Source organism: Niastella sp. OAS944 (assembly GCA_024809215.1).
Classification (GTDB): domain Bacteria; phylum Bacteroidota; class Bacteroidia; order Chitinophagales; family Chitinophagaceae; genus Niastella.
The window spans coordinates 1-115,343 of the sequence record JANUBW010000004.1; the positions used below are offsets into that span (position 1 = coordinate 1).

Annotated in this window: 108 protein-coding genes and 1 tRNA gene (1 of these 109 running past the window's edge); 54 read left to right on the forward strand and 55 right to left on the reverse strand. The window is 43.0% G+C overall.

Annotation, left to right across the window (positions count from 1 at the left end; genetic code table 11):
* From GGD38_RS18410 to GGD38_RS18430, 5 genes are all read right to left on the reverse strand, one after another.
* Positions 1-2,555 (reverse strand): MBG domain-containing protein (locus GGD38_RS18410; protein WP_375303857.1); only part of this gene is annotated, 2,555 nt, incomplete at its 3' end.
* A 271-nt stretch (positions 2,556-2,826) separates the two neighbouring features.
* Positions 2,827-4,101 carry a hemolysin family protein gene (locus GGD38_RS18415; protein WP_375301850.1) on the reverse strand — a complete coding sequence of 425 codons (1,275 nt, stop codon included), beginning with the start codon at positions 4,099-4,101 and terminating at the stop codon, positions 2,827-2,829.
* Between the two features lie 76 nt (positions 4,102-4,177).
* Positions 4,178-5,362 (reverse strand): winged helix-turn-helix domain-containing protein, encoded by a 1,185-nt coding sequence (locus GGD38_RS18420; protein ID WP_375301851.1) that lies wholly within the window; start codon positions 5,360-5,362, stop codon positions 4,178-4,180.
* Positions 5,363-5,515: 153 nt separating this feature from the next.
* Positions 5,516-6,640, reverse strand: coding sequence for an Sb-PDE family phosphodiesterase (locus GGD38_RS18425; RefSeq protein ID WP_375301852.1), 1,125 nt, complete (start codon positions 6,638-6,640; stop codon positions 5,516-5,518).
* Between the two features lie 188 nt (positions 6,641-6,828).
* Positions 6,829-7,413, reverse strand: coding sequence for a hypothetical protein (locus tag GGD38_RS18430; protein WP_375301853.1), 585 nt, complete (start codon positions 7,411-7,413; stop codon positions 6,829-6,831).
* A 543-nt stretch (positions 7,414-7,956) separates the two neighbouring features.
* On the opposite strand from GGD38_RS18430, the gene GGD38_RS18435 reads away from it, so the two are divergent.
* Positions 7,957-8,355, forward strand: a complete 399-nt coding sequence (locus GGD38_RS18435) for a LytR/AlgR family response regulator transcription factor (protein WP_375301854.1) — start codon at positions 7,957-7,959, stop codon at positions 8,353-8,355.
* Between the two features lie 35 nt (positions 8,356-8,390).
* Here the strand turns inward: GGD38_RS18435 and GGD38_RS18440 are convergent, their stop codons facing one another.
* On the reverse strand, positions 8,391-8,630 hold the full coding sequence (locus tag GGD38_RS18440; RefSeq protein ID WP_375301855.1) for a hypothetical protein: 240 nt from the start codon (positions 8,628-8,630) through the stop codon (positions 8,391-8,393).
* Positions 8,631-8,879: 249 nt separating this feature from the next.
* Between GGD38_RS18440 and GGD38_RS18445 the strand changes: the two genes are divergently transcribed.
* From GGD38_RS18445 to GGD38_RS18455, 3 genes are all read left to right on the forward strand, one after another.
* On the forward strand, positions 8,880-11,462 hold the full coding sequence (locus tag GGD38_RS18445) for an alpha-L-arabinofuranosidase C-terminal domain-containing protein (protein ID WP_375301856.1): 2,583 nt from the start codon (positions 8,880-8,882) through the stop codon (positions 11,460-11,462).
* A 142-nt stretch (positions 11,463-11,604) separates the two neighbouring features.
* Positions 11,605-12,507, forward strand: coding sequence for a helix-turn-helix domain-containing protein (locus tag GGD38_RS18450; protein WP_375301857.1), 903 nt, complete (start codon positions 11,605-11,607; stop codon positions 12,505-12,507).
* A 70-nt stretch (positions 12,508-12,577) separates the two neighbouring features.
* Positions 12,578-13,363: an SDR family NAD(P)-dependent oxidoreductase gene (locus GGD38_RS18455; protein ID WP_375301858.1), complete on the forward strand. Its 786-nt coding sequence runs from the start codon at positions 12,578-12,580 to the stop codon at positions 13,361-13,363.
* Positions 13,364-13,487: 124 nt separating this feature from the next.
* Here GGD38_RS18455 and GGD38_RS18460 read toward each other — a convergent pair whose 3' ends face one another.
* On the reverse strand, positions 13,488-15,929 hold the full coding sequence (locus tag GGD38_RS18460) for a mechanosensitive ion channel family protein (RefSeq protein WP_375301859.1): 2,442 nt from the start codon (positions 15,927-15,929) through the stop codon (positions 13,488-13,490).
* 110 nt (positions 15,930-16,039) lie between these two features.
* Between GGD38_RS18460 and GGD38_RS18465 the strand changes: the two genes are divergently transcribed.
* From GGD38_RS18465 to GGD38_RS18480, 4 genes are all read left to right on the forward strand, one after another.
* On the forward strand, positions 16,040-18,157 hold the full coding sequence (locus GGD38_RS18465; protein ID WP_375301860.1) for a sigma 54-interacting transcriptional regulator: 2,118 nt from the start codon (positions 16,040-16,042) through the stop codon (positions 18,155-18,157).
* A 361-nt stretch (positions 18,158-18,518) separates the two neighbouring features.
* A complete protein-coding gene (locus GGD38_RS18470; protein WP_375301861.1) occupies positions 18,519-19,280 on the forward strand; it encodes an SDR family oxidoreductase in 762 nt (253 codons plus the stop codon).
* Positions 19,281-19,346: 66 nt separating this feature from the next.
* Positions 19,347-19,541, forward strand: a complete 195-nt coding sequence (locus tag GGD38_RS18475; protein WP_375301862.1) for a hypothetical protein — start codon at positions 19,347-19,349, stop codon at positions 19,539-19,541.
* 135 nt (positions 19,542-19,676) lie between these two features.
* On the forward strand, positions 19,677-20,462 hold the full coding sequence (locus tag GGD38_RS18480) for an SDR family oxidoreductase (RefSeq protein WP_375301863.1): 786 nt from the start codon (positions 19,677-19,679) through the stop codon (positions 20,460-20,462).
* A 208-nt stretch (positions 20,463-20,670) separates the two neighbouring features.
* On the opposite strand, the gene GGD38_RS18485 is transcribed toward GGD38_RS18480, so the two are convergent.
* Genes GGD38_RS18485 through GGD38_RS18500 form a run of 4 tightly spaced genes read right to left on the reverse strand, consistent with a single transcriptional unit; the run spans position 20,671 to position 22,464 of the window.
* A complete protein-coding gene (locus GGD38_RS18485; protein WP_375301864.1) occupies positions 20,671-21,249 on the reverse strand; it encodes a YdeI family protein in 579 nt (192 codons plus the stop codon).
* Between the two features lie 11 nt (positions 21,250-21,260).
* Entirely contained in the window at positions 21,261-21,644 is a 384-nt protein-coding gene (locus GGD38_RS18490; protein ID WP_375301865.1) for a DoxX family protein, read from the reverse strand.
* A gap of 7 nt (positions 21,645-21,651) precedes the next feature.
* Positions 21,652-22,134: an SRPBCC domain-containing protein gene (locus tag GGD38_RS18495; protein ID WP_375301866.1), complete on the reverse strand. Its 483-nt coding sequence runs from the start codon at positions 22,132-22,134 to the stop codon at positions 21,652-21,654.
* 6 nt (positions 22,135-22,140) lie between these two features.
* Positions 22,141-22,464, reverse strand: a complete 324-nt coding sequence (locus tag GGD38_RS18500; protein ID WP_375301867.1) for an ArsR/SmtB family transcription factor — start codon at positions 22,462-22,464, stop codon at positions 22,141-22,143.
* A 247-nt stretch (positions 22,465-22,711) separates the two neighbouring features.
* On the opposite strand from GGD38_RS18500, the gene tyrS reads away from it, so the two are divergent.
* Both tyrS and GGD38_RS18510 read left to right on the forward strand, forming a co-directional pair.
* On the forward strand, positions 22,712-23,920 hold the full coding sequence (gene tyrS / locus GGD38_RS18505; protein ID WP_375301868.1) for a tyrosine--tRNA ligase: 1,209 nt from the start codon (positions 22,712-22,714) through the stop codon (positions 23,918-23,920).
* A 43-nt stretch (positions 23,921-23,963) separates the two neighbouring features.
* Positions 23,964-24,395, forward strand: coding sequence for a hypothetical protein (locus tag GGD38_RS18510; RefSeq protein ID WP_375301869.1), 432 nt, complete (start codon positions 23,964-23,966; stop codon positions 24,393-24,395).
* A 66-nt stretch (positions 24,396-24,461) separates the two neighbouring features.
* On the opposite strand, the gene GGD38_RS18515 is transcribed toward GGD38_RS18510, so the two are convergent.
* Both GGD38_RS18515 and GGD38_RS18520 read right to left on the reverse strand, forming a co-directional pair.
* Positions 24,462-25,982 carry an alkaline phosphatase family protein gene (locus GGD38_RS18515; protein ID WP_375301870.1) on the reverse strand — a complete coding sequence of 507 codons (1,521 nt, stop codon included), beginning with the start codon at positions 25,980-25,982 and terminating at the stop codon, positions 24,462-24,464.
* Positions 25,983-26,156: 174 nt separating this feature from the next.
* Positions 26,157-27,110 (reverse strand): phytanoyl-CoA dioxygenase family protein, encoded by a 954-nt coding sequence (locus tag GGD38_RS18520; protein WP_375301871.1) that lies wholly within the window; start codon positions 27,108-27,110, stop codon positions 26,157-26,159.
* A 98-nt stretch (positions 27,111-27,208) separates the two neighbouring features.
* Here GGD38_RS18520 and GGD38_RS18525 point away from each other — a divergent pair, with 98 nt between their 5' ends.
* Together GGD38_RS18525 and GGD38_RS18530 are read left to right on the forward strand one after the other, a co-directional pair.
* Positions 27,209-28,552: a S41 family peptidase gene (locus GGD38_RS18525; RefSeq protein ID WP_375301872.1), complete on the forward strand. Its 1,344-nt coding sequence runs from the start codon at positions 27,209-27,211 to the stop codon at positions 28,550-28,552.
* A gap of 69 nt (positions 28,553-28,621) precedes the next feature.
* Positions 28,622-29,104, forward strand: a complete 483-nt coding sequence (locus GGD38_RS18530; protein WP_375301873.1) for a hypothetical protein — start codon at positions 28,622-28,624, stop codon at positions 29,102-29,104.
* Between the two features lie 10 nt (positions 29,105-29,114).
* Here the strand turns inward: GGD38_RS18530 and GGD38_RS18535 are convergent, their stop codons facing one another.
* The gene (locus tag GGD38_RS18535; RefSeq protein WP_375301874.1) at positions 29,115-29,939 is read right to left on the reverse strand and encodes an SDR family oxidoreductase; all 825 of its coding nucleotides are present in this window, start codon (positions 29,937-29,939) and stop codon (positions 29,115-29,117) included.
* Positions 29,940-30,065: 126 nt separating this feature from the next.
* Positions 30,066-30,956, reverse strand: coding sequence for a helix-turn-helix domain-containing protein (locus tag GGD38_RS18540; RefSeq protein WP_375301875.1), 891 nt, complete (start codon positions 30,954-30,956; stop codon positions 30,066-30,068).
* Between the two features lie 83 nt (positions 30,957-31,039).
* Between GGD38_RS18540 and msrB the strand changes: the two genes are divergently transcribed.
* Together msrB and GGD38_RS18550 are read left to right on the forward strand one after the other, a co-directional pair.
* Positions 31,040-31,561, forward strand: coding sequence for a peptide-methionine (R)-S-oxide reductase MsrB (gene msrB / locus GGD38_RS18545; RefSeq protein ID WP_375301876.1), 522 nt, complete (start codon positions 31,040-31,042; stop codon positions 31,559-31,561).
* Positions 31,562-31,569: 8 nt separating this feature from the next.
* Complete coding sequence (locus GGD38_RS18550) at positions 31,570-32,571, forward strand: hypothetical protein (protein ID WP_375301877.1); 1,002 nt, start codon at positions 31,570-31,572, stop codon at positions 32,569-32,571.
* 6 nt (positions 32,572-32,577) lie between these two features.
* On the opposite strand, the gene GGD38_RS18555 is transcribed toward GGD38_RS18550, so the two are convergent.
* On the reverse strand, positions 32,578-33,165 hold the full coding sequence (locus tag GGD38_RS18555) for a Crp/Fnr family transcriptional regulator (RefSeq protein WP_375301878.1): 588 nt from the start codon (positions 33,163-33,165) through the stop codon (positions 32,578-32,580).
* A 139-nt stretch (positions 33,166-33,304) separates the two neighbouring features.
* Here GGD38_RS18555 and GGD38_RS18560 point away from each other — a divergent pair, with 139 nt between their 5' ends.
* Complete coding sequence (locus tag GGD38_RS18560) at positions 33,305-34,003, forward strand: hypothetical protein (protein ID WP_375301879.1); 699 nt, start codon at positions 33,305-33,307, stop codon at positions 34,001-34,003.
* 79 nt (positions 34,004-34,082) lie between these two features.
* On the opposite strand, the gene GGD38_RS18565 is transcribed toward GGD38_RS18560, so the two are convergent.
* The 7 genes from GGD38_RS18565 to GGD38_RS18595 all read right to left on the reverse strand — a co-directional run bounded on the left by GGD38_RS18565 (position 34,083) and on the right by GGD38_RS18595 (position 43,978).
* Entirely contained in the window at positions 34,083-35,240 is a 1,158-nt protein-coding gene (locus GGD38_RS18565; protein ID WP_375301880.1) for a glycoside hydrolase family 76 protein, read from the reverse strand.
* A 170-nt stretch (positions 35,241-35,410) separates the two neighbouring features.
* Entirely contained in the window at positions 35,411-36,535 is a 1,125-nt protein-coding gene (locus GGD38_RS18570) for a SusE domain-containing protein (protein WP_375301881.1), read from the reverse strand.
* 17 nt (positions 36,536-36,552) lie between these two features.
* Complete coding sequence (locus tag GGD38_RS18575; RefSeq protein WP_375301882.1) at positions 36,553-38,154, reverse strand: RagB/SusD family nutrient uptake outer membrane protein; 1,602 nt, start codon at positions 38,152-38,154, stop codon at positions 36,553-36,555.
* Between the two features lie 25 nt (positions 38,155-38,179).
* Entirely contained in the window at positions 38,180-41,575 is a 3,396-nt protein-coding gene (locus GGD38_RS18580) for a TonB-dependent receptor (RefSeq protein WP_375301883.1), read from the reverse strand.
* A 111-nt stretch (positions 41,576-41,686) separates the two neighbouring features.
* The gene (locus tag GGD38_RS18585) at positions 41,687-42,871 is read right to left on the reverse strand and encodes a FecR family protein (protein ID WP_375301884.1); all 1,185 of its coding nucleotides are present in this window, start codon (positions 42,869-42,871) and stop codon (positions 41,687-41,689) included.
* A 55-nt stretch (positions 42,872-42,926) separates the two neighbouring features.
* Positions 42,927-43,487: an RNA polymerase sigma factor gene (locus tag GGD38_RS18590; protein WP_375301885.1), complete on the reverse strand. Its 561-nt coding sequence runs from the start codon at positions 43,485-43,487 to the stop codon at positions 42,927-42,929.
* Positions 43,488-43,690: 203 nt separating this feature from the next.
* Positions 43,691-43,978, reverse strand: a complete 288-nt coding sequence (locus GGD38_RS18595; protein WP_375301886.1) for a pyrimidine/purine nucleoside phosphorylase — start codon at positions 43,976-43,978, stop codon at positions 43,691-43,693.
* 111 nt (positions 43,979-44,089) lie between these two features.
* Between GGD38_RS18595 and GGD38_RS18600 the strand changes: the two genes are divergently transcribed.
* From GGD38_RS18600 to GGD38_RS18625, 6 genes are all read left to right on the forward strand, one after another.
* Entirely contained in the window at positions 44,090-44,995 is a 906-nt protein-coding gene (locus GGD38_RS18600) for an alpha/beta fold hydrolase (RefSeq protein ID WP_375301887.1), read from the forward strand.
* Between the two features lie 74 nt (positions 44,996-45,069).
* Positions 45,070-45,882 carry a hypothetical protein gene (locus GGD38_RS18605; RefSeq protein WP_375301888.1) on the forward strand — a complete coding sequence of 271 codons (813 nt, stop codon included), beginning with the start codon at positions 45,070-45,072 and terminating at the stop codon, positions 45,880-45,882.
* A gap of 134 nt (positions 45,883-46,016) precedes the next feature.
* On the forward strand, positions 46,017-46,493 hold the full coding sequence (locus GGD38_RS18610) for an acyl-CoA thioesterase (RefSeq protein ID WP_375301889.1): 477 nt from the start codon (positions 46,017-46,019) through the stop codon (positions 46,491-46,493).
* A 15-nt stretch (positions 46,494-46,508) separates the two neighbouring features.
* Positions 46,509-47,282 carry a hypothetical protein gene (locus tag GGD38_RS18615; RefSeq protein WP_375301890.1) on the forward strand — a complete coding sequence of 258 codons (774 nt, stop codon included), beginning with the start codon at positions 46,509-46,511 and terminating at the stop codon, positions 47,280-47,282.
* Positions 47,269-48,150: a hypothetical protein gene (locus tag GGD38_RS18620; RefSeq protein ID WP_375301891.1), complete on the forward strand. Its 882-nt coding sequence runs from the start codon at positions 47,269-47,271 to the stop codon at positions 48,148-48,150. Before GGD38_RS18615 ends, GGD38_RS18620 begins: the two co-directional genes overlap by 14 nt.
* A gap of 7 nt (positions 48,151-48,157) precedes the next feature.
* Positions 48,158-49,456, forward strand: coding sequence for an MFS transporter (locus GGD38_RS18625; protein ID WP_375301892.1), 1,299 nt, complete (start codon positions 48,158-48,160; stop codon positions 49,454-49,456).
* 115 nt (positions 49,457-49,571) lie between these two features.
* On the opposite strand, the gene GGD38_RS18630 is transcribed toward GGD38_RS18625, so the two are convergent.
* From GGD38_RS18630 to GGD38_RS18645, 4 genes are all read right to left on the reverse strand, one after another.
* Positions 49,572-50,180 carry a hypothetical protein gene (locus GGD38_RS18630; protein WP_375301893.1) on the reverse strand — a complete coding sequence of 203 codons (609 nt, stop codon included), beginning with the start codon at positions 50,178-50,180 and terminating at the stop codon, positions 49,572-49,574.
* A 1,322-nt stretch (positions 50,181-51,502) separates the two neighbouring features.
* Positions 51,503-53,230 (reverse strand): CocE/NonD family hydrolase, encoded by a 1,728-nt coding sequence (locus tag GGD38_RS18635; protein WP_375301894.1) that lies wholly within the window; start codon positions 53,228-53,230, stop codon positions 51,503-51,505.
* Between the two features lie 29 nt (positions 53,231-53,259).
* A complete protein-coding gene (locus tag GGD38_RS18640) occupies positions 53,260-53,970 on the reverse strand; it encodes a LytR/AlgR family response regulator transcription factor (protein WP_375301895.1) in 711 nt (236 codons plus the stop codon).
* Entirely contained in the window at positions 53,967-55,025 is a 1,059-nt protein-coding gene (locus GGD38_RS18645; protein ID WP_375301896.1) for a sensor histidine kinase, read from the reverse strand. The genes GGD38_RS18640 and GGD38_RS18645 overlap by 4 nt, the downstream gene beginning before the upstream one ends.
* Positions 55,026-55,167: 142 nt before the next feature.
* Between GGD38_RS18645 and GGD38_RS18650 the strand changes: the two genes are divergently transcribed.
* Positions 55,168-55,923 (forward strand): carboxypeptidase-like regulatory domain-containing protein, encoded by a 756-nt coding sequence (locus tag GGD38_RS18650; protein WP_375301897.1) that lies wholly within the window; start codon positions 55,168-55,170, stop codon positions 55,921-55,923.
* 50 nt (positions 55,924-55,973) lie between these two features.
* Here GGD38_RS18650 and GGD38_RS18655 read toward each other — a convergent pair whose 3' ends face one another.
* On the reverse strand, positions 55,974-56,756 hold the full coding sequence (locus tag GGD38_RS18655) for a glycoside hydrolase family 16 protein (protein WP_375301898.1): 783 nt from the start codon (positions 56,754-56,756) through the stop codon (positions 55,974-55,976).
* Between the two features lie 379 nt (positions 56,757-57,135).
* Between GGD38_RS18655 and GGD38_RS18660 the strand changes: the two genes are divergently transcribed.
* From GGD38_RS18660 to GGD38_RS18680, 5 genes are all read left to right on the forward strand, one after another.
* Positions 57,136-57,405, forward strand: a complete 270-nt coding sequence (locus GGD38_RS18660) for a hypothetical protein (protein ID WP_375301899.1) — start codon at positions 57,136-57,138, stop codon at positions 57,403-57,405.
* An 18-nt stretch (positions 57,406-57,423) separates the two neighbouring features.
* Positions 57,424-58,317 carry a DUF692 family multinuclear iron-containing protein gene (locus tag GGD38_RS18665; RefSeq protein WP_375301900.1) on the forward strand — a complete coding sequence of 298 codons (894 nt, stop codon included), beginning with the start codon at positions 57,424-57,426 and terminating at the stop codon, positions 58,315-58,317.
* 1 nt (position 58,318) lies between these two features.
* Positions 58,319-58,816, forward strand: coding sequence for a hypothetical protein (locus tag GGD38_RS18670; protein WP_375303858.1), 498 nt, complete (start codon positions 58,319-58,321; stop codon positions 58,814-58,816).
* Between the two features lie 23 nt (positions 58,817-58,839).
* A complete protein-coding gene (locus GGD38_RS18675; protein ID WP_375301902.1) occupies positions 58,840-59,148 on the forward strand; it encodes a YdhR family protein in 309 nt (102 codons plus the stop codon).
* Positions 59,149-59,303: 155 nt separating this feature from the next.
* Positions 59,304-59,768, forward strand: coding sequence for a hypothetical protein (locus GGD38_RS18680; protein WP_375301903.1), 465 nt, complete (start codon positions 59,304-59,306; stop codon positions 59,766-59,768).
* Between the two features lie 96 nt (positions 59,769-59,864).
* Here GGD38_RS18680 and GGD38_RS18685 read toward each other — a convergent pair whose 3' ends face one another.
* Positions 59,865-60,356, reverse strand: coding sequence for a hypothetical protein (locus tag GGD38_RS18685; RefSeq protein WP_375301904.1), 492 nt, complete (start codon positions 60,354-60,356; stop codon positions 59,865-59,867).
* A 556-nt stretch (positions 60,357-60,912) separates the two neighbouring features.
* On the opposite strand from GGD38_RS18685, the gene GGD38_RS18690 reads away from it, so the two are divergent.
* A complete protein-coding gene (locus tag GGD38_RS18690; RefSeq protein ID WP_375301905.1) occupies positions 60,913-61,332 on the forward strand; it encodes a hypothetical protein in 420 nt (139 codons plus the stop codon).
* 111 nt (positions 61,333-61,443) lie between these two features.
* On the opposite strand, the gene GGD38_RS18695 is transcribed toward GGD38_RS18690, so the two are convergent.
* Together GGD38_RS18695 and GGD38_RS18700 are read right to left on the reverse strand one after the other, a co-directional pair.
* Entirely contained in the window at positions 61,444-62,556 is a 1,113-nt protein-coding gene (locus tag GGD38_RS18695; RefSeq protein WP_375301906.1) for a two-component regulator propeller domain-containing protein, read from the reverse strand.
* Between the two features lie 434 nt (positions 62,557-62,990).
* On the reverse strand, positions 62,991-63,344 hold the full coding sequence (locus GGD38_RS18700) for a winged helix-turn-helix transcriptional regulator (protein ID WP_375301907.1): 354 nt from the start codon (positions 63,342-63,344) through the stop codon (positions 62,991-62,993).
* Positions 63,345-63,478: 134 nt separating this feature from the next.
* On the opposite strand from GGD38_RS18700, the gene GGD38_RS18705 reads away from it, so the two are divergent.
* The 5 genes from GGD38_RS18705 (at position 63,479) to GGD38_RS18725 (ending at position 69,476) form a co-directional block, all read left to right on the forward strand.
* A complete protein-coding gene (locus tag GGD38_RS18705) occupies positions 63,479-64,261 on the forward strand; it encodes an SDR family oxidoreductase (protein WP_375301908.1) in 783 nt (260 codons plus the stop codon).
* 20 nt (positions 64,262-64,281) lie between these two features.
* Complete coding sequence (locus tag GGD38_RS18710) at positions 64,282-64,605, forward strand: nuclear transport factor 2 family protein (protein ID WP_375301909.1); 324 nt, start codon at positions 64,282-64,284, stop codon at positions 64,603-64,605.
* 653 nt (positions 64,606-65,258) lie between these two features.
* Positions 65,259-66,296 (forward strand): SDR family NAD(P)-dependent oxidoreductase, encoded by a 1,038-nt coding sequence (locus tag GGD38_RS18715; protein ID WP_375301910.1) that lies wholly within the window; start codon positions 65,259-65,261, stop codon positions 66,294-66,296.
* A 51-nt stretch (positions 66,297-66,347) separates the two neighbouring features.
* A complete protein-coding gene (locus tag GGD38_RS18720; RefSeq protein WP_375301911.1) occupies positions 66,348-67,178 on the forward strand; it encodes a helix-turn-helix domain-containing protein in 831 nt (276 codons plus the stop codon).
* Between the two features lie 1,827 nt (positions 67,179-69,005).
* Positions 69,006-69,476 (forward strand): hypothetical protein, encoded by a 471-nt coding sequence (locus tag GGD38_RS18725; protein WP_375301912.1) that lies wholly within the window; start codon positions 69,006-69,008, stop codon positions 69,474-69,476.
* A 115-nt stretch (positions 69,477-69,591) separates the two neighbouring features.
* Here the strand turns inward: GGD38_RS18725 and GGD38_RS18730 are convergent, their stop codons facing one another.
* From GGD38_RS18730 to GGD38_RS18770, 9 genes are all read right to left on the reverse strand, one after another.
* Positions 69,592-69,810, reverse strand: coding sequence for a hypothetical protein (locus tag GGD38_RS18730; protein WP_375301913.1), 219 nt, complete (start codon positions 69,808-69,810; stop codon positions 69,592-69,594).
* Positions 69,811-70,127: 317 nt separating this feature from the next.
* Positions 70,128-70,796: a site-specific integrase gene (locus GGD38_RS18735; protein ID WP_375303737.1), complete on the reverse strand. Its 669-nt coding sequence runs from the start codon at positions 70,794-70,796 to the stop codon at positions 70,128-70,130.
* Positions 70,797-70,861: 65 nt separating this feature from the next.
* Positions 70,862-71,506, reverse strand: a complete 645-nt coding sequence (locus GGD38_RS18740) for a hypothetical protein (RefSeq protein WP_375301914.1) — start codon at positions 71,504-71,506, stop codon at positions 70,862-70,864.
* Positions 71,503-73,212 (reverse strand): reverse transcriptase domain-containing protein, encoded by a 1,710-nt coding sequence (locus GGD38_RS18745; RefSeq protein ID WP_375301915.1) that lies wholly within the window; start codon positions 73,210-73,212, stop codon positions 71,503-71,505. Before GGD38_RS18745 ends, GGD38_RS18740 begins: the two co-directional genes overlap by 4 nt.
* Positions 73,213-73,487: 275 nt before the next feature.
* Positions 73,488-73,574 (reverse strand) — tRNA-Leu (locus GGD38_RS18750).
* A 244-nt stretch (positions 73,575-73,818) separates the two neighbouring features.
* Positions 73,819-74,172 carry a DUF6717 family protein gene (locus GGD38_RS18755; RefSeq protein ID WP_375301916.1) on the reverse strand — a complete coding sequence of 118 codons (354 nt, stop codon included), beginning with the start codon at positions 74,170-74,172 and terminating at the stop codon, positions 73,819-73,821.
* 155 nt (positions 74,173-74,327) lie between these two features.
* Positions 74,328-74,864 carry a hypothetical protein gene (locus GGD38_RS18760; RefSeq protein ID WP_375301917.1) on the reverse strand — a complete coding sequence of 179 codons (537 nt, stop codon included), beginning with the start codon at positions 74,862-74,864 and terminating at the stop codon, positions 74,328-74,330.
* A gap of 63 nt (positions 74,865-74,927) precedes the next feature.
* A complete protein-coding gene (locus GGD38_RS18765; RefSeq protein ID WP_375301918.1) occupies positions 74,928-75,485 on the reverse strand; it encodes a dihydrofolate reductase family protein in 558 nt (185 codons plus the stop codon).
* A gap of 36 nt (positions 75,486-75,521) precedes the next feature.
* A complete protein-coding gene (locus tag GGD38_RS18770; protein ID WP_375303738.1) occupies positions 75,522-76,106 on the reverse strand; it encodes a response regulator in 585 nt (194 codons plus the stop codon).
* 212 nt (positions 76,107-76,318) lie between these two features.
* Here GGD38_RS18770 and GGD38_RS18775 point away from each other — a divergent pair, with 212 nt between their 5' ends.
* Positions 76,319-76,696 (forward strand): hypothetical protein, encoded by a 378-nt coding sequence (locus GGD38_RS18775; RefSeq protein ID WP_375301919.1) that lies wholly within the window; start codon positions 76,319-76,321, stop codon positions 76,694-76,696.
* Positions 76,693-76,953 carry a TIR domain-containing protein gene (locus tag GGD38_RS18780; protein WP_375301920.1) on the forward strand — a complete coding sequence of 87 codons (261 nt, stop codon included), beginning with the start codon at positions 76,693-76,695 and terminating at the stop codon, positions 76,951-76,953. Before GGD38_RS18775 ends, GGD38_RS18780 begins: the two co-directional genes overlap by 4 nt.
* A gap of 11 nt (positions 76,954-76,964) precedes the next feature.
* Here the strand turns inward: GGD38_RS18780 and GGD38_RS18785 are convergent, their stop codons facing one another.
* From GGD38_RS18785 to ppsA, 3 genes are all read right to left on the reverse strand, one after another.
* The gene (locus GGD38_RS18785) at positions 76,965-78,182 is read right to left on the reverse strand and encodes a hypothetical protein (RefSeq protein WP_375301921.1); all 1,218 of its coding nucleotides are present in this window, start codon (positions 78,180-78,182) and stop codon (positions 76,965-76,967) included.
* A 36-nt stretch (positions 78,183-78,218) separates the two neighbouring features.
* Positions 78,219-79,379 (reverse strand): hypothetical protein, encoded by a 1,161-nt coding sequence (locus GGD38_RS18790; protein WP_375303859.1) that lies wholly within the window; start codon positions 79,377-79,379, stop codon positions 78,219-78,221.
* 228 nt (positions 79,380-79,607) lie between these two features.
* On the reverse strand, positions 79,608-82,220 hold the full coding sequence (gene ppsA, locus GGD38_RS18795) for a phosphoenolpyruvate synthase (protein WP_375301923.1): 2,613 nt from the start codon (positions 82,218-82,220) through the stop codon (positions 79,608-79,610).
* Positions 82,221-82,639: 419 nt separating this feature from the next.
* Here ppsA and GGD38_RS18800 point away from each other — a divergent pair, with 419 nt between their 5' ends.
* The 15 genes from GGD38_RS18800 (at position 82,640) to GGD38_RS18870 (ending at position 97,284) form a co-directional block, all read left to right on the forward strand.
* Positions 82,640-83,539, forward strand: coding sequence for an AraC family transcriptional regulator (locus GGD38_RS18800; RefSeq protein WP_375301924.1), 900 nt, complete (start codon positions 82,640-82,642; stop codon positions 83,537-83,539).
* 268 nt (positions 83,540-83,807) lie between these two features.
* Positions 83,808-85,019: an aminotransferase class I/II-fold pyridoxal phosphate-dependent enzyme gene (locus tag GGD38_RS18805; RefSeq protein WP_375301925.1), complete on the forward strand. Its 1,212-nt coding sequence runs from the start codon at positions 83,808-83,810 to the stop codon at positions 85,017-85,019.
* Positions 85,016-86,149, forward strand: coding sequence for a GNAT family N-acetyltransferase (locus GGD38_RS18810; RefSeq protein ID WP_375301926.1), 1,134 nt, complete (start codon positions 85,016-85,018; stop codon positions 86,147-86,149). The genes GGD38_RS18805 and GGD38_RS18810 overlap by 4 nt, the downstream gene beginning before the upstream one ends.
* The gene (locus GGD38_RS18815; protein WP_375301927.1) at positions 86,149-87,141 is read left to right on the forward strand and encodes an NAD-dependent epimerase/dehydratase family protein; all 993 of its coding nucleotides are present in this window, start codon (positions 86,149-86,151) and stop codon (positions 87,139-87,141) included. Before GGD38_RS18810 ends, GGD38_RS18815 begins: the two co-directional genes overlap by 1 nt.
* Before the next feature lie 26 nt (positions 87,142-87,167).
* Entirely contained in the window at positions 87,168-88,496 is a 1,329-nt protein-coding gene (locus tag GGD38_RS18820) for an inositol-3-phosphate synthase (protein ID WP_375301928.1), read from the forward strand.
* On the forward strand, positions 88,493-88,945 hold the full coding sequence (locus tag GGD38_RS18825; protein ID WP_375301929.1) for a phosphatidylglycerophosphatase A: 453 nt from the start codon (positions 88,493-88,495) through the stop codon (positions 88,943-88,945). The genes GGD38_RS18820 and GGD38_RS18825 overlap by 4 nt, the downstream gene beginning before the upstream one ends.
* Before the next feature lie 78 nt (positions 88,946-89,023).
* The gene (locus tag GGD38_RS18830) at positions 89,024-89,404 is read left to right on the forward strand and encodes a GtrA family protein (protein ID WP_375301930.1); all 381 of its coding nucleotides are present in this window, start codon (positions 89,024-89,026) and stop codon (positions 89,402-89,404) included.
* Between the two features lie 3 nt (positions 89,405-89,407).
* The gene (locus GGD38_RS18835) at positions 89,408-91,957 is read left to right on the forward strand and encodes a DUF5686 family protein (protein WP_375301931.1); all 2,550 of its coding nucleotides are present in this window, start codon (positions 89,408-89,410) and stop codon (positions 91,955-91,957) included.
* A gap of 14 nt (positions 91,958-91,971) precedes the next feature.
* Entirely contained in the window at positions 91,972-92,679 is a 708-nt protein-coding gene (locus GGD38_RS18840) for a CDP-alcohol phosphatidyltransferase family protein (RefSeq protein ID WP_375301932.1), read from the forward strand.
* Positions 92,676-93,230: a DUF4833 domain-containing protein gene (locus tag GGD38_RS18845; protein WP_375301933.1), complete on the forward strand. Its 555-nt coding sequence runs from the start codon at positions 92,676-92,678 to the stop codon at positions 93,228-93,230. Before GGD38_RS18840 ends, GGD38_RS18845 begins: the two co-directional genes overlap by 4 nt.
* Positions 93,231-93,242: 12 nt before the next feature.
* Complete coding sequence (locus GGD38_RS18850; protein ID WP_375301934.1) at positions 93,243-93,869, forward strand: sterol desaturase family protein; 627 nt, start codon at positions 93,243-93,245, stop codon at positions 93,867-93,869.
* 1 nt (position 93,870) lies between these two features.
* A complete protein-coding gene (locus GGD38_RS18855) occupies positions 93,871-94,806 on the forward strand; it encodes a phosphatase PAP2 family protein (RefSeq protein WP_375303860.1) in 936 nt (311 codons plus the stop codon).
* Positions 94,807-94,816: 10 nt separating this feature from the next.
* Entirely contained in the window at positions 94,817-95,437 is a 621-nt protein-coding gene (locus GGD38_RS18860; RefSeq protein ID WP_375301936.1) for an HAD family hydrolase, read from the forward strand.
* A 104-nt stretch (positions 95,438-95,541) separates the two neighbouring features.
* Positions 95,542-96,471, forward strand: a complete 930-nt coding sequence (locus GGD38_RS18865) for a helix-turn-helix domain-containing protein (RefSeq protein ID WP_375301937.1) — start codon at positions 95,542-95,544, stop codon at positions 96,469-96,471.
* A gap of 93 nt (positions 96,472-96,564) precedes the next feature.
* A complete protein-coding gene (locus GGD38_RS18870) occupies positions 96,565-97,284 on the forward strand; it encodes an SDR family oxidoreductase (protein ID WP_375301938.1) in 720 nt (239 codons plus the stop codon).
* A gap of 49 nt (positions 97,285-97,333) precedes the next feature.
* Here the strand turns inward: GGD38_RS18870 and GGD38_RS18875 are convergent, their stop codons facing one another.
* The 4 genes from GGD38_RS18875 to GGD38_RS18890 all read right to left on the reverse strand — a co-directional run bounded on the left by GGD38_RS18875 (position 97,334) and on the right by GGD38_RS18890 (position 100,498).
* Positions 97,334-97,975, reverse strand: coding sequence for a hypothetical protein (locus tag GGD38_RS18875; protein ID WP_375301939.1), 642 nt, complete (start codon positions 97,973-97,975; stop codon positions 97,334-97,336).
* Complete coding sequence (locus GGD38_RS18880) at positions 97,972-98,106, reverse strand: hypothetical protein (protein ID WP_375301940.1); 135 nt, start codon at positions 98,104-98,106, stop codon at positions 97,972-97,974. The genes GGD38_RS18875 and GGD38_RS18880 overlap by 4 nt, the downstream gene beginning before the upstream one ends.
* A 104-nt stretch (positions 98,107-98,210) precedes the next feature.
* On the reverse strand, positions 98,211-99,479 hold the full coding sequence (locus GGD38_RS18885; protein ID WP_375301941.1) for an epoxide hydrolase family protein: 1,269 nt from the start codon (positions 99,477-99,479) through the stop codon (positions 98,211-98,213).
* Between the two features lie 131 nt (positions 99,480-99,610).
* On the reverse strand, positions 99,611-100,498 hold the full coding sequence (locus GGD38_RS18890) for a helix-turn-helix transcriptional regulator (RefSeq protein ID WP_375301942.1): 888 nt from the start codon (positions 100,496-100,498) through the stop codon (positions 99,611-99,613).
* Here GGD38_RS18890 and GGD38_RS18895 point away from each other — a divergent pair.
* Both GGD38_RS18895 and GGD38_RS18900 read left to right on the forward strand, forming a co-directional pair.
* On the forward strand, positions 100,497-101,342 hold the full coding sequence (locus tag GGD38_RS18895) for an HlyD family secretion protein (RefSeq protein WP_375301943.1): 846 nt from the start codon (positions 100,497-100,499) through the stop codon (positions 101,340-101,342). The two genes, GGD38_RS18890 and GGD38_RS18895, sit on opposite strands and share 2 nt — an antisense overlap.
* The gene (locus GGD38_RS18900) at positions 101,335-102,813 is read left to right on the forward strand and encodes a beta-carotene 15,15'-monooxygenase (protein ID WP_375301944.1); all 1,479 of its coding nucleotides are present in this window, start codon (positions 101,335-101,337) and stop codon (positions 102,811-102,813) included. The genes GGD38_RS18895 and GGD38_RS18900 overlap by 8 nt, the downstream gene beginning before the upstream one ends.
* Positions 102,814-102,831: 18 nt before the next feature.
* Here the strand turns inward: GGD38_RS18900 and GGD38_RS18905 are convergent, their stop codons facing one another.
* From GGD38_RS18905 to GGD38_RS18925, 5 genes are all read right to left on the reverse strand, one after another.
* On the reverse strand, positions 102,832-103,332 hold the full coding sequence (locus GGD38_RS18905) for a hypothetical protein (RefSeq protein WP_375301945.1): 501 nt from the start codon (positions 103,330-103,332) through the stop codon (positions 102,832-102,834).
* Positions 103,333-103,338: 6 nt separating this feature from the next.
* A complete protein-coding gene (locus GGD38_RS18910; RefSeq protein WP_375301946.1) occupies positions 103,339-104,094 on the reverse strand; it encodes a succinate dehydrogenase/fumarate reductase iron-sulfur subunit in 756 nt (251 codons plus the stop codon).
* Positions 104,095-104,098: 4 nt separating this feature from the next.
* On the reverse strand, positions 104,099-105,910 hold the full coding sequence (locus tag GGD38_RS18915) for a fumarate reductase/succinate dehydrogenase flavoprotein subunit (RefSeq protein WP_375301947.1): 1,812 nt from the start codon (positions 105,908-105,910) through the stop codon (positions 104,099-104,101).
* A gap of 1 nt (position 105,911) precedes the next feature.
* Positions 105,912-106,724, reverse strand: a complete 813-nt coding sequence (locus tag GGD38_RS18920) for a hypothetical protein (RefSeq protein ID WP_375301948.1) — start codon at positions 106,722-106,724, stop codon at positions 105,912-105,914.
* Between the two features lie 170 nt (positions 106,725-106,894).
* Positions 106,895-107,413 (reverse strand): hypothetical protein, encoded by a 519-nt coding sequence (locus GGD38_RS18925; protein ID WP_375301949.1) that lies wholly within the window; start codon positions 107,411-107,413, stop codon positions 106,895-106,897.
* 158 nt (positions 107,414-107,571) lie between these two features.
* Between GGD38_RS18925 and GGD38_RS18930 the strand changes: the two genes are divergently transcribed.
* Entirely contained in the window at positions 107,572-108,525 is a 954-nt protein-coding gene (locus GGD38_RS18930) for a leucine-rich repeat domain-containing protein (protein WP_375301950.1), read from the forward strand.
* A gap of 30 nt (positions 108,526-108,555) precedes the next feature.
* Here GGD38_RS18930 and GGD38_RS18935 read toward each other — a convergent pair whose 3' ends face one another.
* The 3 genes from GGD38_RS18935 to GGD38_RS18945 all read right to left on the reverse strand — a co-directional run bounded on the left by GGD38_RS18935 (position 108,556) and on the right by GGD38_RS18945 (position 114,696).
* On the reverse strand, positions 108,556-109,890 hold the full coding sequence (locus tag GGD38_RS18935; protein WP_375301951.1) for an OmpA family protein: 1,335 nt from the start codon (positions 109,888-109,890) through the stop codon (positions 108,556-108,558).
* Between the two features lie 20 nt (positions 109,891-109,910).
* Positions 109,911-112,775 (reverse strand): MBG domain-containing protein, encoded by a 2,865-nt coding sequence (locus tag GGD38_RS18940; RefSeq protein ID WP_375301952.1) that lies wholly within the window; start codon positions 112,773-112,775, stop codon positions 109,911-109,913.
* Between the two features lie 166 nt (positions 112,776-112,941).
* The gene (locus GGD38_RS18945; RefSeq protein ID WP_375301953.1) at positions 112,942-114,696 is read right to left on the reverse strand and encodes a helix-turn-helix transcriptional regulator; all 1,755 of its coding nucleotides are present in this window, start codon (positions 114,694-114,696) and stop codon (positions 112,942-112,944) included.
* A 166-nt stretch (positions 114,697-114,862) separates the two neighbouring features.
* Between GGD38_RS18945 and GGD38_RS18950 the strand changes: the two genes are divergently transcribed.
* On the forward strand, positions 114,863-115,343 hold the beginning of the coding sequence (locus GGD38_RS18950; protein ID WP_375301954.1) for a bifunctional aconitate hydratase 2/2-methylisocitrate dehydratase. 2,312 nt of this gene lie beyond the right edge of the window; the window shows 481 of its 2,793 coding nt (coding positions 1-481); it begins with the start codon at positions 114,863-114,865; its stop codon lies off the right edge, out of view.

A 115,343-nucleotide genomic window follows, 5' to 3' on the forward strand; every position in this document is an offset into this window, starting at 1 on the left:
TTACTTTGTGCATCGGCGGTAACTGTAATAGCCCGTGTGCCAATGGTGAGATTCGCGCCTGCATATGTAAGATCGTAGTTCGCACTCAAGGCCAGTGTGCCTTGATTAATAGCATAGCTTCCCACACTTTCACCGGCATCCCTGGTCAATGCGCCTGTAAAGGCATCGCTAAAGGCGAGACTGCCATTTGTTATTTGATAAGTCAACACTGGGTCAGCATTGCCATAGGTCTTACTTTGTGCATCGGCGGTAACTGTAATAGCCCGTGTGCCAATGGTGAGATTAGCGCCTGCATATGTAAGATCGTAGTTCGCACTCAAGGCCAGGGTGCCTTTTTGAATGGCGTATGCGCCTATATTTTCACCGGCATCCCTGGTCAATGCGCCTGTAAAGGCATCGCTAAAGGCGAGACTGCCATTTGTTATTTGATACGTCAACGCAGGATCAGCATTGCCATAGGTCTTGCTCTTGGCATCGGCGGTGACAGTAATCGCCCGTGTGGCAATGGTGAGATTCGCGCCTGCATATGTAAGATCGTAGTTCGCACTCAAGGCCAGGGTGCCTTGATTAATAGCATAGCTTCCCACACTTTCACCGGCATCCCTGGTCAATGCGCCTGTAAAGGCATCGCTAAAGGCGAGACTGCCATTTGTTATTTGATACGTCAACGCAGGATCAGCATTGCCATAGGTCTTACTTTGCGCATCGGCGGTTACTGTAACAGCACGTGTTCCAATGGTGAGATTGGCTCCCACATAACTAAGCACATAGTTCGCATTTAAAGCAAGTGTATTTTGGGTAATTGCACGTGTACCAATATTCTCTCCTGCATCCCGCGTAAGCTCACCACTAAACGCATCACTAAAGGCCAGGCTACCTGCGGTAATCTTATAAGTCAATTCAGGATCAGGATCGCCATAGGTCTTGCTTTGCGCATCGGCGGTGACTGTAACAGCACGTGTTCCAATGGTGAGATTGGCTCCCACATAACTAAGCACATAGTTCGCATTTAACGTCAGCGTTCCCTGTTGAATAGCCCGGTCACCAATTTCCTCGCCAGCCGACCTGGTCAATTCGCCTGAGAAGCCATCACTACCAACCAATGTGCCTGTAGTAATTTTATAGGTCAATGCAGGATCTGTATCACCATACGTTTTAGTTTTCGGGTCGGCCGTTACCGTTATAGCACGTGTACCAATGGTGAGCGTTCCATTTACATAAGTAAAACTATAATTAGCGGCAACGCCACCTGCTGGCACTATGGAATAATTTCCAATGCCAGTAGCTGCCGTTGCGGCACTGGATGCAGTTGGTTGCGTAGTAAGATTTGTTGCACTCTCGCCACTTACAAAACCTGAGTAACTCACCGTAAACGCCGGATTGGCATCACCATACGTTTTAGTCTTATTATCGGCCGTAACCGTTAAGGTCGCTTTATTCACCGTTAATGTTACCGCATTACTGGTAGTTGTTTTAACCGGACTACAAAATGAAGCCACACACCGGTATTGATACCCATTATACGATGCCGGCGGCTTTATTAAATTAAGCGAGTTGGTAGTTACACCTGAATATATACTGCCATTTGAAATATTATTCCAGGCCCCGCCCCCATTGGTGGATTCCTGCCACTGGTATGTAGCATTACTGGTTTGAAAAGTAAATAAAGCATCATTTCCATAAGTGACCGTTTGCGCACCTGGTTGCGAAACAACCGAGGGCGCCACACAGGCGTTAACAGTCAAAATAGGATGTTGATCTACACTTCCTGTTTTTTGAATGGGAACATTATTGGGAGGGGTAAATACATATGTATTAAGTTCAGAAGCCTTCGAAGTAAGCGTGTAGTTGGTTGCAGAGGCCACTACCGGACTGGTAGCTGTAAAAGTAATATCTACATAAGGCGGGTTCGGACTAACATTCCCCTGTAAACCACCGCCCGTGGGCGCCTTACATCGTATAACACTGGTTGTACTGTTGTATCCATTGGTATAACCGGCGCCGGTTTCAAACGAAAACGTTGAACTTGCATTGGCCGAAGTTGAAATACCTGTGGTAGCAATACCGGTAAGAGCGGTAGGTATTGCAATCTCTATTGATTTAATAGCAGCAGAACCACCACCGTTTGAAATATTAGTAACCCTGATAGTAAATGAACTAGTTGCGCCCGAATTGATAGACGTGGGTGTTATAACTGCAGTAAAACTATTTGCATCGGTAAACGTTGTCGTTGCCGTAAACCCCGAGCTTATGCCCGTTGCCGTTAAAGTAAAATTCTCACCCAAATGAAACGACTGAATTGTAAATTCATCATTCCTGATATGCCCGTTAACATCAGCCGTTGCATATAATATAGTATTGCCGTGAGTAATGGTAGAATGATCTATCTCCAACTTCACCTGCTCACCGGGGCGCCAGCCATCGCCTTCAATAATTACCACTTCGCCAGGCTGATAATCGAGTTTATCAGTATATACAGTTGGTATTGTTTGGCCAATAGAGGTTATGGCCAAGAGTAGGGTGATAAGGGTCACCAGCACACCTTTGGTTTGCATAAGCAGCAGACGTTTAAAGTTTCCTTATGTAATGATTAAACGGAGTAACGGAGGTTTTTCGAAGAATGTTAAGAAAGGAATAGGTCTTGTAATAAAAACTTGTTATTAAAAATAATACAATCTCCGACATATAGATAATTATATGAATTCAATCGGTGTTTTTATTTTTTATTTGATACAGATCAACAGTTTATTATGACGATGGTCATTAAAAACAAGCAGCCCTGGTATTTTGCAAATACCAGGGCTGCTATTCTTTCATGTAAGAACGTTATTTTCGGGTGATCATCACTTTGTCAATTTTAGGCCCGTCCATATCCATTATCTCAAACTCAAAACCATTCCACCCTATCACCTCCCCTACCTTAGGAATATAACTTAACTGATGTAATATCAGTCCGGCCAGGGTATTGTAGTCGCCTTCCTCATAGTCATTTTCCGTTACATTAAAGTAGTTCAGGAATTCAAAGAACGGATAGGCGCCATCGGCCAGCCAGCAATTATCGTCGCGCTTTATTATCTGGTACTCCTGCTGATTGTATTCGGTAACATCACCTATCAAGGCATCGAGTATGTCGTCCATACTCACCATGCCCTGAACGGAACCGTATTCGTCCAACACAAACGCATAATGTATTTTACTTTCTTTAAAATTCTCCAGCACTTTATAGGCCGGCGTTGATTCAGGCACCATAACCGGCTGTTTAAGGAATTGCGCCAGGTTAAAATCATTTCCTTTGAATTCTTTAGGGAAGATATCTTTTACCGACACAACACCTATAAGGTTATCGGGTGTTTTGCGATATACCGGGTACACCGAATGCGATTCAATTTGCGCTCTTTCCTTTATACCCTTAAGATCATCGGTAATATTAAAACACAATAAGTCGCTGCGGTGCGTCATCAGCTCGCTTACTTTACGATCGCCCAGGGCAAATACGCGCTGTACTATATTTTGTTCTATTTGTTGAATTTCGCCACCCAGGGCGCTTTCCTGCACTATGGCCCTTATTTCTTCTTCACTTACATGGCCTTCTTTTCGTTCTTTCAAACCAAAAATACTCAGGAACAGATCGTTGGTTTTGGTAAGCAGCCAAATAAATGGCTTGGTGATAATGGATATAATGGTCATGGGGCGCGCCACCAGTGAAGCGATGCTTTCCGGGAACATCAATCCTATACGTTTGGGTATCAGTTCGCCAAATACAATTGAAAAGAAGGTTACGACAATTACGATAACCGCAACGGCTATGGTTTGCGCATAGGGTGCCAAAACCGGTATGCCCATAATGGCCGCTTTCAGGTCCTCCTCAATTTTTTCACCACTAAAGATACCGGTAAGAATACCAATAAGCGTAATTCCTATTTGTACCGTGCTTAAAAATGTATTGGGGTTGTTTGCCAGTGCCAGGGCGCGACGGGCATTACTGTTCCCTTTTTTTGCAGCACTTTCGAGTTTGAATTTTCTTGCTGAAACCAATGCGATCTCGCTCATGGAAAAAATACCATTGAGCAGGATCAAAAACAGAATAATTAAGATTTCCATATCACCAGGTTGCAAAGACACAGCCATTCAGCTATGCTTTATTCTTTCAAAATATATTGTGCAAAATTACTGATTGTCAGGAGAAGGAAGGAATATATTCCTTCCTGTTCGTTTTCTTTATCACAATTTTATGGCACTGGTTGAATTTGGCAAACGCTTTAATGGCATCTGCAATTTTACCAATGGTCACCTTGCTGAGTTTTACCGGCTCAAAATGCAGGTTATGGATGGTTAGCACCTGTTGTTTACGTTCGGCTTTTGAATCCATTCGGGCAACAAAGGTATTGCCCACCAAAATGGGGAGCGAAAAATAACCGTATTTACGTTTTGGTGCGGGCACAAAACATTCTATCTGGTAATCGAATTCAAAGAAATCTTTTAACCGGTGCCTGAACACATTCAGGGTATCGAATGGAGAAAGAACAAATGCATCGCCCGATAGTTCGATCTTTTTGTTTCTATACTTACGTAGCATGTAAAGCGGGGCGGTTGTTAACCCTTCTACCGCAACCTGGCAAACCTCTCCTTCTGCCACCATTTTCTCCAATTCCTTTTTTACTACATTATTCTTTACCCGGCGGGCGCGCCAGGCAATTTCTTTTACATAGGCAATACCCAGCGACTGTAAGGTGCGGCGAATAATATAGCGGGCAAATTCTTCGGGTGATGGCAGCGTGGTATCGATGTCGTTGGGGACCAGATTAGCCGGCAGATCATACACTTTGTGAAATTCCTTTGTGCGGGTTACGCCCAACCTACCGTCGAAGTATAACCTCTCCAGCGCAATTTTCGATGGGCGCCAATCCCACCAGCCGGAGCTGGCCACTTCGCGATCATTGTCAAAATCCTTTACCATCAGCGGGCCTTCGCGGGCAATTCTGTCGAGCACTCTTTCCATTAAATTGATCTCGGGTTGCGTGAGCGGATCGCGCGCAAGCGCAAAACTTTCTTTTACGTTCAATGAAAAACGGAAATCGTTCATTGGCATATACCCTGCATCGGCAAGAAAATATTCAAATATCCGTCCGTCTGCCTGCAGCTCATCGAGCCATTCCTTTTTATAGTCGGGCACACGGGAGGCAATGGCGTGGTGATGTGCCCGTTCTACTACCATATTGGTATCTATTTGAACATACCCCAGGTGATCTATAAGTTTGTAAACGGCTTCGCGTCCCTTGCCAAACTGGGCAGGCCGCGACAGGCCGGCTGCATGAAGAATGATCTTTCTGGCTTGTGACTTGGTGAGAATAAGCTGGCTCATAAGGAGGCGTAAATATACTAAAAAAGAGCGAGCCTTGGTGGTGAATGGTGAATGGTGAATAGTGAGTGGTGAATAGTGAGTGGGGCGCCGATTATTCTGGATGACTAAAAATTCGCGAGTCCACTCACAACTCACCACTCACAACTGACCTTATCATTTCACTGCCACCTGCAAACTAACCACAGGATGGCTCTTAGGTGCATTGACAGCACTCAGCACTTCAAATGGCAGTTCTACATTGGTGAGTTTGTAAACCGTTTTAACCTGAATTACTGTTTTTTCACCGGGCTTCAGCGTTAATACATCTGAATGTTCGGTAAAAGAATATTTCGATTTGTTTTGTACCGTGAATGCCGAACTGGTCACATTCTCTATCTCAACTTCCAGCACCGTAGTTTTATCAAGATATTTGGCGCTGTTGATCTTCAGCGATTCTTTTATAAGTGGTATCAACACCTCATCGCGGCCAATGAGCAGGTCTTTAAAGAATACCACCGTTTTGTGGTTCATTAAACCTTCTTTAATTGATTCTATGGAAGCTTCTTTGCTAAAAACGAGCGTAATGGGACGGTGTCCGCCTTTTGGCACGCCAAAGGTCCAGTCAACCAGTTGGTGCACATCGCTGGTACCCATAATGGTCATGTTATTTTCAAGGGCAATTTGCAACGCTTCTTCCGAATAAGAGCCATCGTTCACCACTTCAATACCATCGAGCAGCTTTTCTTTAATAAGTGCTTTATGCATGGGCGTAAGTGTCGACATGCCATCGGGGCACTGACGCGTCCACATAGGATGGTTCCAGAAAGTAAAAGCGCTTTGTCTTTTAGCTTCCCTGAACACTTCCATAGAATCGCTGATGAGCATTTTATTAGCGTCGTTAATAAAGATGGCATTGCAGTGGCCGGGCGGCATATTGCGGGTGATTTCAGAACCGCGAATGATCAACAGCTTATGATCTTTGGCTTCTTTCAATGCCAGTTCATATGAGCGGTTGCGATCGGGATGCGGAATATCGGCCTTATGTGGCTGGTACTCCAGATGCTCAGTAAGCGAAATAGCATCCAGTCCGTCGGCCAGGGCTTCGGCAACGCGAATGTCGGGCCATACGCTGCCATCGCTAAAAACAGTATGCTGGTGCAGGTCGCATTTCATGACCTTATAACCGGGCACATCCGGGAATTTGAGGGCGCGTTCTAACTTATGACTATGATCTTCTGTTTGGGGAAAAGCGGAAAATGAAGTTATACTTAATAATAAACCAGGCAACAAAGTGCGCATAGAAAACAATTTTAACGGCGGAAGATAGAGCAATTTACTGCTGCGAAATATTAATTCAATATGAAATCTAATTGAATACAGCCGCAAAAAGCGGCATCAACATGTCAAAGAACTTATTGTTATAAAAGCCATCCCGAAGAATCGGGACGGCTGTTTATTTTATGGCAACGAATTAAGAACGGCAGGTCTTATGAACCATTAAGCGTGATCACCTGGCTGGCTTTATTACCCGGCAGGTCTTTCGCCGTTACCTGAATAATGCTACCGCTTAACGCAGCATTAGCTTGCGTGGCCTTGTAGAACCATTCATTTCTGTTTATCGGGTTCAGAATGGCATTGCCTTCTTCTACCAATACGCCAGCGGCGGTTTTAATACTCACGGTTACTTCAACAACCCTGAAATCGTCCCTTGCATCTACAACGATCGTAGTTCCAACAGTACCATTATACGCTGAGGCATCGACACCTTTTACTACGGGCGCTTTCAGATAATCTCTGAAGGCAACGTTATAGGCAGTTCTGCCCGCTTGTGTTTTTGCCTTTTTCTGATACTCAGCTTTAAGTTTAGCATCAGAAATTGCACCGGTTGCATATCCCGCTGCGGCGGCAAACAGGTCTCTTACTTTTTCCTGTTGCTCGGTGGGTTTTGCATTTTTATCGGTTGTAGGCATACGTGTTATAAACGTTTCATCTCCGCGTTTACGATAAACGAATTGTTTACCAACATTACCACTTGCACCGCGGACGAGCAAGTTATCTTTTATCTTAGCCATAGTTAGGCGTTTTAATTGTTAGAGAAAATGTTTCGAATCTTTGTAAATAATCACTGATGAAGAATGCCATTCAAGTCGCTCCTCTCGTTTGGCATTAAGCGAAGCATCATCAGCAACGATTAACGACTCAAAAGTAGTAGTAAAACCGCCTCATTTTTTGAAAATGGGTCGGGCTGTTCCAAAATCAGGGACGAGTATCGAAGAAACCTGGGACGAATGACATTTTGTATAGGGACCCACTGTTTTTTTAGGGACGAACGCTGGAAAAACCAGGGACGAAGGTTAACAAAAGCAGGGACGAATGACCTTTCTACCACTATAAATAGCTCAAACATGCATAAAAAATCGCTAAAGCATGTGTGAACCATGTGTCAAACATGTGTGTTCCATTGGTAAAGTACCCCGTTTGATACATGGTTCACACATGGATGACACAAGGTTCACATAAGGTTTACCCAATGGAAGTAAAAAACGCCGGAGCAAATACCCAAAATAGTATATTTGACTATCAGCTACTTATTAATCAATTAACCCTTAGCAATTATGTACAACAAACACTTCTTTCTCAGGCAGGATGGTGTTCTGAAGAAAATAGATCTGGACGGTATTGTTTACATTGAAGCGGCAAAAAATTACACGAAGTTTTACAGTACAGACGACATTTACATGGCACGTATTACGTTCGATGCCGCCATGGACCTGTTACCGGAAAATAAATTTTTACGGGTACACCGCTCGTTTGCAGCCGCAGCAGAACATATTGATGTTATAGAAAGAGATAGTGTAAGATTTGTAAGTATACGAACGGAGATACCGGTTTCAAAAAAGTGGTATGCAGCACTTGCAAATCAGGTTATTATTCTTGATACAGCGAATATTGATATCAGGAAAGTAAAAAGAACAAAGGCTTTTAAGAATAAGATATTGCTTGCACGCAGATAGATAGCGACTGTATTCCCCCGATCATAACTTCGCTTTTATTTTGATGTCAGTACACCTGCTATCTCAAGCAGGTTGGGGTATTTGTAAATATTCGACAGTTTATCGCACAACTTAAGCGCCAGGGCACAATTACCTAACCTAATGGCATCTAAGGAAGAACCTTTAGAATAATCGTAATACACTTTCGACAAAGTAAACACGGCTGTAACAGCCGTAACAACGCCCTGCCAATACTTTGATATCAACAGTTTTATCTCCCGTAAATTATTAGCCATGCTGGCGCCAAGGTTACTAAAACACCTCCGTATTATTACAGGTGTTTTTCACGTATTTCACGCTGAATATCATGTAAATAAAACACTTAAGCAGTAATTGATGTAAATCGATTGTTTATACACAAAGAGGGACGCAGTTGCCAATTAAAGGAGGTAAAAACGTAAAACCTACACGAAACTTTGCCATGTTGCTTTATATACCTAACTTGACGAAACTTACGACCAGCCTCATAAACGTTGTTTTGACATATGAAAAAAACTAAGACTGCAAACCTTTATTTGTTCTCATTTATCCTTGTATTAGGCGCCGCCCGGCCGGCTTTGGCAAACGAGCCCGATTCGGTTTACCTTTTGTCCTACGCTACTGGTAAAGACCAAGGCCGCAGCGGACTACATTTTGCCTGGAGCACCGATGCCAAAAACTGGACTCCCGTGGGCAATGACTATGGCTATGTAAAATGCGACTATGGCCAATGGGGCAGTCAAAAACAAATGAACAGTCCGTACCTGTTCATCGATGCACAGGGCATCTGGCGCTGTATCTGGAGCCTCAACACCACCCTTAACCAGTTTGCGCACACCACATCGGCCAACCTTATAACATGGGGCCGCCAGGCATATCCTTACCTTACGCAAAACCAAACTTTTCAAAACCCGGTTGTACAGTACGATAAAAACAAACAACAATATATTATCACTTACCTGTCGGGCAACCAGCATTACAGGCTTAATACAAAAGATTTCAAAACCTTTGATGCGGCCGTAGCCATTCCTGCATCGGAATATAAAGACGATCGCATTACCGTTAACCTGCCCGCAGGCGCTGTAAGCGGTAAAACGGTAAAAGTAGCCTGGCCGGTTATTGATGAACTTACCCGGGCCTGGCAATTGAGCCAATACAAAAACAGCCAGGGCCGCGATAACGCCCATACCGATAGTACACGGTTTGCCGGGTTGAAGCCACTTACGGCCACCATTACGCTTAACCCCGAAAACCGCAAACCCATCAGCGACCTGCTCATTGGCGTTTTCTTTGAAGACATTAACTACGCAGCCGATGGCGGTTTATATGCAGAATTGATTCAGAACCGCGATTTTGAATACACACCTGCCGATAAGGCCAATCGCGATACGGCCTGGAACAACCGCTACTCGTGGTCGGTGAGCAATGATAAATTAAGCTTTACCATCGACAGCACAGCGCCCATTCACCCCAACAACCCACATTACGCGGTATTGAATGCAGCCCAAACAGGCGGCGCGCTCATCAACAGCGGTTACGATGGCATTCCCTTAAAGAAAGGCGATGAATATGATTTTTCACTCTTTGCAAAAAGCAGTGACGGTAAAACCAACAACCTGCTGGTAAAACTGGTAGCGCCCGATGGCATCGTACTGGCGCAGGGTACGGTTAAAACAAGTACGGCCAACTGGAAGAAATATACCACCAAACTGATTGCTGCTGCCGATGCAAAAAACGCCCGGCTTGAACTGCAACCACAAACCACCGGCCGCCTGCAGCTCGATATGGTTTCACTGTTCCCTAAAAAAACATTTAAGAACAGAAAGAACGGCATGCGGGCCGATCTGGCAGCAACCATTGCGGCCATTCGTCCCCGCTTTATTCGCTTCCCCGGTGGTTGTGTATCGCATGGGGATGGACTAAACAATATTTACCGTTGGAAAAACACCATTGGGCCATTGGAAGCCCGCAAGCCACAACCTAACTTATGGCGCTATCATCAAAGCGCCGGCATAGGTTACTTTGAATACTTTCAATATTGCGAAGATATTGGCGCTGCGCCCCTGCCGGTAATAGCTGCGGGTGTTCCCTGCCAGAACTCACAGATAGAAGCAAACGGCGGTGGGCAACAGGGCGGTGTACCCATGAACGAAATGGATGCATATGTACAGGATATTCTCGACCTGGTTGAATGGGCCAACGGCCCCGTTACCAGCAAATGGGGCAAGCTAAGGGCCGAAGCCGGCCACCCTGCCCCTTTCAACCTGAAATATATTGGCATTGGCAACGAAGACCTCATCACCGATATTTTTGAAGAACGCTTTGCCATGATACACAAAGCCCTTCAACAAAAACATCCTGAAATAACGGTAATAGGTACCGTAGGGCCCTTTCACGATGGTACCGATTACGAACAGGGATGGCAACTGGCCAGCAAACTGAATGTGCCCATGGTTGACGAACATTATTATGAAAGCCCGGGCTGGTTCATCAACAACCAGCATTATTACGACAATTACGACCGCAAAAAACCAAAGGTATACCTGGGTGAATATGCTTCGTGGGGCAATACGATGTACAATGCCCTTGCCGAAGCCTTGTACCTTACCAATATTGAACGCAACGCCGATGTAGTGCATATGACCTCTTACGCACCCCTGCTGGCCAAAGAAAAGCACACGCAATGGAATACCGACCTCATTTACTTCAACAATACCGAAGTAAAACCAACCGTAAACTACGAGGTGCAGAAATTGTTCGGTAACAACAGCGGCAGTGAATACCTTCCAACGGCCGTAAAACTTTCCAGCGATAATGAAGCCGTGAACAAACGCTTTGGCATTTCGGTGGTGCGCGATAAGGCCAGTGGCAACATCTATGTAAAAGTGGTGAATGTGTTGCCGGTAGCTACTTCCTTTAAAATGGACCTTGGTGTGCTGGCCCCGGGCGGCAAATGTGAGAAGCAGGTGTTAACGGGCGCGCCGGGCGATAAAGCGGCGGTGGTGAAGGTGAGTGAGGTTTCTGTTAGCAAGGAGCTTTCAGATACGTTACCGGCTTATTCGTTTACGGTGTATAAATTCTATAAATAGTTAACGAGTTAACACGTTAACAGGTTGACAAGTACTTAAAATTCGGAGTGCCCGCCAATTGGCAGGCACTCCAAGTATAATGCCTTGTTAACTTGTTAACTCGTCAACTTGTCAACTTGTTTCAATTCCATAACTTTGCCCCATGGGCAAAAACGAGTCAATAGCACAATTCTACCTTCAACACGGACAACAATCACCCGTAAATACCAACTTCAACATCTACCGCAGAGAAGAATTTGCCTGCGACTCCACTTCCCTGCCGCCAAACAGAAGGGACTTTTATAAGATCTCTTTTATTACTGCCGGCGAAGGCATTGTTGGGTATGCCGACAAAACCATTCATGTTAAACAGCCGGCCATTACTTTTATGAACCCGCTGATCCCCTACTCATGGGAACCCACCACTACCGATCAGCGCGGCTACTTCTGTTTGTTCACTGATCTGTTTGTAAATATCGATCTCAAAAAAGACAGTCTGGCCAAATCGCCCTTATTTAAAGCAGGCGGCCATCATCTTTTTTTGCTTGAACCGGCCCGTGAAATGCTGCTGAAGCAACTATTTGAAAGCATGCTGCAGGAAATAAGATCGGGTTACGCCAATAAATACGATGTCATACGCAACTATATTCAAATAGTAATGCATGAAGCGCTGAAGATACAGCCACCCGAAGATCATTACCAGGCAACCAATGCCGCAGAACGCATCAGTAACCTGTTTATAGAATTACTGGAGCTGCAGTTCCCTATAGATTCGCCGCACCAGAGCATACAATTTAAAAACGCCAACGAGTTTGCCGATCAACTGAATATTCATACCAACCATTTGAACCGGGCATTGCGTGAAGCCACCGGAAAGACCACCACCGAATGGATCGCGAACCGCATTCTGCAGGAAGCAAAGGCCTTACTGCATTACAGCAGCTGGGATATTGCCGAAATTGGTTATTCGCTCGGCTTTGAGCACTCCTCTAATTTCAATATCTTTTTTAAAAAACATACCACCATTACCCCCAACCAATACCGGAAAACCGCGGTTGCCAATTAATAACTTTCTGTTTGATTTGCATAACTTTTAAAAAAGCCGGCTTTGCACCTTTGTCATAAATAATTAAACGATGACAAACGAAGCAATGAAAGGGAAAGTAGCCATTATTACAGGTGGCGCCACAGGTATTGGACTGGCAACAGCAGCCTTATTTCTGCAACAGGGCATGAAGGTAGCCATTGCCGGCCGCCGTAAAGAAGAAGGCGATAAAGCAGTAGCTCAACTAAAAAAGATCAGCAACGAGATCATATTTATTCAAACCGATATTTCCGACAGCCAGCAGGCGGCACACCTGGTTGATGAAACAGTACGCCGGTTTGGCCGGCTCGATGTTGCTTTTAACAATGCCGGTATAGAAGGCCTGTTCACATCCATTACAAACATGCCCGAATCGAACTTCGATCAACTGATGAATATTAACGTAAAAGGGGTATGGTTAAGTTCAAAATATGCCATTGAACAATTTCAACGCCAGGGCGGCGGCGGCGCCATTGTAAACACTTCTTCGTGGCTTGCCCGCGGCGCATTTAGCGGTTCTGCCGTTTACTCGGCCAGCAAGGCTGCATTAGACGGCATGACAAGAGCGCTGGCCGTAGAAGTTGCTCAATATGGCATACGGATAAACAATGTACAACCCGGGTATATAAAAACACCCATGTTCGATCGCTTTTTTGAAACAGAAAATGCCGAAGAATTAAAAGCGCCTTTAATAAAACAAACCCCATTGAACCGGCTGGGCACTCCCGAAGATGTTGCTGAAATGGTGTTATGGTTAAGTAGTGGTGCTGCCAGTTTTGTAACCGGTGAGTGTATTACGGTAGATGGCGGGTTGGCGATTGGGGGACAGCGAATGTAGTTGAAAAGTTGACATAGTTGATACAGTTGATAAAGGGAAAACGGCCTTTAACAAAAAAGGCGGGTCCTCGCCACTGCGAGAACCCACCTTTATCAACTTTATCACCTTTATCACCTTTTCAACTTTACTTTATTACCTTCACCGTACTACCCGCCCTGTCAAGCAACCTCATTCCCTGCGCCTTCAGTTCCTTGAACAACAGCACGGTAATAGCGCTTTTGGCGTTACCTACTTTATTTACATCATTGCACCAGTAGAATACTTTCAGTTCAACACCATCGTCGCTTACACCGGTGAACAGCACCGATGGCTCGCGGTTCTCATAAATAAAGCCCGAGTCAAGAATGGCTTTCTTAACGGTATTTGTTACCACTTCCATATCATTGCTGCCAGCAATGCTGAGATCGAGCTCAACACGTTTTTGATTATTGCTCAGCGTCCAGTTTACGATCTGTTGCGATAATACATCACCGTTAGGGATGATCACTTCTGCCCCATCGCCGGTCAACAGTGTGCTCGACCGCAACCCTATTTCACGTACGCGGCCGGTTTTATCGCCAATCTCCACCACATCGCCAATTTGCAAAGGCCGGTCGAAGATGAGAATGATACCCGATACAAAGTTGTTTACAATGTTCTGCAAACCCAAACCGATACCAACACCAAGGGCGCCTAACACAATAGTGATCTTATCAATAGGCACACCCGAAGCAGCCACCGCCAGCAAATAGCCAACACATAACAAAATAAGGCGGGCTATAAGCAAACGCGAGCGCTGCCCTTTGTTATGCAACTCATCATCGTTACCGGTATCGCCAAAAAAGTAACCTACATAACGCTGCAGCAGGTGCGCTATCCATATAATAAGGAAGAACAGCAACACACCGCCAATGGTAAAGGTGGCATTACCAATACTGCGTTGGTGTGCCAGCAGTTCACCCAACAGGCTCAACCCGGAAGTATAGATATTTAAATTGGTAGAGAACACGATCAGCCACAGTATCACTACTAAAAAGAGGATGGGTCGGCGGAAACCGGTAAGCAATGGCATGTTATTCAACCGGCCCTGAATGTTACGGCGCAGGCGGCTGGTAACAATTTGCAGCTGTATGGCCTCCATACAAATTTTACTGAACACGGCGAGCCCGATGGCCTGTGTAAATCCGAAAATTGCGGTGCTGCCTAAGATCTGCGCCAGCGAAACGCGGCCAAACAGGTTGCACAAAACACTTACCACATTCATTATATTATGCAGAATGATAACATAACGCAGAAAACCACGTAATGGCAGGTGCTGCTGCATTTGCGAAAGGAACAACATACCAAACACTACCGATAGTATATTTAGCAAAATAAGCCAGTTACGTTGCCAAAAACCGGGGTCGGCCATATGATGGGTGAATGAGAAACAGATATACAGCACCACCATAGCGATCCAGTATACAAACAGGCGGCGCGGCCATTTTTTCCAGCAAATGATGGTAAGGATCACCAGCATGAGGAATTGCATCGATTCAATGTAGGCCGATGGCGCATGCAGATCGAACAAAGGCGCTACGGCAAACATCATAATAAAAGCGGCCACAATATAATTACCGGGCAGGTATTCGAACCCAAGGTGACTGATGCTGTCCATCGCATTCAACCGGCGTACCGTGCGAATATTACGGAACAACCAGATGAAGAACAGCACGCCAATAAGCAGCAGGAACAAACGTTTATTGCCACTGTCTTTAAAGTAATAATGTAATGCTTTTTTTTCGCCACTCACTGCCTTCTGTAATGAGTTACGTTCACCGGCCGAAAGGTTGGCAGTATCCCTTTCCCACAGGAAATTGCTTTCCTTACCAAATATGCGGGTGGCAGAGGTGTTTAACAACGCCTTTACCTTATCGAGCAATTGCGCGGTAATAATGGCATTGGAAGAAACCTGTGTTTGCAAATGGTTTATGGAGGCCAGGCTTTCTTTTAATTTCTTCGTTGACCCACGGAACGCATCGCGCATTCCTTTTAACTGGGGTTGAAACTGTTGACGCAAAACCGAATCGCGCCACATGGAGCGCATAACCGTATCGCTAACCAGCACTTTCATACTATTGCGCAGGTCAATAAGCCGGCCCTCGGTACTATCAAGCACCTGGCGGTCTTCATTACAGTCGGTTTGAATGTTCAATAACAGTGTTTCGAACACTTGCAAATTACGCAGGTTGAGCGCAGCGCTGTTATTAAGCACATTGTCCTTTAAAACAGCCAGCATGGAGTCGGTATCAACCAGCTTTTGTTTTATCAATTTTACGGGCAGTCCCAGATCGCTTTTATTCCTGACATTATTCAGGATCAGGTACGTTTTCTCGATCTGCAGCTGATAATCGCTGGAGGTAAGCTTGTTTGAATCGGCAAAAAGTTCTTTAAGCATCCCTCTTCCCCGGCGGGCAGTATCAGACTGCTGCCGCGTTGAATCGGGTTTACCATTAACACGTTGCGTTCGGCTGGTATCCTGGGCCTGGGTGGCACATGCGAATACCAAACCAATCATAAGGACCAGGAGGCCAAATGGGTTTCTCATTGAATACTAGTTTTACGCCGCCAAATTATAAAAAGAATTGTCAAAAAAAGACAGGAGTATGACCTTTGCGTGGTGCACCCCCATATATTTTTCCATATAAATGACTTTTCATGAATAAGGCCGATTTTCCAGAATTTGAAACGCCTGTTCCAACCATCAGCAGTCTTGAACAGGAAAGAAAGATCTTACTCGACCTGGGCAGCGACCTTACCCGGGTACGCGACAAAAGCGACCTTATCATGCTTTTCACTAAACGGCTAAAGACCCTGTTTAATTTTACCCATTGTATAATTACCCTTTTTGATTATAAAACCGACACCTATGGCGCGTTCCTGTACGATATTTCCACCTCGCCCATAAATATTCACCCCAAATATCCAAAGCTGTTTGCAACCCGGTTCCCGCTCAACGAACCCTTTATTAAAAAAGCGCTGGCGGCAAAAGTGCCTGTTTCCTTTATTCTGGAAGAAGTAATAAAAGAATTTCCGCAATGCCCCGCCTATATAAAAGTGAATTATGAAGGCGGCATCAGGGAAATTCTGATGACCAAACTGCAACATGCCGAACAACCGATTGGGTTTATGCATTTGTATTCTACCACCACAGGCAGTTTTACCCCCGACATAAGAAGTATTGTAAGCCGCATAGCGCCCCAGCTGTCGAGCGCGGTAACAAATATTATAAAAAATGAAGACGTACTTGAAAAAGAACAGGAGAAATCGTTCCTGCTCGACTTTAGCGTTGATATAGCCCATGTAAGAACGAAAACAGAACTACAGGAAGCCATTTTTAAAGTGCTCGATAAATTGCTACATACCAAACTGGCCATGATACGGGTGCTTGAAGAAGATGGCATTCACCTGCCGGCCTATATGCACGACCCTACCCTGTTTGGAAAATCGAGGATCTACTCTGAAGAAATGGCCGCCAACCGCATTACCATCGACGAACCATATACCGCTAAAGTACTGGCCAGCATTGACGGACTGGTGTTTAATGTAGAAGAAGAATTAAGAAGCGGCAATGACTACGCAAAATTGTGGAAAACAACCGGACTAAGAAATATGTACGGCCTGCCATTGCGGGCCGGCGACAAACTCATTGGCACCATTTGGATCTTAGCCGACCGCCTGAGCCGGCTTATGCTGCGTGGTATTTGCGCACAAATATCCATTGCCATTGCCAATATACAGGCCAATGAAAAACTACAGGCCTACAAACGCAGGCTTGAGGAAGAGAACGATTACCTGCGCGAGCAAATAAGCACCATTTATAACTTCTCGGAAATTGTAGGCAACGGCGACAAAATGCAACAGGTATACAGGCTGATGTCGCTGGTGGCCGACTCAAACGCTACCGTGCTGGTGCTTGGCGAAACCGGTACCGGTAAAGAACTTATTGCCCGGGCGCTGCACAATGCCTCGCCCCGGAAAGACAAACTAATGGTTAAAGTGAATTGCGCCGCCCTGCCCGCCAACCTTATAGAAAGTGAGCTGTTTGGTCATGAACGCGGCGCCTTTACCGGCGCCATCGACCGCCGTATTGGCAAGTTTGAGCTGGCCAACCAAAGCACGCTCTTTCTTGATGAAATAGGAGAAATGCCGCTGGAGGCGCAATCGAAATTATTACGCGTAATACAGGAACGTGAGCTGGAACGGTTGGGTGGTAAACAAACTATCAAAATAGATGTACGCCTTATAGCCGCTACCAATCGTAACCTCGAAGAAGAAGTAAAAGCCGGCCGTTTTCGCGCCGATCTCTATTACCGCCTGAATGTATTCCCCATAACGCTGCCGCCCCTGCGCGACCGCGCCGAGGACATAGAACCGCTGATGCATTATTTCGTTGAGAAATTCAGCCGCAATACCGGTAGAAAGATCAGAAAAATAAAACCTTCGGTTATACAACAACTTAAAAGTTACACCTGGCCGGGCAACGTACGGGAGCTGGAACATTTGATAGAACGCAGTGTATTGCTTACCACTGATGGTATGTTGAACGAAGTGTACATTCCGCAAAACAGCGATACTGGCAAAGAGCAACAAATTTATTTTGGCAACCGCACCCTCGAAGAAATGGAACGCAGCTATATTATTGAAGTGCTGAAAAGGTGTATGGGTAAGATCTCGGGTATAGGCGGGGCTGCGGAGATATTGAATATTCCGGGGAATACGTTGCATTCGAAGATGAAGAAGTTGGGGATTACTAAGGCCGATTATTTTAGTTGACGAGTTAACAAGTTGACGAGTTAACAAGGACGTTGAAAAGTTGATGGAGGTGATAGAGGTGATAAAGGCCCTTTGTGCAGCAGGCTGACTATTTTTAAGTTACATAGTTCTAAGTTTTTAGTTGAGGGGCCTGCTGAACTTAGAGGTTGATGCAATAAATAGTGAGTTTCGAATCCGATGAACTATGAACTGAGAACTGAGAACTAAATAACTCACTCAATACAGTGAAAACTATAGTGCATTCACGAAATACAGTGAAAAAATGAAACGCATCTCCTAACAAAGTTATTGATAATCAAACATTTGACTTTTCGGCATTCCGTTGGAATTCTTAGGAATACAACAATCAAAAAGTCAAATTATGAAAATCCTGATCATCGGAGGCACCGGCCTCATAGGCACCAAAGTAACCGCTATTCTTCGCGCACAGGGACATGAAGTTAATGCAGCTTCACCACAAACCGGCGTTAATACCATTACCCGCGAAGGACTGCCCGAGGCAGTAAAAGGCACTGATGTTGTGATCGACTTATCTAACTCGCCTTCCTGGGAAGATAATGCCGTACTGGAATTTTTCACCACATCGGGCCGCAACTTACTGGCAGCAGAGATCAATGCCGGCGTAAAACATCACCTGGCGCTTTCTATTGTAGGTGTAGATACTATGACGAATGTTGGTTATATGCGCGCCAAAATTGCACAGGAAGACCTCATTAAACGTTCAGGCGTGCCTTATACCATTCTGCGCAGCACCCAGTTCCTCGAGTTTCTGGGAGGTATTGCCAATCAGGCCACACAGGATAATGAAGTGCATCTTTCTGATATTAAGTTTCAACCCATAGCATCAGACGATGTAGCTGCTTTTGTTGCCGGCGCAGCCGTATCGGCGCCCATCAACGGCACCTTTGAAATTGCCGGCCCCGAACGCTTTACCATGCCCGAGATCGTTAGCCGTTTTTTGAAAGACACAAAGGACCCACGCAAAGTAGTAGCCAACAGCGAAAACCATTATTATGGCGGAACCATCCCCAACGCTGCATTGGTACCAGCTAATAATGACAAGGCAAAACTGGGCGCACTTAGCTATGAAAAATGGTTAAGCAAACAAACCCAGCAGGCATAAATTATCAGGGGAGCCCCGCTCCCCTTCTCTCCCTTTCCATTTAATCATTGACTAAAACACACATCTATGAACTTCTCCTTTATACATCCCTTCAAATTACGGCGCGATCCCGCTGATGCGCATACGTATCGTAATCCCATAAGCGACCAAACCCAGGGCGGCGAATTTCTCGATGATGCTATTTACCGAGAAGATGTGCAGGAAATACCTGTTTCTTATACAGAAGAAAGAAAGCAAACGATTGATGAAAAGGATGCGTGAAACGTGAAGGGTCGCTCAATTTCGAAGCTCACGCTTTGATGGCAATCTTACTTTGCTTACTCAAAATTAATAGCAAGCATAAAGTGCCAGGTTCACATTATTATATTCACTCGTAATACGGCAAAAATACTATTTATGAAAATCGTAGTTATTGGCGGCACGGGCCTTATTGGCACCAAACTGGTATCAAAACTTCGTGCACTCAATTATGATCATGAAGTAGTTTCTGCGTCTCCCTCTTCAGGCGTAAATACTATTACCGGTGAAGGACTGACTAAAGCGCTTACCAATGCACAAATTGTGGTTGATGTTTCCAACTCACCCTACTTCGATGATCAGGCCGCATTGAACTTCTTCGAAGCATCGGGACATAATATATTCAAAGCAGAAAAAGTAGCCGGCATACAACATCACATAGCCTTATCGGTCGTGGGCACCAATCGCTTACAAAAAAGCGGTTACTTTCAGGCCAAACAAACACAGGAAGACCTAGTTAAAACATCGGGCATCCCTTATACCATTTTACGTTCTACCCAATTTTTTGAATTTGCCGGCGCCATTGCCCGCTCGGCTGTAACCACTGGCAATGAAGTGCATATTCCACCGGCAGGCATTCAACCCATTGCAGCTGCCGAAGTGGTAGAGGCACTTACAGATATCATTCTTGGCGCGCCGTTAAATAACACGGTTGAAGTAGCAGGTCCCGTGGCCATGCCTATGGACGAATGGATACGTTATTACTTAAACATAACAGAAGATTATCACCAACTGGTAACTGATGCGCATGGCCGCTATTTTGGCGTGGAGCTACAGGAAGAAACGCTTTTACCAGGTGAATATGCCCGTTTAGGAAAGCTTACCTATGAAAACTGGAGTCACACTTATTATTCAAAATTAACGTCGGATAGTATAAGGGGATGATCTTTTCATTATGAAATGAATGTTTCAGGTTACAGGTTGCGGCCAGTTACCAGGTTCCAGGCGCCGGGCCGTTATTTCAGCCCCGCGACAAAATGCCCGAACCCATACGGATAAAAAACAGTCGGAGATTTGAAGTCTGAACCCCGGTAACCGGAAACCGGCAACCGGTACCATGAAACCTGCAACCTGCAACCTGTAACGGCTTTAACTAATCATCTATTCCTCTTCCCTCGAGAATTTGCGGAATGTATTTTTCAACACGCGCCTCGCGGGTTTTTGCCTGTTTGGCCGAAGAAAAATGAAGCAGGTAGGCCCGTTGCCGGCCCGGCGTCAACGATTCAAAAGCCTTTTTAAGCGCTTTGTTCTTATTCAGTTTTACCTCAAACTCCTCTACCATCGGAAACTCATTGGTTTTCTTTAGCTGTACTTTCAAACCAGCTTTTTCTACTTCAATAGCCTCGTAGATATAAGCCTTTATAGTTTTTTCCAGCTTCACTATTTCCTTCAGGTTGGTAAACCGCATTTGGCGTGCCGCCTGTACATTCTCTGTTTGCTGCACCAGAATCCCATTTGGATCATTTAACAGGGCGCCTTTAAAGAACAGGATGGCGCAGTATTCCTTGAACACATGAATTAATACAACATTGGTATCGTTATACATGTAACATGGACATCCCCATTTCAGTTCTTCGGCGAGCCCGCAATCAAGAACAATATCTCTTAACTTCTCAATTTCTTTTTGCCACTGTTCGTTCTTATCGAAATAAAAATCACATTTGGGATTCATAGTCATTCATTTTAAAGTTTAACAGAAACGAGTTTTCTATCGGCGGGACGGTAATAATACGATATTACGGTTAGTACCAGCAAGAGCAACGCAGGAAAAAGTTCAACTACCGGGCTGCCCATGGCAAGGTGCGAAAAGATAGCGCCCGACATGATAAAGAAAAAGCCGGCATATGCCCATTCCTTTTGTAATGGAAATTTAGGAAGAAGTATCGCAATAACGCCTAAAATTTTCCAAACACCCAATAACATTAAAAAATAGGCGGGGTAACCAAGGTTAGCGCCAAAAACACCTTCGCCTGTACCTTTTGATATTTGAACCAGTCCGGTGGCCGTCATACCCAACGAAAGCCAAAGGGTGGCTATCCAGTAAATGATCTTGTTTTTCTTTTTCAAAGTATTGTTATTTTAGTTTACTTACAATTTCCTGCAAACGGTTATGCGCCATGTTCATGCCCCATTCAAAAGGCATCTTCAGATGTTGATCGCGCAAATCGACCGTTTTGTAAATAATATGCATGGTGAGTTTGCTGGTATCTTCAGTAAGCGATTCAAATTGAAGGAACTCGAGCGTAACATCAAATGGGGTGTTCTCCATTTCAAATGTGCGCGTGATCTTTTCGTTGGGAACCAGATCATGAATGGTGCCGTTGGCGCTGAATACCACATTGCCCTTGGCATCGGTAGTTTGAAAATTAAAACCGCCGTGTTTGTGGGTTTCCATTTTCAGCACCTTCGTTTTGCCATACTCGTGTGTCATCCACTCCTCAAAGATCTCGGGCTCTACGTGCGCCCTGAACAGTAATTCAACCGGCAGCTCAAATTCCCTTGTAATAGTAATATCATGCTGGCCGTTGTTGGCATGAACTTTTGTCTTACGTTCCATGGTTGATTATTTTTTGGGTTTGTACTTTTTCATGATCGCTTCCAGCTTGTTAAAACGCTCGTCCCATAATTCACGGAACGGCTCAATAAAATCGGCTATTTCTTTCATCTTTTTAGGATTGAAGTGATAAAGTATTTCGCGCCCGCTTTGCTCCTGCGTTAGCAGTTCGCATTCGGTAAGAATTTGAATGTGTTTGGATATGGTTTGCCGCGACGAGTCAAAGTTCTCAGCTATGGCTGTAGGCGTCATGGCCTGAAAAGCAACCAAAGCAATGATCGCCCTGCGGGTGGGATCGGCTATGGCCTGAAAAACATCTCTTCTTAGTTCCATTATGCAGTTATTTGACTGCAAATATACACGCAGCCATTTAACTGCGCAAATATTTCTGGAAAAATTGCTTACTTTTATTGAAACATGAAATTCTTAAAGAACATATTGCGTCTTCCTTTCATCTCAACTTATTATTATTCAATAATGAAGCGGGGAAGCTATGTCCTTAATAATTATTGATAATCATAAATCATAAATATTAACTGAGGCCCCCCGATACATCGGGGGGCTTTTTTATTTTATCCCAATGACAACACTAGAACAACTATCGGCAGGCGTAGACAGGATACTGCCTGAGAACGGGCTGGCCCATAAACTGTTGCAGGCCCGGCAAGAGAACCGCCCATTGGTAATTAAACTTGGCTTCGACCCTACCGCGCCCGACCTGCACCTGGGGCATGCGGTAGTGCTGCGAAAACTGCGTCAGTTTCAGGATGCCGGCCATCGTATAGTGATTATCGTAGGCAGCTTTACCGCACAAATTGGCGACCCCACGGGCAAGAACAAAAGCCGCAAGCCATTAAGTAAAGAAGCGGTTATGGCAAATGCAGCCACTTACATTAAACAACTGGGTAAAGTAATTGACCCAACAAAATGCGAAGTTCGTTTTAATGATGAATGGCTGGGCGGCCTTGGCTTTAATGCTATACTTGAACTGCTTTCAAAGGTCACCGTTGCACAACTGTTACAACGGAACGATTTCAATAAACGCTTTATGGCGAATATGCCTATTGCCCTGCATGAATTGATGTACCCGATATTACAGGGGTTCGACTCCTTACAAATTGATGCCGATATAGAAATGGGCGGAACCGATCAATTGTTCAACTGCACAATGGGACGTCAGCTGCAGGAAGCACATGGCAAGGCGCCGCAGGTAGTGATGTGTATGCCCTTACTGAAGGGGTTAGATGGCAATGAAAAAATGAGCAAATCGCTAAACAACATCATTGGGCTTACCGATGAACCATCGGCCATGTTTGGCAAAACCATGTCTATTCCCGATGCGCTGTTGCCGGAATTTATTGAACTTACTACCAGCTTTACGGTGGAAGAAAAGGCGCAATTATTACAACAGCTTACAGCGGGCAATAACCCCATGCACATCAAGAAAGAGGTAGCAACCAATATTGTAGCACAATACCATGATGAACAAAGCGCAGCAGCTGCTGCGGCATTTTTCGCTACCCAGTTCCAGCCAAAGAATTTTGAGGAAATGGAATTTAAACCTGTTTCAAAACAATCGCTGCTATTGAACGCAACAGAAGTAGCATTGCTCGATTTATGTTGTGCACTTAAAAAAGATAATAGTAAAAGCAATTTGCGCAGATTGATAACTGGTGGCGGTGTGTATATCAACAATGAGAAAATAACCGATGTTAACAAAGTAATTGGTTTAGCCGCCGGTCTGAAGATAAAAATAGGAAGGTTAACGTTTATTGAATTGATTAGTTAACAAGGAAAATCACTAATATTGAACTCAAAACCGACATCATATTATGAAAAAACCATTTCTTCCATCCTTTTGCATTTGTGCCATAGTTGCGGCAGGCCTGTTATATGGCTGCGGTAAAGACAAGGATGATAATTCCCCTTCAAAAAGAATGCTGGGCATTTGGAACATTACAAAGGAAGTTGAGGTGAATAAAAACACCACTACCGGTAAATACAGCGATACTACCTACAACCTAACAATTCCTTCAGGACTGTTTACAATAGAATTCAGAGACAATGGCAAGGTGTATACCAGTATAAACGCCAGTACACCAGAAAGAGATACGCTCAACTGGCATATTCATAACGATTCAACCATTATGATGGATGATCAGTTGTTTGCTATCAGCAACTGGACCAGCAACCACCTTACAACAACTACTTACTACTGGGACAACACAGACAGTGTAAAACAAATAATGGACCTGAACAGGTAATACTGTTTAGGTATTCAGCAAAAAATTAAGCGGGCGTCACTTCAATGGTGGCGCCCGCTTTTTATATTATTTTTTCGCCAAAGCCTCCTGCTTTTTTAACCAGGCCTGCTTCATTCCATTAAGAATAACACTATACACGCTGTTGGGATCGGTACCATTGGCAAGCTGTACCCCTCTTTCGCTTTTCGGCGGCACCTGACAGGTATGCGGTTGTAAATTAATTTTGGGACTTGGCGTGGTAGAATTTATGATACCCTCAAAGGCAGGCGCAACGCCATCGCGGTTAGTAAGCGGCCCGGCCAACCCGAATTGTTTACAAAGTGTACTTATAATTGACGTATGATCATAAGGGTATGGGCCCTGGGCGCGGAAGATGCTACCTGGTTTTATATATGGATTAATGAAGATGGCCGGTACCCGCACCCCATAACGCGAATAATCGAAATTGGCCACATTATTTATGGGCGGCTTGGCGCCTGGCGGATGTGCATGATCGTATAAACCGCCATGTTCATCGAAGGTTACAATAAGTAATGTTTTCTTAAACACATCGGGGTTCGATGCCAGGGTATTGTATATATCGGCCAGGTACTGTTCGCCAAAACAAACGCTTACGGCTGGTGGTTTATCATCGGCGTTGGGGTCCCACTGCGGACAGGCGCCACCGGGATGATAGCTGGTGGGCTGATAAGATGCCCCCTGTTGACAAATTGTATCATCGGCCATATTGGTATAACGCGGCTCAATAAATGAATACGGCGGCAGCGTATCGTTTGCTACATCGCTGGCAAAATTATTATCATAATGATACACATTGCCACCACTTTCTATCCAGTGCCAATTGTTATAAACATAGGTGATAAGGGTAGACAGTGGCAGATCGTTATAATATATCTTCCAGTTGATACTGTTGGCGCCAAACTTATCATCGAGCAGGTTAAAAACCGTAGGAACATCCACGGTGCCCAGGGGATCAGTTTGCCCGCGGGTTACAGTGCTATTATCAATACAGTTTACCAACTGCCCTTTATCATTAGTATAAGTAGATGGCTGACCCGAATGAGCGAAGATGCGGTTTACCAGGGTTTGCACCGGTCCGGATGCATGATAAGCGTCAGAAACGCCATAGGCCTGGGCCAGGGCGGTCATCACTGGTAAATTACCGGCGATGCCTGGTTTATAATATTGCATAATATCGGCACCGCGGGGTGCGGGCCCATCAATTTGTACCTCCTGATGCATATAATTATATACGAAACCACCCATGGTAGGTTCGCCGGGGCCGGTAACCGGCGGTTTGTTGGGAGCAAATATTTGTTGGTTCATATCCTCGAACAACTCGCCGGGATCGGGGTAAGGCATTATCATGGCATCGGTATTGGTGGGCGCCTGCCATACCTCTACAAGTGCAATAGGTGGGCCGTAGGGGTCTTCGTTATTGTTCATACCCGGCTTTACGCCGTTAAAAGTGCCTTGTTGTGTTTTTTCGGGATACAGCCCGCCCAACATATTATCGAAAGAGCGGTTCTCGAACATAACCACAACAACGTGCTCAATGCCAGGAAGGATAGCTGATGAAGTGTCCATAGCAAGATGGTTTATTGGTTTATGGTATTGTTATACCTAAATATAACGATTGTACCATTCACTTCAAGCAACATAACAATTTAGTTTAACCGTATTTATAAACGGCAAAATTGTCAAGCTGCGCACATCTTACGTATACATTTAAACGTTTCTATATTATGCTTTGGCTATCTCTTACAATTTTGAAAAACTAACATATTGTACGAACCTGGGCAGGTGCGAATGATTGGCGCTGGCGGCGTGTGGCAGGGTTTGCATCCAAAGTACTACATCGCCTTTTTTACCAGATACGGGCGTGCCGGTAAATGTGTTTTGCATTTCCTGCTGCGCATCGTTGGGGTTGGAATACGCTTTTATCCAGGCTTCAAACTGATGATTAAAACCAGGCACTACCGTTAAAGGCCCACGGTCTTCGGGCACATCGTTAAGGTAAACCAGCCCCTGAATATAGAACCGGTCTTCTTTTTCAAAATCAATATCCCAGTGAAGTATATTATGGCGGAACTTCCAGTCGGCCGTTTCCGGCGGGTTAAAACTCACCTTTTCGGTATTGGCAACCAAATTAGTGGTACCATATAATTCGGCAAATAACTGACGAATGGCCGGCAACGTTTTTATTGCATATATGCTTTCGTGCTGGTACAATTGCAGCATAAGACCATGCCAGTTGGGGTGACTGTTATACCAGGTTTGCGGCGCCAAAAGATCAACGCCTAGTTGCATACAGATCAATTCACAAACGGCATCGCACAACGGCTCGCTCACCAACCCGCTCACTACTATATATCCCTGTTGGCGCCAGTGCTGCCATTGGGCTTCGGTAAGTATAGATGAAAGTTCGTTTGTATAGTCAACACTGGCCGTCTTATGATTTGCCCATTGCGCAAAAGCAGCAGCAGAATCCTGAATACTATTTTCGCCTTTCAGGCCAATCATCCATTCCTGTAAATGGGTAAAGCTTTTACATTGGGTATAGATAAACTGGTAGGTCTCAAATTTTCCCAGCCCATAAAAACCAAGCCAAATTTCCTCAGTAGTGTCATAGTCAGTAAAGGCAGGCAGAGGTTTACCTTCTTTAATACTGAGGTGGTATTCATAAAACACAGGCAGGAACGAACAGTTGATCATAACTTAAAATTAAATAAATATATAACACACCTTCCCTGCCTGCCCGGCATTTTACTATCTTCAAACGGTAAACTGTATCCCTCATAAAAACCAAGGCCTTGAAAACCATTTTCCGTGTATTTGTCATTTCGGCTCTACTTCTATTCCTTGCAAACACCGGCCATACCCAAACATTACCTTATGACCCGGCCCTGTTATATTCGCAGGAGGCACTGAAAGCCGACCTACGTTTCATTCAAAAAAACCTGGAAACAAAACACGCTGGCCTATACCGTTATATTACAAAGCCCGCTTTAACCCGGTTCTTTAATAGCCTGAATAATGCCATTACAGGTCCCATGACTGAGCAGGCGTTCTTCAGGCTTTTAACGCTGCTTCATGAAAAAATCAGGAACGGACACACGATGTTTTTACCGGGCGATTCGGCCATGGCCTTTTACAATAAAAGCGGCAGGCACCTGCCGTTTCTTGCCAATTTTACAAATGGCAAACTTTACATTGCCGAAAACCATTCGTCAGACAGTACGCTAAAACCGGGAACAGAGATCCTGAGCATCAACGGCACAAGCGCATCTTCCATTGCACAACAATTACTGGTTCGAATGACCAGGGATGGCAATAACCACACCTACCCTGTTTGGATATTCAATCATTATTTCTCGTCGTACTACAGCTTTATTTTTGATCAACGTGCTACGCACATTGTAGAGCTTAAAGACAGCACGGGCACGGTACGCACACAACAAATTAACGCGTTGCCAAAGGACAGCATACGGTACTTCAAACAAATACGATATCCTGCTGCCAATGATGAAAAAGGCATTGTTCTCACAGAGAAAAAAGAAAGCAATGCTGCCATCCTTAAAATAAAAACGTTTAATTCTGACATACTGGGATCAAAATACCAGCAGAATTACAAGCAGGTGTATGATAGCATATTTAAATACATCCATCGTCAAAAGATCAGCAACCTGATCCTTGACCTTCGCGATAACCAGGGCGGACATTTTGAACCCGGACGATCGTTGTTAGCCTACCTGATAAAATCCCCCACCCGCTTTCTGCTCGATGGAGATGAAGCAAAAATTATTCAACCCAAAGCAATGCACTTTAATGGAAAACTAATTGTACTGACCAATGGCGGCAGCTTTTCTGTTACAGCCATCGTTTGCGCCTGTCTTAGAAGAGATCGCAGGGCTGTTTTTATTGGCGAAGAAACAGGTGGCAATGCACATATCATAAGTGGTGAACCCACGGAACTGGTACTGCCCAATACAAAAATAAAAGCGGAGATCGCCACCATTACCTACCGCATCATTGCAGACCGTAATGATGGTCATGGCGTGATGCCCGTTTATCCGTTACTTCCATCAATTGAAGATATGCTTACAGGAAAAGACCCAATACAAGCATTGGCAATGAAGTTAATTTTGCAGCATTAGGGAAGGAACAAAGTTTCACCTTTGTACATGGTATAACTTTTTCAGGCACTGTTGGAAAAATCATTTACTATGAAGGTTTCATCTGCATTAGCCGGTGGATTAGCCGGAACCATTACAGTAGCCTCCCTGCATGAGGCAATGAGGAGAATAAGCCCCAATGCACCTCGTATGGACCAGCTTGATATTGACCTGTTACGAAAAGGTTTAGTAAGCATGAACAAAAAGGTGCCAAATGAATCTGAACTGCAACGGTGGGCAGTAGGCGGTGAGCTCCTTTGCGATACTGCATATTTTAGCCTGGCAGCAGCAGGCGGTAAAAAAAGAGCATGGCTGTGCGGCGCTTTATTAGGGCTGGCTGCAGGAATCTCTGCTGTTGTTCTACCCAAAACACTGGGGTTACCAGAAGAATCAAGTAATAAAACATTAGGTACAAAGATCATGACCATAGGATTGTATTTGATAGGCGGATTGGCCTCTGCAGCTGTTGCAAAACTTGTCGATAATACAGCGGGCAATGAAGAAGATGAAGATAAAGAGAAGGCCTGGCCGTAGTTGTGCTCACCTACTGCACTGCCAGTTTTACGATTTGAGTTCTAATGTCATTAATAAAAGTGGCATCATCTTCAGCATGGCGTTTGGCAAGAAGCATTTCGGCATCTTTGCCTGCCGCGTACCGAAGTTGATCGCTGTTATCGGTTGCTGCAGTATAGATCACTTCCCCAATTGCAGATGCGGGCGAACCTGATTGAATGCTTCCAAACCAGGTAAAAACATCCTGAACCAGCTTTTGGTATTCAGTTAGGCTTTCATTGTTACTGAAGTCGAAGGAGCGGCCGCCAAAATCTGTCATCACCATACCTGGCTCAACGATCTTCACCCGCACCCCTATGGTCTTCATTTCATAATGCAGCGCTTCAGAAAGTCCTTCCACAGCGAATTTTGTTCCGTGATAAAGTGTACCCAGTGGGAAAGTTATTTTTCCGCCAATAGATGAAATATTAATGATGACGCCACTTTTGTTTTCGCGGAAATGAGGAAGAACAGCTTTGGTTGTATTCAAGAGCCCGATCACATTTGTGCCGAATTGTCGTTCAATTTTCTCTAGTGGTGTGGCTTCTAATGGACCATAAGCGCCGTATCCGGCATTGTTTAACAGAACATCTATCTTTCCAAATTTCTCTATACCCAGGGCTACTGCCTTTGTAATGGAGTTTACATCGGTAACGTCAAGGCGGGTTACTAAAACATTCTCAAGGGCTGTTAATTCCTTTTCTTCTTCGGGCTTCCTCATGGTTGCAATAACATTCCAACCTTTTTGCTGAAACAGAATAGCTGTTGCTTTACCTATACCGCTGCTGGCGCCTGTGATCAAAATTGTCTTTTTCATAATTTCTAAGTTTGTGTCGTTTGATTTGATGACTCAAAGTTAGACAGGCCGGCAACAGCATTTTTGTGCCGTTCAAACAGGTACTTGTGCAAATCAAACAATTATGAAAAATCAACATATAACAGCTCAGGACCTAAAAGACGAGGGACTTACAGCAGTGTGCTTTTTAAAGAAATGATTGAAATTAGCAGCATCTTCAAAACCCAGCACATAACTGATCTCAGAAATATTCCAGTTACTATGCTTTAGTAAAACTTTGGCCTCGTCTGCTAAACGCTGGGCGATGTGCTCAGTAGTGGTTTTACCAGTGGTTAGTTTCAGGGCCCGGTTCAAATGATTAACGTGAACCGACATATGTTTGGCGAAATCATTTGGCGAACGCAATTTAAAACGCCGGTTGCTGGTCTCTATTGGAAATTGCCGTTCCAGTAACTCTTTAAATATAGATGTGATGCGCGCATTCGCATCTATATTTTGTAACAAAGTTTCAGATGGTTGTAACTTCAATGCATAATGGATAACCTCTGCAACATAATTGCGAACAAGATCAAGCTTGAAAGCATAGTCGGACTGCATTTCCGACTTCATTTTTTTAAATAACTGCAGAACATCCTTATGCTGGCCGTTATCTAAAACATAACCAGGCTTGCACCCCAGGCTAAACATAGGCAGATCACGAATATTACCTTTGTACCGGTCGGTGAAAAACTGTTCCCTGAAAATGCAGAACATGCCGCCTGCCTGTTCACTCAAAACTTCAAACTTATAAGGCACATCGGGACTGAAAAACATTAATGTAGATCCCGACACCTGCATGGTTTTATCAGCATAGTGATACAGGTGCTCCCCTTCCATCAGGGCTATTTTGAAAAAATCCCTTCGCCGGTATTGCACATCGGTTTCTGTTAAACAATCGTCGAAATCAAAAACTCTAAACGGCTCCTGGTCTTCACGATTCAGAACGGGATTGCCTAACTGATTACGATAAAATGACAATAAGGATTCTGGTTTATCCATAACCACAATATTAAGGCAATTAAGGCAGAATTTAACTTAAGTGAAAATTCTGCTTACCATTTTTACTGACATTTGAAGCCATAATGAAAAAGACTATTACATATACCGTTTTGCTGCTGCTGATCACAGCAGGCAGCTTCGCACAAAATGAAAGATCGGCCAATGACCACGCGCACAATCCCTGGTATTCCAATACAGATACTACCAGGTTGCAGGTAAGCAATACAGAATGGAAAAAGATTCTTTCAGCCGATCTGTATGCGGTAGCCAGGGAAAAAGACACTGAGCGCCCGTTCACCGGAAAATATTGGAAAAGCACAATCAGGGGCACCTACTATTGTGCTGTTTGTGGTAATATGTTGTTCAGGTCCGATACCAAATTTGCCAGCACCTGCGGCTGGCCCAGCTTCTATGAGCCGGTTAGAAAAACTTCCGTTCGCTATCAGCCAGATGATTCGTATAACATGCACCGCACGGAAGTATTATGCGGTCGTTGCGATTCCCATCTCGGCCACATTTTTGACGACGGGCCACCACCTACCCATAAGCGTTTTTGCATGAATGCCATTTCACTCAACTTTGAACAGGATGTAAAAAAGAAGTAATACTTACCATGAAATATAAGATCGTTGTACCCGCCCTGCTTTTATGCAGCGCCGGCGCTTATGCGCAAAATATGTTCAACATGGCCAGTCTGCATACCGCAGATACACTTAGAAGCGAAAGACAGGAACAGGCCATTCGTTACCCTTCTCTTCGCCAGGGTTCGGTAACGGTGAATGTTTTTGGCTCAGGCCAATTCGATTCCGAAGATATAGATGGAAAAGCTTTTGCCAGCGGTAAAAGCCAGACCGCGCGAATCAGTTCCTTTTATACAATACCCATAACGCAATGGAACGGCAATGCCTTCAGTGCAACCGTTTATCACAACTACCAGTTCTTTAAATTTAGCGAGGTAAAAGGTCAGTTACCGGGAACACTACCAGAGAAAAGTAATTTTTCCAAAAGTACAGTTGGGTTGTCGCTCAATTTTTCAAGGACCGATGCCATTTTTCATACACCCGTTGTTTATGCTGCAGTTGTAACCGCCATTACAGATGAATTGAAAAGCATAAAACGATTCAACTTCAATGGCAGCATCGCCTTCCCGGTTAAATATACGGCAGGGGCTTCTCTTTCTTTGGGGGCGTTATTGCAAATTGATCCTTCTGCTCCATTCCCGGTATTGCCCATTGTGAACTATTACCAGCGGCTAAATTACAGCGGATTGCATTTAATAGCAGATCTGCCACAGGGCGTAATGCTGAAACAAACCTTGTTAAAAAACGCCTGGGTATACCTTGGAAGTACGTTCAATACTTTTACTTCGTTTTATGAGCCAAACAACCCATCGCTGCCTGAGCATTTTAGTTACAATACCATTGAGTTCAAAACCGGACCGGGGTTTGAATATCTTATAGGCAAATATGTAATGCTGGGTATTAGCGGAGGAATTAACACGATCGCTTCGGCCTCTATTATTGCCAAAGGTGATAATTACAAAGATGCATCCATCATGAATACAAACAAAGCAACACCATTTGGCGAGTTTCGTATTTCTCTATTGCCTTTTTAACAGCTGCTATTTTTTAATTCGTTTTCTGATGCGGCTTAACGATGGATTGGTAATGCCCAAAAATGAAGAAATATGATAAGCCGGTATTCGTTCAACGATATTGGGATGCTCTTCCAAAAGCCTGAGGTACCGTTCCTCATGAGAAAAGAACATAAATTCCTCGGTTCGTGATTGTGCATAGGAAAAAAATAATTCCGCCAGTAACCGGCCGAATTTTCCCCAGTTCGCATTTCTTTCATACAAACTGTTGAGGTTTTGGTAGGAAATAAAAACCACTTCCGAATCCTCCATTGCCTCAATATAATACCAGCAGGGATTTTGCGAAATAAAGCTTCTGAAAGAAACCACGAACTGGTTTTCTGAAAAAAAGAACAGATTCTTTTCGGTGGAGGTCTTTGGGTCGCTATAATATATGCGAAAAATACCTTTCACCACCAGGCCCAGGTCGTTGCACACCATGCTTTGCATATTAAAGAAATCACCTTTAGCAATCTTACGTGGTTTCCAGAACGCCAGGCTTTCAGCAATATCCTTATCGGTCAATGCTGCAAACTTTCGTAAATGGTTGGCTATTATTTCATCTTTTTCTGTCATGACGCACCGGTTTTATAAATAGAAAAACGTTACAAAGTTCAGCATTTACATTCGATTTAATTTTAACTTAAGTTAAAATTAGCAGTTGCAAGTGTAAACAGCACAACTATCTTTGCATCTGAAAACAAATACCTTAACTATGTCAATGTGGGAAATTGAAGCTTTAATAGAAAATAGTATCAACCTGGTAGGCGAAACAGAAGAAACGAACGAGAAAAAAATTAAACTCATTGGCAACCTGTATGCTTTACAAAAGCAGTTTGACTGCTCGTTTACCAATTTCAGGGTAATGGATGTTTTGCTCAAAACGGGATATACAAAAACGATCCCTTACACAGCATATCCCCACTACCCAGGGAATGAGGCGTTCTTTGAAGAGCTTATTCAAAAAGACCATATTGAATACATTTACCGCGATATAAAAGAAGATTGGAGTGAAGAGAACGAGATGGTAGCTTATTGGGAAAAGGAATCGGGCCTGATCTATATCGACTATGGCTCGCCACTAAGAAAAGATGAAGGAACAGTAGAAATAATGAACGTATTTGAACTGGGGTTATGCCTGGTGCGTGAGGCCCATAAGCTAAAGAATAAAGAATTGATATATGACCTAACGGCGTTTTTACTTATGACCGGGCCTTATTTTACTAAATCGAGTGCAGAAGAAATTATTAGTAAATACTTTGAAGAGATCAAAGCGATATGGTCTTCATACGATCATTCAGATTACGAGCCATTAAGTGAGTCTTTAACTATTCAGGAGCCAACACCTGATGATATGCAGTGGCGAGGTGGCGTAAGCGCAGATTTGATCCGATGGTTCTTAAATATACAATAATTCATACGTTGAAAGACCATATAAAAAAGCCCTCCCGATACATCGGGAAGGCTCATGATGCGGAAATTTATTTAATCATCTATTCTACATAACCTGCTGCTCTCAGCTTAGCCAGCGCTTCCATCAACATACAGGCGCTTAGCTGCGTTCGTAAAGCTACTTTTGTTTCAACCGGCGCCTGCCACCAATGATAACCAAACAAAACTACGGGGCTTTTTACAACACCGGTTGTCCATAGTATTTCGGCGCTGTTCTTTAGAAAATAAATGTATTTTTTCCTGTTGGCTTCAGGCAGGTCTTTATGCATGATCAACAAAGTAAGATAACGTACAAAAATACCTTTGAACAGGTTAACGTCATGGTCCTGCTGTTCTGCCCAATCGCTCAACACTTTGTTATTAGAGTTTACCAATGTGCTGGTTGTCCAGTCGGCAGTTTTAATAGCATCATTTAAATATACCTTATTCCCTGTAATGTTGTAATACTCCAATGCGGCGCCCATATAGGTACCGGCGTTATACGTCCAGTCACCTTTGGGATCGGCGATCTTTTCATATACGCGACCCGATTGTTGTACCACGCGGTTTTCCTTCATCCAGTTGTAAATTTTATCTAACCACTGCAGATCGTTGAGCCCGTTAACCACTTCTGCTGCGCCATACTTTTGCCATCTGCGCGCCGCTATAATAGCTGCCGGGCCATTCGACGGAATACCCTTGCTTTTGCCCGCATCTGTATTTTCATGGTTCCAGGCAATGCCGCCCCCATCAAAATCGTTCCACCCGGTAACTATCCATTGCCATAATTGTTTGGCCGAGGCCTCATAGCGGGCATCGCCTGTGGCTTCAAACGCACGCAGGTGCGCCATACCATGCCACCCCATATCGTCGTAATAATTATTGTAAAAGCTATTGCCATTTTTTGCTTTTACGCCTTCATAAAAATCGTTGATCTTATCTTTATAAAGATTGCCTTTTGTACGGGTATAGGCATCTACCAGCACATCGAGCCCATGAGCTTCGGGCCAGTAATCGAACTGGTTCACGGTACCAAAATTGTCGTTATTAAAATGGTGCTTGGTTGAGTTCCAGTAAACATTTACAAAGCTTGTGCTGCTGCTGTCTGCGGCAGCGCTCCAGTCGATATTGAATTTTGTGCTCTTATCGATGTATACATCGTTTATTTTACCGCATGCAAGCATACACCATGCACCGGTAATGAATATTAATTTCAGCATTTTCATTTTGTTTGTTGAACATCTGATATCTGGGTGTTTCAGGTTACAGGTTGCAAGGGAAGTCGTCAGATTCAGCAATCAAGGAGTGAATTTGTATTACCCTGTAACATGAAACCTGTAACTTGTAACTGTTAGTTAAAACCGGTACGCAAAAATTCAGAATTACTACGTTAGTATATAACTTCATGGGTATAATTGGCAGCATCGGCACTAAACGTAACAGTAATGCTGCATTTCTTTACGGTACGGTTCGGGAATTTGAACGAATAATCCCATGGGTTTTTATCTGTAGGATAAAAATTCACATAGAAAAACGCCCCTGTAGTACTTGCCGGCGGCTGATTGTCTTTGTTGGCGCTGCCTAATTTTTGCTCCGTTCCGCCAATGGTTATCCAGAAGAAATACCGGTCGTCGGGCCATTTTGTGGTAAAGTCAGGAACAATGTCATTCACCCGCCAAACGCCTTTGCCCTGGTAGGTTAGCGTTTCCCTTTTTTCGGGTGTACACATGATAAAATCAAGTTTAGTGATCTCTGTTATAGAAACAGATGCGGTACTAAAATCGAGGTTGATCTTATAGATACCGTCTTTAGCTACGGTAGCGCCATCTGCCGATTCTTTAAATGTAGTGCCGTTGGTATTTACCGAAAATGTTCTTGACACGCTTGTCTTAGAATCAACAAAGGAATACTTTTTACCCGCTACCAGCTTTGTATATATTTCGAATTCATTATTTCCAGACAGCGCTTTAACCGTTAATGCCTGCGCCAGGTTAGCGCCGCCTTCTGTTCCCTCACCGGTAAGGAACAATGCATCGGGTGCATCGATCCCAGTAGTTCTGGTAATATTAATGGTCCGTACTTTTTGAGAAACCAGTCTTGTCAGCCCTCTTGAAGAAGCTATCGTCCATTTCAGCTTTCCTTCTTCACCAGATGCTATACCAGCCAGCTTACCGATATTGTTCAAAACCTTATGCGTAATACTCGACCCCGTACTGGTACCGTTGTTATCGGCTGCCACTACAAACAACGGGCTTGAAAAATCGCCATTGGGTTTATCAAACAGCACATCGTAATAAACCACGCCATTGTCTTCAGCTACCGCCTTTTCCCACTCGAAATATAAAGTGGCCGAACCACCACTCTGCAGTTTTACATTACGCCCATCATCGGGCGCATACAGGGTGCTTACTTCAGTTACTTTTACTTCTTTGAAATCGTTATCATCCTTGTGGCAACCGGCGAAGGCTGCAAAGGCCAGGATAAAGAAAACTATTGATAATTTGTTTTTTTTCATTGTGTGTTAGTTAAAAATTAATAGCCATCGTTTTGAGTGAGTTTTTCGTTAAGCAGCCGTTCTGCTCTTGGAATGGCCCATAAATAGTCGCGGTTACGGTTAAAGCTGCCGGCAGGGAGTTTTATATAATTGTAACTGCCATTGATCTTATCGAATTTGGCGCCATGCCGTTCCTGGGGCAGCAGTGTTTCAGCTGTTTTCCAACGGCGGATATCAAAGATGCGCAAACCTTCCAGCGCCAGCTCTACACGGCGTTCATTGCGTATTACATCGCGTAATACAGCCTGGTCGTTACCGGGCAGGTCCATGGCCTCAGGCGTATTATCAAAACCGGCGCGTTGCCGTAACTTCTTTATCGTTTGGTCCCAAACGGTGCTGTTCATTTCATTCAATTCGTTTTTGGCCTCGGCATACATCAGCAACACATCGGCAAAACGGATCAATGGCAGGTTCAGGCTCGACTCCCAACCACCGCCTGTATACGCTGCCGGATCGGGATCGCATAATTTGCGATAGTAATATCCGGTTGGCGTTTGCAGCGTACCGGCCCCGTTATATTTATCGGGCGACGCAGGGCCATCGGGGTGAATAAAGATGGTATAAGTGTTACCCTTTCTATCGATCCACGTAGAACCATCGTATACAATGGTAGCACCCATGCGGGGATCGCGGCCCGCATAATCAGGGTCGGCAGCTGTCCATTTTTTACCGTTCTTCATCAGGTAACTATTTACCAGCTCCTGGGTGGGGCCGGCCAGGCAAAGCCGGGCAGCGGCACTCATAGGCGCGTAGTCGCGCAGGTTGGGCCAGGTGCGGTTTACAGGTACATACTGCAGACTTAAAATGATCTCGGGATTGTATTCATTCTTCACCCAAAACAATTGCTCATAGTTGTTGAATAAACTATAGGTACCATAGGTAGTACTATTGATGAGCTTACCGCAATACTCGGCCACTTTGGCCCAATTGCTTTCATACAAATAAGCGCGGGCATTCAATGCAATGGCGGCGCCACTGGTAATGCGGCCATTATCTGCAGCCTTATAATCTTCGCGTTTAGGTAAAACAGCAGCCGCTTCATCAAGTTCCTGGTGTATCCAGGCCATTATTTCGGCCTGCGGTTTACGCTCAACACCTTTCGATTCAGTAAGGTTGATGTCCTGCGTAAAATGCGGCACATCGCCATACCAGGTGGTGAGCTCAAAGTAAAGCGATGCACGGATAAAACGTATTTCAGCCTTTCGCTTTTCCTTCAGCTCATTGCTTATGGTGGTTACCCGGTCAATATTGGCCAAAAAGGTGTGACAGGTTTTTATACCTTCATAACAGGCTTTCCATTCACTGGCAAAACGTTCGTTCGATGCATCGGCCAGTCCCAGCGAAATTACCTTTTCATTAGTGGTTCCGTAGCCGTTATACACGTTATCGCTTAATATTTCATTCAGCATGAAATAATCGCTGGTGAACATTTGCCGGTAGGCCATGCTCAAAACCGAATTGGCTTTATCTTCCGTGGTCCAGTAGGTTTCATCGGTGAACTTATTGGTAGGTACTACATCCAGTTTCACACATGCGCTCAGCAGCAGCACCATCAACGGTATGATTAATTTCATTTTCATAATTCCTGTTTTCACTTGATGTGTTTTAAAATTCCACATGTACCCCTCCTCCTATATATTTAAGGCGTGGATAATTGCGGGCGCTGTTGGCGCCGCTGGCTTCCAATTTGTTATCGAACTCTGTAGACTCGGGGTCAACAAAATCAATTTTACTAAGCGTTATGAGATTTTGCCCGTTTATAAAAACGTGCAGTTTATTAATACCGAGCTTTGATGTAAGGCCTTTTGGCAGCGTATAGCCAAGCTGGATATTCTTCAACCGTGCATAGGCGCCGTTAAAGATGTTAAAATTAGAACCTTTGCCATAGTTATTGATGGTAGATGCAGTACCCGGTGCGGTTAACCGCGGCCATCTGGCATCGGGATTTGCAGGCGTCCAGTAGTTGAGCTGGTGCTCGAACATAACAAACGAATAGCCGCCGTGGAAGGGTTCAATGGTTTCTCCGCGCAGGGCCATATCACGTTTACCAACACCCTGCCACAGCATGTTCAGTTCAAGTCCTTTCCATTGAAACACATAGTTGAAGCCAAAGGTGAGCCGAGGAAAAGCATGTCCCAATACATAACGGTCGTTATCATTGATAATGCCATCGCCATTGCGGTCTTTGTATTTCACATCGCCGGGTTTGGGCGAAAAGCCAACAGGAAGGGCTGCGCTTTTGGCGTCATCGTCGTTCTGAAAAAGGCCATCGGTTTTATAACCGTAATAACTAAACAAAGGCAGGCCCACCCTTACGATGCGTTCAATTTCATCGGCCTTGCTTATTTGTTCATATCCTTCAAACTTAGTGACCTCATTCCATGAATCGGCTATATTAAGCCCAAATGAATGACTGAAGTCGCTATGACGAAGCGAATAATTCAGTGTCAACTCCCAGCCCTGGTTCTTCATTTCGCCCAGATTGGCTTTGGGTACTGCACCACCCAGCACCATAGGTGTTTGAGGTTTTAACAGAATGCCTTCGGTGATCTTATGAAAATAGTCGAACCCTACTTTCAGGCTTCCTTTTAAGAAAGTAGCGTCGGCACCCAGGTTATAAGAAGTGGTTGTTTCCCATTTCAGCTCGGGGTTACCAAAGGTATAACCCGTGCCGGGTACCGCAACGTTGTTAAAGCCATATTGGTTGATGAAGATCTCGTAGGTAGTAAAGGTTTGGTAGTCATCAATATTCTGATTACCCAGTTTGCCATAAGTACCCCTTATCTTCAGATCACCTATTTCGTTCTTCCAAAAATCAAAGAAGTTCTCTTCGCTTATACGCCAGCCCGCTGATACAGAAGGGAAAAATCCCCAGCGGTTATTTTTGGCAAATTTGGAAGAACCGTCGTAGCGGAAACTTGCTTCTGCATAATACTTATCGGCATAAGCATAACCCAATCTTCCGAAATAGGAATAGATGCTTCTTTCGGTAGTGCCACCAACTGTATTATAGCTGTTCTCATCAATGATAGTGCCATTGATAGGAATACCTAATACGGGATCAACAAACCGCTTTTTTAATTCCTGACGTTTTTGCCTGTACGATTCATTTGAAAAACCTGCCAGTGCAGTAACGTTGTGCCGCCCGGCAAAAGTTTTATTATAGTCGAGCATGGCCTGCACGTTCAACAGCGTTGCATTGGCGCTGAAATCTTCTATATGGTAATCTTTCGATGAGCCGGAATTAACAGGCGTTGTGTCGCCCGACAAATTGTAAACGGGCCAATAGAAGCGCCGGATCAACCTGTTTTCGGGACGAACATCCAAACCAACCAGTCCTTTTGCTTTTAACCCATCGAACAGCCTGAGCTCGCCATTCAAACTTCCCTGAAAATTATCGTTAATGGTCTTTGTATAACCGCCATGTTCCAGTTCGGCCAAAGGATTTCCATTGGTAAGCACGTCATTATTATAATAACGTCCAGCACTGTCTTTTAAGATATAATTATTGTACGCCGGCAGCCGCGATGAATTGGCAATAAGAAATCCCTCATCACCCTGAAATGCATTTCCTTCAGACCTGTTATACCAAAGTATGGCAGCCAGCTTTAACCGGCCAACCTGGGTGGTAACATTTGAACGAAGGTTATACCGTTTCAACCCAAAATCGGGGCCTTTGAAATTACTCTGCTGATTGTAATACCCCAGCGAGATCATGTAGCTGGTATTTGATGCCCCACCCTGCAGGCTGAGGTTATAATTTTGTTGCAACCCGTTCTTTAAAATGCCTTTCAGGAAATACTCACTATCACCTTTAGCGAATTGTCGTATTTGTTCAGGTGAGTAAATGGGCGCAGCGCCGGTATTGATATAGGAATCATTTCGCAGCAGCGCATTTTGATAACCCTTTAGCGGCTTGATCAGGATCTGTGGGTCCTGTGAGCCCACCAGGCCTGTGAAGCTAACTACGGGCTTCATGCCCTGTTTACCTTTCTTTGTTGAAATAAGTATAACGCCATTGGCCGAACGCGATCCATAAATGGCTGCACTACCGGCGTCTTTCAGAATGGAAATATCTTCAATATCATTAGGGTTCAGGTTATTCATATCGCTCACATCATTACTTATAACCCCATCTATAACCAGCAATGGCGAGTTATTACCAAACGTACTGATGCCCCGCAAATTGAGGTTCATCGAATTATTGTTGGGGTTCATATTGCGCTGCTGAATAACCAGGCTGGGCGACAAGCCCTGCAATGCCTGCATTACATTACCAACAGGGCGGCCTTCAATTTGCGCTGCCTTTATTTGATCTACGGCACCGGTAAGATCGGCCCTTCTTTTTGTGCCATATCCAATGATCACTACTTCATTTAAATTAACCGGCATTTTGTTCAGCGTAATATTCAATATCGTTTGGGCGCCCAACGCAACGGTCCTTGACTGGTAACCTACATAGCTGAACGTAAAAGTGGTTACTTCATCGGGCACCGACAGGCTGAAACTACCGTCGGCTTCCGTAATAGTACCGGTGCCATTACTGGCCCGTACATTTACGCCCTGCAGTGCTGTGCCCTGTTCGTCGACCACCTTACCTGTAATTACCTTACGCTGTGTTTGCGCAGGCGGCGCAGTAGTGATGGTTTTAATAACAATACTGTTTTTCTCCAGCTGATAAGTATAGGGTGTTTGCTTCAGGCAAAACGCCAGTACATCACTCACCGGCGCGTTGTTGAAATTAACCGTTAGCGGTTTAATATTTTCAAGCACCTCAGTTTCACATAATACTGCCAAACCTGCCTGTTTCCTGATCTCCAGAAAAACACGCTCGATGGAAATGTTGCGGCCTTTCAATGAAATGCTCTGGGCAAAAGTGTTTGCATTTACCTGCATCATAGTGGCAAACATCAGAAAGAATAGCAGCTTCATCGTAATGAGTGGTTTACGCAGGTTTTTAATGCTGTTAAATACAGACTTAATACCTGAATGTAAAATCATAGATTTGCATAGTTTTTTAATTGAGTTAAAGAAACGCTTGATTCAAAAAACAGTACTTTAAGGGCTGGTGTGTTCGCTGCACACCGGTCCTTTTTTATTAATACTGTTTAGTTATTTTTTTACATAGATCTTTCTTCCTTCAATAGTAAAATGAACCCGGTTGGTAGCCTCCAGCATCTTTAACACATCACTTACCTTAGAAAAGCGGGATACAGTACCCCAAAAGCGGGTTTCCGTAACCGGGCCATCATACACTATATCTACATCATACCAGCGAGCTACTTTTGCCATTACCGCTTTAATAGGTTCCCGGTTAAACATAAAGTAGCCTTCTTTCCAGGCTACGGCGTAACTGGTTTCCACCTCCTGTACATCCTCAATTTTATGTGTGCTTACAGTAGCCTGTTGACCAGGCTTTAACAGCACTTGCGACTGGTTACGGGTAACCTGCAAACTGCCTGTTAATAGTGTAGTAGTTTCGTGTGCATCTTCCTGGTAGGCGTTTACGTTGAAACTGGTACCCAGCACCCGTAATAAGGCGCCTGTAGATGTTTCCACGATAAAAGGATTACTGGCATCGTGTTTCACTTCAAAATAAGCTTCACCCGAAAGTGTTACCTTTCTTTCGCCCGGTTTAAAAACAGTTGGGAAGTACAGGCGGGTAGATGCATTCAACCAAACTTTTGTGCCATCGGGTAATGCTATTTGGTACTGTCCGCCCTTAGGTGTTTCCAGCACATTTATTTCGTCGGTATTGTTGGGAGTATTAACAGTTCCCTTTGCCACCAGCAAACCGCTTTTTTTCGTAAAACCGGTGGCGTTATTATCCATTGTAATATCTCCATCGGCCACCTCTTCGAGCAGAATAGATCTACCGCCGCCCAGTTTTAGTACGGCCTGGTTTTTACCAGGAACAATGGTTGCCGTTGCATAACCGGGTTGTTTGGCATTGTTCTTTGAATGGTTTTGAAACAGTAAGAAAAACGCCAACGATGCCACCACAATAAAAATGGCGGCTATTCTTACATAGAAGACTAAAGGCGTGCGTTTTGAGGAAATGATGGGAACCTCCTGAGGAGCGCCTAAACGGCTTTCAATACCTGCTGAAATGCGCCTGAGCGTTTCGCTGTCAATGCCGGCCGGGGCGCCAAAAGCCTGTTCATATTTATCCAGGGCTTCGGCAGCCTGCTCCCTGGGGAGGGCCTTCAGCCAGGTAAGAAATTCATTTAATTCAGCAGGCGTATGTGTTTGCTGTGCTACCTTCTTAAGAAAATCCTCAAATGTATTTTGGTCCATATCGCGGGTAAGACACGCAAGTCGGGAAAAAGGACCCCACCGTAAAAAGATTTTTTTAAAAAAGCCAGTTCTTAAGATATTTAATGAACTCGTATTTTCTCATGGTAGCCAGGCCCTGGTACAATAGTTTCTTCACTACATTTTTGGAGGAGCCTACCCGTTGTGAGATCTCATCGAGACTTAAGTTTTCGCGGGTACTCAATGTAACGATGATCCTTTTTTGCGGCGATAGCCTGGAGAGGGCTTCATCGCCCAAACGCATACCTTCCTTAAAGGTCAATTGCTGTTCAGGTGTTTCGGTTTCAATTTCCTTATGAGAACTGTTCTTTATAAAGGTCAGTTCGTTTTGCTGTTTTCTTAATTCGTTCAGAAACCTGTTTTTGGCAGCTTTAAATAAATACGGTTTAACCTGTTGTATGTTTACCAGCTTTTGTCTGTTTTCCCACAGTTTAACAAATACTTCCTGTACGATGTCTTCACACAACGCATCATCATTGCACAAACTTTTAATAAAGGGATATAGTATGGGAGTATAATACAGATACAATTCACGAAAGGCCTGCCGGTCACCTTCGCTTATAAGCATAAGCAGATCATTATCAGAGGTCCTCATCATACTTGGCAAGATTAAGATTGAACCTTAGTAATCGTTAGTTTGAGATTTGTAGCAGTTCAAAAGTAGAATAAAATTATGTGTTTAGCTATAACGATTAAGAAGTTTACAGAAAATGTATATAAATATCTGAGCTACACTACTTTAGTGAAATAAAAAAGCCGAAGAAGATCTCCGGCCTTTTTGTGCTTTATATACTTAATATTCTAATTATAATAACAGATATAAGCTACATCTGCATCACACTTTACTTCAAATGACGAATTTGCCGCTACTTCAAAAGCATCACCTTTTTTGTAACTAAGCCATTCGCCGCCGCTCAGCTTTGCACGCAGTACACCCGAAACAATTTCCATAATTTCATGTGACGAGGTATTAAATACATACGTTCCCGGTTTCATTACTCCTACGGTTGCCTTACCTTTCTCTGTAAGGATACCAAGGCTTTGAACTTTTCCATCAAAATATACATTATGCGAAACAGAACTGCTCATGATGTTTAATTTATTAAACGTTGTTTATTTTTTGATGCCCTCAAAGATAGCCATTTCTATTTATGGATTCCAGGTGATTATGCATCAAATATGATTCACATCCTCAAAATCATGAAAAAATTTATCCTTGTCATCTGTACCTTTTTTGTTTTAATGGCTAATTCCGGCAGCTGTCAGCCTGTTGATACCTTAATAGATGTTGGCGGTTACCGGCTCCATTTTCATATTATAAAAGGAAGCGGAATGCCGATCTTGTTTGAAGGCGGGGCCGGAGCCGATGTGAGTATTTGGGATACTATTTTAAAGCCAATAGCTGATATTACCAATGCAACACTTATTACGTATGACCGCGCCGGTTTTGGGAAAAGCGAACTGGACACAAGCAATCGCGACCTGGCCAATCATGGAATTCTACAAGGTATTCAGGGACTGGAAACAGGACTGAAAAAATTGGGTTATGGCAGGAACATAATGCTGGTAGGCCATTCCTACGGTGGCTTTTGCGCAACGCTGTATGCAGCCCGGCATGTAGAAAAGGTAAAAGCTGCCGTGTTGATCGATGCCAATCATGTTTGCTGGTTTCAGGATACTTATGTTGATAGCGTTATGAAATTGAGAAAAGACCATTGGGCAAAGAATAAGCCAACTAACAACTGGGCCGATTATTACGCAGGCCTCAGTTTAGCAAACACCGTGGAGCTTATGAAACAATCGCCGTTCCCGGCCACCGTGCCAGTGATCGATCTGGTTGCGGGCAATGTAGCGCCGTTCCCGGATTCGGCCGGTGGTGTGCGATGGAAAGCCTGCCACAAACAATTTGCCGATGCCCAGCCCAACCGCCAGGGCATTACCGCTTACGGTTGCGGGCATATTATCTTTAGAGATAACCCGGTCCTCGTCATTAGCACCATAGTAAAAGCATATACCGGTACGTTAGGTAAGGGAAAAGGCGATGCAATATTGAACCGCTTTCTTTCGTACAATATTGAGGCCGTTAATGAACAGCGGAAGAAGTAAGTCAGTCCAAAGACAAAGGAGTCCTTCTTTTTTGATATTTTCGTAAACCAACACCCTTAAAACAAACCTAAACGATGAAAAGAACGCTTTTTGCTTTACTAACACTCATTACCCCCCACATTTTCGCACAGGACAACCCTACAGAGCTGGCCAAACCAATTGTGGCAGAAGGGAAAAGACTTTACCGGTCAGAAATGGCCTCCTGGTATGGCACCGACCTGTTTGTAGAACGCTACAAAGACATGGCGAACGTGGGTGGTTACTTCTCGTATTCTGACAACGGGACTGAAAAATGTATTTTCTTTTCAAAAGCCGATAACCCGAAAGTATTAGGCACCATTTCTTTTGACAGCACGTACAATACCAGAACTGCAAAGACCGACTTAACCCAAAGAGAATTAACTTCAGCAGAAGTTGATCTGTATGCCATTAGAAAAATTGCTTTGGCTGAAATAAACTCCGACACATTATTTAAGCGTTACAAAAACACCAATTTCAACCTAATACCCCTAATAAATGGTGGCGAAAAGAAAGTATATGTATTGACTGGGCCACAGCAAACCGGCGTTGTAATTTTTGGTAATGATTATTTACTCACGTTTGATAATAACAACAGCCTCTCCGGCAAGAAACAGTTACATAAAAACATTATTTCGGTGAGCTATGGCGGCAAAGAGCAGGAAGGCAAGACAATTGAAGGGGCTGTGCATACTCATCTTCCCGAAACGGGCGATTTTATAACTGCAACCGACATTTGTACATTAATGCTATACGAAAAATTCACTAAATGGAAACAACACAATGTTGTCTCTAAAAACTATCTAAATATCTGGAATTGCCTCACCGACCAATTAATAGTAGTTCCAATGAGGCATCATGACAAATAAACAACAACCACCAAAAATAAAAGAAGCAGCTCTACGTTCAATATGATCGGCATTTTGCCACACGCCTCTACATTTGTCAATTTTAAAACAACGAAGAAGAGTTTTACTTTTGCCTGCCATAAAACTGATCATTAATGAGTGAAACAATCAGCAATACCGTAACGCTCCGCTTTCTGGCGGAGCCATCAGATGTTAACTTCGGCGGAAAAGTACATGGAGGCGCCGTAATGAAATGGATCGACCAGGCAGGTTATGCCTGTGCTGCCAATTGGAGCGGGCAATACTGTGTAACTATATACGTAGGCGGTATCCGTTTCTTCAAACCCATTTCAATAGGAGATATAGTTGAAATTACCGCTACTGTTATTTATACCGGAAACACCAGTATGCATATTGCCATTAATGTACAGGCCGGTAACCCGCGCCGGAAAGACAGAATAAAAACCACACACTGTGTGATGGTATTTGCTGCAGTGGATGATAATGGCAAAACAGTACCTGTGCCTAAATGGGTGCCAGAAACACCAGCTGCAAAAGAGATGGAGAATTATGCCAAAAAGTTAATGGCGCTAAGACAGGATATTGAAGATGAGATGAAGCCATACATGTAAAAGAACTTCAGCCCTATGAAACAACTCCTGACAATAATAGCCGGGCTATTTCTGACAGCATTAGCTTATGCCGATTGTGCAATGAATAGCCTCGACGTATTTCCCAAAGGACAAACTATAAGACAAAACTCAATTTTCATTCTTGAGGGTTACGCAAACAGTCAAAATGTAATTGTAGGCCTTAACAAGAAATACGACGTTTACTTAAAAAGCGGAGAAAAAAAGATAAAGCTGTTAGTAGTTGAAATTCTTGTAGGAGAATTTGAATTAACACAAGCAGTATTACGACCTGAAACAGCATTAGAAGCTGACCTTGAATATACAATGTATATTGATAGTTTACCGCAAGATGAAAGTTTCGTAAAATACAATTACACAACTCACAAACCTGAGTCGTTTACATACAAAGTGATTGCAGGAAATGATATTGAACAACCGGAACTTTCATCAAAACCAACAGAACTAAAAAAGACCCTTACACATTTCGGGTGCGGCCCATCGATCCATGTTGTTTTTAGCAACCCGGCCAAAGACAAATCAGAGATAATTATTAAGACAACAGTAAAGAATTTAAAAACGGGAAAGGAAACGACCTATTACATAGAACCTGATGGCAACAAAATAAACGTAGGGCACGGGATGTGCGCAGGTGCTTTTAATTTCGAAGACAGTAAAGAGTATGAAGTAGAATTTTCGTTCATGGATTCAACTGGTAACCTGGCTGCCTGGGCTGGTAAAAGAATAAAATTTACCAGGCCAACTAAAGAAACAAAATATGATGAGAAATAGCGATAAAAACTTTGAAACTGAAATTTCTCAGCTTAAAGGCATTGACATTACTTCGAAAGTAATTAAAATAGCAAACGACACCTCATTTGAAAACATAATTGCACTGCTGAAAATATTGAGAACTCACAAAGTTCCATTTGCATTGTATGACGGCTACTACCCTTCGCCAAGTGACCCGGGCGCTTATTTGAGTTATTCACAGGAACAAAATGAAACAGAGAATGCCTGGAGTATGACTTTGGGAAATCACCGTTGGAGCGGAGGAATATATACCATTAGCGAAAATAACATAGCCCTGCAAATACATAACCTGGTAAGGAACAACCAAATTGATTCAATAGAGATTGATAAAGTTGTATTCTTTTCCCATTATGAAAAGGAAAATAAAGACAAGAACCGCAATAAAAATGCTTTGTTATATGGAATACATTCAAGCATAAATAATATTAACCCCGAATATTTGATCTTTGGCTTCTTTTCAAGTGACAATTACGGCCCTTATAATATTTTTAAATTAACCAACGACAAACTATTTATTTATAATAGTGAAACCTGGCATTCGCAAAGACACAGCCGCCTGGGTTATTTGTTTGAAGGACCGGAACTATCAAAGGAAAAGTTCAACATCGCAAAAGAACTGCAATATGAGATCCCATTCGACTTATTAAAACAAAACTGGAGTGGGTTTTATACAACAGATAATAAAAACGAAGACAAATTTATACTGGAAATTAAAACAAAAGACTTTCACAGAACGATCTCAATTGACAGTTATGATATTGAAACAGATGAGCTGCCGGTAGAAATTAGAAAGTACAGGATGAAAGTTCAAAATGCAGTAAGACAATTAATGGAATACAGCGCATAAAACGAATATGACCACCACAAATACTGAAAAACACGATACGGCAAAACGACTTAAAGCGATCTTTATAGGCTCCATTGGCAACCTGGTTGAATGGTATGACTGGTACGCTTATGCAGCTTTCGCTCTATACTTCGCGCCCGTATTCTTCCCCAAAAGTAACCCCACCGCTCAGCTGCTCGATACGGCAGCCATCTTTGCAGTAGGCTTTCTTATGCGCCCCATAGGTGGTTGGTTATTTGGCAGTATTGCAGACCGGGCCGGGCGTAAAACTTCCATGACACTGTCTGTTCTGCTAATGTCTGCAGGTAGTCTTATGATCGCTTCGGCGCCTTCTTTTGCCACAGCCGGTATCCTCTCTCCTATTATCCTGCTTACAGCCCGGTTGATACAGGGGCTTAGTGTAGGCGGAGAATATGGCACTTCAGCGACATACCTAAGCGAGATCTCGACGAAGGGAAAACGTGGTTTCTATTCCAGCTTTCAGTATGTTACGCTTATCGGCGGCCAGCTTATTGCCCTTGGTGTACAAATGTTGCTGCAAAAGGTATTTCTAACTTCTGAACAGTTACACGACTGGGGCTGGCGGATCCCTTTCGTAATTGGTGCTGTACTTTCGTTATTTGCGCTTTTCATCCGCCAGCATATGCAGGAGACAATTGTGGTAGAGAAAAAGGATGTAAAACGTGGCTCTGTTATCACTTTATTAAAAGAACATCCGCGTGCGGTGCTTACGGTGGTTGGCCTTACCATGGGCGGCACATTGGCTTTTTATACCTATACCACCTACATGCAGAAGTTTCTTGTAAATACGGTACATCTTAGCAAAGAACGTTCTACACAACTAACTTTCTGGCTCATGCTGATCTACGCGTGCATGCAACCATTGTTTGGTATGCTGAGCGATAAAATAGGCCGTAAACCTCTGCTGGTGGGCTTTGGCATATTAGGAACTTTATTCACAGTGCCAATTCTTACGGCCATCAGTCATACAACTACCGAGTGGAGTGCATTTTTCCTGATCTTAGCAGCGCTGATCATCATTAGCGGATATACCTCCATCAATGCTGTTGTTAAGGCCGAACTATTCCCTGCCGAAGTCAGGGCGCTGGGCGTAGGATTGCCTTACGCGCTCACTGTTGCGCTCTTTGGGGGTACGGCAGAATATATTGCGTTATACTTTAAGAAGGCAGGCCATGAGTCGCTGTTTTACTGGTATGTAACTGTATGTATCCTCATTTCGCTAACCGTATATGCAGTTATAAAAGATACAAAACGCACTTCTTATATTGATAAAGAAATACGCTGATTACCTTTTAAAATAATCTTTCACTAACCGGACTCAGTATCGAATAACCAGTATCATTGGAAAGAGCAAAAAAAGTCCGGGCCATTGCTGACCCGGACCTGTTTAAACCAAAAGCTTACTGAACGATGCGGGAAACAGGTTCCCAGTATACCGACTCGCCTTTTTTGTCAATGACTATGATCCGCACCCAGATCTTAGCCGCTGACTCAAACCCGCTGAACGTATGTTGTGGCTTAAGTGAAGTTTCACTTATCCAAACACTTTGTTGCGTTAACGGATCGGGTGTATACTGGTGTACGTAGGCCCTTGCACCAGTCATCCGCTTTATACTGATGGTGACCTGACCCGGCATTTCCAAATCAACCTGCAATTTAGGCATCTCTTTTGGTGAAGCGCCCTTATCGGCATTAAGGTCAAAACCGCTCTCCAGGAGTATGGTTTTATCACCTTTGGCAGTTTGGGTTACGTAATGTGCCAGGTCCATAAGCAACTCCCGCAGTATGGCCTTTTTATCGTCCTTAATAGATACCAACACCCTGCCGCGACCGCCGGCAGCTGATAACGCGGCTATATATTCGAGCAGCGTTTTTTCTATCAGTTCTACCAACGGTCCTGCATTTGGAAATTGGGCACTTTGCTTTATACTGTCGAGGATACGACGGGTGATTTTTATTAATTCGCCATCGCGGCAGTATATAAACGAAGAAATGATCTTCTTTTTCATAACATTTAATTTAACAATGAATAAAATGGTTTTTGAACACACGCTACTTACACAGAACCTTACCAGTTAATTGGCCAATAACGAATAGGAAAGGCATACGAATGACTGCAATACCTGCCTTGACTGCAGGATCCTTTATACTACTACCATAAGATCATAGTAAAACAGAAAGACCGGAATGCAAACATCCTGTTTTCACGGAACGGAGGAGCTAATTAGCAGACATGTCGGGACTTATTTTGCGATTGTTATACCGGTGATCAATTGACAATTCGAAGATACGATGGCCAGCATGCGACTTCCAAATTTTGGCAACACTTGGCAACACTTGGCAACATTTCCTAGGTAGAACTACTTAGTGCCTCGTCTTTTAGCGGCATTATTGAGTTGTAAAATCCTGACCATCGTCATGGTTTTATAACGCTATTAGTTATCCTAAATTGATTGTAAAATCGCTTCACTCGTATCGTTCGCATTGACAAATCAAAGATATGGGTGTCAAATGCAGATTCAATCAAGCCCTTTCAAAAGTGTCGTCTTTTGTCGTATAATGTCGTAAAATGTCGCGAAAAGAATGACCGCCGTCAGCGAATTTGCAGCGAATTTTGGGCTATTTCTACTGGAGAAGAGTAAAGCATGATGTAATCGAAGATGGGTTTAATCCTAAAATGGCTATACGAAGAGTGATGATAATCCTACTATACCTATACAATTGAAAAATTGAGGAACTCCTAAAAAGATTATTTCGTCGATTTATAAAATTAAACGGTCAACCTGAAATCTTAAACCACCTGACTTAATAGTTAAACGATCGTCCAAATGATTTAAATGACCATTTAAATGAATTATACGAGGGCTTAATTCATTTAACCAAGGGCTCAAAAGATCAAATCAATCGATTCAAAAAATTAAACGATCGTCCAAATGATTTAAATGACCATTTAAATGAATTATACGATGGCTTAATTCATTTAACCAAGGGCTCAAAAGATCAAATCAATCGATTCAAAAAATTAAACGATCATCCAAATGATTTAAATGACCATTTAAATGAATTATACGATGGCTTAATTCATTTAACCAAGGGCTCAAAAGATCAAATCAATCGATTCAAAAAATTAAACGATCATCCAAATGATTTAAATGACCATTCAAATGAATTATACGATGGCTTAATTCATTTAACCAAGGGCTCAAAAGATCAAATCAATCGATTCAAAAAATTTAACGATCGCCCAAATGATTTAAATGACCATTCAAATGAATTATACGATGCCTTAATTCAGTTAACCAACGGCCCCAAAGATCAAAGCAACCGATTCTTAATATGATACCGGCAATTCAATAAACCCGTCATTATGCCATTTTATTTTCATTGGCTCCCCCGCATCCTGTATTGTTTCTTCATTTACATTTTTCCCTGTACCGTAATTGATCTGTTCAAAGGGGCTTTTATTGACATTAACAACGATCACGATCCTGCTGCCTTTGCCCAGCTTACGGCTGGTGAAATAGCTATTGGTGAATGGCAGGCGGGTCTTTTTTCCCGGCACCAACAGGTTGCGTTTAGTATTGTCGGTGGCATAACTGCTCCGCCCCATAAAATAAGAGAGGTAGAAATATTTCCCGTCGGGCATTTCTTCAAATAGCGCAATGCTGTAATCCATATCCTTTTTATTCATCGTTACGCTCATGTTGCCGGCGAAATTACCGCATAGTTCCATTGACTCCTTCAGCGGCTCACTTTTGAACATAAGCCCACCGCCACTAAACAGGCTATCATAGATCACCTTGTTCACATAGTAATAGCTATGGCGTTTGGTCCTATCCTTAAAATCGATCTCCAGGTAGGAATAACCTGGTTTCTTTGGCATTGCCTGCGTCAACAACCCGCCTTCGCGGTTATCGAGGTACAATCGGAGTGTATCTGAGGCCACCGCCTGCAACGACGATACATGCTTCCATTCATTGCTGCCCATGGGCTGGTAATTGATCTTATCTTTCAGGAAACCTGGCCGCACAGCTCCTTTCAGGATATAATCGAACCACTCATAAATGATCGCATGAATAGGCACGTTAGCTATGGGATCAATTCTATAACCGGCAAAAACAGAGTCGGGGAAACCCTGCGAGCCAAAGTGACCGTAAGGCCCAATAAGCAGATAATGCTCCGCTTTAGAATTGTACTTCAGGTGCTGCCGCATGTAATACAAGGCGCCTACCTGCCCACCATCATAATAACCTGTAGTGGTAAGTACAGGTATGGTGATCTGCGCAAAATCTTTTTTATACGGGATCATATTCTGCCAATAGGCATCGTAAGCGGGATGCTGAAGCCAGCGGCGAAACATGGTATTCGTTTTTCCTATAATACTGTCCATCGTTGGGTAAGCCGTGCCCAACGCAAACCATTTCTGTTGCATTTCATTCCATTTATTATCCCGGTAATCTTTTTCATCTAAAAATTTATTATTGGAAACATAAAAGGCCCACGAGAATGGAAACGACATAACAACATTATTCATCATCGGCACGTCCAGCCCCGGTGCAGCAGAAGCGGAAGGGACAATGGTTTTTAAGGCCGGATGTAATTTCTTGCACGCTGCCCATTGCGTAAAACCGTTGTAACTACCGCCCATCATACCCACTTTGCCATTGCACCAGGGTTGTTTGCTTATCCAATCAATTACGTCATATGCATCCCGGCCATCATATTCATAGGCCAATACGTTGGCGGTAGCACTGTATCGCTTCCCTCTTGTATAAGCCATCACCCCCACATAACCCTTATCTGCAGCCAGCTTCACTTTTCGAATATCTGTAAGCCGTGCATAAATGGTGAACTGAAATATTACAGGCAATGGTGCCGAGGCATTTCTTTTTCGCACCATCAATGCAGACACATAAGCTCCATCTCTTGTTTTTATCAGCAGGCTATCCTGTACAATATAGCTGCTGTCTGCTTTCACAGACTCCACCGTTACGTCCTGTGCCTGGATACAGGTAGACAATAAAAGACATAGCAATGCCAGTGAGAATTGTAGTCTCATACATTCATTTTTAATATATCAGCGTTAAATTATAGGATGCTTCTGTTTTTAAGCGCGGCCGACTGCCGGCCCGATACAGTGAAAGTTTGTCCGCCCTGCAGGCTTACATCGAGCCTGCCATCATGCAGCGGTTTTATTTTTGAGATGTAGTTTATATTGATGATAGCGGTGCGGTTCACCCGAAAAAACTGATCTGCAGCAAGGATCTTTTCCAAATGATTTAACGAACGTTTTACAAGCGCTTTACTGCCCTCAAAATACAATCTTGCATAATTGCCGCTCGATTCTATCCAACTAATCTGGCTCACTTTAATAAAATGACACCGCTCCCCTTCTTTAATAAAAATGGTTTGCTCACCGGGGTGTTCCTCTCCTTCGGATGCCAGTCTTGCCCGTGTTCTTTCAATAGTTTTCGCAAAACGTTCTTCCCTGATCGGCTTCACGAGATAATCGATCGCATCTACATCGAAAGCCTGTACGGCATAATGATTGAATGCCGTAGTAAATATCACTTGTGGAACGGTATCGAGTGATTCAAGCAGATCGAAACCCGAGCCACCGGGCATTTGCACATCGAGGAAAATAATTTCAGGTTGCAATTGCCCTATCATGTTCGCTGCATCGGTAATATTGGCGGCCTCGCCCACTATTTCAATTTCAGGCCAATTGCTTAGATGCCGCCTGATCTCATCACGTGCCAGCCGTTCATCATCCACAATCAGTGCTTTCAGCTTTTTCATACCAGCGGGGTTTTAATGATTGCTTTTACCGTTTGTACCGTTTCCTGTTGTAGACGAAAGACTGATTTGCCGTCAAACTGCAGTTGTAATCGTTCTTCCAGATTACTCAACCCGATGCCTTTTTTCAACCCGTCATTGAGCATTCCGGTGTTCTCCACAGTAATAACGATCTCGCCGGCGACACTGCTTATTTCCGTTTTAATAAAGCCGCCTTGCGGTTGCTGGCTGATGCCATGTTTGATCGCATTTTCTACAAGGGTTTGAATGCCGAGGTGTAGCACCTGCTTATTCATTAATGCTTCATCAGCCTGTATGCTTACCTTCAGCTTTTCCTCAAACCGGATCTTCTCCAGTTCAAGATAGTCCTGAACTAATGCCAGCTCATGCTTCAATGAAACAAGATTTTTCTGTTCCTGATACAGCGAAGTACGCATCAGCTCTGATAAAATATCGATGGCCCGCCGCGCCGCCTTCGGATCTTCGATCACCAGCGCTTTGATGCTGTTAAGTGAATTAAAAAAGAAATGCGGGTTGAGCTGCGTCGACAGGTTATTGAAAGCAGCTTCCTTCGACATCACTTCCAGCCGGGCCGCTTCTTTTACAGCATTGATCTCTCGTTGTGCATAATGATAGGCATAATAAGCAAGCAGCCAGATCGACATCAGACGAAGGCCGGTGATAAAAACCACAAAGGACTGCGCCTTAAAAGCATCTTCAATTGTTCCTCCAAATCCAGGCCGAAACCCAAGCCGTACGAAATAATTTTTGGTGATGGTGAACACCATAAATACAACTGCCATCACAATAATGACAGGTACCAGGCGTACCATCAGGTTCGGTAAGCTCAGTGTATGCCAGCCCAGCCTGCGGGAAAGATTTCTGTAAAGGTGCGAAGGAACAATATAGATGACAAGGTCAAGCACATAATGTATGATCGCCAGCTTGTAGCTAAAACCGATACCCATGTAACCGGCATAGGCCCATTGCAGCGCAGCAAGCGACCAAAAGATGAGCTGACATTTCCAATATAACGAGATGGTATTTCGTTTCTGCATGTTAGAGTACAAAACAAATCTTTTTCTTTGTAATTTGGAAAGCGGGAGTACACGAATGAGGAAATATGGTGGATGAACGACAGTCAAATTAGTTGATCAAAGTGGTTTAAAAAGAATATTTTGTAACGTATGTTCTACAATTATGGAGTTAGATAATTTTAAATTCAATCTTTCAAGGCTTAAAAAGTGCGACCAGTATTGGGATGAGATGAACCCGGTTTCAGGCGGCAGGCTTTGCAATAAGTGCGACAAAAAGATTATTGATTTTTCAAATATGACATTTTCAGATATTGCATTTTATATGTCTGAAAACAAAGAACCTGTTTGTGGATTTTATCGCCCAGAGCAATTAAAACAAAAAAGCATATCGAAAAGTAAATTGCCAATTGCAGTTACACTGACAACTCTTCTAACAACATCAACAATATCAAAAGCAGAAAAAGCTGCTATTCAAACTGAACAGAATACTTTGCAAAAAAAATCTTTTCAAGATATTAATATTGAAACTCCAATTATAAACGCCCAACAAGAAATTGACACAATTTACTTTGTCGGTAATGTGCAATACTTTGACACAACAAAACAGGTAAATATGCCGGTTTCCTTTGCTTCGGTTATCATAAAAGGAACAAGGAACGGTGTGGCGGCGATGAGCAATGGCTACTTTAAATTAACTTACCTACCAACTACTGACAGCGGTAATCTGTATTTAGTAATATCATCGATTGGGTTTGAAACAAAAGAAATTGAAGTTGCATTTAACGGACAAAAACAAATTGAATTAGGAACAATAATCCTTGAAAAGTACGAAGGAGAAATATCAGAATTTTGGGTAACAACAAAGAAACGAAGTAGGCTGAATATATTTTGGCGTACAATAACAAAACCGTTTAGGTGATATAAAACAAAAAAGGCTTCAAGTTCAAATACCTGAAGCCTTTTTTGTTCTTACCCGGCTGTATACTTAAAGTTGTGAATAATAACTTCCACCTCTTTGCCATCAGAAGGCGCGTTGCCATCATATAACCATAGATTCATATGAATAGGCATGCCTAAAATACTAATGCTTGATGCAGGCGAACTACAGGTAGCGATAGCAAACAGGTTGGTATCATCATTATAAAAACCACCCATGCTTTTAAATACTACTGAATTAGGGCTGCGTGTAAAGCGGTGTGTAGTGTAAGTACCGCTTAGTGAAAAGTTCTTCGAGTACTCCCATGGGCCCTTACCACCGGCAGCAGGCCATACCGTGTAGTTTAAGTTTGGCCAGGCATCATTTCCCCAGCGTGCAAACTCAATATCCATTTCATCGTACCTGTCGTTACCCGAGTAATTAAATAAACCCAGTACAATGTTTTTGTTGAACGAGCCAATGGCGCCTTCTACCTGCCATTGATAAGTGCCGTAACCAAAGCTTTGTGTGCTATAGATCTCAGCACAATTCCATTTACCGGTAGTTGGGTTCTTAGTGACCTTTAAGTGTAATCTTCCATTGGCATCAACCCAGGCATTACTGCCATTGAAAACATTGGGGCCGGGACCTTGTGCAGCTGTACCTGTGTTTCTGATCGTCCACGTATATCCGCTAAACTGAATGGTAGTAGATGCACGTGCCAGAGAGGTTACTTCGCTTTGTGAAGTGGAGGAATTAATCTTATCGGTGGCTGAATTCTTTTTGCAGCTGGCTGCAAGCACAACGATCGCCATTGCATACACGAAATGTTTCATTAGGTAAAGTTTAAATTATAAAAAAGGATGCGCTCTTCTTTCTGGCCAAAATGATGCCAGTGTAAGTAATGACCGGTGCTAATAATTTTCAGCAACTTTTTCTCAGCGGAGATTTGCATAATCGTTCAAGCGTGTCACTAACTGCTTATGCGGCGGGCAAGCATAAGTAGTCATATCTGCCGCCTGTAAAAAATTGGGTGTTTTCACGGTGCATAACACATTCAATAATTGTTTAACTTGAATACATTGTAAAGTATTAATCTTGCGTATACCTCATATTCCTGACATTTAAATCCCTTCGAAGACAATTGATTCAGCTTTATTGTTTCTCTCGTGTAGGGAAACTTAGCATTATATTTTTCACCTTAAATATTCAATAATGTCTGACAAGAGCATAGTTCAGCCAGAGGCAGGTATTGCCTCTGCCCACGCAGGTATCGGCGGTTTACGCCCTGGTACCATCCAGTTAACATTTAAGGAAGGAATTGTTGCCAAAAGTGTTCATGAATCACTTGACCGGATCTTTAAATTACATGGCTGCATTGGATGTGGATTACTTGGTATTGACCTCCGCCTTCGGATAGAGGATCCAATCTTCAGTAAACTACGCGACATTGATGGATTGATTGATGCTACTATTTTCCGTTAAACTAAAGGCATAACCAAGATGCAGGCTATTCAACAATCAGGTAGTACACATACATTGTGTACTACCTACGATGCTTATGACCCAATATTCCTGAAGAAGGTATTGCCTTACATACAGTATATTGAAGTAACGCCCGATACTATAGCAAGAGCCTTGGATGACAGAATTACGTTAAACGAATCGATCATTAACAGTCTTCTGGATGTTTTACCATTTGTAAAAGTAATAGCGCATGGCGTTGGCCTTTCTATTGGCAGCTATGATGATTACTCAAAGGCTTATATAAATTTACTTGATGAACTTATTGAAACTATACCTTTGGCATGGCATAGTGAACACCTTGGTTATGTAAGAATAAATGGCCAAAATTTAAATACTATGCTTGCCTTACCCCGCACCAAAGAGATGCTAGACCTGATCTGCGCGCGGGTATGCCTTATACAAGACCGGTATAAGATCCCTTTTCTGCTGGAAAACATTGTTCACCTGCTACCGGATGCACCTGCCGATTTTTCAGATGCGCAATTCCTGAATGAGCTGACAAAGCGAACTGGCTGTGGGCTTATCCTGGATGTTTACAATTTAGAGTGTGATTCGCATAATCATCGTTTTGACATATCCGGTTTCCTGGATGAGTTAAACTTTTCACCGGTTAAAGAGATCCATATTGCAGGAGGCACTGAATATAAAGGGTTCAAATTGGATATTCATTCCAACATCGTTAGCGACAGCACTATTGATCTCACTTTGCAAATCCTGAAACACCCCGCCTGCCAGGTAGAAACCATCAATTATGAACTGTTGCCTGAGGCTGTTAATGTACTGGGCCATGATGTAGTGTGTGAAGAATTAAAGAAATTATCTAAGATATTCAATACCCCCACTCGTGAATTTACAGGAATTTCAAGTTAAGATGCTGGGCCTTATAAAATCAACCTACGAACCCTGTGAACAGGATTCAGTATATTTACGTGAGCTTAGAACCTCAAGAGAATTATGCCTGGTAAAAGAAATATGCATCTGGTGGCGGTGTTTCCAGATTGAAAATTATTGCCCCTTAACATCCGAGTGGTTAAAACAGCAGAATTTACTGGAACACTGTATTGAGGAATATTATCAAAATACGAATGTTCCCTCTTATATTGAACAAGCCGGAATAGCTTTTCTTGAATATATCCTATCACACATTGCCGATTCGGTGGCTCATTCCATAGCGGCATTTGAACGGGCGATGATCCAGGTAAAAAGAGGTGATTTGCGTGAGTATATTATTTCCTGGGACTATGAACCTTACGCTGTGCTTTCTGGTATATTGTACAAAACACCTTATGACCAGGTCAATGCAAAAGGACAATACAAGGTAGCAGTTTCGTATAATATTCCCGGTTTATTCAACGTGGTTAAAATGTAGGTACACTTTAAAAATATTGAACAATGCACGCCCAACTAATCACTTATCAATTAAATGATATTTCTCAATCGGAATATCTTAAGCAAATGGTGGAACCAGATGCGCCAATTTTGGCGGAAGTAAAAGGTCTTATTTCAAAAGTTTGGCTCGCAGACGTAGAAAAAAACACTTTTGGCGGTTTCTATTTATGGGATAACAAAAAGGCGATGGAAGATTTTATGAATTCTGATCTGGTAAAAGCAGTTGTAAGCCGGCCCTTCGTAAAGAATGTTTCCTCGGTTGACTTTGAAGTAAATGAGAAAGCTTCATTGATTACCCGGGGAGTAAAATAGCTAGTAACCTCTCATACATACAATACACCGCCCTTCAAATTATTACTAATTGTAATCAATAAGAAGTTGTCATTGGGTCATTAAGTACAAACTTCTGCGGCATTTGCGTTACCAGGCAAAATCCACGTATTTTTAGTAGTACAATAGTAACAGTAATGATCACCACAAAACGATTAATTATCTTTCTTTCAGTTTATTTGATTTCTAATTTAAGCTACGGACAAATTAATATTCTGGACAGTTGTGGGGTGGATTCAAAGCAAGAATTGAATCAATATGAAATCAAAATCCTGGACAGTCTGTTTCTTCCACCTTTTGAGACTAAGAAATCCGGGATCATAGATCCTAAGAAAGGATTTGACTTCAAGGATAAAAAAATTGCTTTTTATTCTTGTGCTAAAAACTCCAACACAAAAGGAAATGGACTTTTGTCAAAACAAGAATTTTTTAAGTTTTGTAGGACAAATTTTAAAGGACACGCAGGTAAAGGAATTATTAAATTGAATGAAAAAGAAAAGAAAGAATCGAAAGGATTTGATGCAGTGATAATAATTGACTGCCCGTATGACACAATAACAATGAAAGACTTAATATCGAAGTTGAATGCGAAATATGGTTAGAATAGATCAATAAAAAGAGGGCACGACAAACGAAGCGATAATTTGCCGTTGGTTGAATTGAAATAGCTCGTATATGACCACTCTACAATGCCTGCCTTATTTTTTTGCACGTACTCTTTTTTCTTCAATGTTTGTCGAAAATTGAGCAGTTATATCTTCACCTTTTCTGTTTATAACTTTTTTAAAAAGCTTTTTGTATAAGGTGTCGCCCTTGATTTCATACTGCTGCCAAACTGTAGTTCCTATAAATTCTGCTACCGTTACATACAGGTGCGTTTCTTTATAAACATTGCCGTCTGTTTCATAAGTGCCGCCTGAAGCCAGGTTCCATTTCCCGGTAGAATCCTTCATTATAAGGCAGAAAAAACCATCCGCGAAAATCTTGAGCTGCAGCGGTCTTTTAATGTTTGCCAAAGGCCGTTCTGTAGTTGAAACGAGTTCCCAGGCGCCTTCCAAATCATCTTTGCCAGCTGAAGAAACATTACTGATCTGCGATTTATTTGCTCCTTTAGTGGGGCCGGTACAACTTAATAAACTGAGGAATGCTGCTGTAACGACTAATGATAGCCAATTTTTTGAATTTGACATGTTTGTAAATTTTAAGGTTAAGAGATAGCTGATGTTGGCAGGATTGAGAGTAGGTGTTACAGATTGTTTTGGGCCAACGGTTGTTTAAAGTTACAAAGAGACCGTTATAATAATATTGGTAGCCGACTATAAAGTATAATGTAGTCTACAAAGAATGCAGATTTATCCAACGTTTTAAGGCTCAGGCCCGGCTCACACAATAACCAGTCATCCTCCCCTATAGGACAGATCTTATTAACTGCGTCACGAAATATTTGTAATAAAGTTTGCATGGTGGCGTTTTGAATTATCGAACCAGGAGGTAGAAGGTTTATGGCTCATTTTTAAACTTAAATTTTTGTTGGCCAAAACAATCAGTTTATTGAACTCCAACTTAAGAAAAATCAAAGAAAAACTTCCCTCCTTGCAGCCGGAAAGTAGATTTCGGCTATAAAACATACCATTTTACGATTATTTACAAAAGTTACATTTTTATTTACAATCCAAGTTCCTCAGGCTGAAATACATCAAAGTATTTTTGTTGCATCAACTCTAAAAGACACGAAAAATAAAAAATATGAAAAAAGTTATTTATGCGCTGTTCTTACCGTTGGTTGTGGTAAGCGGACTAGTATTTGCTAATCGCGAAATTAAAAATGAAGTTTCTAAAAATTCATCGCCAAAACCGCTTACTGATCCTGAAAAGATGGAAGCTGTTATAACCTCTCTTTCTCTTCCGTCAGGCTCAAGAGGAGGTTTCGGACTAATGGTCAGAATTAATGGTTACGATTATATTCTTAGTTTTGGCCGGGAAAATGCTAATGAATTTCAGCAATTGCATAGCCTGAAAGTTAACGACAAAATACTTATAAGAAGCCAAAGTGTATTTAGTGGTTTGTACACGCCCAATTATTCATTTGCAATTATATCGGGCGACTATGTAGAACGAGACGGTAAAATAATTTATAAACGTGCCCCTCGCAATGGCGGTTGCTGAGTAAGAATGATTTGAGCATTGTTATTCAAAAAGTAAAATTGATAAAAAATTGATTGTAACTAAAAAACCTCAAGTTGAACTTGAGGCTTTTTATTCAACGAGTCTAACGACTTAAAGCTTTTTACTTTTAAAGTCCGTGATGGTCTTTCCATCATAACGATACACCCCATCAGATGCGCCAAACCAAATATTTCCTTTATCGTCCTCTAAAATCGCGGAGATCATTGGTTTATTTATTATTTCGGTTACAGTTGGCTTTTCATTGGCCAATGACTTTTCATCATAGCGGGAAAGTACCCACCCGCCATTATTAGCTCTTTGTGAACTGGTCCAAATATTTCCTTTTTTATCTTCGTAGATATATCCAACAAAATTTTGAGTAAAATTGGTAAATGTAGTGCCGTCATAACGCCAAAGGCCATTGAAAGCCCCCAGCCAGATATTTCCTTTTTTATCTTTGATTATCGAACGGACGTTTGCAAAAGATTTACCATCCTTATTGGTTATAGTGGTGAATGTCTTTCCATCATAAACGGAGGCATAGCCCCTTGTGCCAAACCAAAGTTTTCCTGTTTTGTCTTCAATGATAGAATTAACAGCATTATGCATCCAGCTATCTTCTGGAATCGGGCGTTGGTAAATTGAAATATGGAAAGAATCAGTAGAAGTAACAGAAGCGGCTTCTTTCATTTTAAGACTTCGAAAGGATTTCCCATCATAACGGCTTGCTCCGTTGTCAGTGCCGAACCAAATATTACCGGTTTTATCTTCATAAATATTCCCAACCCGATCATTAGCAAGCCCATCCCTGGTTGTGAAATTTTGAAAGCCTGCCGGTCCGGCAGGCAGGGATTCACCCTGCCCGACTCCTTCATTCAGGCGGGCATTGTAATAGTAAACACCTGAATCTCTGGTACCAAACCAAAGATTTCCTTTTCGATCTTCCAGAACATCCCAGAAGCGGGCTGAACTCACTTTACTGGTAATATTGGTAAATGACTTTCCGTCGAAACGGAAAATACCTTCGTTTGAAACAAGCCAAATGTTCCCCTTTCGATCTCGCTTGATGGTGCGAACAAAGCTGTTGGGTCCATGGGAAGAGGATACGTCTTTGGTTTCAACGGTATTCTGAGCGCCATTTTTTTGTTGGGCCTGAACGGGAAAATAGATTGCTCCTGCGAGCATGATAATCAGGCTGTACAAAACATTTCTTTTATTTTTCATGTCCTATTAAAATTTGGTACAGCGAAACTATATCGATCTTTTCAGCTTGAAGGGTCAGGATTGTAAATCTTAATGTAACCGTTGTAAATTATTGTAAAATCATCTTGGATCTTAGAGGGAAATATTCAATTACAAGTCTTTTGAATTGAAAAGAAGGAACTGTTTGTTCAATTAGAGGTTCTTTCAATTAAAAAGAATTTACATTTTTTTCAATTGGAAAAACTGATTTATACTACTTTGCCTCCCTGGAACAGGCGGAGTATTCCGGGTGGAGGTTCCATTGTACTACAATTTTTACTGGATAGCATCCGGTGTTTCTTCCTGAGGAAAATGCCCCGGTATTTTCCAGTCTTATAACCCCGGGTGTTTTCCAGTTTCACTCCAGCGATCTTTATACATGCAAAATACATCATTGCGCCCGGTTGTAGTTGGTATTACAAACGTTTTAAAATCACATCCCGTAAACGGTCTTCGTGCTTATCGCCCCATTGCCCTAAGGCGGCAATCACGGGGATTAACGTCTTACCAAATTCAGTAAGGCTGTATTCTACTTTTGGCGGTACAACAGGATAAATTTTTCTCGTAACCAGTTCATGCTTTTCCAATTCATTTAACTGCATGTTCAAAACCCTGCGTGAAGCATCGGGAATTTTGCGTTGCAGTTCGCTTGGACGCTTATGTCCCTGATCGATAAACCAAAGCAAGCGTATCTTCCATTTACCGTATAGTACTTCACCTATCAGATCAAGGCCACAATTCAAGTTCGGTATTACTTTCCTTTCATACATATCGCAAAATTAAACCTATATCACAGTTTTTGCAATAAGGGAAAATTTTATCCCTATCTGAATCGTAACTCCGTACTTGTGAGGAACTAACGTACTTCGGAGATTTGCACAAAGAAACTTAAAAACAATCTAAAATGGATTATCAAAATGAGCTATTAGGCAAGATTGCCTTGGTTACGGGTGGGACAAAAGGAAGCGGAAGGGCAATTGCAGAAAGGCTTTTACAAGCAGGCGCAACGGTAATTATAACAGCAAGGAATGCACCCGAAAAAGAAAACAGCAAGTTGCATTTCATTCCTTCCGATTTGAGTAAGGCAGAAGGCGCACAAAAAGTAATCAGCGAAGTACTATCGACTTATGCGAGCCTGGATATCCTTGTGAACAACCTTGGTTCTTCAACTACACCCGCCGGTGGCTTTATCGCATTAAATGATGAGGATTGGGAATTAACCTTACAAGCTAATTTGCTTGCTCCTATCAGGCTTGACAGAGGATTTTTACCGCAAATGATAAATAGAAAAACTGGTGTTATCATTCACATCGCTTCCATACAGGGCAAATTGCCACTGTACGATTCTACTTTGCCTTATGCAGCTGCAAAAGCAGGATTGATCAATTACAGTAAGAGCTTATCAAATGAAGTTACGCCCAAAGGTGTCCGTGTGCTAACTGTTTCACCAGGATGGATAAATACAACAGCATCGATAGCCTGGTTGGGCGAGATCGCAAGAAATGCAAATAGTACTGTAGAAGAAGCTCAGCAAGGTGTCATGGACGCATTGGGTGGAATACCTTACGGCAGGCCCGCCGAACCGGAAGAAGTGGCTGAGTTAGTTGGCTTTTTGGTTTCGCCAAGAGCCAATTATTTAACAGGAACAAATTTTGTAATTGACGGCGGAACTGTACCGACTATTTAATAACCTCAAAATAAAAAATAATGAACCTACCGGAAGTAGTATCAGATTTAGTAGAAGCACAAAACGCCTTTGATAGCGTTACTTACGCAAATTGTTTTTCCGAAACAGCCGTAGTTTATGATGAAGGCAAAACACACAAGGGACGAAAAGAGATAGAACTTTGGATTAAAGAATCCAATGAAAAATACCAATCAGTGATGAAACCTCTTGAATATACCGAGAATGGAACTTCAAGTGTATTGTCGGCAGAGTGTTCCGGCACGTTTCCAGGAAGCCCCATTACATTGAAATTTCATTTCGAAATTATAGATTGCCAAATTCAGCATTTAAAAGTAACCAATTAAATATAGTGGAGAGGAACCAAAGATTAGTCACTCTCTGCTTTGGCTGTTTTTGCAAGTTTGACCTTCACAGGAATTGAACCGTATAAACTATTGTTCTACAACAATTTGAGGTTTTACAGGCAAAAAGTAAAAATTGATTTAAACGAAAAAAGCCTCAAGTTCAACAACTTGAGGCTTTTTATTCTTTGGAGCCCCACATAAGAGAATTATCGAACCAGGAGAAGGAAGAATTGAGTTTAATTTATAAGCTTAAGCCAATTATTTGCCTCATAAAGACTGGTTTTGCAGAATTCTAAAAATCTGAGGCATCCGTCTCTTCCCGGCGGATTCCGGAGGGTACGCCGTTGCTGGTATAGCCAGCGATGAATATGAACTCACTGTTGCTTATATCATCCGGGGAATGGCTGCGCCGCTTTAGCCTCCCGTTTTTCTTCATTTGCAAATTACAATCAGCAATAGAGCGTTTAACGGCCCATTCGTATTCCTCAGGTACGGGATAGCCCAAAATGCGCAATTCGGTGATGGCGCAAATCAAATCGACGGGCAGATATTCCCGACAAAAACCGGCCTTTTAAACAAAACAAATCAGCCGTTCAAACAAAGTTCCCCGACAAAATGCTTTCTACTTTTGCCCTAACAGAAATTTTCAAAAAATGGGACAAAATAATTACAACGGAGCATTACAAAAACCAATAGCTTCAGGCTTCAACGCGACATCAACAACTACAGACGTAATCAAGGGAATTGACCTTACAGGCAAAATTGCAATCGTAACAGGAGGTGACAGTGGACTTGGTTTAGAAACCACAAAGACATTGACATCAGCAGGGGCAACTGTTATCGTAACAGCAAGAGACACTGAAAAAGCAAAGCAAAATCTAATTGGTATTGACAATGTGGAAATAGAACGATTGGAACTGACCAATCCTGTTTCCATTAACGCATTTGCTGAAAAGTTCTTAGCATCTCACAGACCATTACACATGCTCATCAATAATGCAGGTGTTATGTGGACCCCGTTGCAACGTGATGAACGTGGATATGAAGGGCAATTTTCTACCAACCACCTGGGACATTTTCAATTGACTGCGAAGCTTTGGAACGCATTGAAAAAAGCAAACGGTGCGAGAGTGATAACCGTTTCATCTTCTGGGCATCATTATTCGCCTGTTCTTTTTGAAGATGTAAATTTTAATACAAGAAATTATGACAAATTTGAAGCGTATGGACAAGCTAAAACTGCAAACATTCTCTTCACGGTAGAACTTGATAAAAAAGCACAGCCATTTGGAGTACGGGCCTTTACCCTGCACCCCGGCGTAATTTTTGAAACCAATTTGACCAGGTATTTGGGAGTTGAGGATTTTGTTTCCTTAGGGGTCTTACATGCAGATGGAACACCAAACGCTGAAACCGAAGCAGCATTAAAGAAAATACTGAAAACCAAAGAACAGGGAGCGGCAACAAGCATTTGGGCAGCAACAAGCCCGCAACTGAATAATATTGGGGGCGTATATCTGGAAGATGTTGAAATAACCAACTACGATCCCAATTCCTATAACAGTGAGGCAGCAAAAATAAACCCGCCAGGAATACCGGGTGTAGCACCGTTCGCATTAGAACCGGAAGCAGCCCAAAAACTTTGGGCATTAAGTGAAGAATTGACACACACAAAATTTAACGTTGAATAATTTAAAAAAGTAAGGCTCATATAGGTGAGCCTTGTTTTTTATCTTTGCACCATGTCCATAATACAAAAAAATAGCCATGTTGACATTGTGTTTACGTGCAGTGAAGCAATTGATCACAATGTTGAAATGATTGCGGAAGAACATGCCATTGTTAGGGTGTTGTCGGGCGAATTAAAAGTAATTCAGTCAAGTAAAACTTACTTTTTTGGAGCAGGCGATACACATCTCTTTCCAAGAAACCGGTTAGCCACGCTGATAAAATCGGAGAAAGATGGTATACCATACAAAGCTATAATTGTGAAGCTGACCAAAGCAGTTTTGAGAGAATTTTATGAACATAAGAAAACTGAAGTTATTCCGAGTTTCAAAAATGATAATATTATTCCACTAAGCAAAAGTCCTTTATTAGAAAGCTTTTTTGCTTCTATGCTGCCGTATTTCGACCTAGACTACAAATTACCTGAAGAGCTTTCCAAATTGAAAACACAAGAAGCAATTACCATATTGCGTTCCATAGACAAAGACATTGACAATATTTTATCCGACTTTTCCGAGCCACACAAAATCAACCTTGTCGAGTTTATGGAACGAAATTATATGTTTAATATGTCTCTGGAAAAATTTAGTTACCTGACGGGTCGAAGTTTAACGACTTTTAAAAGAGATTTCAAAAAAGCGTACGACACTTCACCGCAAAAATGGCTCACACAAAAACGTCTAGAACTAGCCCGTTTTCAATTAACTGAAAAAAACAGAAAGCCTATCGATGTATACTACGAAGTAGGTTTTGAAAACTTATCACATTTCTCTTATGCTTTCAAAAAACAATTTGGTAAGACCCCCACAGAACTTTCGAATCAAAAAAGCAATACAAGCCGCTAACATATTGCTAAAAGCGGGACAGACGTAATACTACTATTGGGCTGAAAGAAATAAACCTCATCATCGAATCGTAATTCAACTTCAGATCAGGCTGACAGCATGCAGATCAAAATTTTTTAAGGCGAAACTGTATGCAGCTCATCAATGCCATTTTTCAACACACCGTAGTGAACCAGAAAAAGGCAAATACAATTGGGCGGCTGTTGACAGTTTAGTAGCGCAAATCAAACCAACAGATCAGGTTCTGGTATGCTTGTTTTCATCTTCGGCATGGGCAACAAGAACATCCACGGTAGTGCAACCAGCATCGCTCGCAAAATCGCCAGACGAGTATTATCAATTTGTTTTCGAGGTAGTGAAGCGGTGTAGCGGGAAGGTAAAATACTGGCAAAATGATAGTGAACCGAACAATCGAATGTTTTGGGATGGCAGTGTAGATGAATTTATCAATCAAACAAAACTCTTTCATAAGGCAGTTAAAGATGCTGATTCCCGACGCTACAGTTGTGCTGGGCGGTTATGATGGTTTGTTTAACCCTCCCGGATATTATTTCCAGTTTCCCGACCAAGAAAAGAGCCTCCAGTTTTTTCGTCAAAGACATATCCACATGCTGCAACAATCTCATTACTCACTAAACATCTTGCAGGCTTTACTAACATAACGCAGGTTAAAGTCAAAAACGCTCCTAAGTTATTTCTATTCAAAGTGAAGTTTAGTAGCTCAAAAAAAATATTTGTTGCATGGGAAAGACGTCACCTGTATACAGGTGAGGATCAACTTCCAACTTCTTACAACATACCATGGGAAAGTAAAACAGCGTCTGCCACCGACCTTTTTGAAAAAACCATAGCAACAAAAGTTCAAAATGGTAAACTCCTAATTAATATTTCACTGGACCCTGTATTTATTATTCCATAGAGTGGATCGGAATCGTTTTTAAATACAATCATAGAGACAGGAATGAAATGGAACTAACACATTAATCAAACTGCAGCCAACATTGCCTTCCATATTTGAATCACGCTACTCTGCGATTTTACACGTCTTTACAACGCCTTCTGAATGTATTCTCAGCACCCCCGCATTTGGAATCGAACGGATATTACATTACTTCAAACTAAAAAGGCCTTAAGTCCAACGACTTAAAGCCTTTTCTTTTGGTGCCCCACGTTGGAGAAATATCGAACCAGGAGGTGGAAGAATTGAGGCTTATTTTTAAGCTAAAACCATTAATAATCAAAACGGAATGAATGCAAACTGTTAATACTTCGATTTTCGAGGTACGAGCAGAAGGCAACTTTACTTTAGTCCGGCTTATCTACCAATTTAGAAAGAAGGATCACAAGAGGTGAAACAAAACTCCCCGGGCCTGGATGTTGCCCGTAATACCCGGTTGGAAATATGTTAAATTCGTGTTCGGTGATTACTGCTTCTTCGATACCTATAAAATAATTCTTTAAAGGGATTTGGTGATAGAAAAGCCACAATGTAGAAACACTGCGATTATTGGTTTGGTTTAAGGCTCTGATTAGTACCCTGCCGGCACACTTGCACTTATCTCTTTTGTAAGACCGACGAAAGAAGAAGAATATGGAATGGTAGCCGTTTTTGAAGACCTCTATGGCAATCAAAGGACCCGCTGGAACCCAATCAAAAAAATAAGGCAGGGCAGATGTGATCAGGAAGTCTTCCGCTATTTGGCGTAACCATACAACAAGGAACACCCGTAAACATCCTACTTCCAGAAAATGGATAGAAGCAGAATTAATAATTTTTTATTAAGTGGCCTTCCTTATCCGGTCCATTTCTTATAACTTGTCAGCCCTATGACAACTAAAAAAATCAACCTGCCCTATAAATCTGTAGAATTTACTTTTCACCAGGGTAATAACTCTTCCTGGTGGTCTGCACAATTAGTCATTGACATTATAGCAATAGAATTTTATATTAACTTACCCTCTGATCAGACAAATGAAGTAGACTGGAAAGATGTAGCGGATTTAATTACGACACTTGACTACCCACACAGGTTACATTATTTAGTCGCCCATGCACAAACATTAGCAACGGCGGTAGGGGAGGCATTTTTCAAGGGCGGCAGCGAACAGTATGAAATGCAGTTTTCAAAATCCATACATTACAAAGGTAAAGATCACTATGGTTCTTCAAACTATGCCAAATGGGAAATAAGTTTCACTTATGGTACACCCGACAGAACGGATGGCGATGCTTATGGAGATTACATTGTAGATTTTGCTGGTTCTCAAATAATCGGCGCCAGACGGATTCAGGTTTAAGCTTCTTTCATTATCCATCTATGGTACCATGTTCAATGTTAGCCTTAGCATCAGAAGTCCGTTTATCGCTGCTTCAGGTAATGGGTTGAAAGCCGATGAAATGTTCTTGTCTTCATTATAATTTAGCTTTTCCCTGATTTTCGCCCATTAATCGGTCTAAATCTTTTTTGCTATAATAGCCCCGATCGTTTTTAAAGATGCCCATTTCAGCACAATTCCGTGCAAACTGCGTATGCTGCTGATTGCAATATATCATAGCCTCCTCTGGTTTTAAATAGGGCTTAAAACAAAGGGCAATTGCCCTCATGACAACTCTTTCATCATGTTTAATCATAATTGTAAGATTGTCTCCAAAAATAAACTGCCGGACAAAGCCCGGCAGCGAGTATATAAAGAGGCTCACAAAATTAAATTCCCGTACTTATGGCATCGTTAGCTGCATTACTGTGAGAAGCTGACAACCCTGGAATGTATTCATCTGCTTTCGAAAGGTCACGCATATATATATCATAGGCCACATCAGTAGGATTTGGCAGCTTGGAGATGGATTCTCGCTCATCTTTCGGACGATGACGTTTATAGATTTTTCGCACTTGTTCTGTGGTTTTGTGTCCCATAAGGTAAGCTACAGTCGCGTCATCCACATTTTTGTCAAGCAATAATATCGAAAAGCTCAATCGGGCCGGACCAGGTGATTTTCTTGCTAATATTGACATCATTGATCCACCCTTTAATTACTTTATTAGTGCCATTGCGGGTGGGTAATTCGAACAGTAAAGGTGATATGTTACCGGTAGCCAATCTTTCCCTGTGAACCTTCTGAACAACTTTCAAAGCGATCGGATGTAGGGTCACACTCATTGGTTTTCCCGTCTTGGACTGCACTAGGCGCTTGATCATGATATCATTAGTAATGGCTACATCTTGCAACTTCTTCACATCGCACCACCTCAATCCTGTATACATGCTGAAAATAAATGCATCCGCTATATGTTGATTCTTGCAATGTGTTCCGAGTAGGCTGATATAATCTTCTATTTCCATATTCTCCTTGATGGATTTACTTGGATTTACTTTTCCTTTCACATCATCCACGGGATTATCGATAAAATAGCGTTGTTTGTAGGCTGCTTTTATTACCTTTTTAAAACGCGACCAGTAATTCATCGGCGTGTCGCCTGTAAAATTTGCCAACAAGTAATCCCGGAAGCGTGTACACAATTCCTCGGTAACATCAATGGGTGGCAAAGACGGTGCTCCTATGAATTCTGTGAACTGCACATAGCTGTTCTCCAGGTGGTGGCTACTGCTAATGATAATATGGCTTCGTTTGGATTATTCAAAACTACTTATGCATATTATGGCAGCTGGTTCTGTAATTAAAATTACGCTACTGCACTCTCATTCCTTTTTAGCTTATATGCATTAAGAAGACTGTGAAAAGCAATTTTAAAAAAGGTCTTACATGTTCTTTTAATCTTATTCCTATTTGGCTTCCTCAATCTTATTTGACCCTTACGATCTTTGTACAGGCTAGGATGTTCGAAATCACTCCTGTATTGGTAGGCAAAGCCCAAGTTAGCTCCCGCGGATTTAATTGGCTCTTCTTGCTCCTGCATTTGCCAGTATCTGCCAGTTTCTTCTCCTTTGTCATGATATTTCTTAAACCCTCCAAGAAAAGCACTTATATAGTGTATTACCACATGATCAATTGTTTTTAAAACCCCAGTGATCCAGGAATGAGTCATTTTGTCCTCTAAACGATCGAAAAGTATTGCGATGTTCGTACAAACTTCCGCAGCCTCATTAACATCCTCAAAAATACCTTCCCCTAATGCTTGTTTAAAATCAAAATCCAGATCAAATTGATCGATAATATCACGATATAACCAAAGAAAGGGGGCTTTTGCTACGTCCTCTTTCATCTTTTCATCTCCCATAAAAATGTAAAAGGCGTCTCGCAGAACGTCGGTCATCTGTTGATTTCCATTGAGTAATTGATCCTCATGGGATGATAATTGACTACTCATAAGCCAAACCAATTTTTAATTATCTCTGAATTACCCAAGCCCTGTCTTTTTGCTACACCCAACGCCAGGTATTGACGTAAATACAGTGATTTCTCTTGTGACACCTTTGTATTAACCGCAGTTAGTAACTGTTGTCCTACTTCTAAATGAGATAATAACAATTGGTAGTACCCTAGTCGTGTTAGCTCGGATTGCTCTTCTAAAAGCTCTCGAAAGAAATGACGTAGCTCAGAAAGATTAAACCGCTGAACCAAAGCCATATTCGATAGAATTTGATATCGAACCCATTCAAGCTGTTTGAATTTTTGAAAAAGCTTCAAAAGGTTATGCTTTATATGTTCATCAGGACCATATTGATTAAGGTTCCAACAAAAATGGTTCGCCTTCCAGAACATGTGTGTGATACCTTCAATCCAATAAGGTATCAGGCTTTTGTGTAGAATCGGTTTGCGGCCTATACTTTTAAGAATGTTGGCCGCATTTCTCCAACGAAAAGCCAAGTCAATGATCTCACGCTGAATTTCGTGATCAGTTAAAGCCATTGCGAGATGTTCAGACATCATTCCTATTTCGTCCATTCTTTTGGGAAGCTCGATTGCGACGATTTCAATTTCGGAATGACAAAATTCAATTAACTCTTCAACTGTTAGTCTTTTGAGATCCTCCGTTCCAACTACATCATTTACATCGTGGGCTGCGAAATCATTTTGAATGGCATGAAGATCGTTTCCACGCCTCAATCCCTCCTCTCTGGAAAGATTAGCACCTTCGTCATCATCATACGGGGATGCAAGGGACTTTTTAAAGTTACGATCGACCTTAATCTCTTCGATACTGGTCTTTTTCGTGTTTAGAGAAAGGCTATTACTTTTAAGATAATTATCGATTAGTATTAATGCATCTTGAAGGCTATCTTCTTTCTCTTCATATATCCTTATGTCATCCATGTATCGATAATACGCATACCCTGCTGTTGTAATTTTTTCATCCAATCCTGCGAGTAGCACATTTGCGAAAAAGAAAGACGCTGCTGGCCCCTGCGGAATGCCGACTCCAAAGGTCACTGAATCACGCGTACCAGACCACACATTCAATGCGTGTTTTAACAATTCCAGAATTACATCTGGAACCTGAAAATTTCTTGAAAGCGCAATTAATAATTTGGAGTGTGGAATCGAATCAAAAAAACCAGTGATATCAGTCTCCAGTTTAAAACGGATATTGGGGTTTTCCAATTCCTTATTAACAGAGTTCACGAAACGGTTATAAAGAGGAACATAATAGTCGAAAAAATAATAATCTCCATCGGCCATGTCCAACAACATGTTCCCTCCGGCAACTTGTGGATGGAGAACGCTACCAAAAACATAATCATTAAATCTATTAAGATTCTCAAAATTATTGAAGGCAATTCTATTAGCGATAGCCTGATAAACGATTGCATCTTCAATAAATAAAACGGTCTTTGTTCGATGCGTTCTTGACGCTTTTGGCTCGTAGTACTTAAATGGTCTTTGAGGCTGGTAGTTACCGGCGGCTATTTTTTCAGAAAGAGCTTTTAGGTTTGACTTTAGAGAAATAGAAAATACTTCAATTCCAAAAAAGTCTCGTACATCTCTTCCATTTGAACACTTCATGCGCTCCCACGCTAATCTCAGACTTTGTTCATCGAAATATTCACTTAAGCCTTCATTTGGGTTGATCATTTGTCAGCACATTAGTTTATTGGGTGTTTAGGGGCATATACAATGCAAAATGCAATCTACTAAAAATGCTGGTAATGACGAAGTTCATGAATTTTACGAGGACTGGGAAGGTTAAAAACTCGTTCGGTGTAAGTAAATCTCCAAACAGAATAAACTTCTACTTGCACTGAAGATATCACGCGACATCAGGAGGTACTAACCTGACTTGACTTGATCCACTTTTTATAATTGTCCACTTGTAAGAATAAAAAAAGCCCCGACTTTCGTCGAGGTCTTGGTGCCCAGAACAGGAATCGAACCTGCACTACCTTGCGATAACCAGATTTTGAGTCTAGCGCGTCTACCAGTTCCGCCATCTGGGCAATTATGTCAAATTTCCGCTTTTTCTACAACCTAGCTTACTTAAAATCAGTGATTTATAGCTTCGCTTATCAGCCGTTTCAAACGGGAGGCAATATTACGACATTGCTAATTCCCTTCCAAAATACAAGGCAATTTTTTTAAAATATTGCTGTTCTTTTATTTACAACAGCTCTTTTTAGGTACCAATACCTTTCTGATTATAGCCCAAACCTTTTGCCACATAGGTATTTTTTAAAGTTTTTACTAATTTTCCTGCCTTACAAAGATACGTTCCGGCAAATTGCCAAACACAAATTCCGTTACCTGGCACAGCCACATGCTGTGGTTGATCTCCTTTCCATGGTAGGTTTTCATCAAATAATAACCCCCACCAATAAAAGGGTCGCACTTTTCCGTTAGCACCAGTTCATCGGCCCCGGCAAAAGGCTCCGTACCAATAGTGAGGGTTACCGCCTCTCCCTCCCCTGCCATCAACTCCAACATAGTATCGGCGCCGTCAACCATTTGCAGGTCGCCGTAATTACCACCCTGCTCAATATATTCTGGCAGGTCAATAAACCAATCGTCACCAGTCTTAATAAACCTGTAAGTTTTCATCGCTTTGTTTTTAACAGTGAGGAGTATGTTAGTTATTAGCGAACTTACTATTTTTAGACTAATTCATGGAATGAGATATACTACACAGTTTCTGCTGTATTGTTTCCCAGAGAGAAAAATTGGGGCGTAATTATAGTAGAAATTTATTGGGCTTACTAATAGCCTATCTTCCTATTCACTGGCGAATTTACCGGCGTATAATATGGAATTCGATTATCGTAGACGTTGCGGCCCACACTTATACCGCCGGAGATTGAAAACGACTTATCATCACTGATATACATCAGTCCTAAATGCGCAGCCGAATAAACGCCAAAGTTATTAGCGTTCATAAAACCATTGCCCTTATTAATGCCTGGCTGAAAAAATGGACTATTAAAATTGAAATAGGTAGGCGCCACCGAAAGACCGGCATAGGCGTATAAGTTATTATTCAACGGCCGGGTCACCTGTACCCCTATGGGCGCCGATAAAAAGGAACCACTGCCGCCCTTAAATGCCATAAATCCGGTTGAAACACTGGCATATTTAGTAAATATCCATTTTTTTTGATGGGTATTGGTATCGGCTACCTGGCGAAAATGCCTGAAAGCAGGATGCATTGGATCTATATTTCCAAATGTAAGGGGCATCTGTGCCTTTACAACTACAGCAGATACCAGTATTGCTGCAAAAAGGATAATCCGTTTCATCTACATAAAGGTAATAATCCTTTTTTATTTATTTGGTTAATATAAGATGAAAAACTACCCATGTTACTGTTTAACATAGTGAAGCGCAACACATCCCGACTTAAAGGTTTTTGACTCAACCAGCCTCAGTTGTAATTTTTCCTGCAAACTGGTACCGTTCATCAACCGCCTACCCTCACCTACAATAAGAGGTTGAACCACAAAATAAAACTCGTCAACCAAACCAAGTTCAATAAGTTGTTCAGGCAGTTCTACACCGCCGGTTGAAATATTTTTACCCGGCTGCTGTTTCAATTTGAGTATTTCTTCCTTCAGGTTCCCACGAATAATTCTCGTATTCTTCTCCTCAGCACTTTCCAGTGTTTTGGAGAAAACAACTTTATCAATGGCGCTGAATGTTTCAGCAAATTCGTTCATTGCTTTTGTTGAAGCAGAACGGTTCTTTACCACATCGGGCCAAAAGGGCACCATCAATTGATAGGTCTTTCGGCCATACACCAGCAGGTCAACATCCCGCATAAGGTTTGTAAAAAATTCATGAACCTCTTCGTCAGCTATTCCTTTGGTATGGTCGCAACAGCCATCCAGTGTCATATTTATTCCGAAGATCAAATTTCTCATTTGATTGGTTTTTAGATTTGAAAAGCTACACACGCCTCAAATTTTTACCAAATTATTCTTTACCGCAAACATGGCCAGGCTTACCCGGCTTTTTACCCGAAAGCGCAGGAAAAGGGTTTCCCGGTACCCGTCGATGGTTTTGGGGCTTAATTTCATTTTATCGGCTATTTCGGCATACGTTAGTTCTGTACAGGCATAATTCAAAAAAATGCGTTCATTTTCCGAAATGCTTTCCCATAACGATTTATTCTCAGCTGTTTTATTGGTAGCATCTGAGGGTCCCCCGTTTTGCACTACATTGGCCAGCGCAGTTGTAACCATATCAGAAAAATAGATCTTTTTGGCGGCCAGCGCTTCCAGTGCTTTGTGCATATCCTCCACCTCAATATCCTTCGATAAATATCCGTGTACACCCAGTCGCACCATTCTTACAATAGCTTCTTCCGATTCAAACATCGATACCACCAGTATGCTGATATCGGGATAATACTTCTTAAGCCAGCTCACCGTTTCAAATCCATCCATGTCGGGCATTTCTATATCCATCAGTACTATATCGGGCAGGCATTTCGGACTTAGCTTTTCCTTTAGCTCTACGCCATTCTCGGCTTCAAATAAAATAGTATACCTGTCGAGAAAAGGATCATTAACCTGGCCGCTTCAACCGAAGTTTGGATAGCGCTGGGCACATTCATGTATTATTCTGCAACGTTGCCGTTGTTCATTCTTTTCGAATACCACACCAGAGAGCAGTCCAAAGTGGCTAATTCCTATTTTTATATAAATGATGCATTAAATGTGCTCATGTACACCTTTTATTTAATTTCCTTTTTATGCAAGCCTCATTCTTTGAAATAACAACCCTAACGCTGGTGATCTCAACGCTGATCATCTTCCTCTTCGGTGCGGCCGTTATTTACTTTTTATTTCTGTATCAGAAAAAACGATTTCGAAATCAACAGGAATTGCTTGAGCTAAGAGAGGCGTTCAATCAAACATTACTGCAATCGAAGCTGGAGATCCAGGAGCAAACACTCGACCATATTTCAAAAGAATTGCATGCTAATTTCAGTCACCTGGTTTCGCTTATCAATATTAACCTGGCCGAAATACTGCCACAAAGCTCGCAGGATATGAAGGAGAGTATATTGGAAACAAAGTCGCTGGCCAAGACGACCGGTATATCCCCGATTATGTTATTGCCCTTATGAGCCCCGATGACCTGCTTAGCAATGGCTCCCTGCGTGCCCGGCAAAACGTGATCTTTGAGCTTGGTTATTACCTGTGTAAACTTGGCCGTAAAAAAGTGAGAATGCTTTTAAAAGGCGATCCCGAAATCCCCGGCGATCTGCAGGGTGTATTGTATACCCGCTACGATGAAAACGGCGCCTGGAAAATGAAACTCGCTAAAGAAATGAAGGATGTGGGTATTGTACTTGATCTCGAAAAAGTGGTTGATAAATTTTAACCCATATGTATTTATAATAAAGCAGAAAGGGGAACGAAGAAGTCATTATTCTCTACGGCTTTCATTGATTTTAATTTTATGGCATCCTGTAAAGTAACGACGCCATCGAGTATCAAAAGCAGGTCGTTGCCATCCATACCAATAATGCTGGTGCGTTTTCCATGGCGAAAAGCAATAAGCCCGTCAGCTGAAAAACCGGCATAACTAATGAAGATGCCACGAGCCCAGGTTGATTTACCTTCTACCTTACCATTAAACACCAGCAGATCGCTTTGTGGCGTAGGAACCGAATACCATTTGGCTTCTAACAACCAGGTATGCGAGCCCAACTCAAAACTGCCATCAATTTCTTCGCCTTTAAGCCTAAACGCAGAACGGGTAATAAGATCATGTGCAGTAAACAAACTGTGCAAAAAACGTTGAAAGGCAAAACCGCGGGCCTGGTTTGTAAGATCATGTAAGCCTACATAAGTTTCTTTTAAAGTCTTTAGATCGGGCTGTGGTTGCTCCTGTTTTTTTTCGGATGTTTTCTCCGGCACAACTTCTTCTACTTCAACCACAGTGGCAGGTATGAGCTCGGCTTCTTTCGCCGGTTCGATAGCAACTGTTGGTTCTTTTGTTTCAGCCACCTTGTTTATATTCATCGTTTTGGGTGGTTTTTCAGGAGCCACCAATAACACCAACGGTCTTATAAGCAATAGCGACGCTCCTATTATCATTCCCCTGATAGACTCCTGGTAGGTATAGGTTGATTCGATATTTATATAATTTCCCAAATGCCACAGACAATAATATACTCCAAAATTACGCACGCCAACAATAATGACATACCGGGTCGATCTCCAGGGATTGATGGGATATTTAGAAGCGGGGCCAAATATCCACTTATCAATTGGTAATAGAAAAACAGTACAAACGGCGGCCATAGCAATACCCTCATTATAATAATGATGTTGTGTGGCGCCTATAACAACCGAACAAAACAAGGCTGCCGTACCTTTTCTAACCCATCTATATTTATCTGCGGAAGGAACTTTTGACCATTTGAGCGGAATAAAAACCGGTTTACGCCATTTTACATAATACGTAATTAAAGGTATGCTCACAAGAAGCGTAACAAAAGCACTGGCTATTGCTGCATACCAGTAACCGCCAACCACCATACGTACAAAAGCACCAAAATACACAACACAAAAAACACAACAGGAATAAAAAACGAGGCGATACATAAAGGCAGCAATATATGTTTTGGTTAGTTGATGATACTATATCAGTTCACGTAATGGCACAAAAAAGTTATTGGTCTCCACTGCGCGGCGCGCTTTTCGTTTAATGGCATCAGTTAACGAAAGCTTGCCCTCTACAACCAGTTGCAGGTCTCTACCATCCATACCAATAATACTGGTACGTTTACCCTGGGCGAACAGGGCCAGCCCATCATTGGTAAACCCGGCTTCACTAATAAATATACCCCGCGCCCAGGTGCTTCTCGATTCTACTTTAGAATTAAACACCAGCAACGCATCTTCATCACTTTTCTCAGTGCCCCATTTGGCAGAAAGAATATAGATCTGGCCTTCCAGCTCAAAACTGCCACTAATAACAGTTTCCTTTACGGTGAAGTCGCCGGAGGTCATCAATCCCTCAGTATCAAATAAGCGATTGAGGAATGTGCCAAATGCTTTTCCTTTTTCGGCTAAAGGCAACAATTGTAACGCTTTATAATGCTCTGCCAGATTGGATGCCTTTTTAACCTCCGCTTCAACTGGCTGACTAACGGTTGTAATAACAGGAGCAGGTTGTTCAGGCTTTACTTCTTTTACATACACCGGCGGTTTAAGTCTTACAATTGGCGTTGGCTTTCTGGGCGCCTGTTTAATACCTGAGAAGAAATATTTGATCTGTTTTATAAAAATAAGCGCCACACCAGCAATCAATACAAAAATGGCATCAGGCACATTTGCATCTTTTCCATTAAGTATGCCTGCTCCACACATGGTTATAATCAACCCTGCAAACCTTGCTAAGTACAAAACACCTGATCTGGAGCTCCAGCTCCATTTCCCATGTGTTGTCTTATCGTGCCGCGAATAAGTAAATACCCTATCTCCTAAAGGCGATACCAATAACCAGCCCAACACCAATATTATCAGGGCTGCCCATGTATCGTTATACTCCTTTTTTGGGGTACTCTCTAACATACCTATTGCCCCTACTCCCAAAAGCAGTCCAAGAATGCCACGACTCCAGGCCAGTAGCATGTATATATCGAAATCATTTTTTAAAGATGATAAGGGACGAGGGCGTTGATCATCGCGACGCAGCGAAACGGGAGATAAAACAATAAAAAAAGCAGTCATTATTGCAGCAATGCCAGATTCAGGGTGTTTTTCACTAAACTGTGATACAGAGAGAATACCTAACATACCCCCCCAGATAAGACGGCCCCAAAATTCTAAAACATTCATGCAGATAGTTGAGTTAAAGCAATCTTAACAGCTAAAGATACTCATTCTTGTTATTGTTCCAAAGCAACTATATTAACGTCAATGGGTTAAACTATATTTCATGTTTCGCATACAAAATGCAAAAAGGATGTAACTCAACCGGTTACATCCTTTTCAATGCGGTAATGCCCTTAGGAACACATACCGTTAGGTCAACACTTCCACATACCCATCTGTACCATTTACCCTTATCCGCTGCCCTTCTTTTATAACTTTAGTTGCGTTCTCAACACCCACTACAGCCGGCAAACCGTATTCACGGGCTATAACCGCGCCATGCGTCATAACGCCGCCAACTTCGGTTACCAGACCCTTTATTGAAACGAACAGGGGCGTCCAACTGGGATCGGTAAAAGTGGTTACTAAAATATCTCCTTCTTCAAGGTTCGCATTGGCCATATTGAGTATAACACGCGCCCGCCCTTCTATGGTACCCGATGATACTGGCAATCCAATGATAGCGCCGGCAGGAAGATTCTCCCGTTTGTACTTGCCTGAGACCATCTCTCCTTCGGAGGTTAATACCCGTGGCGGCGTTAGCTTTTCAAATATTTTGTATTCTTCTTTTCGTTTATTGATGAGTTCGTGATCGAGCGTATGCGTGCGCACTACTTCACGCAGTTCTGCAAACGTTAGATAGTATATATCTTCTATTTCATGAATCATTTTTGCCTGTAACAGTTTTGCTGCTTCTTTCAGCATTGCCTGTTTATAAATAAAATAACGGTTAACCATACTGTATTTCGGGTACTCCCGGTAACCCGAAAGATTTCGCAGCAGATCGATCATTTGTTTTGTTTCTTCCACCTTTCGCTTACCATCGGGCAACACTGCCAGGCGTTCCAATATCTCCTGTTCCTTTTTCAATGCTTCCTGTAACCCCTGTTCAAATTTTCGTTTACTGGCACCAGGTTCCTGGTTTTTGATATTGCTAAGGATCAGCGGCGCTAATGTACCCGGTTTCTCTATCCAGCGGGTTTTCGTAATGTCTATTTCCCCCGCACATCGCATTCCGTATTTGTTTAAAAAACTAATAAGGGCCTCGCGCGCTTCCTGTCCGCCATTGATCGTCGCCAATCCATCAAGAAAATTATCATCATGTTCCCGCTCAAGATATGCTATCACTTCAGCATAAGGCCGCACTACATCGGCCACATCCAACAATGCAAGTCCCATTTCCGATGTAATGTTATTAGGTACCGATTGCGCAAGCGTATCTGCAGCATTCTTTTCACCCAGCCATTCTTTCATTTGATTATTGATCCAGAATGCGGCATTCATTCCGGCCATAATTATATTCAGCCTTTCAGTTAACCCCTGTTTTGACAACACTACTTCATTCTGAATAAGATCAAATAGTTCTACTCCTGTTTTTGATTGAATGCTTTGTTTCAACGTTTCTATTTCATCCTCGCTCTTTTCAATCAGGACCTTGGCTATGCCGGCATCGTTTCCGGCCTGCGCCTGTATGTCTGCAGCAGACATACCCTTATGACTTTTAATAAGCCCAAACTGTTTTCCATCATCCGGTAACAACGGTATAAAATTGTCCCGCTCCAAAACCGTTTCCAACGCATCTCTTATCAGCGGATCAGATTGTCCAAATACATTTAATAAATTATCACGGCCCGAAGGCGTTGCCACTCCTTTTGTAATATCAACAAACAACCTTCCACCGGCAGTACGCATGTGCGCGCCGGCTATCATTTGGTAAAACGACAAACCCAATGGCTTCATGGCATCGGTCATCATTTGTTGATGCCCTACAGATACATATACATGGTTTTCCCGGTCATTTATTTCGGGTACGGGAAATAAGGTAGTGATGGGTCGGCTTTGAACTATATAGAACTTATCATCAACCAAGCACCATTCAATATCCTGCGGCCGGCCAAAATGCGTTTCTATCTTTCTGCCTATATATTCCAATTGTACTATTTGCTCATCGGTTAACGCCTGCGTGTTTTGCCGGGCGGCTTCAATCTCCTGTTTTTTGGTTCCCCCATTTTGTACGGCATATATAGCCAGCTTCTTGGCCGATACCTTCTTGTCAATCACCACACCTGCCCGTACTTTATAATTATCGGCATTTACCAAACCTGCTACCAGCGTTTCCCCCAGTCCAAAACTGGCATCAATGGATACTATCTTTCTGTTACCATTAACAGGGTCGGCGGTGAACATAATACCAGCTACCTGCGGAAATACCATCTTCTGTATTACTACCGATAAATAAACCTTTCGATGATCGAACCCATTTTGAATACGATAGGTAACTGCTCTATCGGTAAACAACGAAGCCCAGCACTTGCTGATATGTTTTAGAATTTCTTCCCTGCCTGTTACGTTCAAATAAGTGTCCTGCTGACCCGCAAAGGATGCCGTTGGCAGGTCTTCAGCGGTTGCACTACTCCGTACGGCATAAGCATTGTTTTCACCAAACCTGGCAAGCAGCTGAACAACCTCATCCTTTATAGCATCAGGAATGGCAATTACTTTTATCGCTTTGCGAATGGCTGCGCTTAAGGTACTGATGGCCTCCCGCTGTTCCGTCTTCAGCAGGGACAATTGATGCAGCAGCTCATTGATCTGCGGCGTTCCCTCAATGAGTTCTTTATACGCTTGGGTTGAAATGCAAAACCCATCCGGCACATATATGCCTTCAATTTTGGCAAGCTCGCCCAGGTTGGCGCTTTTACCACCTACAAGGGGAAGTTTTGTACTGTCAAGATCCTGAAGATTGAATACATATGAGTTCATATAGCAGCCTCCTTTTTAGGTTCTATTGATAAAAATAGCCGATGCACATGGCTAAAAACGGCTTTCAATACTTTATTTTTTTTATTCAACCTTTATAAAGGCAAAAGCGTTGTTCTTACAATAGCAGAGGACAGAGAGGGTTCTTTACCAGCCGTTTGAGATGAATTGTGAGGAAACTTAATATTTCCATATTCGTTTCCCGATAGCCTATTTTAAAAAAAAATTAAAAAATGATAAACAATCTTTCAATCACCAATGTTACTGTCTGGTTAACATTTTGAACAGCTATTCCTCCCATACCGTCATGGCAGGAATGCTGGCAACCTATTCTGCTATGATAGTAACACTGACCTGTTGTATATTTATATATATACAAAAAACACTCGTGCCTCCATCTTCATACACCTTAAATCTTTTGTATGAAGACAAGTAGTAGTCCCGTTTACCTGCGCACCATAAAGGAAATGAACGACCTTACCGGTCATTCATGGAACATAGACGGCTTGCGGGTATTTATAAAAAAGCCTGATCCTGACAACGCGCATTTTTCACAGCCTTTTCGTACAGATTCCTACTGGGTGCTTCTTGTTATGCAAAATTCTTTAACCATACAATTGAATGGAGAAGAAGTTGTTGCAAAAGAAAATGACCTGTTGATCATTCCACCGCATGTGATACGCCAGGCAAATGGAGCAGACAATGAATGTAAAGCAGCCTGCGTGGCCTTTACGCCCGAGTTCCTCTTAGGCGCCGGTCTTTCTCAAAGGTACATTGACCTGTTTGACTTTCTTTTCAACAGCGGCGGTTTGCATTTTCAAATGGCTGCAGAAGATGCTTCGCGGTTCATGAATGTAATAACCATGTTACGCGAAAAGAACTTTGTAGAAAGCGATCACCCTTTTACAGCGGAAGTTGTGCGCCATTTTTTTAATGTGTTCCAGTTTGAGCTGGCAGGGCTTTACCACAAATATTCAAATCAGAAAAAAACGGTACACGATCATAAGGAAGAACTGCTTTGGCGGTTCCTTGCGTTGCTTTCGAAACATGTTAAAACAGAACGCAGCCTGCAGTTTTATGCAAACAGGTTATATGTAACAGCAAAGTATCTTACGCAAACGGTGAAAAAAATTTCGGGCAAAACAGCCGGGGAATATATTGATGAACTGGTGATCGTTGAAGCCAAGAACCTGTTACGCGACCCTTCACTTACCATTGCACAGGTAGCAGACCGCATGTATTTTAGCGATCAGTTTTTCTTCAGCAAGTTCTTTAAACGCTATGCTGGCATCACCCCTTCTGAGTACCGGAAGAGCATTTGACGATAGTATTGTTATAAACATTTTTGACATATTCTACACCGGCGCTGAACAACAGCGCCGGTGTTTTTGTATGCGCCTGTTATATCGAGAATACACATTGGGCAAGCTTTTGTTCAAAGAAAGACCGTTATTATTTTAACTCAATGAGCAGTTTATAAGACAGGGAATTTTAGACATACTCCGGGGACTTTCTGACATTGCGCTTATGTTGTTCAATTTCCAACTTTGCACTCGTAGATCGGATCATATAAAGTTGGAAAGTTATTTAATGCGAAACATACTACAGCAAAAGATTTCACTATTTAAAGACGCAGACCTGATTAGAGCGCAAGATGTGTATCCCTATTTCCGTGTAATTGAGTCGGGACAGGAAACTGAGGTAACGCTCAATGGGAAACGCGTGTTAATGTTTGGCTCTAATTCCTACCTTGGCCTCACCAATCACCCAAGGATAGCCGAAGCTGCCAGCAAAGCAATTCAAAAATATGGCAGCGGTTGCGCAGGCTCCCGGTTTTTAAACGGTACGCTTGACTTACATGTTGAACTGGAACGCAGACTGGCCGCATATACCGGCAAGGAAGATGCTATCCTTTTCAGCACCGGCTTTCAGGCCAACCTGGGCACACTCTCTGCCTTATCGGGCCGTGCAGATGTACTGTTGCTCGATGAGTACGATCATGCTTCTATAATAGATGGCAGCAGGCTATCGTTTTCACGGGTGATCAAGTACCGTCATAACGATATGAGCGATCTTGAGCACAGGCTACAGCTATTACCGGAAAATGCGTTCAAGCTGATCGTTACAGACGGCATCTTTAGCATGGAAGGAGATATTGCCAACCTGCCCACTATTACCGCACTAGCCGAAAAGTATAGCGCCGCCGTAATGGTTGATGATGCACATGCGTTAGGTGTTATTGGCGACAAAGGCGCAGGTACCGCTTCTCATTTCAAACTCACCAATGAAACCGACCTCATCATGGGCACATTCAGCAAGTCGCTTGCTTCGCTGGGTGGTTTTGTGGCAGGCGATAGAGAAGTGATCGATTACCTGAAGCACAAAGCCCGCGCACTTATTTTCAGCGCCAGCATGACGCCTGCTTCAACAGCCAGCGTAATAGCCGCCCTCGATATTATTGAAGAGGAGCCGCAACGAATAGACAAACTCTGGAGCAATACTAACTATATGATGGAGCTGTTACAGGAGCAGGACTTCGATACCGGTGAAACGCAAAGCCCCATCATCCCTGTACGTATTGGCGACAATCATAAAACATTCCTTTTCACAAAATCCTTGCAGGACAAAGGCATTTTTGTAAACCCTGTAGTATCGCCGGCCGTGCCTTCCGAATCATCACTGATAAGGCTTTCACTTATGTCTACCCACTCCTTTAACCAGATAGAAGAAGCGGTTGACAAAATGAAACAAACAGCCCTGGAACTGGGTATTGACCTGAAATTGAAAAAAGAAAGCGCATGACCGGTATTGTTAATGTATATACAAAGAAGCAATTAAAGGCCTTTATTGATTTTCCGCACGAGTTATATAAACAGGATATCAATTATGTGCCTGAGCTTTTTATTGCCCAGCGCGATCTGTTGACGCCCGGCAAACATCCTTTTCACGAACATTCAAAAATGCAATTGTTCCTATATTATAAGAACAATGTGATCAGTGGAAGGATAGCAGCCATCCTAAACAATAACCACAACCGGTTCAATAATACAACCGACGGCTTCTTTGGTTTCTTTGAATGCATCAACGACCTGGAAGCAGCATCGGCACTCTTCAATTCAGCAGAACAATGGCTGAAAGAACAGAACGCCACAACCATCATTGGGCCGGTAAACCCATCAACCAACGAACCCTGCGGGTTGTTGATAGATGGTTTTGATAAACCACCCATAGCCATGATGACGTATAATAAACCTTATTATACATCACTGATGGAAATGCTGGCCATGGAAAAGAAAGTAGACCTGCTGGCCTGGGACCTTTCGCTGGAATCGGTTGGTAAACGGCCAGTATTACTGCAGGAAAGATTACTGAACAGACTACGTCAGAATAATATAACTATACGACCCGTAAATAAAAAAGACCTGGCGAACGAAGCCAATAAGGTGCGGGAAGTATACAATGCAGCCTGGGATAAGAACCTGGGGTTTGTACCAATGACGGATAATGAGTTCAGCTACCTGGCAAAAGACCTGAAGATGGTGCTTGATGAGGAGTTTTGTCTGATAGCCGAACATAATGGCAAACAAATAGGTTTTGCCCTGGCCATACCCGATATTAACCAGATCCTGATCAAAGTGCGACGCGGCCGGCTGTTGCCAACCGGCATCTTCAAGCTGCTGTTCAACATGAAAAAGATCGACCGCATACGCGTACTGGCATTGGGGGTAAATAAAGAATACCGGAAAATGGGCATTGAAGCCTGTTTTTATGCAGCCATCATTAAACGGGTTGGCGAACGCAATATGAAAGGCGCAGAAGCCTCATGGATCCTGGAGCACAACGACATGATGAATAAAGGAATTGAAAGCATCAATGGCAAAGTGTATAAACGCTATCGCATTTATGAAAAGCCATTAGCCGAAAAACAATAATGAAAAAGAAGGTATTGATAACAGGGGCCAGCGGGTTTATAGGCTTTCACCTCATTGAAGCTGCCCTGAAAAGAGGACTTGCCGTTTGTGCAGCAGTAAGGCAGGGAAGCGCCATCGATCACCTGAAGAGTTATGATATTGAATATTGTGAGCTTGATTATAACAACGAAGAACAGCTGGTAAAACAACTGGCAGCTACAGGTTGCGACTATATCATTCATGCTGTCGGCGCTACACGGGCAGGCTCACAACAAGCATATGATAAAATAAACGCAGAATATACTTTCAATTTGGCCAGCGCCGCATTGAAAGTTGCGGATAATAAGATCACCAGGTTTGTTTTTATGAGCAGCCTGGCAGCAGTTGGTCCGCTGAACGACAAAAACACGTTGATCACGGAAAATGTAACGCCTGCCCCGGTAACTGCTTACGGCAGAAGCAAGCTGCTGGCTGAACAAAAACTACAAACATTACCACAGTTACCCCTGGTGGTGTTACGCCCAACCGCAGTATACGGTGCGCGGGAGCGCGACATCCTGATCATGATGCGCTCCATAAACCGTGGAATTGAAGCATATATTGGCAAGGGCGATCAACAGTTAAGCTTTGTATATGTTAAAGACCTTGCCTCGGTAACGATCGACTCATTGTTCTCCCGGGTATCACAAATGACATTCAATATATCCGACGGTGCCGGTTACGACCAATATGAACTTGCCCGGCTTTGCAAATGGATCTTACACAAGAACACTTTACGATTGCACCTGCCACATAAAATGGTAAAAGGACTTGCCTTTACGCTGGAAAAAATATATGCATGGCGTGGTAAAACACCTGTGCTCAACCGCGAAAAACTGCAGGAGCTAACAGCCATTAACTGGCAATGCAGTATTGAAAAGGCAAAAATACATTTAGGTTTTAGTCCGCAGTATGCATTGGACCGTGGACTTAGAGAAACGTTACAATGGTACAGTGATAACAAGTGGTTATAATTATATATAAGAAAAATTAAGGTTTTATGAAAGAACAAATGTTGCCGGCAAAAGGAAAGTTAGGTATCCTGCTTCCTGGTTTAGGTGCCGTAGCTTCTACGATGATCGCAGGCGTTATCGCCACAAGGAAGGGCTTGTCGAAGCCGGTTGGTTCGCTTACTCAAACCGGTCATATTGAGCTGGGCGAAGGAAAAGGCGATCGCAATCCGCTTATCAAGGATTTTGTACCACTGGCATCACTGGAAGATGTGGTTTTTGGCGGCTGGGATATTTATGAGGATAACGTATATGAAGCAGCCAGTAATGCGCGGGTGCTTGATCAGGAATTGCTGAAGAGCATCAAGCCCGAGCTAGAAGCCATTAAACCCATGAAGGCTGTATTTGACAGAAGTTATGTAAGAAACCTCGACGGTACTTTTTACAAACAAACAGCCACCAAATGGGATGCGGCCCAGGAGCTCATCAAGGATATTGAAAATTTCAAAAAAGAAAATAAAGTAAGCCGGGTAGTAATTGTATGGACCGGTTCAACCGAGAAATACCTTGAGCAATCTGCAGTGCATGAATCGATCGCTTCTTTCGAAGCAGGTTTGAAGAACAATGACGTAGCTATTGCACCCAGCATGATCTACGCTTATGCCGCAGTAAGCCAGGGCATTCCTTTTATCAACGGCGCCCCTAACCTTACGACCGATATTCCCGCCATTGTACAACTGGCCAACAAAACAAAAACGGCTATTGGCGGAAAGGATTTTAAAACCGGTCAAACGCTGATGAAAACAGTAGTAGCACCGGGGCTGGCAGCACGCTCTCTGGGTGTGAGCGGCTGGTACTCAACCAACATCCTTGGAAACCGTGATGGCCTGGTGCTCGATGATGAACAGAACTTCAAAACGAAGGAAGTATCAAAGCTCGGTGTACTGGAAGACATTCTGCGCCCCGACCTGCACCCCGACCTGTATGGCGAATTGTATCACAAGATCCGCATCAATTATTATCCCCCTCATGGCGATAATAAAGAAAGCTGGGACAATATCGACATCTTCGGCTGGCTGAACTATAAAATGCAGATCAAGATCAATTTCCTTTGCCGCGATTCAATTCTGGCAGCGCCGCTTGTACTTGACCTCGCGCTGTTTGCCGACCTGGCCCAACGAGCAGGCATGTACGGTGTACAGGATTGGTTATCGTTCTATCTTAAAGCGCCGCAGTCAAAAGATGGCGCACCGGTAGAGAATGATATTTTCAAACAACTGAATACACTGAAAGAAGTGTTACGCAATATGATGCAGGAGCCCACATCAGAGCCCGGCACATTGAAGCATACCCTGGAAGTAGAAGAGGCTATAAGATGATAAAATTGGCGGGTATAATTGCAACTGCAGGCGGTATTGGCTTTCTCAGAAAGGGAGCAGGCACAGCCGCCGCAGTTGTTTTTTGTATTGCCTGGTATTTTATTTCCATAGGATATATATACCAGGCATTGCTGCTGGTGGCGTTACTGGCAGCGGGTATATGGAGTGCTACCCGTATGGAAACGGTTTGGGAACATGACAGCAACAGGATCGTTATAGATGAAGTATTGGGCATGATGATAACGCTGGCATTTTTACCCAACGATGTACAATATATCATAACGGGATGCGTGCTCTTTCGCTTTTTCGATATTGTAAAGCCACTGGGCATTCGCAGGGCAGAATCACTGCCGCGTGGTATAGGCGTAATGGCCGATGATGTGCTGGCGGGCGTTTATGCCCACCTGCTCCTACGGCTATGCAAATATTTTGAGATTTCGGGATTTTGAGATTTCGGGATTTCGCAATTTATTAACCTGCTGAGCAATAGCAAATCTCAAAATCTCTAAATCCCTAAATCAGAAATCATGATCACATTTTTGAAAGCCAATGCAGCATCGCTGGCAGCATCATTATGTGATTTTCTGATGACCATGCTGCTGGTACAGGTGTGTAAGATAAATGTGGTAATGGCAGCGGCTACAGGTACAATAACGGGCGGCATAGTTAATTTTTTGATAGGCAGGCATTGGGTTTTCAACGCAGGAGATGAAAAAGCAGTAAGGCAACTTTGGAAGTACGCGCTGGTATGGACCGGTAATTTATTCCTGAATACAGGCGGAGTATATGTATTTGCCTGCCACGCCGGTTTGCATTATGCCATTTCAAAAGTAGTAGTATCACTACTGGTTGCTTTCCTGTACAATTATCCCTTGCAAAAGAATTTTGTGTTCAGCAATAATTGGTAGACGATGATAAGTTTGTTCGATAGTAAAAAAAGCCTGACTTTATTCCTAGTTTTAACCTGCTCCTTTTTATGCGCGCAGGCGCAAACTGTTGTTAAAGGTATTGTAAGAGACGCTCAAACACATGCGCCACTTGCGTTTGTAAGTGTATATTTTAAAGGCAGCAAAGGTGTTGTGAGCGGAGAAGACGGCAGTTATTCCATTTCCACCACAAATCCTAAAAATACCACCCTTGAATTTTCATTCAACGGGTATAAGGTATTACGAAAAAAAATTGAAGTGGGTACAACCCAGGACCTCGATGTAAACCTCGAAGTAGCGGAGATGGCTTCGGTAACGGTGAACTCAAGAAAACGAACTAAATACCGTAACAAAGACAACCCGGCGGTAGAGCTTATAAGGAAAGTGGTTGACAACAGGGAGCGCAACAGGATGAGCGCTCTTGACTATGTGCAATACCAGCAATACGAGAAAATGGAGTTGTCGCTTACCAACAAACCTGAAAAGCTGATGAATAACCGGCTGTTAAAGAATTATAAGTTTTTGGTAGAGAACCAGGACACCACCCGCCTTGAAGGCAAGGCACTGATACCTGTGTACATAGAAGAAACCCTCTCTGATAAATATTACCGCAAAAGCCCATCAAAAGAAAAGACGTATGTGCTGGGAAAGAAAAAAGTGAACCTCGGCGAATTTGTAGACAACGATGGTATTACAAGATACCTGAACAGCATGTATACCCCCATAGATATCTATGAGCCCAATCTCACCCTGCTCTCGAACCAGCTGCTTAGCCCAATTTCAGACCTCGCTCCTACCTTCTATCGTTTCTACCTGCGCGACACGGTAGAGATGGATGGTATAAAACTGGTTCAACTGACATTTGCACCGCGTAATCCCCAGGACCTTTTGTTCAGAGGCTCTATGTACATAACGCTCGATGGCAATTACGCCGTGCAAAAGATACAAATGGGTCTTACAAAACATGCTAATCTTAACTGGACCAGAGAGCTGCGGATAAAACAGGATTTTGAACGCGGCGCCGATGGCCGGTATCATGTAATAATGAGTGATATGCTGGCCGAATTTGCTTTATCGAAAAAAGCTTCGGGCGGACTGGTAGGCGAACGTACAGTTTCATATAAAAATTATATCATTAACCAGCCCGCGCCCGATTCAGTATACGAAGGCCGCTCGGAAATTATTGCAGAATCAACCGCATCTGCCAGCGACAGCTTCTGGACAGCCAATCGCCACACGGCACTTTCTGAAACTGAACAAAAGGCTTATACGAATATGGATAGCCTTAAGAATATGAAATCGTACCGCCGGCTAATGGACTGGGCTACGTTCTTATTAGCGGGGTATAAATCTGCCGGGCCATTCGATATAGGTCCGGTAAACGCTTTTTATAGCTTTAACCCGGTAGAAGGTTTCCGGCTTCGTTTTGGCGGACGCACCACACCTAAGTTCAGCAAGCGTTTGTATTTTGAAACGTATGCTGCTTATGGCTTTAAAGATGAGCGGGTAAAATATTTTTTATCAGGCGCTTATTCCTTCAACAAAAAATCAATCTATACATTCCCCTACAATTTTCTGCGGGTGAGCTTTCAGCACGACACCAAAATACCCGGCCAAGAACTACAGTTTGTACAGGAAGACAACTTTCTGTTATCATTTAAACGCGGCGATAACAACAAGTGGCTGTACAATGATATTTTTACTACAGAATACGTGCGGGAGTTTGGCAAGAACATCAGCTATACATTCGGCTTCAAGAACTGGCGACAACAGGCAGCCGGCAGTATCGTTTATCAGAAATTTGATGGAGCAGGCGTTTCTACCATCCAGGACATTACCACAACCGAGCTTTCAGCAGAATTGCGTTGGGCACCCCGCGAACAGTTTTACCAGGGGAAAACCTATCGCATTCCTATCTTTAATAAATACCCTATTTTCCGGCTACGATATATTTCCGGAATTAAAGGCTTGGTAAATGGTGATTATAATTACCAGCAGGTAACGGCCAATATCTTCAAGCGCTTCTATTTTTCGCAATTTGGTTATGCCGATGTAGTTACCGAAGGCGGTTATATCTTCGGACAACTCCCCTATCCTTTATTGACGATACACCGGGCCAATCAAACCTATGCTTACCAGCTCAACTCCTTCAACATGATGAACTTTATGGAGTTTGTTAGCGATCATTATGTATCGGTAAGTACAGATTACTATTTCAATGGTTTCATCTTTAATAAACTTCCGCTGATAAGGAAACTTAAGCTGCGCGAGGTGGCCGGTTTTAAAATGGCATATGGCGGCATACGCCGCGAAAACGATCCGGCCTATAATAAAGAAGCGTTCCTGTTTCCTACCGACGAAGCAGGCAAAACAACTACTTTTTCACTGGCATCCAAACCCTATATGGAAGCCAATGTAGGCATAGGTAATATATTCAAAATATTGCGGGTTGACCTGGTAAAACGCCTTTCCTATCTCGAAAACCCGGATGTACCTAAATGGGCCATCCGCGCCAGAGCGAGGTTTGAATTTTAATAAAACATTTTGTTATGAGCCAAATAGCTATGCGTGACCGTTTGCAAAAAAATATTTACAGTGTAATAGACCCTGTAGTGCGTGGATTGGTAAAAGTGGGTGTAACGCCCAATTTTATTACAACCACCGGTTTAATATTGAATATTGGCGTGGCCATCATATTTATTGTAGGTGCCGAAGAAGGCAATCGCGGTGATTTTTCTTATGTAGGCTGGGCCGGCGGCCTTATATTGTTTGCCGGCTTGTTCGATATGCTCGACGGACAGGTAGCCCGCACCGGCAATATGAGTTCCACCTTCGGCGCTTTATATGATTCTGTACTCGACCGTTATAGTGAAATGTTCATGTTCCTGGGCATCTGTTATTACCTGGTGGCCCATCACTATTTCCTGAGCTCATTGTTTGCATTTATTGCACTCATTGGCTCTATGATGGTAAGCTATACCCGTGCACGCAGCGAGGGACTGGGCATACAAAATAAAGGTGGTTTAATGCAACGTCCCGAGCGGGTAGTATTAACAGCGTTATCTGCCATTGCCTGCGGTATTACAGCTACTATCATCGGCGGCGATTATAAATTAACAATACCCGGCATTCCTTTTCACGTATTTGAAACCATGTCGGTATTTACCATACCTATTACCGTAATGGCCGTATTAACAAATATCACTGCCATTAAAAGATTGATGGACGCTAAAAAAGCGCTTGACGAAAAAGCATGACACGAAACGTATTATTGATATTGTTTTACTGCCTGGTTGCTACAAAGGCTATAGCGCAGGAAGGATTTCCCGTTCCGCCGGCCGATGCCAACAGGCTGTTTTATCTGCAACGTACCTCCAATACCAATACCATCGTATATGAACTGAATATGAAGGATGGGAAACTGAATACCAGCAATCCCGTTCACGTATACTGGATCAGGTATGCAGAAAAAGGACAAACCGCCGAATTGAGTTGGATACAGCGTGCATTTGCATATGGTGTGAAGATAAAGTCGTACCCCGATAGCAGCTACCGGGTACGCCTGGTTTCTTATGCAGGTTATTCCATGTATTTGAAAAAAGGCACCGATGGCAAGTACCGGTTGTATGCCGCCATCAATGGAAAAATGATGATCCTCAATCATATTTTCGTAAAGATCATCGGCGGTTCTACATTTTCGCCCGACATTGAATATTTCGAAGTAAGCGGATATGACCCTTCCACCGGAAAAGCTGTTGCAGAAAGAAAGAAGGTGCTGAAAAGTGAGATCAAGGATAATGGCAATTAAAACTTTGTTGCAATGAAGAAATTGTATGTATCAAATTCAACCGAATCGGTACGGATGTTCAAAAGCAACTGGATGGAAGCTTTATCGAAAGTACATTTTTCCATCCCGCTTTTTATTTATATACCCGTGATCGCCTTTATGACCTGGCGTGCGTTTGACAACGGCATTTATCCGCTTTATTATTTTTTATTTCTGGCCATGGGCCTTGCCATATGGACCATCACGGAATATATTTTACACCGTTTTGTTTTTCATTTTGAACCAACATCTGCCTGGGGCAGGCGCATCCATTTTATATTTCATGGCGTACATCACGATTATCCCAAAGATGCCAGGCGGTTGGTGATGCCGCCATCGGCAAGCATTCCATTGGCTATAGGATTTTATTTTTTGTTTTCATTACTGTTTACCAATAAAACATACCTGTTTTCCTTTTACGCCGGTTTTATTGCAGGCTACCTGGCATACGACATGATGCATTACGCCATGCACCATTATAATTTTAAAAGCACCCTGATGAAACGCGTAAAGCAGCATCACATGCTTCATCATTACGATGACCCTACCAAGGGCTATGGCGTAAGCTCATCACTGTGGGATGAAATTTTTAAATCGGGGTTCCCCAAGAAGAAAAAGTAATATGCTAAAATCTGCCCCTGTCGTTTTTTTTGCCCCGCGAACTGTGATGATCACTACACTTATCTCGGTGGCTTACCTGCTACTTTCTATCCTGCTGGTGGGCTTCAAAACAGACCAGCTGGTATTGATAGGTATTTTTAACGGGATGTATTATAGCTCTGGCATTACCCGTAAATTCATTACCGGATTTTCGATCTTTATAGTGTACTGGATCATTTTTGATTACATGAAAGCCTTTCCTAATTATACATTCAGGGATGTGCATATTGAAGAATTGTATAACGCAGAAAAAACATTGTTTGGCATTACCACCGCCACCGGAAGGGTTACGCCCAATGAGTTTTTTCTACAACATCACTTCAGGGCCGGCGATCTGTTAAGCGGCATCTTTTATTTATGCTGGGTACCCGTACCCCTGTTGTTTGCAGGTTATTTGTTCTTTAAAGACAGAGCATTGTTCCTGCAGTTTGCACTGGCATTTTTTATAGTGAACATGATCGGGTTTGTGGTATATTATATTTATCCCGCCGCCCCACCCTGGTATGTACAGGAGCATCAGTTCAATTTTATAGCATCCACACCAGGTAACACCGGCGGACTGAAACGGTTCGATGAACTGGTGGGCGCACCGGTCTTTCAATCATTATACGCTAAAGGCTCGAATGTTTTTGCGGCAATGCCATCCTTACATTCATCGTACCCGGTGATCGTATTGTATTATGGTTTAAAGGCGCGATACCGGTATATAAGTATCATTTTTGCAGTGATCATGGCCGGCATCTGGTGCTCGGCCGTATATACAAGCCATCATTATGTGCTCGACGTACTGGCGGGCATCTGTTGCGCAATAACAGGCATTTTTCTGATTGAGCGAATGGTTACCCGCGCCGGATGGTTTTCCGGTTTCTTTAAATCTTATTTGCATAAAATTATATAAGATATCTTTTATGAGCAGTATACTTCCCCACCCTGATAAACAGGCGATCCTTACCCGGTTGAGTGAAGGAGATTATGGCGCGTTCCTGTACGATTGTGATGGCACCCTTGCCGATAATATGGGAGCGCATAAAGCATCTTATTGCGCAGCAGCAACTTCGTTGGGATTTGAGTTGGATGATGCCATCATCGATGAACTGGCAGGCTGGCCTATAACACAGGTAGCAGAAGAGATCAGAAAACGGTACAACGGCAATTTTGACCCGGCGGCATTTGCGCAATTGAAAAATAAATTATACGAAAGCAATTATATCAATGAAACAAAACCTATTGAGTTTGTAGTAGAACATTTGAAAGCGCATGTGGGCAAGGTGCGTATTGCCGTGGTTTCAGGCGGCAGTCGCGCTTCTGTTTCCAAAACGCTGCAATTGCTGGGTATTAGCAAACACATAGAAGTACTGGTATGCGCAGGTGAAACGCTCAGGGGCAAACCTTATCCCGACCCTTTTTTATACGCTGCCGAGCAGTTAGGTGTTGACCCGGCTAAATGCCTGGTATTTGAAGACGGCAATCCCGGCGTACAGGCTGCAGAAGCTGCCGGCATGCGTTGGCTGCGAATTGACCATGCTTAAATAAAAAACATTACAGTAAGGCGTTGATATTCATTTTGGGTTTGGGGCCCTGACGTAATTGTCGGGGCCTTTTCATAGATTTGATTTTTACAAAGCGGTAGTTTATGACGAAAGAAATAAAAACGCTGTCAGCTTTTTATAAAAGCATCGACGCCAATATTCCCACAGGCATAGACAAGGCCATAGGGCATTTCAATGTGTTCAGGATCGATGAGTTCATCGCCGGCATTCGCGCCCAAAAAGGCGTTATGCCTTATAACCGGCGGAATTACTATAAGATCAGTCTCATAAACGGGCGCAATCATGTGGAATATGCCGATAAGGTGATCAATATTGAAAAAAGCGCCCTGCTGTTCGGCACGCCCCGCATCCCTTACCATTATGTTCCGCAGGATGATAACCAGATGGGCTTTTTCTGCATATTTACCGATACGTACTTTTCTTCAACTAAAAACGGAATTGTTCTGGATGAATTACCTATTTATAAGCCCGGCGGGTTTCCTGTATTTAAGCTTACCGGTGAAGAGTATGAGGAAATAGCGGCCGTCTTTCGCAAAATGGTAAAAGAACTGGCGTCTGATTATGCCTATAAATATGATCTTTTACGTAACTACCTGATGGAGCTGATCCATTTCGGACAAAAACTACAACCCGCTTCTACCCTTCAAACGCCACATAAAGGAACCGACCGGGTCACTTCTATATTTATTGAGTTATTGGAAAGGCAATTCCCTATTGAAACTTTGTACCAAAAACTGGAGCTGCGTACCGCCAGCGATTACGCCAGCCGGCTTTCGGTGCATGTTAATTATTTAAACAAAGCATTAAAAGAATCAACCGGCAAAACCACTACAGAGATCATTAGCCAGCGTGTTTTACAGGAAGCCAAAATATTGCTCCGCCATACTAACTGGAACGTTTCACAAATTGCCTGGAGCCTGGGTTTTGAAGAAGTAGCACACTTCAGCAACTTCTTCCGCAAACATACCGGTTTCTCCCCCAACGCTTTCCGCGAAGAACTGGACAAGGTTTGATTTTTGCAAATATTGGATTGTTTCGCATAACACAGCAGCCCGGCACCCATGTTACCTTTACACTTCAATTATTGAAGTAAAAAGTAAAAGAACATGAAACCAAATAGTAAAATTATTGTCACCGGCGGCGCATCCGGCATTGGACTTGGTATTGTTGAACGTTTGTTAAAAGACAACCACACCGTTATCGTTTGCGGACGAAGGGAAAATGTATTGAAGGAACTTACCGACAGGTACCCAACTGTTATCACTAAAAAATGTGACATTGAGCATGCTGCTGAAAGAGAAGCTCTTTACAACTGGGTGGTAACGGAGCACAGCGATCTGAATGTACTCATTAATAATGCCGGCATTCAAAACTGGATGTCGCCATCGGATAATGACTTTTTTAAACGAGCACAGCAGGAAATTGCTATTAACATCGAAGCGCCACTGCATTTGATCTCATTGTTCATGAAACTACCTGCATTGGACACTATTATGAATGTGACCTCCGGGCTCTCTTTTTCACCCTTTGCCAAAGTCCCTGTGTATTCAGCAACCAAAGCATTCCTGAGGTCGTTTACCCTGTCGTTGCGTTATATTCTTAAAGACAAAAACATTAAAGTCATAGAGATCGTTCCGCCGGCATTGAAAACTGACTTAGGTGGCATAGGATTGCATGATCATGCGCCGGAAGTAGGCCCATTCGTAGAAAGCATTTTTGAACAACTGGCCCAGGGCAAAACAGAACTCACCTATGGCACCAGTGCCGACAGAGCTAAAATTGGTGCTGAGGATCTGAAAAAAGAATTTGCCAAACTTCATCCGTAACGGGTATAACAAGTAAATATCTAAGCCGCTCTTAACCGGGGCGGCTTTACTATTGTGCAGCCCATTCAGATTCACTGATAGTTGGATTTATTTCATATTCTGTATAGGTTACTGAAAGGTTATTAGTTCCCGATCTTTGCTTTTCGCTGAAAGGTAATAGAATGCCACTAACCGTTTTAAGATTGCTGTAATCAGTAAAAGTAGTAGCATACCCATCGCTAATTAATTCACCACGGTCATTGAAAAGATATGCATATTTAACACCATCAAGCTCGGCTATGACTGCAGTTTTACCATTCGCTCTCCCTTTGATCTCCAGGTTTGTCATGCGGTCTATCACTGAACGACGCAATGCCAGCACCCCCGATCCAAACGCTGTTTTCATTTCTTTCAACCGGTCGGCAGGTAACGGTTGTTTTTTACCATTCTCCCATTGCCATGCGCTATTACTGTCAAACTGTTCAATGCGCTGAAGCGTTTCGCCCTGACGTATTTCTATACGTAATCGGTTTTGATGAAGGTCAACCAGTGAGGTTATTGTATACAGGCTAACAGTAGCCCTGGCACGCAGGCTGCGTATATTATCAAGCGCACTGCCACCCTGCACTCTGTTAGCATTATATAACAAGGTGCGGGCATCGGCTACATCCTCATTCTTTGTTATCGTAGTCTTAGCAATATTAACTTTCATTGTTTCACTTTCTTTTTCTCATAAAAAAACCCGGCGAATACGCCATTCAGCATAGCGCTCTGGGTAAATGTCTCTACATCTATCAGTACCTGTAAAAGGAAAAGGAAACAAGGTTTAACATACTTGATCATAGGTAAGAGCTAACAGTTCCATTACCCCTCAACAATTATTCCATTTTAAAAGGGGCGCAAACTTAGTTCACGCCCCCTGGTCTATTTATCCTGTTATACTATTATCAGCGAAGTGTTTTAAATGAAGAGCGAAGTTCTTCGGTAAATGCCGTTGGTTGCTCCCAGGCTGCAAAATGGCCGCCTTTATTCAATGTATTAAAATGAATAAGATTGGGATATGCACGTTCTGCCCAGCTTTTTGGCGCTGCATAGATCTCATCGGGGAATACGCTTACAGCAACCGGAATGCGAATGTTTCTCGGGTCAAAAAAACCGCCCTTTGCCACCTGAAATGTTTCCCAATACAAACGGGCCGATGAGATGGCAGTGTTAGTTACCCAATACAAAGTGATGTTATCAAGAATATCATCTTTTGTCAATCCTTCAGGCTTTCCATCAAACACCCGTGCAATAAGCGCATAACTGCGTGCGTCGTGGTCAAGTATCCAGCCAGCCAACCCTACAGGCGAATCAGCAATGCCGTATAATGTTTGCGGGCGCAGTCCCATTTCATTGGCATAACCCAAGCCTTTTTTATAAAAGAAATCCAGTTGGTCATAGGCATTCTTTTCATCAGCCGTAAGATTTGCAGGCGCCACTCCGGCAGCCAATGCCCTGCTAATTTCAGCAGGAACAGTGGCAGCCATGTTCGTATGAATGCCGGCCAATTCGGGTGGTGCTATTAAAGCCATGGTTTCAGAAATAGCATTACCCCAGTCGCCACCCTGTGCTACATATTTCTTATAGCCAAGGCGTTTCATCAATATAATCCATGCTTTGGCAACACGCGTTGGGTCCCAGCCTAATTGGTCGGGTTTGCCCGAAAACCCATAACCGGGAATGGAAGGTATTACAACGTCAAAAGCGTCTTCGGCTTTGCCGCCATATGCTGTAGGATCAGTAAGCGGCCCTATAACCTTTAACTGTTCTATAATAGAGCCGGGCCAGCCATGGGTAATGATAACAGGTAATGCGTTCTTATGTTTCGACCGAACATGTATAAAGTGAATATCAACGCCATCGATCTTTGTTACAAACTGCGGCAGCGAATTAAGTTTGGTTTCTATCTTTCGCCAATCATATTGTGTAGCCCAATATTTGGCCAGCGCTTTCATGGTAGCCAACTGCACACCTTGCGTTTCATCTTTCACCACTTCCCTATCGGGCCATTGCGTTGCCTGTATCCGGTGCTTAAGATCAACAAGTGTTTTTTCAGGCACTTTAAAATGGAAAGGTTGTATGGCTGTATCTGCCGTTTGTGCATTTACCACAGCGCCTTGTAAAATAAATAAACCTGCAATGAGCCTTACGCGTATACTTTTACTATTTTTCATTTTTGTTACTTTTAAAGTTTGAAATGTTTTGTAAAAGTACCTGCACATTATGCCCTAACCAATCATCTATAGGCTGGCTGGACTAATTACCACCAGAGCTGGGCATTTTGTAATCTGAAATAGACAAGCCTTTAGCTTCGCCGGAAATCGGAAGGACGTGCATGGGTGAATTCATGAAAGGCATCGCTGAATGAGCTAATGGTAACATAGCCAACATCAAAAGCTATTTCCCCAATAGGCTTTTGTGTTTTTAGTAACATTTCAATAGCCTTTACCATACGTATGGTTTTAACATACTGCAAAAAGGTCATTTGCATGTTCGATTGGAACAGGCGCGACAGTGTGCGTTCGCTGATATTGAAACGGCTGCTAACATCATTTATAGTAAGCCGTTCGCTCATATTCTTTTCCAGGTATTTAACAATGCGTTGCATTTGTTCATTATCGGTTATAGGCAGTACTATTGGCAACGACTTATTATCAAACTGGGGTAGAATGTTCTTTAATGCTATCAGGAATTCAAAATTATCATCCTTGCGCGTTACATGCCGGCCATCCCATCGTTCAGTATAATTGATCATCTGTATCAACAGATCACTGGCGGGGTAAATGCCCAGCTTACCGTAATAAGGATCGGCCCCATCGTCATGCGCATAATAATAAAGCGAACGCAATACCGTGGCCGAATAACCAATACGCAGAATATGATATATACCCGCAGGGATCCAAAAGTAATGTTTTGCCGGCACTACATAGGTGCGGTGTTCTATGGTTATATACGCTATACCACCCTCTACATAACTCAACTGTCCTTTGCTATGTTTATGCAACGGGATCAGCTTTTCCGATTTTTCATGCATAACAAACACGCTGTCCTTTTGCTTTTCAATTTCCGGCAAACTGGCAATTAATCCCATAGCGTAAAGGTAATCTGAATTGGCCGGAATGATGAAAATGTTGGCATATTTAGGGAAATGAAACACCCGCCTTACTGATAATTTTGCACGCGATCTCAGCATGAAAAAGAAATATACCCTTACCGACAGGCTCATAACCCAAATCACCGGTTGGATGGCCGGAATAATAATAGTGGCGCTTGCCATTTGGGGCATTTTTACTCTTTGGGGTTATTTTACTTACATCCAAACAAATAACGCTCAAATCGATGAACATGTAAACCCTATAATCTCAAAAGCCGGCGGATTAATTGTTGCCGTTAAGTTTGAGGAAAACCAGCTTGTTGCTAAAGGCGATACATTGCTGATCATCGATAACCGCGAGTACATTTTGCAACAGCAACAAACGGAAGCTGCTATTCAGAAAACCAGGGCGCAATTACAGTTGTTGGAAAGTAATAGCCATGCACTAAAGGCGGAAAAAGAGATCGTGCAGGCCGAACTAAATCGCCTGGCCGCTTTGCTGCACTCACATAAACTCGACATTAGTTATACAGTGATCACTGCGCCCTATAATGGCAGAATGGGCCGCCAGGCAGTTGAAACCGGACAATTGATAAATGCCGGCGAAACACTGGCATACATTGTAAATAATGAAACCGACAAATGGGTGGTGGCCAATTTCAAAGAAACCCAGATATCATATTTACATATTGGCGATTCGGCAAAACTAATTGCAGATGCTTATCCCGAACAGACGTTCAGCGGAAAGATCATTTCATTTTCACCAGCCACTGGTTCCCGTTTTTCACTACTGCCACCCGATAACGCTACCGGCAACTATGTAAAGATCGTTCAACGCATTCCCGTGCGGATACGTATAGACGGTAACAAAAAAGACCTTGAGCTATTAAAAGCCGGCATGAATGTGAACGTGTATATTCCGAAAAAGCAGCGGCATGAATAGCGTAATTCCTGTGTTTAGGAAATGGGTGCCCGAATGGTTGATAAAAGTGAGCCTGTTTTTAGTGTTGCTGCCCAGTATAGCGCTGTTCATTTTACCGCTTACCAATCTAAATGCAGCAGCAGGCTATTATGGTTGCGAACCGGCAGATATACAATTTACCGTTGTGTTATGGTATGCCGGGTATGCCGGCTTTTACAGTCTCGAACACCGCTTCTTTGCATACCTGGCCACCAAGCAATATTTTTTATTGTTCACAACACTGCAAATGGTGGGTAGTTTCATATGTTACCTCACCCATGATTTATACATTTTGCTGCCAGTGCGTTTTATACAAGGACTGTTGTTTTGCAGCACGGCCAGTCTTTCCCTCTCGCTGATGTTCACCCGCCTGCGCAGTGAGCGGGCCAGGGAGATCAGCTTCTCGGTTTTCTTTGGGCTAATATTGTGTGCTGTTCCCTTTAATAGCTTCGCAACTGCCGGCGTTATAGACTCCGGCAATTACAATATAGTTTATAAAGTAGCTTTATTCGCTTTTGCCCCTTGCCTGGTATTGCTGTTGCTCATCATGAACAATGTGCGGCTTAAAGCCCGTTTCCCTTTGCATAAACTCGACTGGCAAAGCTTTTCTTTATATACCCTTGCACTTTGCCTAGGAGGTTATATAATGGTGTACGCACAGAGGTATCTTTGGTTTGAAGACCGGCGCATACAATTCAGTGCAGCAGGCATTGCTGTTTGCACCACCATCTTTTTGTTCAGACAGAAAAGTATGAAGCGGCCTTATATCAATCTGCACATATTCAGATCGCGGAATTTCATTGTAGGGCTTTTTGTATTATTCGTCATGTACATTTGCCGGTTTGCCGCAGGCGTTACCACAAACTACTTTTCCAGCGTTCTAAGAATTGATCCTGCGCATATATCTTACATCAACCTGTTCAACCTGGCAGGTTTGGTAACCGGCGTGATCATCGCCTGTTGTATGATCCTGCAAAAAATGCGCATCCGATCTATTTGGGTGCCGGGGTTTATATTACTGCTCATATTTCATTCCACCATGTTCTTTCAGTTCAGCACCCAGGCCAATGAACACAATTATTATCTCCCGCTTTTTATCCATGGGCTTGGTGTGGGTATGATCATGGTGCCAACAATTGTTTTCACAATATCATCCGTACATATTTCTATGGGCTCTTCGGCGGCGGGCGTTTGCCTGGCCATCAGGTACCTGGGGTTTTGTGCAAGCATTGGGATCATGGCAGCCAGGGGCATGGCGTCGTGGCCGGCAGTGCCGGCATCGAATAAATTAATGGTAGCCAGTATTAACCGGCAGGCACAGTTGCAATTTGCGATGGATTACTATGAACTGATCTCCTGGCTATGCATAGGCATGTTATTACTGATCATTCTTTTCCCATATTTGAATAGAACAGTGGTGTATTTGAGGGCGAAGGGACTGGCGCCGGTGTAGCAAACCTGAAAAGCTTTTTTACTCCAACGGAGGTTCAACATATTCTTCATTGGCGGGTTTTAATTCATGGCCCATGATCAGGCGCGCACAGGTATTCCATCTCAGAATGGCATCATCATTTCCGGGCGGGCGAACAGCCTCCGCTTTCTCAAAAAATTCCATGGCTTCAGTTAGCCATTCAAACACAGCAAAATGCCCACCTCCCATCCCCTGGTTGAAAATTGACAATCCCTTCCTTTCACAGATGATGCCTGCGTAGTAATTTTTTTCGTACTCATTTTGCAGCTGTGACAACAATTTACGCGCACGGCCCACATCCCCTGATGAAAAAGGATCGCTGAATTGATCTGTAATTGTCAATATCAGCATCACAATTGCCCTGGCATTTTGGTTATCCACTTCCAGGATGTCGAGACAGATACTTTCAGCCAGGCCGGGTTCACCCAGCAGCCTGTATCGTTCTGCCTTTTCAAGCGCTGCCGGGATACTCTCTTTGGCAATACGTTTAATTTGAAACATGATGTACTATTTAATGATTTTCTTTGATCGAAAAAGGAAGCGGAATAACATTTTCAAAGGATCGTAAAATCTGTCTGCCACCCTTTCCTTTAACGGAATGATAGCATTGTCGGTAATAGTTATTTCTTCAGGACAAACGGTGGTGCAGCACTTGGTGATATTACAATAACCGATGCCATTCGCTTTTTTTACATCTTCCAAACGGTCTTCGGTATCGAGCGGATGCATTTCCAGCGCAGCAACATGTACTAAAAAGCGCGGACCGATAAATGCATCATGAAGCTGATGCTCACGCAGCACATGGCACACATCCTGGCACAGGAAACATTCTATGCATTTGCGAAATTCCTGCACCCGGTCAATATCCTGTTGAAAAATTCTCCAGGTACCGTCTGCTGCATCGGCAGCGCGGGGTGTAAATTTTTTTATCTTTTTCTTTACCCTGAAATTCCATGACACATCTGTAACCAGGTCTTTTATCAACGGGAAGGCCTTCATGGGAAGCAATAAAACCGGCTTATTGAGCGGAAGTTCATTAAGCCTGGTCATACACATAAGTTTAGGAATGCCATTGATCTCTGCCGAACAGGAACCACATTTGCCGGCTTTGCAATTCCAGCGAACTGCCAGGTCATTGGCATGTTCTGCCTGTATCTGATGCACGGCATCAAGCACCACCATGCCTTCGGCAATTTCGGTAGAATAGGTCACCAGTTTTCCACCCGAAGCATCACCACGCCATATTTGAAAATCGGCTTTCATTACTTCACTTCATATCTTCAATGATCTGTTTAAGATCTGGTGGCATATCCCGCACAGGCACACGCTTCACCACCATCTGTCCATCGTCTCCTTTCACAATGATAAGATTACAGTTACCGGCCCGCGCATCTTTTTCAGGATGATCTTCCCTGAAATGAGCGCCCCGGCTTTCTTTTCGCTCTATGGCCGCCCTTGTAATTGCTTCGGAAACAGTTAATAAATGTTGCAGGTCAAGGGCGGTATGCCATCCGTTATTATACTCCCTGTTTCCAATCACCCGTACTTTAGAGAAGCGATCATACAGTTTTTCCAATTCCTGCATCGCCTTTAAAAGCTCCTGCTCATGGCGAACAATGCCAACCAGGTTCTGCATTACTTCCTGCAGGTCGAATTGAACCTGAAAAGGGTTTTCCCCTTCAGTACGGTCAAATGGTTCCAATGCGTTTTTTGCGATCATTTCCACCTGCCGGTCATCAATATTACCCTGCGTGTTTTCTTTGGCAAACCTGGCTGCATATTCACCGGCACGTTTGCCAAACACAAGCAGATCTGAAAGCGAGTTACCACCAAGCCGGTTGGCGCCATGTAAACCAGCAGCAGCTTCCCCTGCAGCAAAAAGCCCCGGCACAGTTGACATTTGGGTTTCAGCATGTACCCTGATGCCGCCCATCATATAATGCGTAGTAGGGCCCACTTCCATTGCTTCTTTGGTAATATCGATATCTGCCAGCTTTTTAAACTGGTTGTACATGCTGGGCAGTTTTTTCTTTATGTGATCGGCAGCATTGGCCATTTTTGTTTTGATCCAGGAGATGTCCAGGTATACACCATTGTGCGGGCTGCCTCTGCCTTCCCTGATCTCACGAACTATACAACGTGCCACATGATCACGGGTGAGCAATTCCGGCGGGCGTTTTGCCTGTTTATCGCCTTGTGTGTATCGCCAGCCTTCTTCTTCATTGTCGGCCGTTTGTTGACGGTATAGTTCAGGAATTTCATTAAACATAAACCGTTTATGTTCGCTGTTGAGCAATATGCCTCCTTCTCCCCGAACGCCTTCAGTTACCAGAATGCCGCGAACACTGGGTGGCCACACCATACCGGTTGGGTGAAATTGCACAAACTCCATATCCATAAGCTCGGCACCGGCATTGTACGCCAGAGAATGACCATCGCCCGTATACTCCCAACTGTTACTGGTAATTTTATAAGCCCTGCCAATGCCACCTGTGGCTATTACTATTGCTTTGGCGCGAAATAATTTAAATTGTCCTTTTTCACGTTCGTAGCCAAAAGCCCCGGCCACGCGTTCACCATCTTTTAAAATAGTTATAATGGTGCATTCCATATGTACTTCAATGTCCTGGTAAATGCAGTGGTCCTGTAGTGTACGGATCATTTCCAACCCCGTACGATCGCCAACATGCGCCAGGCGTGGATATTTATGACCGCCAAAATTCCGCTGTAAAATGCGGCCATCCTTTGTCCGGTCAAACAGCGCTCCCCACGCTTCCAGCTCCCGCACCCGGTCTGGCGCTTCTTTGGCATGCAGTTCGGCCATGCGCCAATCGTTCAGATATTGTCCACCCCGCATCGTATCGGCAAAATGTACCCGCCAGTTATCGCGCTCATCGACGTTAGATAATGCAGCAGCAATGCCCCCTTCAGCCATTACCGTGTGCGCCTTGCCAAGTAGTGATTTGCAGATCAACCCAACAGTAACACCGTTGGCAGCAGCTTCAATGGCAGCGCGAAGCCCTGCGCCACCTGCGCCAATTACAAGCACATCGTAGTTGTATGTATCGAAAGTTGACATGTTATAAAATTCTCCAGTCATGCCACACACCCATGGAGCACAAACGGATATAGATATCTGAAAACATAACCCAGAATAAGCTCATCCATGCCCACAACATATGTTTTCTGTTGAAACAGCTTACACACCGGTATGTTCTGGCACGAAGCGGTGCGCCGGAAATGCGGTTCAGGTACCCACCAACCAGGTGCCGCAACGAATGGCAGCCGAATGTATAGCCCGTAAGAAACACCACATTGATGGCCAGCACTATGGTGCCTACGCCAATGCCAAACGATCTTTCACCTGTATTAGTCCCTCCCGGCGGAATAAACCACAACGCCTTCCACACATCGTATAAAAGAAAAAGCAAAAAGAATAAGGCTATGTATAAAAAGTAACGGTGTATATTTTGTACGATCAATGGAAATGAATTTTCACCCCAATACTTCTTGCGGGGCTCTGTAACGGTGCAGGCAGGTGGATCGGCCCAGAATGACTTATAATAGGCGCCGCGGTAATAGTAACAGGTTAACCGGAATAATCCCGGCGCCCATAATATCAGCAGAGCCGGCGACCAGGGGAATTGCCGCGGCCACCAACCTGGTTTGTTTCCAAACCAGCTATGGGATGAATCGCCAAATAATTCCGGGGAATAAAGCGGCGAAAGGTAGGGACCAAATGTATAATGCCTTCCCTGGAACGCAGCCCAGGTTACGTAAATGAGGAATATGGAAAGACAAACAAAAATGACCAGTGGCCGTACCCACCATGCATCCTTCCTGTTGGTATAACCAAAGCCGCGTCGGTTATCAGTTAAGTGTATTTCAGCCATAAAACAGCTTATGTTATTAAGGATAAAATCTTAACCTGATAGTTGTCAATGAGTATGGGGAGGATAAAATCTGTTATCTAAGTTAGTTAAAAAAAAGAAGGGTTAGCTAAAGCTTCCCTTCGAAAAACTATGATCGCCATCATGAAAATGCCAGAAAGAAGAACAAACCTTTAAATCACTTCATATCTTTTGATCTTCTCCTCACTTACCAGCATAGCCCCAAATGATTGCGGCAAATATTCTTTTACAGCATTGGCAAATGTTCCGGTAAAGATATCATCGGTGTTTTTTATATTCAGAAAGTTGGGGCCGGAAATGTACATAATATCTTCTTTGTAAGATATATTGGTATAGTGTTTTTCATCGCCTTCGCTAAACCAGGCAAACCTGTGACTCATACTTGTTTCACTTATATCGAAATATAGCAGATTGAAGAAGCCGGAAATAATATCCTTAAACAGGTACCTGTCATAAACATTCCATGAAACAGTACAAATGGTTCCCAAATTGCCTGAATAAATATCAACGATATTATCCTTGCCTTTTCGTAAAACTATTGCCTCAAATGGTTGCTCGCTATTGAAAACTATGCTCTTATTTATGTTCATAACCTGAAAGGTATGCTGTATAGCAGCCAGTAGTTTTTCTTCATTTATTTTCGAAGCAATGCCAATAAAAGATACGCCCATTTATATTTTCATTTATACGTTAACCCGCCACTAACGCTAGAGGATCGAGTTTATTGCAACCCAGCCTCATTGGTAGATTGATATCCGACTAATACTACTTTTTATTAAAGCAACATTTAAATTAAGCATAACTTGCCTAATCTAACTCATAATACCTTATGCCCACCCAACTACTCAATTTTAAAGACCAAAGCCTGACCGAATTCCCAGTCAGTATCCGAGAGAACAGCCAGATCACCAATTTGAATCTTGACAATAATAAAATCTCCTCCATTCCCGAATGGGTGTCTGAATTAACGAACCTGAAGGTTTTATACCTAAACAGTAACCAGATTGATAATATAGAGGCATTAACAATATTATCCAACCTGGAGGTGCTTCACCTGAATCAAAACCGGTTACATTCCATCCCTGACAATATTGGAACTTTAACCAATTTAAAAAGTCTGTTTGTTAACGACAATTACATAACCAGCTTACCAGACACGATTTGTAATTTATCCCAATTACGCAAATTGACAGCCGCCCAAAACGGGATTACAGATATCCCTTCAGGCATTGGGCAATTAAAGCAACTTGGAGTGTTAAATCTTTTTGATAATAAGATAACAACTATCCCCGAAAGCATAGGCGAGTTAAGCAGTTTAGACTATCTGCAACTAGGTAAAAATAAGATCAGCCAATTGCCGGAAAGCATTGGGAACTTACATTCGATAACTTCATTTGAAATTTTCTCAAATAAATTGAAGGACCTCCCACCCCAACTCAGTCAGTTGAAAGAACTGAAAAATTTCAATATTGGCGATAATAACATTACACGAATTGAAAATATTCCTGCCAATGTTCGACGATTGAGTATTTACGCCAATCCGGTTGATCATATCGATCCTTCCATCATAAACAACTTCAAAGAATCGCAAAAAGACCCATACGATTACTTATTTATTGATAGCGAACAGGCAGCTGCGCTGAAACTTGAGAAGGACCAATTCGGTCTCCAACTCAAAATAACAAACCTCAATGCTCAAAAAATCTTTTGGCAAGATGAGAAAGACATGCCACCGGAATTAATTAAAAAATGGGAACTCAAAAGGATTATAAAGGACTTTTAGCCCAATGTTCTACTCTAAAATCAAATGCTATTATTTCAATATTATAGTCACCCTCCTATTTACCTGCCGGTTATTCGCTGAACTGTTTGGCACAATGGGGTCGCTTAAGCCGGCAGAACGCAGATGCATTCGTTCAGCAGCAATGCCTTTGCTTTGCAGGTAAGCAGCTACCGCTTTTGCACGCTCCTCGCCCACTTTTATATTTTCGTTTTCACTGCCTATGTTACAGGTATGTCCAACAATTTCAAGATGCGTAGCAGAATATTTATTAAGAATGACAACCATGCTGTCAAGGTGTGGGTACGCCGTTTCGGGGATAGTTGTTTGCCCAAGAACGCCAAACGTAACAGGTTGTTTAAATACCGATGAATCTGCTTCCCTCATTGCCTGGTTAACGGGCGGTGGCGCCTGAACTATTTCCTCCTGTACAACTTGTTTTGATTGTTCCTGCGGCGTTGCCGGTTGTGCAGTTACCTGTTGCGCTACTTCCTTCACGGGTTCCGCACTGGGTTGTTGAACAGGTTTTCTTTTTTTGTGCTCAAGGCCCAGCTTAACCTGCAAACCACAGGCAAACAATTTTGCATCACCGGTATTGCCAACACTAAATACGCCACCCGCAGGTGGATTAACAGAACCGGCCGAATTATACCCGATAAGTGAATTATAGCTGTCAGCCTTTTTCATATCGGTTAAACCCATATCAATATACACACCTGTATAAAGATGCATACGCTCGCCCAATTTAAAACTTATGCCGGTACTACCGCTAAGTGTGGCAGTAGGTTTTAACTCAATACTTCGGCTGCTTTGCCAATTATTTATGGCAGCAAAACCATGCTGAGGTACATTAAACACTTCTACATTATAATCGGGATAATACCCTGATAAATTCAATTGCTGTGCTGTAGCTTTTATTTTTTCGTTGAATGGGAGTATGAACTTTGTGCCTGCGTTCAAATACCACTGGGTATTATTGCCAACCGTATGATAGTGCAGCATTACAGGAATGGCCGCTGCCAAAAAACATTGTTTCTCCGAGTAGCCAGCTGTGCTTATGTTATATTGAAATGCAGAGCCGGTATTATCAACCTGCCAGGAGGAAAAAGCGGCGTCGTTATGCAAAGTAGTTTTTGTATTGTAATAGCCACCGCCAATACCTGTTAGCAATCCAAAGTGTGCCGAAAGCGGAAAAATATACTGCACGCCTACACCGCCACCTGCCTGTGGTTTACTCTGGCTGCCGCCCGGGTTGTCAAATCTTAATCCCAGCATACCGCCATTCACTTCTATCCCAAATTCCTGCGACTGGCCATTAAATGAACACATCAGCAAACAAAATCCTATGATGGCTATTTTACTTGTCATTATTTTCCTATTATAACTGTTTAATTTACCAATGCATTTACAGTTGCCTTTTGCCCGTTGCTTAGTATAAGTGTAATGATGTATACACCTGCAGACGCCGGCAGCGATACCTGAGTTGAGGGATGCACGCTTGTAAGCTGTTGCAGTATTACACCTGTATTATCGGTTATCAGCAAACGCGCACCCTGCAACGTTGCTTCACTATAATTGCAGGTAACAGTTGTTGTAGCGCCGCGGGTAGCCGGGTTGGGAAATATTTTTAATCCTCCTGCCACAGTGCTACTGCCCGTGCAGGTTACAGGACAGGTTTGTAACTGAGCGCCATTCTTAGCAGTAGCAAGCACATAATATAAACCATTTAAGGGCGCCGTTTCACTATACCAGGCGGTGGTGGCGCCAGCTACCGGTGCACCATTTTTATACCATTGCCATTGTACATACTCTCCTGATCTATTATCAAACAAAAGCAGATCGTTAAAATGTTGTCTTACGGCAGATACCAGTTGGTAATTAAGATTACTGGTAACCGGTGTTGCCGGTAAATGGTTGGCATCACCCGGTTGTTCCGCTGTTACAACCGTTGCGCCTGATTGCAAAAGCGATAATACATTTCCACTTACTGTAGCAATACCGGTATTGGCTACTGTATAGTTTAAAGATAAACCGCTATTAGCTGTAGCCGTTAGCGGCAGTGTTAACTGTCCATTGCAGCCTACAGTAAGGTCCTGAAGCCAGGTTATTACTTGCGGCGCTTTGGTAATGGCAAGACTATTTCCGGTAAAGGTTATAGTATAGTTATTACCTGCGTACAGCGTATTTCTATTGATGACATATGCGCCTACGTTCTCGCCGGCTACCCGGCTCAGGTTGCCAGTGATAATATTGCTATTATCGCCATTGGCAAAACCAGTGGCCATATAAGTAAGCACTGGATCGGCGGAGCCAAATACTTTTGTTTGCGCATTGGCACTAATGGCAAGTGCAGCAGGAGTAATGGTAAGATCATTGCCGGTGTAGGTGATTGTATAGTTATTACCGGCGTTTAGCGTATTCTGATTAATGGCATAAACGCCTACGTTTTCGCCAGCTACCCTGTTCAGGCTTCCGGCGATAATATTATTATTGTCGCCATTGACAAAACCAGTGGCCGTATAAGCAAGCGCCGGATCGGCTGCTCCATATACTTTTGTGTGCGTATTGGCACTAATGGCTAGTGTAGCAGGAGTAATGGTAAGATCGCTACTGCCATAAGTGATCGTATAACCGGCCGGGGCAGTCAAAGAACCCAGTCCGATAGCATATGTGCCACTATTTTCACCGGTAGCACGTGTAAGGTGTCCTGTTATACTACTCGCATTTTCACCGTAGGCAAAACCGCTTACCTGCCACGTAAGCAGGGGATCAGCAGAACCATACACCTTTGTTTGGGCATCGGCAATGATGGTTAAATTGGCAGTGGGGCTAAACTTTGCAATAAAAATATCATTGTCACCCGCCGATACCAGATCTCCTGTGCCAGTTCCGGGATCAAAATCACCGGTTTCCTGAAAGTCACCGGTTATATATACATTGCCTGTTGCATCAACCGAAATAGATTGGCCATGATCATTACCTGACCCACTCACATTTCTTGCCCACACCAGGTTGCCTGACGTGTTTAGTTTGGAAATAAAAATATCATAATCCCCCCCTGAAACAAGATTTAGCGTGCCCGCGTCGGGGTCAAAATCAGCCGTTCCCTCAAAAGTACCGGTTATATATACATTGCCTGAAGCATCTACAGTTAAAGAATTACCATCTTCATGACCGGCGCCGCCCATACGCTTTGCCCATACAAAATTACCGGCGGCATCCAGTTTTGAAATAAAAATATCAGTATTCCCACTTGAAACAAGGTTATAAGTGCCTATGCCAGGATCAAAATCAGCCGTTCCCTGAAAAAAGCCGGTGGTATATACATTACCTGAAGCATCCACTGCCACGGAGTAACCAGCGTCATAGGCGCCGCCGCCCATACGCTTTGCCCACACATAATTTCCTGCGGCATCAAATTTGGAAATGAAAATATCCCTGTCATCGACCGAAGACAGATTTTGTGTTCCCGGGCCGGGATCAAAATCAACCGTATATTGAAAATAGCCGGTGGTATACACATTGCCTGATGCATCCACTGTTATGGAGAAACTCATATCACCACCTGTATTGCCCATGCATTTTGCCCATTCAAAATTACCTGCGGCATCCAGTTTGCAAACAAAAATATCTCCTCCACCTGCCCCAGTAAGGTTATATACTCCCGGGCCGGGGTCAAAATCAACCGTTCCATTCATAATACCTGTGGTAAATACATTTCCCGAGGCATCTACCGCCATGGACAGCGCTTGTATACCACTACTACTCTTAAGGATTTTTGCCCACACCAGATTACCCGATGCATCCAGTTTAATAATAAACGTATCAAAAAAGCCGGTTGACGTAAAATTCAAAGTACCCGGGCCGGGGTCAAGATCAGCCGTTCCCCAGAACATACCGGTAATATATACATTGCCTGATGCATCCACCGCTATCGCTTTACTATAATCGCCGCTGATGCCGCCAATACTTTTTGCCCACACAAGTCGCCCCACGGCATCTAATTTTGAAATATAAACATCATTGGCGCCTGCTGAGACAAGGTTTTGTACTCCGGCCCCGGGATCGAAGTCAACGGTTCCAGTGAAATTACCAGTTGAATATACATTGCCTGAAGCATCGACGGTCACGGATTGACCAACATCGGCACCACCGCTGCCCATACGTTTTGCCCAGTTGTAAAAAGGTTGCGCATTAGAAACATAACCGGCTATCAATAAGAAAGCCAGAACGGATAATTTTATTCGTTTCACGATTTGTGGTTTAGAGCGTGCATTAAAAGTATAAGCGGGGTTACAGACAGGCAAAAAAAGGGGCGGACAAAAAGCGGACAACCCGTCCCGTATTGCTTTTAACGGGAACAGACAGAATACTTTACAATGAACAACAAATCATCTTATAGAAGGAATGACACTGGGATCAATTGTTAAGATTACGTATATAAGCTTCCAGCACTTCATCGGTCTGTAGGTTCAGGCGTTGTTTCAGTCGGCGTTTCCCCCGGGTAACACTATCCTTACTTATGCCCAGGGTATTGGCAATTTGCTGATTGCTGAGGTCAAGATAAATTAAAGTAGCTAACCTTTCTTCTGCAGGCGTTGGTTGCGCAACCAGTTTTTTAAAGGCGGGAAAGAAATCAGGATAAGCCCTATAAAATTCCATGCGGAACTTTTCCCATTCGCCATCTGTTAGCAGGGTGTATTGCAACAGGCTTTCAACAGCTGTATTTTTTTCCGTTACAGCATTCTCAGTTTGAATGGCCAACTCTTCTGTTAGCTTATCTATCAGATTATTTTTATCAATGATCTGTTGGGTAAATAAAGCGATCTGTTCTTTTGCTCTTTTAGACTCCATTTCAGCTACCTGACGCTTTCGTTCCAAAATAGCGGTTTTATACTTCTGCCGCCACAATTTTCTGTTGTATAAAAGCAGGGCAATTATAGCAAACAATATAATGCCGCCCACTATAAAGTACATGATCAGGCGTTGTTGTCTGTTGGCAGCCCGGGCCGACTGCAACCCTGTTTGCATTTCTTCAAAAGTTATTTTGGCCTTTGTTGCACGAAGGTTGCTGCGGCTTGTAAATGCATTGAGGCTGTCGGAATGTCTATGAAACAAAGTGGAGTAAAAAAACGCACTATCAATTCGGCCAAGCCCGCTATAAGCAGCAGCAATGCCTTCGGCTGCTTTGGTGGCATACTCCATATTGTTTACCTCTTTTGAATTTGCCCAGGCATATGTTATTTTCCAGCAACCCAGGGCTAAGGCAAACTGATGTTGGGCAAAATAAAGATTGGCAAGAGCATTATTGGCAAGGGCCACATTGAATGCATCCACTACCTCACCACTTTTTAAAGCATACTCCTTGAGCATAGGCAGCGCCAGATCGTATTTTTTTTGCAGCGGCAGGTTTTCGCCGATATTGCCTTTTGCAATGATGAGCCATTTTTCTTTAAACCCATCAACAGCGCCGCCTGCATCAGGTTTCAGAATATCTGCAAGCTTGTTATAATAGTACAATGAGCTGTCGTATAAACCCAGCTTTTTATAACTGGCCCCTATGAGGTCCAATGTAAATACGTCATTAGTTTTTACCGACAATGCTTTTTGTCCATATTCCAAACTTAACCTGTACTCTCTTGTTACATATAAGGCTTTGCACATATCGAACCACCGGGTGTTGATATTAGGAAAATGTTCAGCGCCTAACCGCTGCTGTAACTCCAACGCTTTAATACTGTAAAAAAGATAGTCTTCCACCCAGGCAATACGTGTACTATGTTCAGCATAGGCCGAATACACTTCGCTTAGCAATTGATCATCATTTTCCTGGTTCGCTAATTGAACTGCTTTTTTTATAAGAGGAATGCCGGCTTCGCCTCCAGGATCAGCATCCATACATACAGCCCACCATGGTTCTTCAAGCAACATAAGGCGCACCTGTAACCGGGTATTGGCATGCTTATCAACATATGCATGCATTTCCTCTATCAACTTTTTCCGAACGGCATCGGGTTGCTGATAGAAGTATTGAACCGATTCAAGATATTTCCGGGTTTGTGAAGTATCAGCCAATTCCCAGGCTTTTATCAGGTACGCTACGTCGGCATCCTGGGCTTTCACGCCTGCACATATAAAAGACAATAATGCAACAAGAAATAGAAATGGCTTCATGGGGCGGTGAAATTATTGTAAAAACCGCCAGCTGGCCAATTTTGCCTGCGAAACCATCAACATTTTTGTGTAGAATCTGTTGTTAAAGTGAATCTTATTTAGAATCGCTGTGTAATATAATGCACATTAATTACCTTTGCAAACTAGCATCAAAAAAGAAAATCATATGAGCCGTTATAATGAGTACCTTAAGGAAATTGAAGAAAGAAAAGGTCAGGACCTTCACCCGAAGCCGATCGACGGTGCCGAATTGCTAAGTGAGATCATTGCGCAAATAAAAGACCCCCAAAATGCGCACCGGAAAGATTCGCTCAATTTCTTTATTTATAATGTGTTGCCCGGCACTACGAGTGCCGCAGGTGTAAAAGCCAAGTTTTTAAAAGAGATCATTCTTGGCACTTCCAAGGTTGAAGAAATTACACCCGCTTTTGCTTTTGAGCTATTATCACACATGAAGGGCGGCCCTTCAATTGAAGTATTGCTGGACCTGGCCCTGGGCAATGATGCCGCAATAGCCAAAGAAGCCGCAAAAGTGTTAAAAACACAGGTATTCCTCTATGATGCCGATACAGACCGCCTGAAAGAGGCTTTCAAAAACGATAATAAAATAGCCAGAGAGATACTTGAAAGCTACGCCAAGGCTGAGT

Bases quoted from the DNA above. Each gene is read 5' to 3' on its own strand.
- GGD38_RS18415 (WP_375301850.1), bottom strand. From the start codon at position 4,101: ATGGAAATCTTAATTATTCTGTTTTTGATCCTGCTCAATGGTATTTTT.
- GGD38_RS18420 (WP_375301851.1), bottom strand. From the start codon at position 5,362: ATGAGCCAGCTTATTCTCACCAAGTCACAAGCCAGAAAGATCATTCTT.
- GGD38_RS18425 (WP_375301852.1), bottom strand. From the start codon at position 6,640: ATGCGCACTTTGTTGCCTGGTTTATTATTAAGTATAACTTCATTTTCC.
- GGD38_RS18430 (WP_375301853.1), bottom strand. From the start codon at position 7,413: ATGGCTAAGATAAAAGATAACTTGCTCGTCCGCGGTGCAAGTGGTAAT.
- GGD38_RS18435 (WP_375301854.1), top strand. From the start codon at position 7,957: ATGTACAACAAACACTTCTTTCTCAGGCAGGATGGTGTTCTGAAGAAA.
- GGD38_RS18440 (WP_375301855.1), bottom strand. From the start codon at position 8,630: ATGGCTAATAATTTACGGGAGATAAAACTGTTGATATCAAAGTATTGG.
- GGD38_RS18445 (WP_375301856.1), top strand. From the start codon at position 8,880: ATGAAAAAAACTAAGACTGCAAACCTTTATTTGTTCTCATTTATCCTT.
- GGD38_RS18450 (WP_375301857.1), top strand. From the start codon at position 11,605: ATGGGCAAAAACGAGTCAATAGCACAATTCTACCTTCAACACGGACAA.
- GGD38_RS18455 (WP_375301858.1), top strand. From the start codon at position 12,578: ATGACAAACGAAGCAATGAAAGGGAAAGTAGCCATTATTACAGGTGGC.
- GGD38_RS18460 (WP_375301859.1), bottom strand. From the start codon at position 15,929: ATGAGAAACCCATTTGGCCTCCTGGTCCTTATGATTGGTTTGGTATTC.
- GGD38_RS18465 (WP_375301860.1), top strand. From the start codon at position 16,040: ATGAATAAGGCCGATTTTCCAGAATTTGAAACGCCTGTTCCAACCATC.
- GGD38_RS18470 (WP_375301861.1), top strand. From the start codon at position 18,519: ATGAAAATCCTGATCATCGGAGGCACCGGCCTCATAGGCACCAAAGTA.
- GGD38_RS18475 (WP_375301862.1), top strand. From the start codon at position 19,347: ATGAACTTCTCCTTTATACATCCCTTCAAATTACGGCGCGATCCCGCT.
- GGD38_RS18480 (WP_375301863.1), top strand. From the start codon at position 19,677: ATGAAAATCGTAGTTATTGGCGGCACGGGCCTTATTGGCACCAAACTG.
- GGD38_RS18485 (WP_375301864.1), bottom strand. From the start codon at position 21,249: ATGAATCCCAAATGTGATTTTTATTTCGATAAGAACGAACAGTGGCAA.
- GGD38_RS18495 (WP_375301866.1), bottom strand. From the start codon at position 22,134: ATGGAACGTAAGACAAAAGTTCATGCCAACAACGGCCAGCATGATATT.
- GGD38_RS18500 (WP_375301867.1), bottom strand. From the start codon at position 22,464: ATGGAACTAAGAAGAGATGTTTTTCAGGCCATAGCCGATCCCACCCGC.
- tyrS (WP_375301868.1), top strand. From the start codon at position 22,712: ATGACAACACTAGAACAACTATCGGCAGGCGTAGACAGGATACTGCCT.
- GGD38_RS18510 (WP_375301869.1), top strand. From the start codon at position 23,964: ATGAAAAAACCATTTCTTCCATCCTTTTGCATTTGTGCCATAGTTGCG.
- GGD38_RS18515 (WP_375301870.1), bottom strand. From the start codon at position 25,982: ATGGACACTTCATCAGCTATCCTTCCTGGCATTGAGCACGTTGTTGTG.
- GGD38_RS18520 (WP_375301871.1), bottom strand. From the start codon at position 27,110: ATGATCAACTGTTCGTTCCTGCCTGTGTTTTATGAATACCACCTCAGT.
- GGD38_RS18530 (WP_375301873.1), top strand. From the start codon at position 28,622: ATGAAGGTTTCATCTGCATTAGCCGGTGGATTAGCCGGAACCATTACA.
- GGD38_RS18535 (WP_375301874.1), bottom strand. From the start codon at position 29,939: ATGAAAAAGACAATTTTGATCACAGGCGCCAGCAGCGGTATAGGTAAA.
- GGD38_RS18540 (WP_375301875.1), bottom strand. From the start codon at position 30,956: ATGGATAAACCAGAATCCTTATTGTCATTTTATCGTAATCAGTTAGGC.
- msrB (WP_375301876.1), top strand. From the start codon at position 31,040: ATGAAAAAGACTATTACATATACCGTTTTGCTGCTGCTGATCACAGCA.
- GGD38_RS18550 (WP_375301877.1), top strand. From the start codon at position 31,570: ATGAAATATAAGATCGTTGTACCCGCCCTGCTTTTATGCAGCGCCGGC.
- GGD38_RS18555 (WP_375301878.1), bottom strand. From the start codon at position 33,165: ATGACAGAAAAAGATGAAATAATAGCCAACCATTTACGAAAGTTTGCA.
- GGD38_RS18560 (WP_375301879.1), top strand. From the start codon at position 33,305: ATGTCAATGTGGGAAATTGAAGCTTTAATAGAAAATAGTATCAACCTG.
- GGD38_RS18565 (WP_375301880.1), bottom strand. From the start codon at position 35,240: ATGCTGAAATTAATATTCATTACCGGTGCATGGTGTATGCTTGCATGC.
- GGD38_RS18570 (WP_375301881.1), bottom strand. From the start codon at position 36,535: ATGAAAAAAAACAAATTATCAATAGTTTTCTTTATCCTGGCCTTTGCA.
- GGD38_RS18575 (WP_375301882.1), bottom strand. From the start codon at position 38,154: ATGAAAATGAAATTAATCATACCGTTGATGGTGCTGCTGCTGAGCGCA.
- GGD38_RS18580 (WP_375301883.1), bottom strand. From the start codon at position 41,575: ATGATTTTACATTCAGGTATTAAGTCTGTATTTAACAGCATTAAAAAC.
- GGD38_RS18585 (WP_375301884.1), bottom strand. From the start codon at position 42,871: ATGGACCAAAATACATTTGAGGATTTTCTTAAGAAGGTAGCACAGCAA.
- GGD38_RS18590 (WP_375301885.1), bottom strand. From the start codon at position 43,487: ATGATGAGGACCTCTGATAATGATCTGCTTATGCTTATAAGCGAAGGT.
- GGD38_RS18595 (WP_375301886.1), bottom strand. From the start codon at position 43,978: ATGAGCAGTTCTGTTTCGCATAATGTATATTTTGATGGAAAAGTTCAA.
- GGD38_RS18600 (WP_375301887.1), top strand. From the start codon at position 44,090: ATGAAAAAATTTATCCTTGTCATCTGTACCTTTTTTGTTTTAATGGCT.
- GGD38_RS18605 (WP_375301888.1), top strand. From the start codon at position 45,070: ATGAAAAGAACGCTTTTTGCTTTACTAACACTCATTACCCCCCACATT.
- GGD38_RS18610 (WP_375301889.1), top strand. From the start codon at position 46,017: ATGAGTGAAACAATCAGCAATACCGTAACGCTCCGCTTTCTGGCGGAG.
- GGD38_RS18615 (WP_375301890.1), top strand. From the start codon at position 46,509: ATGAAACAACTCCTGACAATAATAGCCGGGCTATTTCTGACAGCATTA.
- GGD38_RS18620 (WP_375301891.1), top strand. From the start codon at position 47,269: ATGATGAGAAATAGCGATAAAAACTTTGAAACTGAAATTTCTCAGCTT.
- GGD38_RS18625 (WP_375301892.1), top strand. From the start codon at position 48,158: ATGACCACCACAAATACTGAAAAACACGATACGGCAAAACGACTTAAA.
- GGD38_RS18630 (WP_375301893.1), bottom strand. From the start codon at position 50,180: ATGAAAAAGAAGATCATTTCTTCGTTTATATACTGCCGCGATGGCGAA.
- GGD38_RS18635 (WP_375301894.1), bottom strand. From the start codon at position 53,230: ATGAGACTACAATTCTCACTGGCATTGCTATGTCTTTTATTGTCTACC.
- GGD38_RS18640 (WP_375301895.1), bottom strand. From the start codon at position 53,970: ATGAAAAAGCTGAAAGCACTGATTGTGGATGATGAACGGCTGGCACGT.
- GGD38_RS18645 (WP_375301896.1), bottom strand. From the start codon at position 55,025: ATGCAGAAACGAAATACCATCTCGTTATATTGGAAATGTCAGCTCATC.
- GGD38_RS18650 (WP_375301897.1), top strand. From the start codon at position 55,168: ATGGAGTTAGATAATTTTAAATTCAATCTTTCAAGGCTTAAAAAGTGC.
- GGD38_RS18655 (WP_375301898.1), bottom strand. From the start codon at position 56,756: ATGAAACATTTCGTGTATGCAATGGCGATCGTTGTGCTTGCAGCCAGC.
- GGD38_RS18660 (WP_375301899.1), top strand. From the start codon at position 57,136: ATGTCTGACAAGAGCATAGTTCAGCCAGAGGCAGGTATTGCCTCTGCC.
- GGD38_RS18665 (WP_375301900.1), top strand. From the start codon at position 57,424: ATGCAGGCTATTCAACAATCAGGTAGTACACATACATTGTGTACTACC.
- GGD38_RS18670 (WP_375303858.1), top strand. From the start codon at position 58,319: ATGCTGGGCCTTATAAAATCAACCTACGAACCCTGTGAACAGGATTCA.
- GGD38_RS18675 (WP_375301902.1), top strand. From the start codon at position 58,840: ATGCACGCCCAACTAATCACTTATCAATTAAATGATATTTCTCAATCG.
- GGD38_RS18680 (WP_375301903.1), top strand. From the start codon at position 59,304: ATGATCACCACAAAACGATTAATTATCTTTCTTTCAGTTTATTTGATT.
- GGD38_RS18685 (WP_375301904.1), bottom strand. From the start codon at position 60,356: ATGTCAAATTCAAAAAATTGGCTATCATTAGTCGTTACAGCAGCATTC.
- GGD38_RS18690 (WP_375301905.1), top strand. From the start codon at position 60,913: ATGAAAAAAGTTATTTATGCGCTGTTCTTACCGTTGGTTGTGGTAAGC.
- GGD38_RS18695 (WP_375301906.1), bottom strand. From the start codon at position 62,556: ATGAAAAATAAAAGAAATGTTTTGTACAGCCTGATTATCATGCTCGCA.
- GGD38_RS18700 (WP_375301907.1), bottom strand. From the start codon at position 63,344: ATGTATGAAAGGAAAGTAATACCGAACTTGAATTGTGGCCTTGATCTG.
- GGD38_RS18705 (WP_375301908.1), top strand. From the start codon at position 63,479: ATGGATTATCAAAATGAGCTATTAGGCAAGATTGCCTTGGTTACGGGT.
- GGD38_RS18710 (WP_375301909.1), top strand. From the start codon at position 64,282: ATGAACCTACCGGAAGTAGTATCAGATTTAGTAGAAGCACAAAACGCC.
- GGD38_RS18715 (WP_375301910.1), top strand. From the start codon at position 65,259: ATGGGACAAAATAATTACAACGGAGCATTACAAAAACCAATAGCTTCA.
- GGD38_RS18720 (WP_375301911.1), top strand. From the start codon at position 66,348: ATGTCCATAATACAAAAAAATAGCCATGTTGACATTGTGTTTACGTGC.
- GGD38_RS18725 (WP_375301912.1), top strand. From the start codon at position 69,006: ATGACAACTAAAAAAATCAACCTGCCCTATAAATCTGTAGAATTTACT.
- GGD38_RS18730 (WP_375301913.1), bottom strand. From the start codon at position 69,810: ATGATTAAACATGATGAAAGAGTTGTCATGAGGGCAATTGCCCTTTGT.
- GGD38_RS18740 (WP_375301914.1), bottom strand. From the start codon at position 71,506: ATGAGTAGTCAATTATCATCCCATGAGGATCAATTACTCAATGGAAAT.
- GGD38_RS18745 (WP_375301915.1), bottom strand. From the start codon at position 73,212: ATGATCAACCCAAATGAAGGCTTAAGTGAATATTTCGATGAACAAAGT.
- GGD38_RS18755 (WP_375301916.1), bottom strand. From the start codon at position 74,172: ATGAAAACTTACAGGTTTATTAAGACTGGTGACGATTGGTTTATTGAC.
- GGD38_RS18760 (WP_375301917.1), bottom strand. From the start codon at position 74,864: ATGAAACGGATTATCCTTTTTGCAGCAATACTGGTATCTGCTGTAGTT.
- GGD38_RS18765 (WP_375301918.1), bottom strand. From the start codon at position 75,485: ATGAGAAATTTGATCTTCGGAATAAATATGACACTGGATGGCTGTTGC.
- GGD38_RS18775 (WP_375301919.1), top strand. From the start codon at position 76,319: ATGCAAGCCTCATTCTTTGAAATAACAACCCTAACGCTGGTGATCTCA.
- GGD38_RS18780 (WP_375301920.1), top strand. From the start codon at position 76,693: ATGAGCCCCGATGACCTGCTTAGCAATGGCTCCCTGCGTGCCCGGCAA.
- GGD38_RS18785 (WP_375301921.1), bottom strand. From the start codon at position 78,182: ATGTATCGCCTCGTTTTTTATTCCTGTTGTGTTTTTTGTGTTGTGTAT.
- GGD38_RS18790 (WP_375303859.1), bottom strand. From the start codon at position 79,379: ATGTTAGGTATTCTCTCTGTATCACAGTTTAGTGAAAAACACCCTGAA.
- ppsA (WP_375301923.1), bottom strand. From the start codon at position 82,220: ATGAACTCATATGTATTCAATCTTCAGGATCTTGACAGTACAAAACTT.
- GGD38_RS18800 (WP_375301924.1), top strand. From the start codon at position 82,640: ATGAAGACAAGTAGTAGTCCCGTTTACCTGCGCACCATAAAGGAAATG.
- GGD38_RS18805 (WP_375301925.1), top strand. From the start codon at position 83,808: ATGCGAAACATACTACAGCAAAAGATTTCACTATTTAAAGACGCAGAC.
- GGD38_RS18810 (WP_375301926.1), top strand. From the start codon at position 85,016: ATGACCGGTATTGTTAATGTATATACAAAGAAGCAATTAAAGGCCTTT.
- GGD38_RS18815 (WP_375301927.1), top strand. From the start codon at position 86,149: ATGAAAAAGAAGGTATTGATAACAGGGGCCAGCGGGTTTATAGGCTTT.
- GGD38_RS18820 (WP_375301928.1), top strand. From the start codon at position 87,168: ATGAAAGAACAAATGTTGCCGGCAAAAGGAAAGTTAGGTATCCTGCTT.
- GGD38_RS18825 (WP_375301929.1), top strand. From the start codon at position 88,493: ATGATAAAATTGGCGGGTATAATTGCAACTGCAGGCGGTATTGGCTTT.
- GGD38_RS18830 (WP_375301930.1), top strand. From the start codon at position 89,024: ATGATCACATTTTTGAAAGCCAATGCAGCATCGCTGGCAGCATCATTA.
- GGD38_RS18835 (WP_375301931.1), top strand. From the start codon at position 89,408: ATGATAAGTTTGTTCGATAGTAAAAAAAGCCTGACTTTATTCCTAGTT.
- GGD38_RS18840 (WP_375301932.1), top strand. From the start codon at position 91,972: ATGAGCCAAATAGCTATGCGTGACCGTTTGCAAAAAAATATTTACAGT.
- GGD38_RS18845 (WP_375301933.1), top strand. From the start codon at position 92,676: ATGACACGAAACGTATTATTGATATTGTTTTACTGCCTGGTTGCTACA.
- GGD38_RS18850 (WP_375301934.1), top strand. From the start codon at position 93,243: ATGAAGAAATTGTATGTATCAAATTCAACCGAATCGGTACGGATGTTC.
- GGD38_RS18855 (WP_375303860.1), top strand. From the start codon at position 93,871: ATGCTAAAATCTGCCCCTGTCGTTTTTTTTGCCCCGCGAACTGTGATG.
- GGD38_RS18860 (WP_375301936.1), top strand. From the start codon at position 94,817: ATGAGCAGTATACTTCCCCACCCTGATAAACAGGCGATCCTTACCCGG.
- GGD38_RS18865 (WP_375301937.1), top strand. From the start codon at position 95,542: ATGACGAAAGAAATAAAAACGCTGTCAGCTTTTTATAAAAGCATCGAC.
- GGD38_RS18870 (WP_375301938.1), top strand. From the start codon at position 96,565: ATGAAACCAAATAGTAAAATTATTGTCACCGGCGGCGCATCCGGCATT.
- GGD38_RS18875 (WP_375301939.1), bottom strand. From the start codon at position 97,975: ATGAAAGTTAATATTGCTAAGACTACGATAACAAAGAATGAGGATGTA.
- GGD38_RS18880 (WP_375301940.1), bottom strand. From the start codon at position 98,106: ATGATCAAGTATGTTAAACCTTGTTTCCTTTTCCTTTTACAGGTACTG.
- GGD38_RS18885 (WP_375301941.1), bottom strand. From the start codon at position 99,479: ATGAAAAATAGTAAAAGTATACGCGTAAGGCTCATTGCAGGTTTATTT.
- GGD38_RS18895 (WP_375301943.1), top strand. From the start codon at position 100,497: ATGAAAAAGAAATATACCCTTACCGACAGGCTCATAACCCAAATCACC.
- GGD38_RS18890 (WP_375301942.1), bottom strand. From the start codon at position 100,498: ATGCTGAGATCGCGTGCAAAATTATCAGTAAGGCGGGTGTTTCATTTC.
- GGD38_RS18900 (WP_375301944.1), top strand. From the start codon at position 101,335: ATGAATAGCGTAATTCCTGTGTTTAGGAAATGGGTGCCCGAATGGTTG.
- GGD38_RS18905 (WP_375301945.1), bottom strand. From the start codon at position 103,332: ATGTTTCAAATTAAACGTATTGCCAAAGAGAGTATCCCGGCAGCGCTT.
- GGD38_RS18910 (WP_375301946.1), bottom strand. From the start codon at position 104,094: ATGAAAGCCGATTTTCAAATATGGCGTGGTGATGCTTCGGGTGGAAAA.
- GGD38_RS18915 (WP_375301947.1), bottom strand. From the start codon at position 105,910: ATGTCAACTTTCGATACATACAACTACGATGTGCTTGTAATTGGCGCA.
- GGD38_RS18920 (WP_375301948.1), bottom strand. From the start codon at position 106,724: ATGGCTGAAATACACTTAACTGATAACCGACGCGGCTTTGGTTATACC.
- GGD38_RS18925 (WP_375301949.1), bottom strand. From the start codon at position 107,413: ATGGGCGTATCTTTTATTGGCATTGCTTCGAAAATAAATGAAGAAAAA.
- GGD38_RS18930 (WP_375301950.1), top strand. From the start codon at position 107,572: ATGCCCACCCAACTACTCAATTTTAAAGACCAAAGCCTGACCGAATTC.
- GGD38_RS18935 (WP_375301951.1), bottom strand. From the start codon at position 109,890: ATGACAAGTAAAATAGCCATCATAGGATTTTGTTTGCTGATGTGTTCA.
- GGD38_RS18945 (WP_375301953.1), bottom strand. From the start codon at position 114,696: ATGAAGCCATTTCTATTTCTTGTTGCATTATTGTCTTTTATATGTGCA.